This is a genomic window from Rhodoferax sp. LS1R11, from assembly GCF_056521395.1.
Genome location: NZ_JBWMAW010000002.1, coordinates 114,487 through 215,622, shown reverse-complemented (window position 1 = coordinate 215,622; position 101,136 = coordinate 114,487). Strand labels below are relative to the sequence as shown.

General features: G+C 60.5%; 83 protein-coding genes and 2 pseudogenes (1 of these 85 only partly in view). 62 read left to right on the top strand and 23 right to left on the bottom strand.

The genetic code is table 11. From position 1 onward, the window contains the following. The 5 genes from AC097N_RS03685 to AC097N_RS03665 form a co-directional block, all read right to left on the bottom strand. Positions 1-615, bottom strand: a 615-nt coding sequence (locus AC097N_RS03685) for a retention module-containing protein (protein WP_479579389.1), incomplete at its 3' end; no start/stop codon positions are given. Between the two features lie 93 nt (positions 616-708). Beyond that, positions 709-1,347, bottom strand: coding sequence for a response regulator transcription factor (locus AC097N_RS03680; protein ID WP_479579388.1), 639 nt, complete (start codon positions 1,345-1,347; stop codon positions 709-711). Beyond that, a complete protein-coding gene (locus AC097N_RS03675; protein ID WP_479579387.1) occupies positions 1,344-2,756 on the bottom strand; it encodes an HlyD family type I secretion periplasmic adaptor subunit in 1,413 nt (470 codons plus the stop codon). Before AC097N_RS03675 ends, AC097N_RS03680 begins: the two co-directional genes overlap by 4 nt. Next, a complete protein-coding gene (locus tag AC097N_RS03670; protein ID WP_479579386.1) occupies positions 2,756-4,939 on the bottom strand; it encodes a type I secretion system permease/ATPase in 2,184 nt (727 codons plus the stop codon). Before AC097N_RS03670 ends, AC097N_RS03675 begins: the two co-directional genes overlap by 1 nt. Before the next feature lie 35 nt (positions 4,940-4,974). Next, positions 4,975-5,298 (bottom strand): hypothetical protein, encoded by a 324-nt coding sequence (locus tag AC097N_RS03665; RefSeq protein ID WP_479579385.1) that lies wholly within the window; start codon positions 5,296-5,298, stop codon positions 4,975-4,977. 211 nt (positions 5,299-5,509) lie between these two features. On the opposite strand from AC097N_RS03665, the gene AC097N_RS03660 reads away from it, so the two are divergent. The 5 genes from AC097N_RS03660 to AC097N_RS03640 all read left to right on the top strand — a co-directional run bounded on the left by AC097N_RS03660 (position 5,510) and on the right by AC097N_RS03640 (position 10,669). Further along, entirely contained in the window at positions 5,510-6,592 is a 1,083-nt protein-coding gene (locus AC097N_RS03660) for an efflux RND transporter periplasmic adaptor subunit (protein WP_479579384.1), read from the top strand. A gap of 7 nt (positions 6,593-6,599) precedes the next feature. Beyond that, complete coding sequence (locus tag AC097N_RS03655; RefSeq protein WP_479579383.1) at positions 6,600-9,860, top strand: efflux RND transporter permease subunit; 3,261 nt, start codon at positions 6,600-6,602, stop codon at positions 9,858-9,860. Then, complete coding sequence (locus AC097N_RS03650) at positions 9,861-10,079, top strand: hypothetical protein (RefSeq protein WP_479579382.1); 219 nt, start codon at positions 9,861-9,863, stop codon at positions 10,077-10,079. Continuing rightward, positions 10,076-10,300, top strand: coding sequence for a YgaP family membrane protein (locus AC097N_RS03645; RefSeq protein ID WP_479579381.1), 225 nt, complete (start codon positions 10,076-10,078; stop codon positions 10,298-10,300). Before AC097N_RS03650 ends, AC097N_RS03645 begins: the two co-directional genes overlap by 4 nt. 78 nt (positions 10,301-10,378) lie before the next feature. Further along, a complete protein-coding gene (locus AC097N_RS03640) occupies positions 10,379-10,669 on the top strand; it encodes a metal-sensing transcriptional repressor (RefSeq protein WP_479579380.1) in 291 nt (96 codons plus the stop codon). A 69-nt stretch (positions 10,670-10,738) separates the two neighbouring features. Here AC097N_RS03640 and mnmA read toward each other — a convergent pair whose 3' ends face one another. Next, complete coding sequence (mnmA, locus tag AC097N_RS03635; protein WP_479579379.1) at positions 10,739-11,863, bottom strand: tRNA 2-thiouridine(34) synthase MnmA; 1,125 nt, start codon at positions 11,861-11,863, stop codon at positions 10,739-10,741. A gap of 21 nt (positions 11,864-11,884) precedes the next feature. Between mnmA and AC097N_RS03630 the strand changes: the two genes are divergently transcribed. The 4 genes from AC097N_RS03630 (at position 11,885) to AC097N_RS03615 (ending at position 16,502) form a co-directional block, all read left to right on the top strand. Next, positions 11,885-12,832, top strand: coding sequence for a LysR family transcriptional regulator (locus AC097N_RS03630; protein ID WP_479579378.1), 948 nt, complete (start codon positions 11,885-11,887; stop codon positions 12,830-12,832). An 81-nt stretch (positions 12,833-12,913) separates the two neighbouring features. After that, entirely contained in the window at positions 12,914-14,323 is a 1,410-nt protein-coding gene (tcuA, locus tag AC097N_RS03625; RefSeq protein ID WP_479579578.1) for an FAD-dependent tricarballylate dehydrogenase TcuA, read from the top strand. After that, a complete protein-coding gene (tcuB, locus tag AC097N_RS03620; RefSeq protein WP_479579377.1) occupies positions 14,310-15,494 on the top strand; it encodes a tricarballylate utilization 4Fe-4S protein TcuB in 1,185 nt (394 codons plus the stop codon). The genes tcuA and tcuB overlap by 14 nt, the downstream gene beginning before the upstream one ends. 30 nt (positions 15,495-15,524) lie before the next feature. Continuing rightward, the gene (locus tag AC097N_RS03615; RefSeq protein WP_479579376.1) at positions 15,525-16,502 is read left to right on the top strand and encodes a Bug family tripartite tricarboxylate transporter substrate binding protein; all 978 of its coding nucleotides are present in this window, start codon (positions 15,525-15,527) and stop codon (positions 16,500-16,502) included. Positions 16,503-16,524: 22 nt separating this feature from the next. Here AC097N_RS03615 and AC097N_RS03610 read toward each other — a convergent pair whose 3' ends face one another. Both AC097N_RS03610 and AC097N_RS03605 read right to left on the bottom strand, forming a co-directional pair. Continuing rightward, on the bottom strand, positions 16,525-16,773 hold the full coding sequence (locus AC097N_RS03610; protein WP_479579375.1) for a hypothetical protein: 249 nt from the start codon (positions 16,771-16,773) through the stop codon (positions 16,525-16,527). Positions 16,774-16,892: 119 nt separating this feature from the next. Further along, positions 16,893-17,381 carry an NUDIX hydrolase gene (locus tag AC097N_RS03605; RefSeq protein ID WP_479579374.1) on the bottom strand — a complete coding sequence of 163 codons (489 nt, stop codon included), beginning with the start codon at positions 17,379-17,381 and terminating at the stop codon, positions 16,893-16,895. A 146-nt stretch (positions 17,382-17,527) separates the two neighbouring features. On the opposite strand from AC097N_RS03605, the gene AC097N_RS03600 reads away from it, so the two are divergent. The 5 genes from AC097N_RS03600 (at position 17,528) to AC097N_RS03580 (ending at position 23,026) form a co-directional block, all read left to right on the top strand. Beyond that, positions 17,528-18,655, top strand: a complete 1,128-nt coding sequence (locus tag AC097N_RS03600) for a Re/Si-specific NAD(P)(+) transhydrogenase subunit alpha (RefSeq protein ID WP_479579373.1) — start codon at positions 17,528-17,530, stop codon at positions 18,653-18,655. 27 nt (positions 18,656-18,682) lie between these two features. Next, the gene (locus tag AC097N_RS03595; protein ID WP_479579372.1) at positions 18,683-19,003 is read left to right on the top strand and encodes an NAD(P) transhydrogenase subunit alpha part 2; all 321 of its coding nucleotides are present in this window, start codon (positions 18,683-18,685) and stop codon (positions 19,001-19,003) included. Beyond that, the gene (locus tag AC097N_RS03590) at positions 19,000-20,436 is read left to right on the top strand and encodes an NAD(P)(+) transhydrogenase (Re/Si-specific) subunit beta (protein ID WP_479579371.1); all 1,437 of its coding nucleotides are present in this window, start codon (positions 19,000-19,002) and stop codon (positions 20,434-20,436) included. Before AC097N_RS03595 ends, AC097N_RS03590 begins: the two co-directional genes overlap by 4 nt. Positions 20,437-20,536: 100 nt before the next feature. After that, positions 20,537-22,210 carry a long-chain-fatty-acid--CoA ligase gene (locus AC097N_RS03585; protein WP_479579370.1) on the top strand — a complete coding sequence of 558 codons (1,674 nt, stop codon included), beginning with the start codon at positions 20,537-20,539 and terminating at the stop codon, positions 22,208-22,210. Between the two features lie 30 nt (positions 22,211-22,240). Further along, positions 22,241-23,026, top strand: a complete 786-nt coding sequence (locus tag AC097N_RS03580; RefSeq protein WP_479579577.1) for a 5'-methylthioadenosine/adenosylhomocysteine nucleosidase — start codon at positions 22,241-22,243, stop codon at positions 23,024-23,026. On the opposite strand, the gene AC097N_RS03575 is transcribed toward AC097N_RS03580, so the two are convergent. Continuing rightward, positions 22,973-23,962 (bottom strand): magnesium and cobalt transport protein CorA, encoded by a 990-nt coding sequence (locus tag AC097N_RS03575; RefSeq protein WP_479579369.1) that lies wholly within the window; start codon positions 23,960-23,962, stop codon positions 22,973-22,975. The genes AC097N_RS03580 and AC097N_RS03575 overlap by 54 nt on opposite strands. 379 nt (positions 23,963-24,341) lie before the next feature. Between AC097N_RS03575 and hpf the strand changes: the two genes are divergently transcribed. From hpf to hprK, 3 genes are all read left to right on the top strand, one after another. Beyond that, on the top strand, positions 24,342-24,671 hold the full coding sequence (hpf, locus tag AC097N_RS03570; protein WP_479579368.1) for a ribosome hibernation-promoting factor, HPF/YfiA family: 330 nt from the start codon (positions 24,342-24,344) through the stop codon (positions 24,669-24,671). 92 nt (positions 24,672-24,763) lie between these two features. Next, positions 24,764-25,231, top strand: a complete 468-nt coding sequence (locus AC097N_RS03565; RefSeq protein WP_479579367.1) for a PTS sugar transporter subunit IIA — start codon at positions 24,764-24,766, stop codon at positions 25,229-25,231. Positions 25,232-25,258: 27 nt separating this feature from the next. Continuing rightward, positions 25,259-26,209 carry an HPr(Ser) kinase/phosphatase gene (gene hprK / locus AC097N_RS03560; protein WP_479579576.1) on the top strand — a complete coding sequence of 317 codons (951 nt, stop codon included), beginning with the start codon at positions 25,259-25,261 and terminating at the stop codon, positions 26,207-26,209. 29 nt (positions 26,210-26,238) lie between these two features. Here the strand turns inward: hprK and fur are convergent, their stop codons facing one another. Then, positions 26,239-26,685 carry a ferric iron uptake transcriptional regulator gene (gene fur, locus AC097N_RS03555; RefSeq protein WP_479579366.1) on the bottom strand — a complete coding sequence of 149 codons (447 nt, stop codon included), beginning with the start codon at positions 26,683-26,685 and terminating at the stop codon, positions 26,239-26,241. Between the two features lie 83 nt (positions 26,686-26,768). Here fur and AC097N_RS03550 point away from each other — a divergent pair, with 83 nt between their 5' ends. The 12 genes from AC097N_RS03550 to gshB all read left to right on the top strand — a co-directional run bounded on the left by AC097N_RS03550 (position 26,769) and on the right by gshB (position 40,609). After that, on the top strand, positions 26,769-27,311 hold the full coding sequence (locus tag AC097N_RS03550; RefSeq protein WP_479579365.1) for an outer membrane protein assembly factor BamE: 543 nt from the start codon (positions 26,769-26,771) through the stop codon (positions 27,309-27,311). Between the two features lie 16 nt (positions 27,312-27,327). Further along, the gene (gene dapB / locus AC097N_RS03545; RefSeq protein ID WP_479579364.1) at positions 27,328-28,143 is read left to right on the top strand and encodes a 4-hydroxy-tetrahydrodipicolinate reductase; all 816 of its coding nucleotides are present in this window, start codon (positions 27,328-27,330) and stop codon (positions 28,141-28,143) included. Continuing rightward, positions 28,140-28,793, top strand: coding sequence for a MotA/TolQ/ExbB proton channel family protein (locus AC097N_RS03540; RefSeq protein WP_479579363.1), 654 nt, complete (start codon positions 28,140-28,142; stop codon positions 28,791-28,793). Before dapB ends, AC097N_RS03540 begins: the two co-directional genes overlap by 4 nt. 17 nt (positions 28,794-28,810) lie before the next feature. Then, positions 28,811-29,263, top strand: a complete 453-nt coding sequence (locus tag AC097N_RS03535; RefSeq protein WP_479579362.1) for an ExbD/TolR family protein — start codon at positions 28,811-28,813, stop codon at positions 29,261-29,263. Positions 29,264-29,306: 43 nt separating this feature from the next. Then, positions 29,307-31,985, top strand: a complete 2,679-nt coding sequence (gene leuS, locus AC097N_RS03530; protein WP_479579361.1) for a leucine--tRNA ligase — start codon at positions 29,307-29,309, stop codon at positions 31,983-31,985. A gap of 11 nt (positions 31,986-31,996) precedes the next feature. Next, complete coding sequence (locus AC097N_RS03525; RefSeq protein WP_479579360.1) at positions 31,997-32,521, top strand: LPS-assembly lipoprotein LptE; 525 nt, start codon at positions 31,997-31,999, stop codon at positions 32,519-32,521. After that, positions 32,505-33,578: a DNA polymerase III subunit delta gene (gene holA / locus AC097N_RS03520; protein ID WP_479579359.1), complete on the top strand. Its 1,074-nt coding sequence runs from the start codon at positions 32,505-32,507 to the stop codon at positions 33,576-33,578. Before AC097N_RS03525 ends, holA begins: the two co-directional genes overlap by 17 nt. A 46-nt stretch (positions 33,579-33,624) precedes the next feature. After that, positions 33,625-34,947 carry a glutamate-5-semialdehyde dehydrogenase gene (locus tag AC097N_RS03515; RefSeq protein ID WP_479579358.1) on the top strand — a complete coding sequence of 441 codons (1,323 nt, stop codon included), beginning with the start codon at positions 33,625-33,627 and terminating at the stop codon, positions 34,945-34,947. Positions 34,948-35,056: 109 nt separating this feature from the next. Then, positions 35,057-36,352 (top strand): glutamate--cysteine ligase, encoded by a 1,296-nt coding sequence (gene gshA / locus AC097N_RS03510; RefSeq protein ID WP_479579357.1) that lies wholly within the window; start codon positions 35,057-35,059, stop codon positions 36,350-36,352. A 170-nt stretch (positions 36,353-36,522) separates the two neighbouring features. Next, complete coding sequence (locus AC097N_RS03505) at positions 36,523-38,391, top strand: potassium transporter Kup (protein WP_479579356.1); 1,869 nt, start codon at positions 36,523-36,525, stop codon at positions 38,389-38,391. A gap of 29 nt (positions 38,392-38,420) precedes the next feature. Further along, complete coding sequence (locus AC097N_RS03500) at positions 38,421-39,635, top strand: benzoate/H(+) symporter BenE family transporter (protein WP_479579355.1); 1,215 nt, start codon at positions 38,421-38,423, stop codon at positions 39,633-39,635. 14 nt (positions 39,636-39,649) lie between these two features. Beyond that, positions 39,650-40,609 (top strand): glutathione synthase, encoded by a 960-nt coding sequence (gene gshB / locus AC097N_RS03495; RefSeq protein WP_479579354.1) that lies wholly within the window; start codon positions 39,650-39,652, stop codon positions 40,607-40,609. Here gshB and AC097N_RS03490 read toward each other — a convergent pair. Both AC097N_RS03490 and AC097N_RS03485 read right to left on the bottom strand, forming a co-directional pair. Then, on the bottom strand, positions 40,599-41,429 hold the full coding sequence (locus AC097N_RS03490) for a class II glutamine amidotransferase (RefSeq protein ID WP_479579353.1): 831 nt from the start codon (positions 41,427-41,429) through the stop codon (positions 40,599-40,601). The genes gshB and AC097N_RS03490 overlap by 11 nt on opposite strands. Positions 41,430-41,519: 90 nt before the next feature. Next, positions 41,520-41,711: a 4-oxalocrotonate tautomerase gene (locus tag AC097N_RS03485; RefSeq protein WP_479579352.1), complete on the bottom strand. Its 192-nt coding sequence runs from the start codon at positions 41,709-41,711 to the stop codon at positions 41,520-41,522. A 286-nt stretch (positions 41,712-41,997) separates the two neighbouring features. Between AC097N_RS03485 and AC097N_RS03480 the strand changes: the two genes are divergently transcribed. The 6 genes from AC097N_RS03480 to AC097N_RS03455 all read left to right on the top strand — a co-directional run bounded on the left by AC097N_RS03480 (position 41,998) and on the right by AC097N_RS03455 (position 48,862). Further along, complete coding sequence (locus AC097N_RS03480; protein ID WP_479579351.1) at positions 41,998-43,965, top strand: type IV pilus assembly protein FimV; 1,968 nt, start codon at positions 41,998-42,000, stop codon at positions 43,963-43,965. Between the two features lie 16 nt (positions 43,966-43,981). Further along, complete coding sequence (locus tag AC097N_RS03475; protein ID WP_479579350.1) at positions 43,982-44,905, top strand: MBL fold metallo-hydrolase; 924 nt, start codon at positions 43,982-43,984, stop codon at positions 44,903-44,905. 110 nt (positions 44,906-45,015) lie between these two features. Further along, positions 45,016-45,939, top strand: coding sequence for a glycine betaine ABC transporter substrate-binding protein OsmF (osmF, locus tag AC097N_RS03470; protein ID WP_479579349.1), 924 nt, complete (start codon positions 45,016-45,018; stop codon positions 45,937-45,939). 27 nt (positions 45,940-45,966) lie between these two features. Then, positions 45,967-47,160 (top strand): ABC transporter permease, encoded by a 1,194-nt coding sequence (locus tag AC097N_RS03465; protein WP_479579575.1) that lies wholly within the window; start codon positions 45,967-45,969, stop codon positions 47,158-47,160. Beyond that, complete coding sequence (locus tag AC097N_RS03460; RefSeq protein WP_479579348.1) at positions 47,157-48,098, top strand: ABC transporter ATP-binding protein; 942 nt, start codon at positions 47,157-47,159, stop codon at positions 48,096-48,098. Before AC097N_RS03465 ends, AC097N_RS03460 begins: the two co-directional genes overlap by 4 nt. Further along, on the top strand, positions 48,095-48,862 hold the full coding sequence (locus tag AC097N_RS03455; RefSeq protein WP_479579347.1) for an ABC transporter permease: 768 nt from the start codon (positions 48,095-48,097) through the stop codon (positions 48,860-48,862). Before AC097N_RS03460 ends, AC097N_RS03455 begins: the two co-directional genes overlap by 4 nt. Before the next feature lie 18 nt (positions 48,863-48,880). Here AC097N_RS03455 and AC097N_RS03450 read toward each other — a convergent pair whose 3' ends face one another. From AC097N_RS03450 to AC097N_RS03430, 5 genes are all read right to left on the bottom strand, one after another. Beyond that, on the bottom strand, positions 48,881-50,086 hold the full coding sequence (locus AC097N_RS03450; protein WP_479579346.1) for an MFS transporter: 1,206 nt from the start codon (positions 50,084-50,086) through the stop codon (positions 48,881-48,883). Positions 50,087-50,346: 260 nt separating this feature from the next. Continuing rightward, entirely contained in the window at positions 50,347-51,909 is a 1,563-nt protein-coding gene (locus AC097N_RS03445) for an FAD-dependent oxidoreductase (protein ID WP_479579345.1), read from the bottom strand. A 23-nt stretch (positions 51,910-51,932) separates the two neighbouring features. After that, complete coding sequence (locus AC097N_RS03440) at positions 51,933-52,520, bottom strand: twin-arginine translocation signal domain-containing protein (protein WP_479579344.1); 588 nt, start codon at positions 52,518-52,520, stop codon at positions 51,933-51,935. Between the two features lie 40 nt (positions 52,521-52,560). Next, positions 52,561-53,457 carry a transporter gene (locus AC097N_RS03435; protein ID WP_479579343.1) on the bottom strand — a complete coding sequence of 299 codons (897 nt, stop codon included), beginning with the start codon at positions 53,455-53,457 and terminating at the stop codon, positions 52,561-52,563. A gap of 74 nt (positions 53,458-53,531) precedes the next feature. Next, positions 53,532-55,007 carry a benzaldehyde dehydrogenase gene (locus tag AC097N_RS03430; RefSeq protein ID WP_479579342.1) on the bottom strand — a complete coding sequence of 492 codons (1,476 nt, stop codon included), beginning with the start codon at positions 55,005-55,007 and terminating at the stop codon, positions 53,532-53,534. 275 nt (positions 55,008-55,282) lie between these two features. On the opposite strand from AC097N_RS03430, the gene AC097N_RS03425 reads away from it, so the two are divergent. After that, positions 55,283-57,196, top strand: a complete 1,914-nt coding sequence (locus AC097N_RS03425) for a sigma-54-dependent Fis family transcriptional regulator (protein WP_479579341.1) — start codon at positions 55,283-55,285, stop codon at positions 57,194-57,196. Positions 57,197-57,605: 409 nt separating this feature from the next. Beyond that, positions 57,606-59,810 carry an OsmC domain/YcaO domain-containing protein gene (locus AC097N_RS03420; RefSeq protein WP_479579340.1) on the top strand — a complete coding sequence of 735 codons (2,205 nt, stop codon included), beginning with the start codon at positions 57,606-57,608 and terminating at the stop codon, positions 59,808-59,810. A 200-nt stretch (positions 59,811-60,010) separates the two neighbouring features. Here AC097N_RS03420 and AC097N_RS03415 read toward each other — a convergent pair. Then, positions 60,011-60,871 (bottom strand): annotated as a pseudogene (locus tag AC097N_RS03415) (aldolase/citrate lyase/malate synthase family protein); the annotation flags it as partial. Between the two features lie 39 nt (positions 60,872-60,910). On the opposite strand from AC097N_RS03415, the gene AC097N_RS03410 reads away from it, so the two are divergent. Genes AC097N_RS03410 through AC097N_RS03380 form a run of 7 tightly spaced genes read left to right on the top strand, consistent with a single transcriptional unit; the run spans position 60,911 to position 73,203 of the window. Then, positions 60,911-64,294: a helicase-related protein gene (locus tag AC097N_RS03410; protein ID WP_479579339.1), complete on the top strand. Its 3,384-nt coding sequence runs from the start codon at positions 60,911-60,913 to the stop codon at positions 64,292-64,294. Between the two features lie 13 nt (positions 64,295-64,307). After that, positions 64,308-67,895: an Eco57I restriction-modification methylase domain-containing protein gene (locus AC097N_RS03405; RefSeq protein WP_479579338.1), complete on the top strand. Its 3,588-nt coding sequence runs from the start codon at positions 64,308-64,310 to the stop codon at positions 67,893-67,895. Continuing rightward, a complete protein-coding gene (locus tag AC097N_RS03400; RefSeq protein WP_479579337.1) occupies positions 67,892-69,655 on the top strand; it encodes an ATP-dependent nuclease in 1,764 nt (587 codons plus the stop codon). Before AC097N_RS03405 ends, AC097N_RS03400 begins: the two co-directional genes overlap by 4 nt. A gap of 4 nt (positions 69,656-69,659) precedes the next feature. Further along, positions 69,660-70,769: an AAA family ATPase gene (locus AC097N_RS03395; RefSeq protein ID WP_479579336.1), complete on the top strand. Its 1,110-nt coding sequence runs from the start codon at positions 69,660-69,662 to the stop codon at positions 70,767-70,769. After that, complete coding sequence (locus AC097N_RS03390; RefSeq protein WP_479579335.1) at positions 70,766-71,365, top strand: DUF4276 family protein; 600 nt, start codon at positions 70,766-70,768, stop codon at positions 71,363-71,365. The genes AC097N_RS03395 and AC097N_RS03390 overlap by 4 nt, the downstream gene beginning before the upstream one ends. 2 nt (positions 71,366-71,367) lie before the next feature. Further along, positions 71,368-72,891, top strand: coding sequence for an ATP-binding protein (locus AC097N_RS03385; RefSeq protein WP_479579334.1), 1,524 nt, complete (start codon positions 71,368-71,370; stop codon positions 72,889-72,891). A gap of 42 nt (positions 72,892-72,933) precedes the next feature. Beyond that, complete coding sequence (locus tag AC097N_RS03380) at positions 72,934-73,203, top strand: hypothetical protein (protein ID WP_479579333.1); 270 nt, start codon at positions 72,934-72,936, stop codon at positions 73,201-73,203. Positions 73,204-73,643: 440 nt separating this feature from the next. Here AC097N_RS03380 and AC097N_RS03375 read toward each other — a convergent pair whose 3' ends face one another. The 3 genes from AC097N_RS03375 to AC097N_RS03365 form a co-directional block, all read right to left on the bottom strand. Continuing rightward, positions 73,644-75,860 carry a malate synthase G gene (locus tag AC097N_RS03375; RefSeq protein ID WP_479579332.1) on the bottom strand — a complete coding sequence of 739 codons (2,217 nt, stop codon included), beginning with the start codon at positions 75,858-75,860 and terminating at the stop codon, positions 73,644-73,646. Positions 75,861-76,069: 209 nt separating this feature from the next. After that, a complete protein-coding gene (locus tag AC097N_RS03370; protein WP_479579331.1) occupies positions 76,070-77,569 on the bottom strand; it encodes an ArnT family glycosyltransferase in 1,500 nt (499 codons plus the stop codon). Continuing rightward, complete coding sequence (locus AC097N_RS03365; protein ID WP_479579330.1) at positions 77,566-78,579, bottom strand: glycosyltransferase family 2 protein; 1,014 nt, start codon at positions 78,577-78,579, stop codon at positions 77,566-77,568. Before AC097N_RS03365 ends, AC097N_RS03370 begins: the two co-directional genes overlap by 4 nt. A 152-nt stretch (positions 78,580-78,731) precedes the next feature. On the opposite strand from AC097N_RS03365, the pseudogene AC097N_RS03360 reads away from it, so the two are divergent. From AC097N_RS03360 to AC097N_RS03330, 7 genes and pseudogenes are all read left to right on the top strand, one after another. After that, positions 78,732-80,692: pseudogene (locus AC097N_RS03360) on the top strand (aconitase family protein). A 437-nt stretch (positions 80,693-81,129) separates the two neighbouring features. Continuing rightward, entirely contained in the window at positions 81,130-81,558 is a 429-nt protein-coding gene (locus AC097N_RS03355; protein ID WP_479579329.1) for a PH domain-containing protein, read from the top strand. Between the two features lie 278 nt (positions 81,559-81,836). After that, a complete protein-coding gene (locus AC097N_RS03350; RefSeq protein ID WP_479579328.1) occupies positions 81,837-82,373 on the top strand; it encodes a hypothetical protein in 537 nt (178 codons plus the stop codon). 25 nt (positions 82,374-82,398) lie between these two features. Further along, positions 82,399-82,854 carry a hypothetical protein gene (locus AC097N_RS03345; RefSeq protein ID WP_479579327.1) on the top strand — a complete coding sequence of 152 codons (456 nt, stop codon included), beginning with the start codon at positions 82,399-82,401 and terminating at the stop codon, positions 82,852-82,854. Positions 82,855-83,034: 180 nt separating this feature from the next. Next, positions 83,035-84,243, top strand: a complete 1,209-nt coding sequence (locus AC097N_RS03340) for a CaiB/BaiF CoA transferase family protein (RefSeq protein WP_479579326.1) — start codon at positions 83,035-83,037, stop codon at positions 84,241-84,243. Between the two features lie 42 nt (positions 84,244-84,285). Continuing rightward, positions 84,286-85,287 carry a Bug family tripartite tricarboxylate transporter substrate binding protein gene (locus AC097N_RS03335; RefSeq protein ID WP_479579325.1) on the top strand — a complete coding sequence of 334 codons (1,002 nt, stop codon included), beginning with the start codon at positions 84,286-84,288 and terminating at the stop codon, positions 85,285-85,287. A 22-nt stretch (positions 85,288-85,309) separates the two neighbouring features. Then, positions 85,310-86,239, top strand: coding sequence for a hydroxymethylglutaryl-CoA lyase (locus tag AC097N_RS03330; protein ID WP_479579324.1), 930 nt, complete (start codon positions 85,310-85,312; stop codon positions 86,237-86,239). Between the two features lie 88 nt (positions 86,240-86,327). On the opposite strand, the gene AC097N_RS03325 is transcribed toward AC097N_RS03330, so the two are convergent. Both AC097N_RS03325 and AC097N_RS03320 read right to left on the bottom strand, forming a co-directional pair. Further along, positions 86,328-88,430 (bottom strand): EAL domain-containing protein, encoded by a 2,103-nt coding sequence (locus AC097N_RS03325; protein ID WP_479579323.1) that lies wholly within the window; start codon positions 88,428-88,430, stop codon positions 86,328-86,330. Continuing rightward, positions 88,427-89,236 (bottom strand): alpha/beta fold hydrolase, encoded by an 810-nt coding sequence (locus AC097N_RS03320; protein WP_479579322.1) that lies wholly within the window; start codon positions 89,234-89,236, stop codon positions 88,427-88,429. The genes AC097N_RS03325 and AC097N_RS03320 overlap by 4 nt, the downstream gene beginning before the upstream one ends. A 197-nt stretch (positions 89,237-89,433) precedes the next feature. Between AC097N_RS03320 and AC097N_RS03315 the strand changes: the two genes are divergently transcribed. From AC097N_RS03315 to AC097N_RS03265, 11 genes are all read left to right on the top strand, one after another. Next, a complete protein-coding gene (locus AC097N_RS03315; RefSeq protein ID WP_479579321.1) occupies positions 89,434-90,684 on the top strand; it encodes a putative Na+/H+ antiporter in 1,251 nt (416 codons plus the stop codon). Between the two features lie 66 nt (positions 90,685-90,750). After that, a complete protein-coding gene (locus AC097N_RS03310) occupies positions 90,751-91,761 on the top strand; it encodes a hydroxymethylglutaryl-CoA lyase (RefSeq protein ID WP_479579320.1) in 1,011 nt (336 codons plus the stop codon). Between the two features lie 111 nt (positions 91,762-91,872). Continuing rightward, positions 91,873-92,955, top strand: a complete 1,083-nt coding sequence (gene hppD / locus AC097N_RS03305) for a 4-hydroxyphenylpyruvate dioxygenase (protein ID WP_479579319.1) — start codon at positions 91,873-91,875, stop codon at positions 92,953-92,955. A 14-nt stretch (positions 92,956-92,969) separates the two neighbouring features. Beyond that, the gene (locus AC097N_RS03300) at positions 92,970-93,509 is read left to right on the top strand and encodes a VOC family protein (RefSeq protein ID WP_479579318.1); all 540 of its coding nucleotides are present in this window, start codon (positions 92,970-92,972) and stop codon (positions 93,507-93,509) included. Further along, the gene (gene fahA / locus AC097N_RS03295; protein WP_479579317.1) at positions 93,506-94,786 is read left to right on the top strand and encodes a fumarylacetoacetase; all 1,281 of its coding nucleotides are present in this window, start codon (positions 93,506-93,508) and stop codon (positions 94,784-94,786) included. The genes AC097N_RS03300 and fahA overlap by 4 nt, the downstream gene beginning before the upstream one ends. 37 nt (positions 94,787-94,823) lie before the next feature. Next, positions 94,824-96,443: an MFS transporter gene (locus AC097N_RS03290; protein WP_479579316.1), complete on the top strand. Its 1,620-nt coding sequence runs from the start codon at positions 94,824-94,826 to the stop codon at positions 96,441-96,443. Positions 96,444-96,610: 167 nt separating this feature from the next. Next, positions 96,611-97,111, top strand: a complete 501-nt coding sequence (locus tag AC097N_RS03285) for a DUF4124 domain-containing protein (RefSeq protein ID WP_479579315.1) — start codon at positions 96,611-96,613, stop codon at positions 97,109-97,111. Between the two features lie 37 nt (positions 97,112-97,148). Next, a complete protein-coding gene (locus AC097N_RS03280) occupies positions 97,149-98,069 on the top strand; it encodes a LysR family transcriptional regulator (RefSeq protein ID WP_479579314.1) in 921 nt (306 codons plus the stop codon). Then, entirely contained in the window at positions 98,066-98,905 is an 840-nt protein-coding gene (locus tag AC097N_RS03275; RefSeq protein ID WP_479579313.1) for a ChbG/HpnK family deacetylase, read from the top strand. Before AC097N_RS03280 ends, AC097N_RS03275 begins: the two co-directional genes overlap by 4 nt. Before the next feature lie 252 nt (positions 98,906-99,157). Next, positions 99,158-99,781 carry a PEP-CTERM sorting domain-containing protein gene (locus AC097N_RS03270; protein ID WP_479579312.1) on the top strand — a complete coding sequence of 208 codons (624 nt, stop codon included), beginning with the start codon at positions 99,158-99,160 and terminating at the stop codon, positions 99,779-99,781. A gap of 26 nt (positions 99,782-99,807) precedes the next feature. Beyond that, positions 99,808-101,136: the 5' portion of a hypothetical protein gene (locus AC097N_RS03265; RefSeq protein WP_479579311.1), read on the top strand. It continues 918 nt past the right edge of the window; 1,329 of the gene's 2,247 nt are visible here — the first part of the coding sequence; it begins with the start codon at positions 99,808-99,810; its stop codon lies off the right edge, out of view.

Here is a 101,136-nt window from a genome sequence, read left to right as displayed (position 1 = left end):
ATTGGCATCGGCGCCGACGGTGTCATTGGAGAGCACGGAGCCCGAAGCCACCAAGGCGGAGTCCTCGGTGACCGAATTGGCGTCCGCCAGGGCGACAGGCAGGCTGTCGGTGATGACTTGAGCAATGCTCCCGAACTGAAACTGCTCTACGCTATCTGTTTGAATACTGCGTTGCAAGGCCAGTGGGGTAAGCTCTTCATTGATCCGAAGTACACGCACAAAGCTATGTGAGTCATTGGATGCTCCCCCGCCAAGGCCGGCTGCCGTTGGTTCCAAGTCAGTCGATAGGTCTCCGTTACCCGCAATGATTTTGTCAATCTGACTGCTTCCGCTATTGAGGTCTTTCAATGCGGCTTCTGTCTTGTCTGTGGGCGATGTACCCAGAAGATCTGCCTCTATCAGCAACTCGCGGCCAGATGTCAGCACCAGAGGTTGGCCATTAGGCAGTGCCAATTCGAGTTGGGTCCCCTCTTCTGTAACGATCTGCTGTCCTTCCTGAACTGCATCGCCCACTTTAAGTGCTCTGCGGGTGCCGTCAGTGCTAACAAGCCAAGCGTTTCCTTGCAAGATAACGACGACGCCACGCGCTTGGGCAGAGATTTGATTGGTAGCCATAGGGAACTCCGGAATTCAGCAAAATTAGATTTGCTTACTTTAGAGCACTACATGGCGGACAGATATTGTCCTCAGGTACAGGTTTTCTGGATATCAGTTAATTCCGTGAACTCTTAACGCAAGTTGGAGTCGATCGGTGATGTTCAGTTTTGCAAAAACCGCGCTCAAATGGGCTTTGACGGTTCGTTCCGAAATGTGGCAGCTTTGTGCGATGGCCAGGTTTGATGCTCCGTTGGCAGCCAAGACGGAGACTTCCCGCTCCCTTTGTGTCAATCCGTCTGCCCAGTCCGTTGTGGCAACAGGTGTTTGAGCACGGGCGCTGCCGGCACTGTGAATCAGTCTTTGCATCAACGATTTACCGATCCAGACGTGGCCAGCCTCCACCACTTGCCTGATCTGTGCCAACGTACGTGAGTCTGAAAAAGCGTGGCAATACGCTGCACAGCCTGCGTCAAGTGCCGTAATTGCTTCGGAATCCTTTGGGTTGGAGCTTGCCGCCACAACCCTCATTTTTTGGCCATGCAACATGTCTTTCCACTGCATATCGGCCCATGTGGGAACGCCAGGCATAGCCAAATCAATCCAGACCTGCGTATCTTCCGTGGCGCCTAGGTTGCAAACGTCATTAAACCTACTGATTACGTGTGGGTCGTCTGATAGAAAGGCGCGTTGCCAATGTTCGACCAGACCCGTGTCATTCGTGACCAAAATGCACTTTGCTGTGCGGCTCATCGTTCTGTCATCGCTTTCGCTTTAGCTCTCAAAATTGGCTTCAACAGGTAAGCCAATACTGACTTCTTCCCTGTGAGGATGTCGACTTCTGCCACCATGCCGGGGATGATAGGGAATTTTTGTGTCCCGATAGTGCTTGAAAGCGTTCTTACGCGGACCACAAAGAATGCATTTCCTTTTTCATCGAGAACGCTGTCCGCACTGATTTGCTCCAGGGTTGCTTCCAGTCCGCCGTAAATGGCGTAGTCATAGGCTGTAAATTTGACCAATGCTTTTTGACCAGGTCTTAAAAAAGCGATGTCTCTGGGCAGAATGCGTGCCTCAAGCACAAGTGCATCATCAGATGGAACGACTTCAATGAGGTCTTTGCCCGGCTGTACTACGCCTCCCACCGTGTTGACCTTCAGCTGCTTAACCGTACCATTGACGGGGGAGCGTATGTCGGTCTGCTTCACTCGGTCCTCAAGCGCGGTGCTGCCTTCGGATAGCGCATTGAGCTTCGCGTTGGTTTCGCTCAATTCCGATCTTGCAATATTCCTGAAAGTCAGCTCGACCTCCTGTATCTTGCGGTTGGCTTCTGTGACCGACGATTCCAGTCTGGGTATGTCCGAGCTTGCGCTGTCACGCTCCCCCCGGAATCTTGCAACATCACGTTCCAGGCGCAGAAGTTCTACATCCGACACGGCGCCCGTTTTAACGAGGGGGCGAGTCATTTCAAGCTCCCGCGCAGTCAGGTTGAAACTTTGGGATGCTTGCTCTCTGCGCGCCTTGACCGATATCAGTTCTTGTGACCTTTGAAGCGACTGCTGCCGTGCCACGCCGATGGTTGCGTCAAGTTCCGAGCGGCGCGATTCATAAAGCGTGCGCTCCTGTTCCGCGATTTCAGGCGCCTCCTTGACGACCTCCGCAGGTGGCGCAAATCGTGCGCCGTCTGCCAATGCTCTAAGCCGGGCTCCTTTTGCAAGGAGTGAGAGATATTGAGACCTGTTCTCCCGCAGGGAAGACACCATTCGTGTGGGATCGACCTTGAGCAGAAGATCGCCAATCTTGACGCTCTGGCCCTCCCTGACAAGAATCTCCGAGACGATGCCTCCGTCCATGCTTTGCAAAATCTGTATTTGCCTGGATGGGATGACCTTGCCTTCGCCACGCGTCACTTCGTCCAGCGCAGCAAAAGCCGCCCACAAAAGCAAAATGGCCACCACGACAAAGCTGAGCCAGACCAGGATACGAGCTCCCCGTGGGGTCTGTTCGGCAATGGCCCAATCTGCATTGGCGTCGAAGTCGCCATCGAGTTCCTTCTGCCGGCCTGCGCCGGCCTGCAGGACACCATCGATCGCGGCTGAGCACCGTTTGTAAAAAGTGTGCCAGAGGCGATTGGTAAGGCTGGGTGGCGTTGTCTTTTCCATCAGGCAGCCTTGCCAATTCTGCCGCTCTGAAGGGCTTCGACGACTTGCGATTTGGGTCCGTCTGCCATGATCTGACCGTTGTCAATGACGATCAATCGGTCAACCAATTCCAGGAGCGAGGTGCGATGGGTCACCAGAACCACCGTTTTTCCAGTCGTAAATTGGCGCAAGCGAGCTTTCAGGATGTCTTCACTTTGGTGGTCCATCGCGCTGCTTGGCTCGTCCAGTAGCAGGATGGGAGAATCATTCAAAACGGCGCGGGCAATTCCTACCGCCTGGCGTTGTCCGCCCGACAAGGATTCACCACGCTCTCCGATGAGCATGTCAAACCCGCGTGGGTGCCTGTTGGCGAACTCCGTCACGCCAGCAACCTCGGCTGCGGCGATGACATCCTGGTCATCGGCAAACGGTGCCCCCAGTGCGATGTTCTCTTTCAAGGTACCGTAAAACAAGCTCACGTCCTGCGACACAAATCCGGCTGCACGGCGCAGTTCAGCGGGGTCAATTTGGCGCATGTCGATACCGTCAATCAGGATCGCGCCGTCAGTGGGTTGATGCAAGCCGAGGATGAGGCGCTGAATCGTTGATTTTCCTGACCCGACACGACCTATAAATGCAACTTTTTCACCCGCCTGGATCTTGAATGAAACCTTGCTGAGAACGCTTTGCTGTTGCCCTGGATAGGTGAAGCTGACGTTTTTGAATTCAATCGTGCCCTGAAACCCGGCGCGGTGCAAAAACGCGGCGTCGTCATGACGTTCCGGCTGTGTCTGCATGTGTTTCTCGACCGAAGCCAGACCGCTTTTTGCGTTGTGATATTGCATCAAGAGCCCTGCGACTTGTCCGAACGGCGCCATCGCTCGTCCAGCAAGCATGGAGGCCGCAATGATGGCACCCATGCTGATTTGATTGTCCATGAGCAGATAGACGCCGACCACCAGCGTCGTCACTGACACCAACTGTTGCAGCATCTGCGCGAAGTTCATGATGATGGCCGACAGTAGCTTTAGTTTGGTCCCGTTTTGAGCGAGGAAAACGGTGGAGTGCTCCCATTTGCGCTGAAAACTGCTCTCCGCGACCATGAACTTGATAGTCTCTATTCCCACCAGACTCTCTACCAGGGTGGCATTGCGTTGAGACGTTGCTCGCTGGGTGACATCGACCAACTCCTGCATCTTCTGCTGAACAACCAGGGAGGCCAGCAGCAACAGGGCGATACAAAAAACCGGAGGAATCAGTAGCCAGGGTGATATCCATGCGATGACCGCAAAAAACACCAGCACAAATGGCAGATCAACCAAGGTGGTGATAGACGCAGACGCCACAAAGTCACGAACCGATTCAAAAGCCCGGAGATTCGCTGCGAATGAGCCGACCGAGGCAGGCCGATCAGCCATTTTGAGCCCCAGCACCCTTTCCATGATTTTGGCGGACAGGGTCACGTCGATGCGTTTGCCTGCGGTGTCCAGAATATACGAGCGCAAAACACGCAAAGAGGTGTCGAAGATCATCATCAGCAGCACGCCAATGGCCAGCACCCACAGTGTTTCTTCCGCGCGGTTGGGCACCACGCGGTCATACACGGTCATGGAAAACATGGGGGTTGCCAAGGCAAACAGGTTGATCAGCAACGCGGCCAGCAGGCTGTCCCGGTAAAGGCGCCAGTTTTGCATCACAACGCTCCAGAACCAGTGTCGTGACTTGACCTCGCCGGTGTCTGGTGTGCGCGGATCGAAGTTGAACACTGGGCGAACGAAGAAGACGATGCCTGCGAAAAGGCTTTCCAGCTCAGCCCTTGACAGCGTGTCTGCCGATTCGCCGTTTTCAGAAAATCTGACCCGGGCCTCCCCCGTATCCAGCCATTCCAGCAGAAGGCAGGCCTGTTTGTCCTTCAGGAGCAGGATGGCAGGCAGCAAGCCTGGTCGCAAGTCGGTGAGTGACCGACGTGCCAATTTAGCCGTCAGCCCGGCCCTTGCCGCCACCCTCGGCAACAACGCCGGAGTCACCAGGTTTTCTTCCAGCGGCAATCCTGCCGACAAGGCCTCTTTTGTCGTGGCGATTCCATAAATTCTGGCAATGGCCACCACACTGTCGAGCAATGGATCGAAATGAGCGCTGTGCTCACCAACCCGCCAAATACGCGGATTAGCGGTTTCTTGACTTGTCTGGAGTGGTGTGGGCATGAGGTCGGCGTAATGTATTGGGTGTCGGGCGCGTATTACAGGAGCCCCTCGTCGTCACCCAGCAAATTGAGAGCCCCCTGCATGCGGTTACGCAACCCTTTGCGGAGCATCAATTTTCTCTGGGCTGCTGCAGGAAGATCGGTGTGGCGGATGATGTTTTTCAAGATGAGGGTGTCGATCAAGTCTTCGATGACCCGCACAAAATCTGCATCTGCGGTATCAAACGAAGGCTCCGCTGAACCTGTTTTTAAAAACTGCTGCACATCCGGCGCCTGCTGATCGAGCATTTCGCTGCCTGGTTGGGGTTCTCTTGATAAGGATCGAATCGTGCCATCAGCGTTTCGGGTAGCGTGAAACATCGGTGTTTGCCTAGGGGTGGGTGGGCGTTTTTCTTTCCCGTATCTCAGTCCTGAAAACGATGGTATCACTCGGTTGATCTCTCTTTGACCGAGCGCGTCGTCTCGAAAAAACATACAGGCGGTTAACGTATTAATCGGCAAAATTTCTTCCGTCTTAATACTATATGGGGTATGCATATATACTGCATGCAGTATTTATTTGAGGTGGTTTATGAGTTCAATCGCATCCCTGCACTTTTTGAAGCCTGTCCGGCTGGCGGCGCCGTGGCTTTGTGCGCTTGGCATGACGGTGGCTGCAGCCCAAGGCGGGGTTCAGGTGTCAACCGTACCGGCCGTGGTGCGGGCGGTTGGGGGTGGTTTTGAGCTGGATGGCGTGATTCAGCCGGTTCGGCAAAGCACGGTTTCCGCGCAAGCGGGGGGGCGTATCGCCACCCTGCTGGTCAAAGCCGGCGACAAAGTGCAGGCGGGGCAACTGCTGGCATCCATTGACGACCGTGAGGCGCAGACCAGTTTGCAGCGCAGTCAGGCGCACGTGGCGCAGGCGCAAGCCGAACTGCGCAATGCGCAGGCCAATTTCAATCGCACCAAGGATTTGCAGGCCAAGGGCTTTGTCAGTGCGGCGGCACTGGATTCCGCCGATTCTCAATTGAAGGGCGCGCAGGCGGGTCGGGATGAGGCAGCGGCCGGTGCCAGGCAGTCTGCCTTGGCGCAGGGCTTTACCCGTGTGACCGCCCTGTTTGAAGGGTGGGTCCTGCAGACGCATGTTGAAGCGGGAGACTTGGCTGTTCCTGGGAAGCCCCTCCTCACCTTGTATGCCCCGTTGCCCTTGCGAGTGGTTGTTCAAGTGCCTGTTTCTCGTGCCCCCTTGGCCCGTGCGGCGGGCTCTGTTGAGTTGCTCCTGCCAGGCGCCGAGGGTGGCGCCCGCTGGATTCGACCTGTTTCCAGCAGCAATGTGCCCCATGCCGACCCGGTTTCTCAAACCATCGAATGGCGTCTGGAACTCCCCTCTGAAGCGGCCAAGGCCTTGTTGCCGGGTCAACAGGTTCGGGTCCGGTTTGCAGGAAGTCAGGCCGACCGAGTGCTCGTGCCAGCCTCCGCCGTGTTGCGCCGGGGTGAGTTGACCGCTGTGTATGTCGTGTTGGACAAAGGTTTTGCACTGAAGGCGATTCGCCTGGGGTCCGATCGCGGCGTTGATGGGGTTGAGGTGGTGGCGGGTCTTCAGGCCGGTGACCGGGTGGCTGTTGACCCGGTCAAGGCGGGGTTGGCGGGTGCGCGACCTGCTGCCAGCAAATGATATGCGCATGAAGAAGGCCTCACCCTTGGGTATCTCGGGCCGCATCGCGGCATCTTTTCAGTCCAACGCCTTGACGCCGCTGCTTGCGTTGGTGGCTTTGTTGTTAGGCCTGTTTGCTGTCATGGTGACGCCGCGCGAGGAAGAGCCGCAGATCAACGTCACCATGGCGAACGTGTTGATTCCTTTTCCGGGCGCCAGCAGTGCCGATGTGCAGAACATGGTCGCGCGACCGGCTGAACAAGCTTTGAGCCAGATGGCTGGTATTGAGCACACCTACTCCGTCGCTCGTCCTGGCGTGGCGGTCTTGACCGTGCAATTCAAGGTGGGCGTTCCCCGCACCGAGGCCCTGGTGCGCTTGTATGACGTGCTGAACGCCAACCAGGACTGGCTGCCGCGTGACTTGGGCACCTTGACGCCCATTGTGAAGCCCAAAGGCATTGATGACGTGCCTGTCGTGGGCGTCACACTCTGGAGTCGTGACGCCTTGCCTGCTTATGAGTTGGAGCGGGTAGCGCACGCGGTAGAGACTGAGCTCAAGCGTGTTGCGGGCACACGTGAGGTCCAGACCATTGGCGGTCCGGGTCGAGCCGTTCATGTCTGGCTGGATCCGGTTCGTCTGCGCGAACGGGGTGTGGACATTCTTGGACTCAAACAGTCATTGGCGGCGTCGAACATGGGCATGCCCTCCGGAACTGTGCTGGATACGGCTGGGAAAACAGCCCAACTGCTGACGGTTGAAACCGGTGAATTCCTGCGCTCTGAACAGGATGTGGGTGACTTGGTGGTGGGCGTCAGCCAGGGTTTACCGGTCTACCTGCGTGAGGTTGCGCGCATCGAAACCAGCGCGAAGATACCGCAACGTTATGTCTGGTTTTCACCAGGTGGCGCGACGGCGGAGGCGGGCAGTGTCTACCCGGCCGTCACCATCACCGTGACCAAGAAGCCTGGCGAAAACGCGGTGGACGTGTCGCGGGCGGTGGGGGAGCGCCTCAAGGCCCTGCGCAACACTGTCATTCCGGCCAATATCGAGGCCACCACCACCCGGGACTACGGGGAGACTGCCGCTGAAAAAGCCAACAAGCTGATTCAAAAACTGGCTTTTGCGACCGGCTCGGTGATTCTGCTCGTGGGGTTTGCATTGGGTCGGCGGGAGGCGGTGATTGTCGGCGCTGCCGTGATCCTGACGCTCACGGCCACCCTGTTTGCCTCGTGGGCCTGGGGGTTCACGCTCAACCGGGTTTCTTTGTTCGCACTCATCTTCTCCATCGGCATTCTGGTGGACGACGCCATTGTGGTGGTCGAGAACATCCACCGGCATCAGCAGTTGACGCCGGACGCCACGCTCAAGGACATCATCCCCAGGGCCGTCGATGAGGTGGGTGGCCCCACCATTCTGGCCACGCTGACGGTCATTGCCGCTTTGCTGCCCATGGCATTTGTCTCCGGCTTGATGGGCCCCTACATGAGCCCGATTCCGATCAATTCCAGTTTGGGCATGGCGCTGTCTTTGGCCATCGCGTTCACCGTCACGCCCTGGCTCGCCTTGAAGTTGATGAAGCCGCACGGCCATGGGGTGTCGGATCACGGTCAACCCCAAGGTTTGGGGCCCAAATTGCAAACCCTGTTCGCCCGGGTTCTGACGCCATTTCTGGAGAGTGCCCGTAAACGCTGGCTCCTGCTGGGGGGCATTCTGGTGGCCCTGATGCTGTCGGTGGGCCTGACGCTGGTGCAGTGGGTGGTCATGAAGATGCTTCCCTTTGACAACAAGAGCGAGTTCCAGGTGGTCGTCGAGCTGCCAGCCGGCACCCCATTGGAAAACACGGCCGCCACGCTGCATGAGTTGGGCGCTTTTCTGGCGAAACAACCTGACGTGCTGAACCTGCAAGCCTATGCGGGGACGGCGTCACCCATCACCTTCAATGGCCTGGTCCGCCAGTACTACCTGCGTGCCGATGCCGAGCAGGGTGACTTGCAGGTGAACCTGGTGGACAAGCACCATCGCACTGAAAAAAGCCATGTGATTGCCCAGCGCCTGCGCCCCGATCTCGAAAAGATTGGGTTAAGGCACAACGCCCGTATCAAAGTGGTTGAGGTGCCTCCCGGCCCGCCCGTCATGTCACCGCTGGTGGCTGAGGTTTATGGTCCGGACGAAGCGGGTCGACAACAATTGGCCCGCCGGATAGCGAGCGCATTTGCAGAAACCCCTGACATCGTCGGGGTGGACACCTCGCTCAAGGAAAATGCGCCGCGGGCCTATTTGAGAGTGCGTCGGCAGCGGGCGGAGTCGCTGGGTATTCCAGTGACCGTGGTCGCACAAAGTGTGGCCATGGCGCTGTCGGGTGCTGACGCCGCGTACCTGCACGATGGCCAAAGCAAATACCCCGTGCCGGTGCGCCTGCAACTCCCCTTGGCATCGCAGGTCGGGCTTGATGCCGTGCTCGCCATTCCCCTGCGCGCCGCCAATGGCCAGATGGTTCCCTTGTCTGAACTGGTTCAGGTCGAGCGCGGGGTCATTGACAAACCCCTGTTCACCAAAGACCTGCAAGGGGTGAGCTACGTCTTTGGCGACATGGCGGGCAAGCTGGATTCGCCCCTGTATGGTCTGTTTGCCATCCGCAGCAAACTCGCGGCGGCCGCCTTGCCAGACACGGGCAGTCTGGGTGAGTTCTGGGTTCGGCAGCCCCCCGACCCGTACCGCCAGTACGCCATCAAATGGGATGGTGAATGGCAGATTACCTACGAGACCTTTCGTGACATGGGTGCCGCCTATGGCGTGGGCCTGATCCTGATTTATCTGCTGGTGGTGGCGCAATTTCGCAGCTATTTGACGCCGCTGGTCATCATGGCGCCGATTCCGCTCACCCTCATCGGCGTCATGCCGGGTCACGCCCTGATGGGGGCGCAGTTCACGGCCACGTCCATGATTGGCATGATTGCGCTGGCCGGCATCATCGTGCGGAATTCGATTCTGCTGGTGGACTTTATTGAGTTGCAAATCAGCCAGGGCATGGCCTTCAAAGACGCGGTGGTGCAATCCGCTGCGGTGCGCGCCCAACCCATTGCCCTGACCGGGCTGGCGGCCATGATCGGGGCCTTTTTCATTCTGGATGATCCGATCTTTAACGGGCTGGCCGTCTCACTCATCTTTGGCATTCTGGTGTCCACCCTGCTCACGCTGGTGGTCATTCCGGTCCTCTACTACGCCTTGTACCGGCGTCGCATGGAATCGCGCACAGACGCGAACACGCTCAAGGTCCACCCCACGTGAATGAACTACAACCAGCAGGAGACAAATCATGGCTCATATTGTCATCATGGGTGCGGGCATAGGTTGCATGAGCAGGAGCAGATCACCCTGCCGATTGCGTCGTATCTGGCGTGCAAAGACATTGCCTTCGAGAAGTATTTCATGCTCAAGCTGCTGGGTATTGAGCGCTTGAAGCAGGCAAGCCGCCTGTCCATTTTTATCAAAGGAGTTCCACCATGACCGTTCAACGCTACATCCTGGTTTTTGCCGGCCTTTTCATCATGATTTCACTGGCGCTGGGCGTGGAGGGGAGTCCCTTTTTCGTCAGTAAATGGGCGCTGGCTTTCACGGCGTTTGTGGGCGCCAACCTGTTTCAGTCCGGGTTTACCAATTTTTGCCCGCTGGGCATCATTCTGAAAAAACTGGGGGTGCCTGAATCAAAAATTGGCTGTGCCAATTGAGCCTGCGGGGTGTGATTGAAGTCGTCGATGTGCAGGGTGCGCGCCTGAAGTGAGAAAATTCGCTGATAGGAGAAAGAAATGACTGTTTTGACTGATGCCGCCGCCCGCACCGAGGTGCTCAACCGACTACGCCGGGCTGAGGGGCAAATTCGGGGTGTTCAGCGCATGATCGAGGAAGGCGAGAGCTGTCTCAAGATCGGGCAGCAGTTCTCGGCGGTGCGCAAAGCGCTCGACAGTACCTATCTGCGCATGACGCTGTGCTTCATGGAGCAGGAGATTCAAGCCTGCCTCCATCCCGACGAGTCGCAGCAGGCGGGCATCAACCTCATGCTCAAAGACATGGAGGCGATGCTGGCCCGCATGGGTTAATTTTTATGCCTGAATGGCCTGTAGCCAAGGTATATCGTGCGGATGTAGCTATTAATTTAATAGCAATAGTCAGATGGATGACGACGCAATCACGCCGCCGCCCAGACACACGTCGCCCTCATACAGCACGGCAGACTGACCCGGCGTCACCGCCCACTGCGGGTCGGCAAAGTGCAGGCTGAAGCCCTCGCCCGCCCCGACTGCCAGCGTGCAAGGTGCATCGGCCTGCCGGTATCGGGTTTTGGCGGTCAGTAGTCCCGCCGCTGGCGCCACGCCCGCCACCCAACTGGCGTCCTGCGCGTGCAGGGTGTGTGACTGCAGCCACGGGTGATCGTGGCCCTGGACCACCCACAGGATGTTTTTCTCCATGTCCTTGCGGGCCACAAACCAGGGCGCATGTTCGCCGCCGCCTTTCTGGGCGCCTTTGGCCTTGAGTCCCCCGATGCCCAAGCCCTGGCGCTGGCCCAGGGTGTAAAAGCTCAGGCCGACATGCTGGCCGATGGTGCGGCCTTTTTCATCCTTGATGGGGCCGGGCTCCTTGGCGATGTACTGGTTCAAAAAGTCCCGGAATGGCCGCTCGCCAATGAAACAGATGCCGGTGGAGTCTTTCTTTTTCGCGTTCGGCAAACCGATCTCGGCCGCAATCCGGCGCACCTCGGTCTTGTGCAGTTCACCCACCGGGAACAGCGTTTTGGAGAGCTGCGCTTGGTTTAGCCGGTGCAAAAAGTAACTCTGGTCTTTGGACGGGTCCAGCCCCTTGAGCAACTCGTGTTGGCCGGAGACCTCGTTCAGGCGTACGCGGGCATAGTGGCCGGTGGCGATTTTCTCCGCCCCCAGGCGCATTGCGTGGTCCAGGAAGGACTTGAACTTGATTTCGGCGTTGCACAGAATATCGGGGTTGGGCGTGCGCCCGCTGCTGTACTCGCGCAGAAACTCGGCAAACACCCGGTCCTTGTATTCGGCGGCAAAGTTGACGTGTTCGATCTCAATGCCAATCACGTCCGCGACCGCCGCTGCATCCACAAAATCGATGTTGGACGAGCAGTACTCGGAGTCGTCGTCATCCTCCCAGTTCTTCATGAAGATGCCAATGACCTCGTAGCCCTGCTGCTTCAGCAGCCACGCCGTGACGGCAGAGTCCACGCCCCCGCTCAAACCCACCACCACCCGTTGTCCAATGTTTTGCTTGTCCATAGGTGTGCGATTATCCCCGGCATGGAACTCCGTCAACTCCGTTACTTTGTCCGTGTGGTCGAAATCGGCAGCATGAGCCGCGCTGCGCTGGAGCTGGACCTGGTGCAGTCCGCCCTGAGCCAGCAAATCAGCCGCCTTGAAAGCGAACTCTCCACGCGTCTCCTGCAACGCAGCAGCAAGGGCGTGGTGCCCACCGAGGCCGGGCTGGCGTTTTTCCGGGAGGCGCAGCTCACCTTGCGCCATGCCGAGCAGGCCGTGCGTGCTGCCCAGCAATCGCGCCTGAGCGGTACGGTGAGCGTGGGGCTGGCCTCCACCACCGCCGTGGTGCTGGGTGTGCCGCTCATGCAGGCCATGCGCGCGCGCTACCCCGATGTTCGCCTGCATCTGGTGGAGAGCATGTCCGGCCATCTGACCAGCATGCTCAATTCGCGGCAACTGGACCTGGCTGTCCTGTTTGATACCGGTGTAGCCCGGCGCTGGAGCGTGATGCCCTTGCTGGAAGAAAAGCTGTATTTGATGCAGGCGCACCCGGCGGGCAATGTCCCGCCGGACACGGTGCACGGTTCGACCCGCATGGCGCAACTCAAAGGTGTGCCGCTTATCTTGCCCACCGGCAGCCACGGTCTTCGCAGCACGCTGGACGCCGCATTTGCCCGGGCCGACATCAAACCCCATCTGGTGGCCGAAATTGATTCGCTGACCATGCTGATGGATGCCGTGTGTGCCGGGCTGGGCAGCACGGTGCAGCCTTGGGCGGCGCTGGGACGGGTGTCGAATGCCGCCCGGCGCCTTCAATGGGCCGAGATTGCCGACGAGCAGGTGCTGCGCGCCAACGCGCTGTGCAGCCTCTCGGACGACGAACTCTCGCCCGCAGCATTGGCCACCCGCGTGGTGCTGGCCGACTGCGCCTGCGAACTGGTGCGATCAGGGGCGTGGGAGGGCGCCCGGTTGATCCATCACAATTTGTGATGCCCCCATCGCGAAGCGGGTCTGACCAAACACCTGCCTGACACCTAAAGTCGGCTCCTTCCTGCAAACGGTGAGGTGACTGTGAATCCAGATGTGTTGATCATTGGGGGCGGCAACGCCGCCTTGTGCGCGGCCTTGATGGCGCGCGAGGCGGGTGCCAGCGTGATGCTGCTGGAGGCCGCGCCGCGTGAGTGGCGGGGCGGCAATTCGGCCCACACGCGCAACCTGCGCTGCATGCACGACGCGCCGCAAGACGTGCTGACGGACGCTTATCCCGAAGAAGAGTTCTGGCAAGACCTGCTCAAGGTCACCGGCGGCCAGACCAACGAAGCGCTGGCCCGGCTCACCATTCGCGCGTCGGGCCATTGTCGCGACTGGATGCGCCACCACGGTGTGCATTTTCAGCCCTCGCTTTCCGGCACGCTGCACCTGAGTCGTACCAATGCCTTTTTCATGGGCGGCGGCAAGGCGCTGGTTAACGCCTATTACCGCAGTGCCGAGAAGCTGGGCGTGCAGATTCGCTACAACGCGCCGGTGGACCGGCTGGAACTCCAGGACGGCCGGTTTGTGGCCGCCCATGTGGGCCCAGAGCGCATCACCGCCAAGGCCTGCGTGCTGGCCGCCGGTGGTTTTGAGTCCAACCGCGAGTGGCTGCGCGAGGCCTGGGGGCAAAACGAACGCGGCGAATGGCCCTCGGACAACTTTGCCATCCGCGGCACCCGCTTCAACCAGGGCGTGTTGCTCAAGCAATTGCTGCAGGCCGGGGCTGACACCATAGGCGACCCCACCCAGGCGCACATGGTGGCCATTGACGCCCGTGCCCCTTTGTATGACGGCGGCATCTGCACCCGCATCGACTGCGTGTCGCTGGGCGTGGTGGTCAACCGTGAGGGCCGCCGCTTCTACGACGAGGGCGAGGATTTCTGGCCCAAGCGCTACGCCATCTGGGGCCGCCTGGTGGCGCAGCAGCCGGGGCAGATGGCGTATTCCATCATTGATGCCAAGGCCGCTGGCCGCTTCATGCCGCCCGTATTTCCCGGCGTGCGGGCTGACTCCCTGCCCGAGCTAGGGGAAAAGCTGGGCCTGGATGCCGTCACCTTCATGCAGACCCTGAACGACTACAACGTCGCCTGCCGGGTGGGCACTTTTGACCACACCGTGCTGGACGATTGCCACACCAAGCAACTGGCACCGGCCAAGACGCACTGGGCCCGCCCGGTCGACAAAGCCCCGTTTCACGGCTACGCCCTCAAGCCTGGTGTCACCTTCACCTACCTGGGCCTCAAGACCGATGAAACCGCGGTCGTGTCATTTGGCGGTGTACCCAGCGGCAACCTGTTTGTGGCCGGCGAAATGATGGCCGGCAACGTGCTGGGCCGGGGCTACACCGCCGGCGTGGGCATGTCCATTGGGACGGCATTTGGGCGTATAGCCGGCGTCCAGTCTGCGCGGGTAGCTATGAAATCAGGAGTAAATCATGCAGCAGCTTGAAGCATTGACCCGCGACGCCGTCACACTGGCCCATGGTGGCTGGGTGGGCGATGTCGTCTTGAGCGCGCCCGAGGCCGAGGTGGCCCGCCAGATGCAAATCTGCAACGCCTGCCGCTATTGCGAAGGCTTTTGTGCCGTGTTTCCGGCCATGACGCGCCGACTGGAGTTTGGCAAGGCCGATATCCACTTCCTGGCTAACCTGTGCCACAACTGCGGCGCTTGCCTGCACGCCTGTCAGTACGCGCCGCCACACGAGTTCGCGGTGAATGTGCCACAGTCCATGGCCAAAGTCCGGGCCCAAACCTATGTGGATTACGCCTGGCCACCTGCGCTGGGCAAGCTGTACCAGCGCAATGGCTTGACCCTGTCGCTGGCCTTGGCGGCCGGGCTGGCGATCTTTCTGTTGCTGGCGCTGGCGCTCAACGGCGCGCTGTGGGGTGGCGGCCTGCGCGGCAACTTCTACAACTTGTTCCCGCACAACTTGCTGGTGGGCATGTTTGCCCCGGTGTTCCTGTGGGCGGTGCTGGCACTGGGCCTGGGCGTGCGGCGTTTCTGGCGCGATGTGACGCCCGCCACCTCGGGCCTGCCCGTCACCTCGCCTGCCGCCGTCGAAGCGACCGGCGACGTGCTGCGACTGAAGTACCTGGACGGCGGCCATGGCGACGGCTGCCACAACGAAGACGACGCCTACACCCTGTCACGCCAGCGCGCCCACCACCTGACCTTTTACGGCTTCATGCTGTGCTTTGCCGCCACCAGCCTGGCCACCGTGTACCACTACGTCTTTGGCTGGGCTGCGCCCTATGACCTGCCCAGCCTGCCCAAGCTGTTGGGCGTCGTCGGTGGCGTGAGCCTGTTGCTGGGCACGACGGGCCTGTTCAAACTGAACCTGCAGCGCCACCCGCAACACGGTGATGCAGCCCAAAAGCCCATGGACCTGGGTTTTATCGCCCTGCTATTTTTTACCAGTGCCTCGGGTCTGGCGCTCTGGCTGGCGCGCAGCACGGAGGCCTTGCCAGCGCTGCTGGCGGTGCACCTCGGCGTGGTGATGGCGCTGTTTGCCACCTTGCCTTACGGCAAGTTCGCCCACGGGATTTTTCGAACGGCTTCACTCCTGCGCCACGCCGTGGAAAAGCGCCAGCCCAACCCGGTGGGTCTGGGTGCCGATTGATTTTTCTTTCTTAACAATGACGGAGACAAAATGAAAAAACGCCAATTGCTTCAGGCCTGCGCGACGCTGGCTGTGTTGCCGATATTCACCGCGCCAGTCCATGCGCAAGACTTTCCACACAAAAAGCCAGTGAGCCTGGTGGTTGGTTTTGCTGCGGGCGGTGCCGCAGACACCGCTGCCCGTGTGATCGCCAAAAAAGTGAGCGAGAACATCGGCCAGGCCGTGCTGGTGGACAACAAGCCCGGCGCCGGGGGCAACATCGCCCACCAATTTGTGGCCAATGCCGCGCCCGATGGCGCCACCATCCTGTTCGGCTCGGTTGGCCCGCTGACCATTGCCCCGCATTTGATGAAGCTGGCCTATGACCCGGTGCGCGACCTCGCACCTATCACCATGGGGGTCAACTTTCCCAATGTCCTCGTCGTGCATGCGGGTCTCAAGGTCAAGACCTTGGGCGAGTTCGTGGCACTGGCCAAACAAAAGCCCGGGTTCCTTGATTTCGCTTCCACCGGAGCCGGATCAGCGTCTCATCTTGCTGGCGAGTTGTTCAACGACCGGGCGGGAATTGAGACGGTGCACATCCCCTACAAGGGCGGTGCGCCCGCCTTGCAGGACTTGCTGGGAGGCCGCGTTGCTGCCTACTATTCGACGCCATCTACCGCAGGTCCGCATATCGATTCAGGCAAGCTCATCCCGCTGGCCACCACGGGTTTGGCACGGCCCGCCTTCATGCCCAACGTGCCCACCATTGCGGAGTCGGGCTACCCCGGTTTCAACGCCCTGAATTGGTACGCTTTTGTGGCCCCCGGCAAGACGCCCAAGCCTCTGCTGGACCGCTGGAATCTGGAGTTGGTCAAGGTGCTGAACGCGCCTGACGTGCGTGAGGCCCTGCTCAAGCACGGCCTCACGCCCGCCCCCGGCGGTCGTGAGGAACTGGCGCGTTATATGGCCAGTGAAACCAGCACCTGGGGCCGCATCGTCCGTGAACGCAAGATCACGGCTGATTGAGGGGCCGTCAGGTTCCTGCTGTTCAGAAGCTGTGAACCACGCCCAGTGACACGCCGCTGGCACTGCTGGGCAGGCCGGTGCCCTGGTAGCCGTCCTTCCAACTGGTTTGGTCCAGTTCGGCATACAGGCGGCTACGTTTGGATAATTTGTATTCCAGAAAAGCAAAGGTGCGGTTAAACCCATCGTCAACCCTTGTTGTTCGGGTGCGGTCCACACGGTAATGCACCAGGATCAGGTCGGTACTTGGGCTGACAGGGAAAGTAGCTCCCAAGCCCAGTGTGCTGTTTTTGGTTTTGGCTGTTGCAGAGGTTTTTGCTTCATGGCTGCCATAGGTCAATATAAGAAAAGTGCCTGTAGCCCTTGTTCCATGTGCATAGATGGCTATATTATTTATAGCAAAACAGAGGCGTCTGTGTGCACCAGTTCCAAGGGATACCGCCGCCCGGCCAGGTAATCTTCCAGGCACCGCACCACCAGCGGGCTGCGGTGTCGTGCCGAACTGGCGCGAATTTCGTCGGGCGTGAGCCACAAGGTGCGAACAATGCCCGTGTCCAATGAGCGGTCGGCATGAAACGCGCCCAGGTCGCCGCAAAACGCAAAGCGCAAATAAGTGATGTCTTCTGCTTCTTGTTCGCCGACGGCGGGACGCTGGAAGCGCGACATGTAAACCCCCACCAAAGCCGTGGGGTGGAAGGCGTGCGCGGTTTCTTCCAGCGCTTCGCGAGCGCAGGCGTCAACCAGGCTTTCGCCCGGATCGAGGTGCCCGGCCGGGTTGTTGAGCCGCAGACCTTCAGGCGTGTGTTCTTCCACCAGCAGGAATCGCCCGTCCTGTTCAATGACGGCGGCGACGGTGACGCTGGGTTTCCATCGAGTATTCATGGGCAATTATGAGCGGGTGAGGTCCGTGAAAACACACTGACAAGCAGGCGACAGGCATGGTATGCCCTCTGCAAAGAGGGCATAAAACTCATGTAAGCTCGCAGACAGGTGCAAATTCAACAAACAACCCTACAAGGAGTCGCCCCATGCTGATAGGCGTACCCACTGAAACTGCGGTGGGAGAAACCCGTGTCGCCGTCACCCCGGAGACGACCAAGAAACTCAAGGCCCAGGGCCATACCCTTCGCATCCAGTCCGGTGCGGGCGTGGCGGCCAGTGTGCCGGACGACGCCTATGTGGCGGCCGGCGCCGAGATCACCGATGCCGCAGGCGCGCTCGCCTGTGACCTGGTTCTCAAAGTACGGGGCCCCAGCGACGACGAAGCCAAGGCCATGAAGCCCGGCACTTGCGTGGTCGGCATGCTCAACCCCTTTGACGCAGTCGGCCTGCAGAGCCTGGCGACTGCGCAGCTGACCGGCTTTGCCCTGGAGGCCGCACCCCGCACCTCCCGCGCGCAAAGCATGGACGTCCTGTCCAGCCAGGCCAATATTGCCGGCTACAAAGCCGTGATCATGGCGGCCGACAAATACCAGCGCTTTTTCCCCATGCTGATGACCGCCGCGGGCACCGTCAAGGCGGCCCGTGTGGTCATTCTGGGGGTCGGCGTGGCCGGTCTGCAAGCCATTGCCACCGCCAAGCGCCTGGGGGCCGTGATTGAGGCCTCCGACGTGCGCCCCAGCGTCAAGGAACAAGTCGAGTCCCTGGGTGGCAAATTCATCGACGTGTCCTACGACACCCCGGAAGAAAAAGAAGCCGCTGTGGGCGTGGGCGGCTACGCCAAGCCCATGCCGCAAAGCTGGCTGGACCGCCAGAAGCTCGAAGTCGCCAAACGCGTGGCCCTGGCCGATATCGTCATCAGCACCGCACTGATCCCCGGTCGTCCCGCCCCCACGCTGATCACCGAAGACATGGTCAAAAGCATGAAGCCGGGCTCCGTCATCATCGACATCGCCGCTGGCAAAGGCCCCAACGGCGGCGGCAACTGCCCCCTGTCCGAGGCCGACAAGACGGTGGTCAAACACGGTGTGACCCTGGTGGGGGAGACCAACCTGCCCGCTTTGGTGGCCGCCGATGCGTCCTCCCTCTACGCCCGCAATGTGCTCGACTTTCTCAAGCTGATCATCACCAAAGAAGGCGCGCTCAACATCGACATGAGCGATGACATCGTGGCCGCCTGCCTGATGACCCAGGGCGGCGAAGTCAAACGCAAATGAGTCCGTCCCAGTAAGGAACCCCACACCATGGATATTCTCTCCCCCACGATCACCAACCTGATCATCTTCGTTTTGGCCATCTACGTGGGCTACCACGTGGTCTGGACCGTCACACCGGCCTTGCACACACCCCTGATGGCCGTGACCAACGCCATCTCCGCCATCGTCATTGTGGGCGCCATGCTGGCCGCCGCGCTGACCGAGACCACGCTGGGTAAAAGCATGGGCGTGCTGGCCGTGGCCCTGGCCGCGGTCAATGTGTTTGGTGGCTTCATGGTCACCCGGCGCATGCTGGAGATGTTCAAGAAGAAAGAGAAAAAAGTCGCGACCAAGGAAAGTGCCCAATGAGCCTGAATCTCGTTACCCTGCTGTATCTCTTTGCCAGCGTCTGTTTCATCCAGGCCCTCAAAGGCCTGAGCCACCCCACCACCTCGATCCGCGGCAACCTGTTTGGCATGATCGGCATGGGCGTGGCCATGGTCACCACCGCCGCTTTGATCTTCAAACTGGCCGGCCAGATGGGCCAAAACGGCGCCTCGGGCCTGACCTGGGTGCTGGGCGCCTTGCTGGTGGGCGGTACCGCCGGTACGGTCATGGCCAAACGGGTTGAAATGACCAAGATGCCCGAACTCGTGGCCTTCATGCACAGCATGATCGGCTTGGCCGCCGTGTTCATTGCGGTGGCCGCCGTGGCCGAGCCGTGGGCCTTCAGCATTGCCGCCAAAGGACAGGCCATTCCCACCGGTAACCGGTTGGAGCTGTTCCTGGGGGCTGCCATTGGTGCGATCACCTTCAGCGGCTCGGTCATTGCCTTTGGCAAGCTCTCGGGCAAGTACAAGTTCCGTTTGTTCCAGGGTGCGCCGGTCCAGTTTGCCGGCCAGCACAAGCTCAACCTGGTGCTCGGCCTGGCCATGCTGGGTCTGGGCATTGCCTTCACCGCCACCGGTGACTGGAGCGCCTTCTTCGCCATGCTCGCCCTGGCGTTTGTGATGGGCGTGCTCATCATCATCCCGATTGGCGGCGCCGACATGCCGGTGGTGGTCTCCATGCTCAACAGCTACTCCGGCTGGGCGGCGGCGGGCATCGGCTTCAGTCTGAACAACGCCATGCTGATCGTGGCGGGCTCGCTGGTGGGCAGTTCGGGCGCGATCCTGAGCTACATCATGTGCAAGGCCATGAACCGCTCGTTCTTCAACGTGATTGGTGGCGGCTTCGGGGGCGAGGCCACCACGGCAGTGGCCGGTGCGGCGGTGCAACGCCCCGTCAAGAGCGGCAGTGCCGATGACGCCGCTTTTGTGCTGAGCAATGCCGAAACCGTGGTGATCGTGCCCGGCTACGGCCTGGCGGTGGCCCGGGCCCAGCATGCCGTCAAGGAACTGGCAGCCAAGCTCACCGAAAAAGGCATCACCGTCAAGTACGCCATTCACCCCGTGGCCGGTCGCATGCCGGGCCACATGAACGTGTTGCTGGCCGAGGCCGAAGTGCCGTACGACCAGGTGCACGAGATGGAAGACATCAATGGTGAGTTCGGTCAGGTCGATGTGGCCATCATCCTGGGCGCCAACGACGTGGTGAACCCTGCGGCGCACGTCAAGGGCAGCCCGATCTATGGCATGCCGATCCTGGAAGCCTACAAGGCCAAGACCATCATCGTGAACAAGCGCAGCATGGCCGCCGGTTATGCCGGTCTGGACAACGAGTTGTTCTACATGGACAAGACCATGATGGTGTTTGGCGACGCCAAGAAGGTGGTGGAAGACATGACCAAGGCCATCGAATGATCTAGCACCGGCAGATCAGCAGAAATCAGGGAAAACACAGCCACCAAGAGCTGTGCCCGTGGCGGGCCTCCGCCTCAATTCAAGACTTGGAGACATCAGAATGACAGAGCGCATTTGGCTCAATAGCTACCCCGCAGGCGTGCCCGCCGATTTGGCGCCATCACCGTATCCATCGCTGGTTGCCTTGATGGAAGAAAGTTTCAAGAAATACGCCAGCCAGACGGCCTACAGCTTCATGGGCCGGGATGTGACCTATGGTGAAACCGACAGTCTCAGCCAGTCGTTTGCGGCTTACCTGCAAGGCCTCGGGTTGGTCAAGGGCGACCGTGTGGCCATCATGATGCCCAACATGCCTCAGTACCCGGTGGCTGTCGCCGCCATCCTGAGGGCCGGCTTTGTGGTGGTGAATGTGAACCCCTTGTACACCCCGCGTGAGCTGGAGCATCAGCTCAAGGACTCCGGCGCCAAAGCCATCGTCATCATCGAGAATTTTGCTGCAACGCTTGAAAAGTGCATGGCCAACACCCCGGTCAAACACGTGGTCTTGTGTGCCATGGGCGACCGCTTGGGTTTGCTGAAGGGCGCGCTGGTCAACTATGTCGTGCGGTATGTCAAAAAAATGGTGCCGGAGTTCAACTTGCCGGGCGCTGTACGCTTCAACGAAGCGTTGGCCCGGGGAACCCGGGGTTCACTCAAGGCCCCGATCATCAAACCGGACGATGTGGCCGTCTTGCAGTACACGGGCGGTACCACCGGCGTGTCTAAGGGCGCTGTGCTCCTGCATCGCAACCTGATTGCCAACGTACTTCAGTCCGAGGCCTGGAATCAGCCAGCCATGAAGGCGGTACCCGCCAATGAGCAGCTGACCACCGTGTGTGCATTGCCGCTGTACCACATCTTTGCGTTCACGGTGGGCATGATGTTGTCCATGCGGACGGGGGGCAAGCTCCTCCTGATTCCGAACCCGCGCGATTTTTCAGCCGTTCTCAAAGAACTGGCCAAGCACAAGATACACAGCTTTCCGGCGGTCAATACCCTGTTCAATGGGCTGGCCAACCATGCGGACTTTCAGACCGTGGACTGGAGTCACCTCAAGGTGTCATTGGGTGGCGGTACGGCCGTTCAAAGCGCAGTGGCCAAGCTTTGGTTTGAAAAAACAGGGTGTCCAATTTGTGAAGGTTATGGTCTGTCCGAGACGTCGCCGTCCGCCAGTTGCAATCCAGTGACAGCCAAAGAGTACACCGGCACGATCGGTGTGCCCTTGCCCGGCACCTTCATGAAACTACTCGATGACGACGGTCTCGAAGTGAAGGTGGGTCAGTCGGGTGAAATTGCCATCAAGGGCCCGCAGGTGATGGCCGGTTACTGGCAGCGCCCGGACGAAACGGCCAAAGTCATGACCCCGGATGGCTACTTCAAGACCGGAGACGTGGGTGTGGTCGACGAACGCGGCTTTTTCAAAATCGTGGACCGCAAGAAAGACATGATTCTGGTCAGTGGCTTCAACGTCTACCCCACTGAGCTGGAAGACGTCGTTGCACAGTTGGACGGTGTGATGGAATGTGCCTGTGTCGGCGTTCCCGACGAAAAAACGGGCGAAGCGGTCAAACTGGTGATCGTCAAAAAGAACCCCGATCTGACCGAAGCGCAGGTGCGGGCCTTTTGCAAAGAGAATCTCACTGGCTACAAGCAACCGAAAGTGGTGGAGTTTCGTGCTGAATTGCCCAAAACTCCTGTGGGCAAGATTCTGCGGCGAGAGCTCCGCGTCAAGTAATTGACCACTACCGCCATTCTCAGCGCCCTGATGGAGGAACAGCAGGGCCTGGTTGATCAACTTGCCAACGCGGTCAAGGTCACGCGCGCTGGCCGTGACTTTTGGCATGGCGACTTGATGGGGCTCCCGGTTGTGCTGGGCCTGTCAAGAATCGGCAAAGTCGCTGCGGCGACCACTGCCACCACCATGATCGAAGCGTTTGGTGTCCATCGTATCGTTTTTACGGGGGTCGCAGGGGGTGTCGGGCCCGGCGTCAACGTGGGCGACGTTGTGGTCGCGACAGACTTCGTGCAGCACGACATGGATGCGTCGCCTTTGTTTCCCCGCTACGAGATACCGCTTTACGGGCGCAGCCGCTTCCCCTGTGATGCTGTACTGACTGCTATGCTTTTGGAAGCTACTTGCGAAGGATTGGCGGGGGCTAGAGGCCAATTTCGTCAAAAAAAAGAGGATGTCCGTTCCCACGTTCATTCCGGGCTGATTGCCAGTGGGGACCGATTTGTGTCCGGCGCTAACGAATCTGTGCTGTTGCTGGAGGCACTGCAGGCGGGCGGTTTGCCGCCTTTGGCGGTCGAGATGGAGGGCGCTGCTGTCGCGCAAGTCTGTTTTGATTACGGCATCCCTTTCGCTGCCGTGCGTACGATCTCTGATCGTGCCGACGATCAGGCCCATGTTGATTTTCCCCGTTTTGTAGCTGAGGTGGCCAGTCGCTATGCGACGGCCATCCTGCTGGAGCTGCTGCTTCGATTGAAACAACGCGCCTTAACGCAGCCAACCCCGCCGGTAGCAGTACCACATGGGCAAGGCGGCGCTTAGAAACATCAGGGCTACGACATAGGGGTAGGCCCACTGCCCCAAGACCGCAAACTCGGGGAATTGCAGGTTCATGCCGTAAATGCTCGCGACCAGGGTAGGCGGTAGCAGCGCTACGCTGGCGACGGAGAAGATCTTGATGACCTTGTTCTGGCTGATGTTGATGAAGCCTACTGTGGCATCCATCAAGAAGTTGATTTTGTCGAACAGGAAGGCCGTGTGTGAGTCGAGTGAATCGATGTCACGCAGAATCTGGCGGGCCTCTTCAAACTGCTCGCCATTGAGCATCTTGCTGCGCATCATGAAGCTGACGGCGCGCCGCGTGTCCATCGCATTGCGCCGAATGCGTCCATTCATGTCTTCATGGCGGGCAATGGCGCCGAGGCCTTCGCTCGCGATCGCGTCGGTCACGTCGCCTGTCAGCACCTGTTTACTGACCTTTTCAAGCTCATCGTAAATGCCTTCAAGCGTGTCAGCCGAGTATTCCGCATCGGCGTCGAACAGCTTGAGCAACACCTCTTTGGCGTCCTCAATCAGGCCGGGGGCACGACGCGCGCGCATGCGCAACAGCCGAAACACGGGCACGTCTTCGTCGTGAATGGAAAACAGGACACCCTTGCTCTTGAGTTCATCGTTCTCAAGGTTCAGGATAAAAGCCACCCGCACCGTGCGGGGTTCATCGTCATCGGCGATCAGAAAGTCGCTGCGGATGTGCAACTCTCCGTTGTCCTCTTTGTAAAAGCGAGCCGATTCTTCGATGTCTTCGTCCATCGCATCTTCGGGGATGGAGAGGCCGTAATACTGCTTGACCCAGCGTTTTTCTTCGAGTGTGGGGGACTCCAGGTCCACCCAGGTGGGTTGAAATTTGGACAATTCTTCCAGTGACTCGATCTCTTCCTGAAAGAGTCGACCATTGACCAGCGTAAAGATATTGAGCATGACTCACTCCCTTGGAATTGATTGCATCTGACAGAAGTTGCGGGGTTTTGCTTTCAACTCCGATGCATTTCAGGGAGTTGAAAGCTACCGACTGGGATAGGTTTCCAAGGAGTTGTCTCCGGTAGTCAACGTGGCCAAATTATCGCATTTCAGCGAGGCTGGTGCGCGCGGAAACGGCATCCCGAATGCCAATTCCCGGGCGTCCCGGGGAAAACAGGACGCAGTCACTTTTTGTTGCATTGCATCACCAATAAATATTGCATTTTCATGACATCGGGGGCATAGTGAAACCAAGGTAGTGTTTTTTGAATTTTGGTTTGTGTGTTGCCTGCATTCCGCCGACAACTTTTTCAACCCCGAGAGCATCAGGAGGCTATTTATGAATTTGACGATCAGCGGTCATCACCTCGAAGTCACCCCAGCCTTGCGCAGTTACGTCACGACCAAGCTAGATCGGATCATGCGACATTTTGACCAGGTAGTTGATGTCAAAGTGCTGCTCACAGTGGAAAACCAAAAGGAAAAAGAGCGACGTCAACGAGCGGAGTGCAATATCCATGTCAAGGGCACCGACATGTTTGCCGAAAGCTCCCATGCTGATTTGTATGCCGCGGTGGACGAGTTGGTAGACAAACTTGATCGCCAGGTAGTCCGTCACAAAGACCGCTTGCAGAATCACCATCATGAGGCTCCCAAGCGCCTGATGTAAGATTCCCCGTCTGAATCCCAAAAAGCCGCCCAATTTGTCGAGCGGCTTTTTTTGCGTCCGCCGTGCTGGCGGTGCATAATCCGAATCAACTTATGAACCGTCTTGCCTCCATCCTTTCCGCCACGCAAGTGCTTGTGCATGTTGATGCCACCAGCAAAAAGAGAGCATTTGAAGAGGCGGGTTTGCTGTTTGAGAACCTCCACGGCCTGAGTCGCGCACTGGTCACCGACAGTCTGTTTTCCCGGGAGCGGCTGGGCTCGACGGGGCTGGGCCATGGTGTGGCGATTCCACACGGTCGTATCAAAGGCCTCAAGTCTCCGATGGCGGCCGTGTTGTCACTGGCCAACCCCATCGGTTTTGATGCACCGGACGAACAGGCCGTCAGTTTGCTGATTTTTCTCCTGGTGCCGGAGGCTGCGACCCAAAAGCACCTGGAAATCCTGTCGGAGATAGCTGAAATGCTAAGCGACGCGGTCCTGCGGGAAAAACTGGTTTCCAGTGCTGATGCCGAACAGCTTCATGGTCTCATTTCCAACTGGAAATCGGCCTTGGTGGCCTGATCACCGTTTTTCTCTCCCGGAGTTACCCTGAAGCCGAATGTCGTCAGTGCAGATGTGTTGTTTGAGGAATTCCGTGGCACCCTGAAATGGGAGTGGGTGGCCGGTCTGGGGGCTTCGGAGCGGCGCTTTGACGAAGTTGCTGTACTCGCAGCGCGCTCTGGCGCAGATCTGGTCGGTTATCTCAACTACATCCATCCCTACCGCGTTCAAATTCTGGGTCAGCGTGAAATTGCCTACCTGACCAGTGCCACGCCGGAAGACTGCGCTCGGCGCATCTCCCGAATCGTCACACTGGAGCCGCCCGTCCTGATTCTGGCGGACGGACAGTTGGTGCCGGAGGCGCTGCTCTCCATGTGTGAGCGCGCACAAATCCCCATGTTCTCCACGCAAAGTTCGTCGGCGTTTGTGATCGATGTGCTGCGCGCCTACCTGTCCAAGTATTTTGCCGACCGCAGCACCATGCACGGGGTGTTCATGGACATTCTCGGTCTGGGTGTGCTGATCACTGGCGAGTCCGGCCTGGGCAAGAGTGAACTGGGGCTGGAGCTGATCTCGCGCGGTAACGGCTTGGTGGCGGACGATGCGGTCGATCTTTTTCGCATCAATCAAGACACCATCGAAGGTCGTTGCCCCGAATTGCTGATGAACCTGCTGGAAGTGCGCGGCATCGGTCTGCTCGATATCCGCTGCATCTTTGGGGAAACCGCGGTCCGGCGGAAAATGCGCCTCAAGCTCATTGTCCATCTGGTCAGGCGAGAGACGCTGGAGCGTGACTACGAGCGTATTCCCTATGAGCCACTGACCCAGGACGTGCTGGGTGTGCCGGTGCGCAAGGTGGTGATTCAGGTGGTGGCTGGACGCAATATTGCGGTGCTGGTGGAGGCCGCTGTGCGCAACACCATTCTCCAGTTGCGGGGTATCGACACCTACCAAGAGTTTGTCGAGCGCCACCGCAAAGCGATGGACTCCGCCGACTGATCCGTCAAAGTGGCGGCTTTTGCCGCTTGTTACCCGTGGTTGCGCGTCGAGATCGGGCGGTTGGGGCACTTGTCCTTGATGCAGTGGGCGTAAAGACTCAAGGCATGGTCGGCAATGGCAAAACCCTTGGCTTTGGCAACCGCCTGTTGGCGCTTTTCAATTTCAGCATCGTAAAACTCTTCGACCCGGCCGCAATCCAGGCAAACCAGATGGTCGTGGTGCTGGCCTTCATTGAGTTCGTAGACGGCCTTGCCGCTTTCAAAATGGCTGCGGCTCAAAATGTCGGCCTGCTCGAATTGGGCCAACACGCGGTACACCGTGGCCAAGCCCACATCCGAGCGATCTTCCAGCAGCACGCGGAACACATCCTCGGCCGTCATGTGGCGCTGCGCGCCTTTCTGGAAGATTTCCAGGATTTTCAGCCGGGGCAAGGTCGCTTTGAGGCCGGTATTTTTAAGTTCGTCGATATTGGTCATGGGAGTCCCGCGTGCCAGCAGACAGGCCTCCCTCGGAGGTGCAGCCGGTACAATGCTTCGATCATATCGCCACACCTCAACTCATGTCTGATTTTCAACGTCGTATCACGGGGCTGATCCTGTTGTTGGCCGCCAGCGCAAGCTTGGTGGCTTGCGGCAGCTTCAATGGCGCCAGCCAAAGTGTTGCCGGGGTGGTGACACCTTACAAGATGGACATTGTCCAGGGCAATTTCGTCTCCAGGGAGCAGGCTGCCGCTGTCAAGCCGGGCATGAGCCGCACGCAGGTTCGCGATATTCTGGGAACGCCCTTGCTGACCAGCATCTTCCACGCGGACCGCTGGGACTATGTGTTTACCTTCAAGCGTCAGGGTGTTGAGCCGCAAGCCCGCAAGGTCACCGTGTTTTTTACGGGGGATGCGCTGGATCGCATTGAGGCGGACACCCTGCCGACCGAGGCCGAGTTTGTGGCCTCACTGGATTCGGGTCGTCGCTCAGGCAAAGTGCCGGTTCTGGAATTAACAGAAGAAGAGCTGAAGCTGTTGCCTGCGCCAACCAAATTGGCCGAGCCCGCGCCTTTGCCTCCGTTGCCCTCAAGTTACCCCCCACTGGAACCAGCAAGCCGCTAAGCTGCGGCTCAAATTCATGAGCGAAATTATGACCAACCGGATCACGATCGCCGGTGCTTCGGGCCGCATGGGCCAGATGTTGATCGAAGCCGTCAAGGCGGCAGATGACTGTGCACTGGCTGGCGCACTTGACATGGCCGCCAGCCCTGCCATCGGGCAGGATGCCATGGCGTTCCTCGGTCAGACTAGCGGGATCCAGATCACGGCTGATCTGGCGCTGGGGCTGAAAAACGCCAACACCCTGATTGATTTCACCCGGCCGGAAGGCACACTGGCCCACTTGCGCGTTTGTCGCGAATTGGGGGTCAATGCGGTCATTGGTACCACCGGATTCAGCGACGCGCAAAAAGCTGAAATCGCCGAAGTAGCGCGGGACATTGCCATCATGTTGGCGCCCAACATGAGTGTGGGGGTTAACGTCACACTCAAGCTGCTTGAAATGGCGGCCAAGGCCCTGTCCACCGGGTATGACATTGAAATCATCGAAGCGCACCATCGCCACAAGGTGGACGCCCCCTCGGGCACGGCGCTCAAGATGGGGGAGGTCATTGCCGACGCCCTGGGTCGCGACCTGAAGGATTGCGCCGTCTACGCCCGAGAAGGGGTGACTGGCGAGCGCGATCCCTCCTCCATTGGCTTTGCCACCATCCGTGGCGGCGACATTGTGGGCGACCACACGGTGCTGTTCGCTGGCATTGGCGAGCGCATCGAGATTTCTCACAAATCGTCCAGCCGCACCACCTATGCGCAAGGCAGTCTGCGTGCCACCCGTTTCCTGCTCGGTCAAAAATCGGGCTTGTTTGACATGTTCGATGTGCTCAACCTGAAATGAACGCTGCCCAGCTTTTCCGGCAGGGCGACGGGGTGACCCAGGCGGTAGCCTTGCTTTTGCTGCTTATGTCGGTGGCGAGCTGGGTGGTGATTCTGTGGAAATCATGGCTGCTGCACCGTGCCAGCGGCGACGTGCTGCGCTCAGTGGCCGCTTTCTGGCAGTCCGCCACGGTGGACGAGGCGTTGCACAAGCTTGCGGCCTTTGACCGCGAATCTCTCGTGACCCCTCTGGTCTTGGCGACCACTGTCAAAGCCAGCGGCACGCTGGCGGGCGCCGGTGACCGCTCGCAACAGTTGACCCGCGTCTTGCGCGACGCCTTACATGCGGCCTTGGCCAAGCTCCAGTACGGACAGGTGTTGCTGGCCACCGTGGGCTCCACGGCGCCGTTTGTCGGCTTGCTGGGGACCGTGTGGGGCATCTATCACGCCCTGATTGGCATCTCAAACGCCGGTCAGGTCGCCATCGACAAAATATCCGGCCCGGTCGGTGAGGCGCTCATCATGACGGCGGCTGGTCTGGCGGTGGCCATTCCCGCGGTGCTGGCTTACAACGTGTTGGGTCGCTCGATTGGCCGGATTGAGGCGGAGCTGGAGGGCTTTGCGCGAGATTTGCGGGAGCTGACCGTCAGCCAGCCCGTCCCGTCTGCTTGAGTTGACGGCGACGCCCCATGTCTTTTGGCCGCCTCGAACGTACCCCCGGTCCGCAGCCGATCAGCGAGATCAACATGACACCGCTGATCGACGTCATGCTCGTGTTGCTGGTGATCTTCATCATCACGGCGCCGCTGCTCACCAGTGCCATCAAGCTCGATTTGCCGAAAACCGAAGCCGCCAAGCCGGGTGATGCGCCCCAGTCCGTGTCGGTGGTGGTGGATAAAACCGGAACCACCTACCTGAATGACAACGCCATTGAGCTGGACCAGCTGACCCTTCAACTGGCCCTCATCGCGAAGGCGCAGCCCGAGACCGAAGTGCAATTGCGGGCCGATGAGGCCGTGCCCTATGGCCGGATCGTGCAGGTCATGGGCGCGGCGCAAAAAGCGGGTCTGAACCGGATTGGTTTTGTGGCGGACCCTGCAAACCGGCCGGCCTTGGCTGTGACGCCTTCCATCCAACCCTAAAATCGGGTGATTGCGGTCCTTTGATCGCGCAAGCAGAGATTCCATGCAAGAAAAATACAACCACCTCGACGTTGAAAAATCCGCGCACAGCCACTGGACGGCCCGTGACGCCTACCGGGTCATCGAGGATTCGTCCAAAAAGAAGTTCTACGCCTGCTCCATGCTGCCGTACCCCAGCGGCAAGCTGCACATGGGCCATGTGCGCAACTACACCATCAACGACATGCTCACGCGCCACCTGCGCATGAAGGGCTACAACGTGCTCATGCCCATGGGCTGGGACGCCTTTGGCCTGCCCGCTGAAAACGCGGCCCTCAAGAACCGCGTGCCCCCGGCGAAGTGGACTTACGACAACATCGCCTACATGAAGAAGCAGATGCAGGCTATGGGCCTGGCCGTCGACTGGAGCCGCGAGATTGCCACCTGCGACCCCGAGTATTACAAGTGGAACCAGTGGCTGTTTCTGAAAATGCTCGAAAAAGGCATCGCCTACCGCAAGACCCAGGTCGTGAACTGGGACCCGGTGGACATGACCGTGCTGGCCAATGAGCAGGTGATCGACGGCAAAGGCTGGCGCACCGGTGCAGCGGTCGAGAAGCGGGAAATCCCCGGTTACTACCTCAAGATCACGGACTACGCTGAAGAGTTGCTGGAGCATGTGCAGACCGGTTTGCCGGGCTGGCCCGAGCGCGTCAAGCTGATGCAGGAAAACTGGATTGGTAAGAGCGAGGGCGTGCGCTTTGCCTTCACGCATGACATCAAGAACTCGGCAGGCGACCTGATTGAAGACGGCCGCATGTACGTCTTCACCACCCGGGCCGACACCATCATGGGCGTGACGTTTTGTGCCGTGGCGCCCGAGCATCCGCTGGCCACCCATGCGGCGCAGACGAACCCGACACTGGCCGCCTTCATTGAAGAATGCAAGAAGGGCGGCACCACCGAGGCCGAGCTGGCCGTGCGCGAAAAAGAAGGCATGCCCACAGGGCTGTTTGTCACCCATCCGCTGAACGGCCACAAGGTGCAGGTCTGGGTCGGCAACTACGTGCTGATGAGCTACGGCGATGGCGCGGTGATGGGTGTGCCCGCGCACGACGAGCGGGATTTCCTGTTCGCCAAAAAATACGGCATTTCCATCATCGAAGTGGTGCTGGTCGACGGGCTGACCTACGACTACGACCAGTGGCAGGACTGGTACGGTGACAAGCAGCGTGGCGTCACCATCAACTCCGACAGTTTCAGCGGCCTGAGCTTTAAGGACGCCGTCAATGCCGTGAGTCACTCCCTGCAGGTCAAGGGCCTGGGCGAGAAAAAAACCACCTGGCGCCTGCGTGACTGGGGCGTGAGCCGCCAGCGCTACTGGGGCACGCCCATTCCCATCATCCATTGCCCCGAACACGGGGCGGTGCCCGTGCCCGAGAAGGACTTGCCGGTGGTGTTGCCGCAGGACTGTGTGCCCGATGGGTCCGGCAACCCGCTGCACAAGCACGAAGGTTTCCACGCCGGTGTGACCTGCCCCATTTGCGGCGTGGCGGCGCGGCGCGAGACCGACACCATGGACACCTTCGTGGACAGCTCGTGGTACTTCATGCGCTACTGCGATCCCAAGAGCAGCGAGGCCATGGTGGCCGGTGGGGCGGACTACTGGATGCCGATGGACCAGTACATCGGCGGCATCGAGCACGCCATCCTGCACTTGCTGTATGCGCGCTTCTGGACCAAGGTGATGCGTGACCTCGGGCTGGTGAAGATCGACGAGCCTTTCACCAAGCTGCTGACGCAAGGCATGGTGCTCAACCACATCTACTCGCGCAAGAGCGACAAGGGCGGCATTGAGTACTTCTGGCCGCACGAGGTGGAAGACATTCAGGACGGCACCGGCAAGGTCAGTTTTGCCAAACTCAAGGAAGCCAAAGGCGACCTGCCTGCTGGCACGCTCATCACCTACGAGGGCGTGGGCACCATGAGCAAGAGCAAGAACAATGGCGTGGACCCGCAGGACCTGATCGAGAAATACGGGGCCGACACTGCGCGCCTGTACACCATGTTCACCGCACCGCCCGAGGCCACGCTGGAGTGGAATGATGCCGGGGTGGAGGGCTCCTACCGCTTTCTGCGCCGGGTCTGGAACTTTGGCGTCAAATTGTCTGCTATTGATTCAGTAGCTGCTCCCGCAGGTGTTGCGCGGGCTGCAGCCCTGAAAGGTATAAATTTCAGCAAAGAAGCCAAGGCACTCCGGCTGGAAGTGCACACCGTGTTCAAGCAGATTGACTACGACTACCAGCGCATGCAATACAACACCGTGGTGTCGGGCTCCATGAAGCTGCTCAATGCCTTGGAAGACTTCAAGAACGATGGCTCCGAAGGTAGCCAGGTGGCGGTGTTCGAAGGCTTCGGCATGTTGCTGCGCGGCCTGTACCCGGCCACGCCCCACTTGACGCACACCCTGTGGAGCGAGCTGGGTTATGCGGTGCCGTACGGCGATTTGCTGGACGCGCCCTGGCCTCAGGTGGACGAGTCCGCCTTGCAGCAGGACGAGATTGAACTGATGTTGCAGGTCAATGGCAAGCTGCGCGGCGCGATTGTGGTGCCTGCCGGTGCCACCAAGGCCGAGATCGAACACGCGGCGATCCACAGCGAGATTTTTCAGAAGCTGGCCGACGGCGTGGCGCCGAAGAAGGTCATCGTGGTGCCGGGGCGTCTGGTCAATCTGGTGGTTTGAACCGAGTGCGCATGAAACGTCCCGCCCACCTTGTCCCCACGCGCCGTCTGGCGCTGGTCAGCCTCGCCGGTCTCACGCTGGCGGGTTGTGGCTTCAAGCTGCGCAGCAGCCAGAACTTTGCCTTCACCTCGATCGCGGTCCTGCCCCACCCCGGTGGCCCGCTGGCGCTGGAGTTGCGCCGCTCGCTGGGGGGCTCGGTACAGGTGCTCGCGCCCGCGGCTCCGCTCGTGCAGGCGCAAGTAGTGCTGGACATCCTGCAGGAACAACGCGAGAAAACGGTGTCCGGCGTCAACAGCTCGGGTCAGGTGCGGGAGTTTCAGCTTCGCATCCGGGTGAAGTTCCGGCTGCGCACGCCCGAGGGCAAAGAACTGGCTCCGGATGCTGAAATCGTGCAGCAGCGCGGCATCAGCTACAGCGAAACCGCGGCCCTGGCCAAGGAGGCCGAAGAGGCCTTGCTGTACCGCGACATGCAGACCGACATCGTGCAGCAACTCCTGCGCCGCCTGGCAACCATCCGTTATGCAACTGGCCCCTAACCAGCTCAACGCCCATTTGCAGAAGGGCCTGAAAAGCCTGTACACCCTGCATGGCGACGAGCCGCTGTTGATCCAGGAGGCGGTCGACGCCATTCGCGCCGTCGCCCGCACCCAGGGCTTCACCGAGCGCACGTCGCACACCGTGGCGGGTGCGCACTTTGACTGGAGCGAGGTGCTGGCCGCAGGGGGCTCCCTGAGCCTGTTTGCCGACAAGCAGATCGTGGAACTGCGCATTCCCTCGGGCAAGCCCGGCAAGGAAGGCAGCCCCGCCATCCAGCATCTGGCAGAGCAATCCCGCGACAACGACTCGACGCTCACGCTGGTGATGTTGCCGCGTCTGGACAAGATGACCAAGAGCGGCGCCTGGTTTGGTGCGCTGGAGAGTTTTGGCGTCACGATTCAGGTCGAGCCCGTAGAGCGCGCTGCGCTGCCGCAGTGGATTGCGCAGCGGTTGTCCCAGCAAGGCCAGCGCGTCGTTGCGGGGGAAGACGGCCAGCGCACGCTGCAGTTTTTTGCCGACCGGGTCGAGGGCAACCTGCTCGCGGCCCACCAGGAAATCCAGAAGCTGGCCTTGCTGTTTGCGCCCGGCGAGTTGACGTTTGAGCAGATCGAAAGTGCGGTGCTGAACGTGGCGCGTTACGACGTGTTCAAGCTCTCGGAAGCGGTGCTGGGTGGCCAGACGGCCCGTGTGCAGCGCATGCTCGACGGCCTGCAGGCCGAGGGCGAGGCTGAGGTGCTGGTGCACTACACGCTCAGCGAGGACATCCGGGCGCTCAAGCGCGTCAAGGACGCCATGGCGCAAGGCCGGCCCATGCCCATGGCCTTGCGGGAGCAGCGGGTGTGGGGCGTGAAAGAGCGTTTGTTCGAGCGTGTGCTGCCCAAGTTGAGCGAGGCCAAACTGGCCGAATTGCTGCAGTCGGCCCACCTGGTCGATGGCATCGTCAAGGGCCTGAAGCAAGCTGACTGGCCGACCAATGGCTGGCAGGCGCTGCACCGGTTGGCCCTGCAGCTGTGTGCCTTGTGCGCGGGCACCCCGGCGGCGACCCGTCCCCGCTGAAGAGTTTGTCCTGGGCGCACGCAAACCGCCGTGCGAAAATGAGCGCATGAACGCGCTCAACATCACCGACTACACCCAGGCCCTTGGTTTTAAGGCAAAAACGGCTGCAGCCCTCATGGCTAAAGCGCAGGCAGCTACTAAAAACAGAGCGCTTCGCAAACTCGCCGAGTTGCTGCGGGCCAACGTGGCGGCGCTGCAAATCGACAACGCCAAAGACCTGGACCGCGCCGTGGCCGCCGGTTTGGCCGCTCCGATGGTGGACCGCCTCAAGCTCACGCCGAAGGTGATTGAAACCTGCGCCCAGGGTTGCGAACAACTCGCCGCCATGGCGGACGTGATCGGCGAGATCATCGGCCTGAAGGAGCAGCCCAGCGGTATCCGTGTGGGGCAGATGCGGGTGCCGATTGGCGTGTTTGGCATGATTTTCGAAAGCCGCCCGAATGTGACCATCGAGGCCGCCAGCCTGTCGATCAAGAGCGGCAACGCCTGCATCTTGCGCGGTGGCTCGGAGGCGATTGAGTCCAACAAGGCGCTGGCCTTGCTGGTGCAACAGGCGCTGACCGAGAGCGGCCTGCCGTTTGATGCGGTGCAGCTGGTGCAAACCACCGACCGCGAGGTGGTGGGCCAGTTGATTGCCATGCCCCAGTACGTGGATGTGATCATCCCGCGGGGCGGCAAAGGCCTGATCGAGCGCATCAGCCGCGACGCCAAGGTGCCGGTCATCAAGCACCTGGACGGCAACTGCCATGTGTATGTGGACGACCCCTGCGACATCGCCATGGCGGTCAAGGTCGCCGACAACGCCAAGACCAGCAAATACAGTCCGTGCAATGCCACCGAGAGCCTGCTGGTGGCACGGGGCGTCGCGCGCGAGTTTCTGCCGTTGATTGGACAAATTTATGCAGCAAAAGGGGTGGAGATGCGCTGCGACCCGGAGGCATTGGCCATTTTTAAAGAAAATGAGCCTCTAGCCCAGGTGGAACGTGCGCAGACAGCTATTAATTCAATAGCAAACGTGGTGTCGGCGCAAGAGAGCGACTGGTACGAGGAATACCTGGCCCCCATCATCAGCATCAAGGTGGTGGCGGGGGTCGAGCAGGCCATTGCCCACATCAACCAGTATTCATCACACCACACCGACGCCATCATCACGCGCGACCACATGCACGCCCAGGCCTTCCTGCGCGAGGTGGACTCGGCCAGCGTGATGGTCAACACCAGCACCCGTTTTGCTGATGGTTTTGAGTACGGGCTGGGCGCTGAAATCGGCATCAGCACCGACAAATTCCATGCCCGCGGCCCGGTGGGCATTGAAGGCCTGACGTCCTTGAAATATGTGGTGCTGGGCCAGGGTGAAGTGCGAACTTAATGCGCTGTGGAGGGTCGTAGTGAGGCGGCGGTGCCTTGCAAGTGGGGGGCCTGCCCCCAACTCCTAGAATAATTCAGGTTTCCCGACTCAATCCAAACAAGAGGGCCGCATGGTTCCACATCTCGTCACTGCGCTTACCGGCCCCATCAACGAACTTGAACAACGTGTTCTGGACTCCATGCCCGCCATTGAGCGCTGGTTCCGGCTGGAATGGATGGAGCACACACCGCCTTTTTACAGTTCGGTGGATGTGCGCAACGCCGGTTTCAAACTGGCCCCGGTGGACACCAACCTGTTTCCCGGCGGCTGGAACAACCTCACCCCCGAGATGCTCCCGCTGGCGGTGCAGGCCGCCATGGCCGCGATTGAAAAAATCTGCCCGGAGGCGCGCAACCTGCTGTTGATCCCCGAGAACCACGCGAACAGCACCTTTTATCTGTCGAGCGTGGCACAGTTGCGGCGCATCTTTCACATGGCCGGCCTGAATGTGCGCGTCGGGTCGATTGATCCCGCGATCAAGAAAACCACGACCATCGAGTTGCCCAACGGCGAGAGCGTCACGCTGGAGCCCGTCATTCGCGGCAAGCGGCGACTCGGTGTCAAAGACTTTGACCCTTGCACCATCCTGCTCAACAACGACCTGCACGCGGGCGTGCCGGGCATTCTGGAAGACCTCCACGAGCAGTACCTGCTGCCGCCCCTGCACGCCGGTTGGGCCACGCGCCGCAAGAGCAAGCACTTCAAGTGTTATGAAGAAGTCGCCAAGCGAATGGGCAAGCTGCTCGGCGTGGACCCCTGGCTGATCAACCCGATGTTCGAGAAATGCGGCGAGGTCAACCTGGCCGAAGGCGTGGGCATGGACTGCCTGAGCACCCATGTGGATGCCTTGCTGGGCAAAGTGCGCCGCAAGTACAAGGAATATGGCATCAAGGAAAAACCGTTTGTAGTGGTCAAGGCCGACAACGGCACGCACGGCATGGGCATCGTCACCATTCGTGATGCCAAGGAACTTGAAGCCCTGCACCAGAGAGCCCGCAGCAACGCGGGGGGGGCCGCGCAGAGCCAGCAGCCGCACGACATCCTGGTGCAGGAAGGCGTGCTGACCAAGGAGCGCATGAATGACGCCGTGGCCGAACCGGTGGTCTACATGATGGACCGGTATGTGGTGGGCGGTTTTTACCGTATTCACGCGGGCCGGGGCATCGACGAAAACCTCAATGCGCCCGGTTCTGGCTACGTTCCGCTGGCCTTCGAGCAAAGTGCGCGTTTGCCACAGCCTGGCGTCAAACCGGGGGCCAGTGCACCCAACCGCTTCTATATGTACGGTGTGGTGGGGCGTCTGGCGATGCTGGCGGCCAGCTACGAACTCGAAGCCACGGACCCCGATGCCGAGGTGTACGAATAAGAAGCATCAATTCCTTACCCGTGCCTGAATGTTTAGTTGTTGCAGTGCAACATCTGTGAGCGGGTTGTGAAATTAGAGCTTGGCGTCCTGATGCAAGTCGGGCGGGCAGGAGCAGAATAGCGTTCCCAAATCAAATGGAACCCCGCTAGGCATCAAGACGGGGCCAACTTGTGTCTGCATCCAAATCGTCCCTCACGGCGCTCACGCTCGGCGCCATTGGTGTTGTTTACGGCGACATCGGCACCAGCGTCCTGTACGCGGTCAAAGAAGTCTTCGGCTCCGGCCACGTTCCCTTCACCCCCGACAACGTCTACGGCATTCTGTCCATCTTTTTCTGGACCCTGACGGTGATCGTGTCCATCAAGTACGTGGTGCTCGTGCTGCGTGCAGACAACAACGGGGAGGGAGGCCTGGTGGCCATGCTGGCGCTGGCCTCGCAGTCGGTCAAAGACCGGCCCCAACTGCGCCGGGTGCTGCTGCTGGTGGGTATTTTTGGCACCTGCCTGTTTTACGGTGATGGCGTGATCACCCCGGCGATCTCGGTGTTGTCCGCCGTAGAAGGTCTGGAGGTGATCTCCCCCGGGTTCAAGCGCTTTGTGATTCCGATCACGCTGGTCATTCTGTTTGGCCTGTTTGCGGTGCAAAAACATGGCACCACGGGCATCGGCAAGTTCTTCGGTCCCATCACGCTGGTGTGGTTTGCCTGCATTTCGGTGCTCGGCGTGTCGCAAATCATGACGCACCCCGAGATTCTGTGGGCCATCAGTCCGCACTACGCCCTGGGCTTCATGTGGCACAACCCGGGAACGACCTTCATCATTCTGGGCGCCGTGGTGCTGTGCGTCACGGGGGGTGAGGCGCTGTATGCCGACATGGGCCACTTTGGCAAAAAACCGATTCGTGTGGCCTGGTTTACCGTGGTCATGCCCTCGCTCACGCTCAACTACTTTGGGCAAGGGGCCTTGCTGTTGAACAACCCCGCCGCGGTGAAAAATCCGTTTTTTCTGATGGCGCCGGACTGGGCGCTGGTGCCCCTGGTGGTGCTGGCCACCATGGCCACGGTGATCGCCTCACAGGCGCTGATTTCGGGCGCGTTTTCGGTCACCAAGCAGGTGATCCAGCTGGGTTATTTGCCGCGCCTGCAGGTGCTGCACACCAGCGTCCGGGACACCGGTCAAATCTACCTGCCGTTTGTCAACTGGGGCTTGTTTGCCGCCATCGTGGTGGCGGTGGTGATGTTCAAGTCCTCCAGCAACCTGGCCGCGGCCTACGGTATTGCGGTCTGTACCGACATGCTGATCACCACCATCCTCACGTTCTACGTGATCCGCTACAGCTGGAAATACCCGCTGGCCCTGTGCCTTTTGGCCACCGGATTTTTCTTCATTGTGGACTTTGCGTTCTGGGCCTCCAACTTGCTCAAGCTGTTTGATGGCGGCTGGTTCCCGCTCCTGATTGGCGGTGCCATTTTTACATTCATGCTCACCTGGAAGGATGGTCGGCGTCTGATGAACGAGAAGCTCCGCACGGATGCGATCGATCTCAACAGTTTCCTGGATGCCGTGTTTGTCAGTCCTCCCGCGCGCGTGGAAGGCACGGCTGTGTTCCTCACTGCCGAGCCGCGCACGGTGCCCAATGCGCTGCTGCACAACCTCAAGCACAACAAGGTGCTGCACGAGAACAACCTGTTTGTGACCGTGCGCAACCACGAGGTGCCCTGGATCGGCATGGCCAAGCGCCTGGAGATTGAATCCCTGGGGCATGACTGCTGGCAGGTGATCGTCAACTATGGTTTCAAGAATGACCCGGACCTGCCCAAGGCGCTGCAGCAGATCAAGGGCCGGGGCTGCGAGCTGGAGCCCATGACCACCAGCTACTTCCTCTCGCGTGACATCGTGGTGCCCACGCTGGGCGGCGGCATGGCACCGTGGCGCGAGAAGCTGTTTGCCCAGATGCATCACAACGCCAGTGGTGCCGCCGAGTTCCTGAACCTGCCCAATAACTCGGTGGTTGAGCTGGGTTCCAAAATCGAGATTTAAGACGCCCGCGCGGGCCATTTCCTACCTCCATGCGCTTTTTCAAAGACCTGAGTCCGTCTGCCTTCACTGCGGGCTTTGTGGCTGTTTTGGTGGGTTTCACCAGTTCGGTGGCCATCGTGTTTCAGGCCGCGCTGGCCTTCAAGGCCACGCCTGAGCTCATCACCTCCTGGATGTGGGCGCTGGGGCTGGGCATGGGCTTGTGCACGCTGGTGCCGTCTCTGCTGTTGCGCAAGCCGGTCATGGTGGCCTGGAGCACTCCCGGCGCTGCGGTGCTGGCCACGGCCGGTCTGGCGGGCGGCTTTTCGATGGCGGAAGCGGTGGGTGCCTTCATGGTGTGTGCCGCGCTCATCACTCTGTGTGGCGTGACGGGCTGGTTCGAACGCGTCATGCACCACCTGCCGTTGGCCATTGCCTCGGGCTTGCTGGCGGGTGTCCTGGCGCGCTTTGGTCTGCAGGCCTTTGTGGCGGCGCAAACCAATCTGCCGCTGGTGCTGGTCATGCTGGGCACTTACCTGCTGGGCAAGCGCCTGGTGCCGCGCTATGCCATTCCCATGACGTTGCTGTTTGCTATTGTTTATGTAGCTGCCTCCGTAGGTTTTACGGGGGCTGCAGTCCATTTTGATATCGCAAAGCCGGTGTTCACCGCGCCGGTATTCACGCTGGGCGCGGCCATCAGCCTGGCCTTGCCCCTGTTTGTGGTGACCATGGCTTCCCAGAATCTGCCCGGTGTGGCCGCCATTCAAGCCGCCGGGTATGGCAACCCGTCGGGCAAAGGCATTCCCATCTCAAACATCATCACCCTGACCGGCGTGGCCACCCTGGTGCTGGCCCCCTTCGGGGCGTTTGCGCTCAACCTGAGTGCGATCACCGCTGCCATCTGCATGGGGCGCGAGGCCCACACCGACCCGGACCGGCGCTACACCGCCGCCGTGTCCTGCGGCGTCATCTATGTGGTGATTGGCATTTTTGGCGCGGCCATCACCGGGGCGCTCACCGCCTTTCCCAAAGAACTGATTGCCGCCATTGCCGGGTTCGCCTTGCTGGGCACCATCGGCAGCGCGCTGGCCACCGCCGTGCGGGACGAGTTGCACCGCGAGGCGGCGCTCATCACGTTTCTGGTCACGCTCAGTGGGGTGGTCATTGGCGGGGTAGGGTCGGCCTTTTGGGGGGTGCTCGCGGGCGCACTGGCGCTTTTTGTGCAACAGTACGGCAAGTCGCGTTTCCCCCATCCTCCTTCTGCCTGAGTTATTTGTCTCCCATGAAAATTCTATTTGTCGCTGATCCGCTCGAATCGTTCAAGATCTACAAAGACACCACTTTCGCCATGATGCGTGAGGCACAGCGGCGCGGGCACACCCTGTCGGCCTGCGAGCCCAAAGACATCATGTGGCAGCGCGGTGCGCCCGTCACGGCGGTTGTGCGCGACATCACCCTTACCGGCCAGTTCGAACCCTGGTTTGAGACCGCCCCGCCGTCAGCAGATGACGGCAGGCAAGCGCTGAAGGACTTTGACGTGGTCCTGATGCGCAAGGACCCGCCGTTTGACAGCGAATTCTTCTACGCCACGCATTTGCTGGAGCAGGCCGAGCGCGAAGGCGCGCGTGTGTTCAACAAGCCCCGGGCGCTGCGCGATCACCCTGAAAAACTTGCGATTCTGGAGTTCCCCCAGTTCATCGGTCCCACGCTGGTCACGCGTGACGCGGCAGACATCAAGCGTTTTCATGCAGCGCACCAGGACATCATCCTCAAGCCGCTGGACGGCATGGGCGGCATGGGCATCTTCCGCGTGAAAGAGGACGGACTGAACCTGGGCGGCATCATCGAGACGCTCAACAAGGAGGGCGCCCAGACCGTGATGGTGCAGAAGTTCCTGCCCGCCATTGCCGAGGGCGACAAGCGCGTGCTGGTGATTGGCGGCAAGCCTGTGCCGCACAGCCTGGCGCGCATTCCGCAGGGTGGTGAGGTGCGTGGCAACCTGGCCGCCGGCGGCATTGGCGTGGCGAAACCCTTGAGCGAACGCGACCGCGTGATTGCCGAGTCCTTGGGGCCGATTCTGGTGAGCCGGGGCTTGCTGCTGGTGGGGCTCGACGTCATTGGCGACAGCCTGACCGAGATCAACGTCACCAGCCCGACCTGTTTCCAGGAAATCTTTGATCAGACCGGCTTTGATGTGGCCGCGATGTACATCGACGCGGTTGAGCAGGCCCTCAGGGGCTGACCGGGTCGCAGCGGCGGGTTGAAGCCGAACAGCCCGCCATCGTTCCATCCACAAACACCTGGAGTTCGCCGGGCGCCATCACCACCCAGTCTTCGTTGGTGGTCAGCGGCTCGGTGACGACGATGGCCAGACGATCTTCCGGGCCATTGAGGTCGGCCAGGTCAACGCTTACATCGTCATCCTTCAGGTGCACTTCGGTGAACGGATGCTGGCGCAGCACGTAATGCAGCTTGGTGCTGGCGTGTGCCCACAGCGCCTGGCCGTTGCTCAGCAAAAAATTGAACGTACCGTGTTTGGCGATTTGCGGCACGAGCTCCGCCAGCGTGCGGGTGAGTTCCGCTACCGTGGGCACGCCCGCGTGGGACTTGGCCAATTCTTGCAGCAGCCAGCAAAAAGCGAGTTCGCTGTCGGTGTTGCCGACCGGCCTGAAGCTGCCGTGCAGATAGGGTGCGTAGTCTTTCAGGTCGCCGTTGTGCGCAAACACCCAGTAGCGCCCCCACAGCTCCCGCACAAACGGGTGGCTGTTTTCAAGCGTGACAGCACCCACCGTGGCCTTGCGCACATGCGCTATCACGTTATGGCTTTTGATGGGATAGTTGCGCAGCATGCGCGCGATGGGAGAAGTGGAGGCGCCTTCCTTGTCAACGAAGTAGCGCACGCCTTTGCCCGGCTTGTCAGGCGTGGCGTCTTCGCTTTCAAAGAACGCAATGCCCCAGCCGTCGGCATGGTGGTCGGTACAGCCACCACGCTGCGAGAAACCGGTGAAACTCAGCGTCAGGCTGGCGGGCAGACGGCTGTTCATTCCAAGCAATTGACACATAGGTCACTAGTTTACTGCGCGGGGATATGCATTCACATGGCTGTAACGTTGTTTTGCAGGTAAAGCCTTGTGAAGACGCCTCCGTTCATCTCAGGGACGGGGCTCGGTCCACAGGACGCCGCCCGTTGACCAGTTCTCGCGCTTGACGTCGGTGATCAGGATGTCGACGGCCTCGGGGTTGCCGCCCAACACCTCGACCGATACGCGGGTGATTTCAGCCACCAGTTTCTTCTTTTGTTCAATAGTGCGGCCTTCGAGCATTTCAATGTGGTAGGTTGGCATAATTTGTAACCGTAAAGTGGTGAAAATGACAGTCATGATACGGTGGCAGATGCCATCCATGACGATGGTGCATTTGAATAATTGAACGCAACACTTTCTGGCGGGGCGTCGTTGCCCTGACCGGGTATGCTGTGCGTTTTGGGGGCTTGGTTGAGGCAGGTCCTCGTGAGTGAAGTTTTTTGTCTTTTCTCCAGCCGGGGAGGTCTGTGCCGGGAGGAAAAAGTTACAACTCAGAAAGAGTGTCTTGAAACATAGAGCCAGTATTGCTGCAGTTGCACTTCTCGTCATGACTTTCGCCAGTGAGGCGCTCACACTGGGCCGCATTCGCGGTGCAGCGCTGGTGGGCCAACCGCTGGACCTGGTGATTCCCGTTCAGATGGAGGTTGCCGAGGCTGATTCGTCGTTGTGTTTCGAGGCCGATGTCTTTCATGCCGACACACGCCAGGATGGCAGCCGCGTGCGGGTGCTGACTGAAACTGTGACCCCCGGACAAGCGGTCAATGTGCGGATTTTGTCGTCGACACCGGTTGATGAGCCTGTGGTGACGGTCTATCTGCGCACTGGCTGCGGTCAAAAAACAACGCGTCGCTATGTGCTGCTGGCTGATCTGCCCAGCGAGGTAGCTGCTCCCGTATTGGCCCGTACGACGCCTGTGCCATCGGCCCAAACGGAGGTGAGTCGCCCAAGCGTTGCTTCAGTGGCGAGCACCGTAGCGCCGAAGGTTCGTGCACCGCGCCCGGTGGTGACCTTCAAGCCAGCGGTGACGAAAGAGGTGCGTGCGCCTGTCAAGGCGCCCGTCCGGGTTGAAGAGGTCACGCCCATCAAGGTGGCGGCGCAGTCCCGCCTGACGCTGGACCCCTTGGAGTTTTACTCCGACCGGGTGGCCAACCTGGCGCCCACGGGCGGCAACGCCGCAACCGACCATGCCCTGTCAGACCTGCGCAGAAGCCAGACGCTGGAAGCCGAGGTCAAGGCCCTGATGGCTGCAGCAGCCAAGAATGAAGCGAGCTTGATTGACCTGAAGGCGCGCCTGCAAAAAGCGGAGGCGGAGTCGCTGCCGCGTGAATGGATGTACGGCCTGTTTGCCCTGGTGCTGGCCAGTGTGGCCGCCCTGGCCTGGTTGTGGAGCCGGCAGCGGTACATCCCAACGGGCGCGGGTGCCTGGTGGAGCGGTAGCGTCTCGGCCGAGGAATCGGTGCAACCCATGGCCGCTCATGAAGCCGAGCCAGCCCTGAAACCAGTGCTTTCCCGTGGGGTGGCTGAAGCACCGATCTCGGATTTCCCTGCCAGTATGGCCCCAGCCACGGGCATGGATCTCAACCTGATCGACATGAGCGACTCCAATTTCGCTCACTTGATGCAGTCCAAGGCCGATCAGGTAGTAGCCCCCCTCAAAGCACCGATCCCTGTCCTGATGCCTGAGCTGGACGCGTTGTCGGCCCCCGTGCCAGCCAACCGTGGGCACAACTTCAACGCTCCCGCGGTGCAGGACATCCGGCAGCAGGCCGAGTTCTTTCTGTCGCTCGGACAGACCGACCACGCCGTGAAACTCCTTGAGAAGCAACTCAATGAAAGCCCTGACGCCAACCCGCACATCTACCTGGACTTGCTCACGATCTGCCATTCATTGGGTCTGAAGATCGAGTTCCGTCAGTACCGGCAAGAGTTCAATCTGTTGTTCAACGGAAAAGCGGCTGAGTTTGTGCAGTTCAAGGACGAAGGCCGGGGTCTGGAAGACTATCCCGACACCTTGGGCCAGATCACCGCCTTCTGGCCAACGCCGCAAATCATCGTGGTGATCGAAGCCTTTATTTTCCGCAGCCCCGGATTGCGCCTGGACCATTCTTTCGATCTCGCGGCATTTCGTGACCTGCTGCTGTTGCATGCTGTTGCGAGGGACGGAAAATTTGTGCAAACGTCCCGCGAGCCTGGCGTCCCGGCGGCACCCACGGCGGCAGCATGGGCCAGTGCGCCCCCTGAACTGCCTCCCCTGCCTGTCGTCAGCCTGACGCCTGATTTCAACCTTGATGAGTTGCCCCCAGAGCCTTTGCTGGACTTGGACTTGTCCGATGAACCCCTGGCCGGTGAGAAGTTGACACAAATGTCGGCGACAGAGATCAAATTTTCCGCCTTGCTTCCCGGTGAGCCGCATGTGGGGAGGGCCAGTTCCTGGCCTGTTCAAGATGACAACTTGATCAATTTCGACATGTCGGATTGGGTTAAACCGTCCGGCCGGACCGGAGAGAAGTCTTGAGCATGGGCGTGCGGCGATGAGCGGCGTGGTGTTACCACCCGGCGTGACTGTTTTCGAGCGGGGGTGGCTCTCGTCGAACAACATTTTGCTGACGGGGCATGACGCCTGCGCGCTGATCGACAGCGGTTATGAGACCCATTCGGCCCAAACCTTGTCACTCGTGGCCGGTGCGCTCAACGGTCGCCCGCTCGATGTTCTGGTCAACACCCACCTGCACAGCGACCACTGCGGCGGCAACGCCGCATTGCAACAGGCTTACCCGGCGCTCACCACCCTGATTCCCCCCGGTCTGTCTGCGCATGTCAGCCCCTGGAATCCCGAGGCACTGACCTACGTGCCCACGGGGCAAAGTTGCCCGCCTTTTGGCTTTGACGCGGTGCTGGTGCCCGGCACCGAACTTCGCCTGGGCGACTTGACATGGCAAGTCCACGCCGCGCCCGGCCATGACACCCATTCGGTCATTCTGTTCGAGGCGGCGTCCCGGGTACTGGTCTCGGCCGATGCCTTGTGGGAGCGCGGGTTTGGCGTGGTGTTTCCGGAGCTTGAAGGCATTGATGCGTATGTGGAAGTGGGGCAAACGATTGACCTGATCGAGTCGCTGGCGCCGAGGGTGGTCATTCCAGGCCATGGCCCGGCCTTCACCTGCATTGAAAAATCCATTGCCGATGCACGTGCCCGGCTGGAAAGTTTCGTTGCCAACCCTGCGAAACACACCACCTATGCCGCCAAGGTTCTGCTGAAATTCAAGCTGCTTGAAGTCCAACGTATGCCGTTGACGGCATTGCAGACCTGGGCGCAGTCAACGCCGTATTTCCCCATGATTTTTGACCTGCACGTGTCAGGGCTCGATTTCGGGGGGTGGATCAACCACCTGATTGGCGAGCTGGTTCGCACAGGCGCAGCCTCGCAGGATGGCGAGTGGATCCGCAACGCCGGTTAAAAATGCGGCCCCGCGCCGTGCCCCGTTAATCGGTGTGGGGCAAAATCAACAGGCGTATCCGCGTCGCGGGATACCTGGTCAATCAACCCCAATCAAGAAAGGCCTATGCCATGAAATCTATCAAACGCAGAGTGGTGGTTCTTTTTGCCGGAACGCTGGTCGCAGGCTTCGCGCTCGCGCAGGCTTCGCAGCCGGTGCGTGTCGGCTCCAAGATCGACACCGAAGGCAAGCTGCTAGGCAACATGATCGTGCTGGCGCTGGAGGCGGGCGGCGTCAAGACTGAAAACAAGTCATCCCTGGGCAACACCAAGGTGGTGCGCGGGGCCATCACCGCGGGCGAGATTGACATCTACCCGGAATACACCGGCAACGGTGCTTTCATGTTCTCCGAGGAGTCCAACCCGGCCTGGAAAAACGCCAAGGCCGGCTATGAGCGTGTGAAGGCGCTGGATTTTGAAAAAAACAAAATTGTGTGGCTGGAGCCTTCTCCGGCCAACAACACCTGGGCGATTGCCGTTCGCAAAGACGTGGCCGCAGCCAACAAGCTCAAGACCCTGGACGATCTGGGCAAGTGGATCGGTGGCGGTGGCCAGTTCAAGCTCGCGGCGTCGGCTGAGTTTGTGGAACGGTCAGACGCGCTGCCGGCGTTCCAGAGCGCCTATGGTTTCAAGCTCAAACCCGAGCAATTGCTGACCCTTGCCGGGGGTGACACCGCCGCCACCATTCGTGCTGCGGCCGAAAAAACCTCAGGTGTGAATGCCGCCATGGCCTACGGGACCGATGGCCCTGTGGCGGCCCTGGGTCTGGTCATCATGGACGACCCCAAAGGCGTGCAACCCATCTATGCACCAACCCCCATCGTTCGCGACGAGGTGCTGGCCAGGAACCCGAAGATCAGGACCCTTCTGGCCCCCGTGTTCCAGGCACTGGACGGTCCCACGTTGCAAGCGTTGAACGCCAAGATCCAGATCGAAGGCCAGGACGCCAAAAAAGTGGCGGGCGATTTTCTCAAGTCCAAAGGCCTGATCAAGTAGCCAGGGCCTGAAGACGGGTTGGCCTTGATGCGCGCGATGCCGCCGCTGCGGTGGAACCCGGTCTCTGCCGTGCTTGCCTTGATGGGCGCCTGTGCCACGGTGGGGCTGTCTTTTTTGCGCGTAGCACCCAACCGGCTGATGTCGGGCGAACCGGTTGACCTGCTGGCCGTGTTGCACGGACCTTCATGGGCGTTGCTGGTTTTGCTGCTGGCCGTCCTGCTGGCGCCTGTGCTGCGACCGACGCGAACCGTGCTCTGGTTGCAGGGGGGCGGAGCCATCGTTTTGCTGGCGGGTTTGCTGGGGGTGGCAGGGCGCCATGCCAGCCAGGTGACGTTGTCTGAGTCACCCTTTGCGCGCACGTCGCTGGGCGCGTCGTTCTGGGTGCTGCTTGTGGTGCTCTGGTTGATGACGGTGGATGCCTTGCAACGCCTGCAGGTCAGTCTGGTGGTTCGCCTGGGCGTGCTGGCGGGTGCCGTGGGCCTGGTGATGCTGCCCCTGCTCTCTGGCGTGTGCGACGCGTTGTCCATCATGAAAGAGTTTGCCAACCAGTCCGGGGTGTTTGGCACGGCGGTGCTGCGTCATATGGCCATTGTGATCACGGCGCTGGTGCCCACGTTGTGCCTGGGCGTGCCCTTGGGATGGTGGGTTTGCAAGTCGGCGCGGGTGCGCCGGATGCTGTTCCCCGTGCTCAACATCATCCAGACCATTCCTTCCATTGCCTTGTTTGGTTTGCTGATGGCGCCGCTCGCGCTGCTGGCGGTGGCCTATCCCGCATTGGCCCGGGCCGGCATCAGCGGGGTGGGCATGGCGCCCGGCGTCATCGCCCTGGTGCTCTACAGCCTGCTGCCGGTGGTGCGCGGCACACTGGCGGGGCTGGAGCAGGTGCCGGTGGCTGTGCGGGAGGCTGCACGCGGCATGGGCATGTCGCCGCTGCAGATTTTTTACCAGGTCGACGTGCCGCTGGCCCTGCCGGTGTTGTTGTCAGGCATTCGCACCGCCACCAACCAGGCCATCGGCCTGGCCGCGGTCACGGCCCTGATTGGCGCGGGCGGCCTGGGCGCCATCATGTTCGAGGGGCTGTTCAGCAGTGCGCATGATTTGGTGCTGCTGGGCGTGCTGCCCATCGTGGTGCTGGCGGTGCTGGCAGACACGGCGTTCAAGGTGTTGATCCATTGGACTCAAGGGCCGTCAACACCGCCACTCACAGGAATGCCGACATGATTGAGTTTCAGAATATCGGCAAGTCTTATGACGGTCTGCGCGTGATGGAGGGCTTGAACCTCAAGATCGAGCGAGGCGAATTGGTGGTGGTGATCGGTGCGTCAGGTTCCGGCAAGTCCACCCTGCTGAAGATGATCAACCGCATGGAAGCCCATGACGCGGGCCGCATCCTGTTTGATGGTGAAGAGATTTACAGCTTCAAGGTGCGCGAGTTGCGTTTGCGCATGGGTTATGCCATCCAGTCGGTCGGCCTGTTTCCGCACTGGACGGTGGCGCGCAACATTGCCACCGTGCCGCAGATGCTGGGCTGGGACAAACGCCGCATCGAGCAGCGCGTGACCGAGTTGCTGGCGTTGTTTCAACTCGACCCCGAGTTGTATCGCCAGCGTTATCCCCACCAGCTCTCGGGTGGGCAGCAGCAGCGCATTGGCGTGGCTCGCGCCTTGGCCGCCGATCCGGATGTGCTGCTGATGGATGAACCCTTTGGCGCACTGGACCCGGTCACGCGGGTTGCGCTGCAGGACGAACTCAAACGGGTGCACCGGCTGTCCGGCAAAACCATTGTGCTGGTCACCCATGACGTTGACGAAGCCCTGTTATTGGCGACCCGGATTGTGCTGCTCGAACAGGGCCGGATCGTGCAGGTGGGCACCCCGCTGGAACTGTTGGCAACGCCCGCCAACGACCTGGTGGTGGACTTTGTGGGCCGCAGCGACATCGGCATCAAACTGCTTTCGCTGCAGAGCGCTGCGTCGCTGGCACGTGCGGAGCCTGCGCTGGCGGGTAGGCACTTGTCGGCACAAGCCTCGCTGCGGGAGGCCGTCTCTTTCATGACGCTGCACGGGCTGGGGTCGGTCAATCTCGTGGATGCCTCGGGGCAGCACCAGGGCGTGCTGCATGCGGCCGATATGTTTGCCAGGCGTGGTGCAGGGTCATGAACGCTGCCCCCGTGTTGGTCGCACAACGCAGCAGCCGGCGGTTCTGGCAAGACGGCCTGCTGTGGGCAAGCGCGGCGCTGCTGGCCCTGGTGCTGTATTTGCCGCATTCACGGCCGCTGTTCAGCAGCCTGTTCCCGGCGCTGGAGCGCCCGGTGTACCAGCAGGAGCCGTTTGCCGAACTGCTGTGGCAACACTGCAAACTGGTGGGCTTGTCGAGCCTGGTGTCGGCGCTGGTGGGCACGCTGGCTGGGGTTTTCATCACACGGCCGTCGGGTCGGCAATTCAGCTCGGTGGTCGACGCCCTGGTGTCGATGGGGCAGACTTTTCCGCCCGTGGCGGTGCTGGCCGTGGCGGTGCCCGTGGTCGGCTTTGGCGAGTTGCCCGCGCTCATTGCCTTGGCCCTGTATGGGCTGCTGCCCGTGGTGCAAGCCACGGTGGCGGGTTTGAAGACAGTGCCGCAGGCCGTGCGAGAGTCAGCCACCGGCATGGGCATGTCACCCTGGCAGTGTTTTGCACAGGTGGAGGTGCCGCTGGCTTTGCCGGTGTGGGTGGCGGGTCTCCGTACCTCGGTCATCATCAACATCGGCACCGCCACCATTGCCTCCACCGTGGGTGCCAAGACACTCGGCTCGCCCATCATCGTGGGCTTGAGCGGCTTCAACACCGCCTACGTGTTGCAGGGGGCCGTGCTGGTAGGTTTGCTGGCGGTGGTGGTTGATATGGCTTTTGAGCGCGTGGCGCGCCGGGCGGACTGGCAACGCTGAGCGTTGCCAGCGTTCAGGCTAGACGGTGCGTGTAGTTTTTGAGGCGGCCAGCCAGCCTAGTGCCACAACCAGAATCAGCGCCGCAACGGCCGTGAACCACATCAATGCGTTGCTACTGGTGGCTTTCATGGCGGCCCCGGCCATCAGCGGACCCGTGATGGCGCTGACCGAATACAGCATGGAAATCCGGCTGACGTTTCTGGCCATGTTGCCAGCCGACGTCATGGTGCTGGCGACCAGGGCCAGCGTCAAAAACGCCGTGATGAAGCCCCCCAGCAAAAACATCGCGATCACCACCAGCGTGTAGGTCAGTGGCAGCGCCAGCGCGACGGCGGCCATCGCCGTGCCCACGGCACAGCACAGCGCTGCCGTGCCCACGCCACGGTGGTCGGCAACCCAGCCCGCGCCATACTGCATGAGCAGCCCGCCCAGACCAAACACGGCGAGCAGTTGCGCAGTCTGCGCCACGGCTAACCCACGGTCCTGCGCAAACAACGCAAAGAGGCCCGACACGGCCGCCTCCATCATGCCGCCCATCAAGGCAATCAGTACACCTTGCTTGAAGGCGCGGCCATTGTGAAACATCCCTGGCGCCACCGGGTGGCTGTCAAGGGGCGCAGCGGACACGACGACAGCAGACCTGCGCGCAAACCCCAGCGGCACCAGGGCTGCCAAGGTGAATGCCGCCCCAATCCAGAAGACGGTCAGTCCTGTCAGGCCCACGAAGCCCGCGAGCGCGGGCGCCACGACCGGGGCGAGGGCAATCAGCGTTTCATGAAAACCCACCAGCCTGCCGCGCGCATGGGCGGGTGCGATGTTGTAAAGCCAGGGCTCCACCCCAATCCAGCGCAGCCCCATGCCAACGCCAGCCAGAATGCCGCCGATCATTCCATAGGGCCAACCCGCCAAGGCAATGCAAAGCAGCGCCATGAGGGTGCTGAGTACACCCGCCACGATCACCCGCCTGGGGCCCCAGCGCCTGCACAGCCAGGGGCCGACGGCCAGGCCGGGCAACTGCCCCATCCAGAGGGACGCCGCAAACATGCCCAACTGCGTGGCGTCAAGACCCTGCTGAGCCAGCCACACCGGCAACACCACAAACGCAATGCCAAACTGGCCTATTTGCGCGAGGGTGGACACCGAGTTCAGCGCGGTAATCGTCCGCCAGTCAAAGTCGTTTTCTTGCGTGGGCATTGCCGTTGCGCGTGAGGTGGCGAGGGTCATGCGAGTTTGTTTTCCGGCAAGAGTTTGCCGCGGTTGATGGGCGCCTACTTTACATCGCTGGTAGGCGGAGCTGTCCTGTAGCCGTCTGGAAGGTGTTTTTTAATGAAATTGGCCTGTAGCGCACGTCTGGTGTGCGCAGGTAGCTATCAATTAAATAGCATTTTCCCAGTCGCTGGTTGATGCCAAGCGTTGGGGAAATTTAACAGGGCCGCAGCCCTGATTGAACGCGCGTTACTTGCCATTCATTCAACAGCCATCCATCACGCATGCGCCTTGACGATGCGGTCGCTGATGTAGCTGGCCAGGGCGTACACCGTCTCCGAAGGGTTGTAGCCAATTGAGGTGGGCAGCAGGCTGGCGTCGGCCACGTAGAGGTTTTTCACGTCGTGGGTTTCGCCGTAGGGGTTGACGACCGTGGTCTTCGGGTCGCGTCCCATGCGGCAGGTGCCTTGTGGATGGAAGGATGTGTATTTGTAACGCGCGGGTTCGTTCTGGAGCGCCCCGATGACGCGCTCCACCTGGTCGGCGCTTTCAATCACGGCCTGGTTGGAGGAGGGTAGGTAGAGCTTGCTGGCGCCAGCGGCAAAGAGAATGTGGGCGGTGGCCAGCAGCCCTTTTTTCATGGCCTCAAAGTCGCCGTTGTCCACCGTGTAGTGAATCTGTTTCTGGCCGTTTTCCCAGCGCACTTCGCCCACGTTCTTGTCGTGAATCAGGCTGATCAGGCGGATGGTGTTTTTGTAGCCGCTCATGTAGGCCACGTAGGGTTTGCCGGTGCCGGGCTCGGCCTGGAAGCTGGCCTCCACAGGGTCCTGGATGGCATTGAGCAGCAGGAAGCCGCCTTTGTCGGGCAGCGTGTGTTTGTCCATGTAGAGCGAGTGCGTTGCGCCATGGAAGTCGCCCACGGCATGGGGGAACTCCGCGGTGACGGACAGCGTGGGGTGGCACGCAAAGTTCTTGCCCACCTGCATGCTGCTGTTGGCCAGGCCGCTTTTGAGCAGCAGCAGCGGGCTTTGGACCGGACCGGCCGCCAGCACCACGATGGGCGCGTCCACCCGCACATCGGCTTTCTTTTTGCCGGTGGCGGGGTCGATTACCTCGGCCAGCACGCCGCTGGCCTTGCCGTTCTCGGCCAGTACTTGCGTGACACGGGTGTCGGCGAAGATGCTGGCGCCATGCGCCACCGCCCAGGGCAGGTAAGTGACCAGCATGGACTGCTTGCGGTCAGAGGCGCAGCCGCTGAAGCAGGCGCCGGTGAGCGTGCAGTCCTTGATGTTGCGCCGTGCCTTGCCTTCGGGGTAGCCCAGCTTTTTCATGCCCGCGCCGATGAGCACCGCGCCGGGGCTCGTCTCATGCGACTCCACGGTGCGGATGTGCAGGTTGCGTTCGATCTTCTCAAAGTAGGGTGCCATCACCGCCGTGGTGAGGTTGGTCAGGCCGAACTCTTTGGCCCACAGCTTGAGGTAATAGTCGGGTGTGCGAAAGCACAGCGCCGCGTTCACCACCGTAGAGCCGCCCACGCAGGCGCCTTGCAGGATGGCAATGTCGCCGTGCATATTGGCCTGCCCGCCGTGGTCCTGGTAGAGCGTGGCCATCGAGACGGCCAGCATCTCGGTGAATTTCTCGGACGGCACGTAAGGGCCGGCCTCCAGCACGATCACGGTCTTGCCCGCCCGCGCAAGTTCGTAGGCGGCAATGGCACCGCCCGCGCCCGAGCCGATGACCACAGCGTCGGCTTTCAGGTGCAGTTGTTCCTGTGTGATGTCACTGGCTTGCGTGACCTTGAGGCCCTGCTTGGCGGCCTTCACTGGAATGGTTTTTTTCATGGTGTGTGTTCTCGTTGTGCGGTTCAGCGGGTGGGTAGCGGGGCATTGCCCAGGGACTTGAGGCCCAGGCGCTTGGTCATGGGGCCGTCGTAGCCCAAGGGCTCCCAAGTGGCCGGGTTGGCCCAGTAAGAGAGCTGGACGAGCTTTTTCAGCCCCATCGTCAGACCGCGCTGCGGTGGCAGGCCCGAGTTGCCCCAGGCATCGCAAAACTGCGTGGCTTCGGCGTCATTGAGTTCGGTGAACCGTTTCTGGTAGAGGGCCATGGGGCCGTCGTTGAAATACTGGAGGCCGCCTTTGAGGCCGGTCAGGATGTGCGGCTCCATGGTGGCCAGCAGCGCGCCGTCCAGCGTTTGCAGCAGGGCCTCAGGCGTCCACGGGGTGAGGGTGCTGCCGGCCACTGGCAGCACCACTTGCGCCAGCCGGGTGAAGAGGGCGGCTTCCGCGTCGTTGATGAACTTCACACCGGGGGGCAGCGCCGCCAGACTGGCGCCGCCTGCCAGTGCGGTGACCGCACCCGCGCCAGACAAGCGCAGGAAGTTGCGCCGGGACAAGCCCAGCAGGGCCTTGATGGCGGGTTGAAACGCTTCGTCAGCGTGGGGGGTGTGGGGCATTTTTTTCTCCGTGTGAGGCAGTGGTGTCGCGGGGCCGTGGTCAGAATACTTGCAGCAAACGCAGGTTCACGCGCGAAGCTTCCTTGAAGCCGTTGTCCACGGCCAGGTCCCGCCCCCAGGTCGCCAGCAACTGGGTCTTGGGGCCCACAAAGACCGCGGTGCCCAATTGCAGTTTGTCGAGGGTCGCGGCGTTGCCCTGGTTGATGCCGTTCAGGCTGGTTTCACCGCTGCGGGTACGCGAGAGGCCGGCCCGCACATCCCAGGTGGGGCTGAGGGCATAACGCATGAAGCCCTGCACCTGGTAAGACGCAGCCTGGGTGAGCGACTGGCCTGCCGCGTTGGCGCGGTCATTGGTGCCGTAGGCGGTGACATCGGCGGCCAGATCGAAGGTCAGCTTGTCGCCCACGCCCTGGATGAAGCCCACCTGCAGCGCGTATTTCCAGCGGTTCTCGCCCAGGTTCAGCGCCTTGGCGGCGTCATAGGTGCCGGTGGGGGCGATCAGGAAGGGGGTGATGCCCAGGTAGCGCTTGTTCTCGGGCTCGTTGATGGTCCATACGGTGGCGGCCAGGATCAGGTCGCCGGTGCCCGAACCCTGCCCCAGCGCCGTGCTCATGTTGCCGGTGCCGCTGAGATTGCCGAAGGGCAGCAATAACTGGGGGTCCACCGTGTAGCCGCCAATTTGGGTGAAGTGAATCAGGCGCAGGATGCCGATGTCGGAGTCCAGCCCGTTGTTGCCGGGAACCTGATTGCTGTTGGCGTGCAGGCTGTTGCGCTCGGCGTGCTGCATGTACACCAGGCCCACGTTGGTGCCTGCGGGTAAGGCGGTGTAGTCACCGGCATCAATGTCGATGGCGCGGGCGGCGCCCGTGGCGAGGGTGAGGCTGGCGCCGATGAGCAAGGTGCCCAGTGCGTGCTGACGAGTGGTGGGGGTGTTCATGGGGATGTCTCCTGGAGTTGTTTTTTAAAGGGGGGAACGCGGTATGTGGGAATGGGCGTATGGGGGCAGGGTGGTCAGAACGGATACACGATGGGCTTGTCCATCACGCTGATCCACTGGCTCTGGGTGAACTCATCCAGGTTGGCCGGGCCGCCAAAGCGCCCGCCGTTGCCGGAGGCCCCCATGCCGCCAAAAGGCACGTGGAACTCGTTGTTCACGGTCTGGTCGTTGATGTGGATCATCCCGGTGTGCAGTCGGTTGGCCAACGCCATGGCGCGTGAGATGTTGCTGCTGTGGATGGCTGCGGCCAGCCCGTACGCCGAGGCGTTGACCAGCGCCGCAGCCTCTTCGTCGGTGTCGAACACGGTGATGGGCGCCACCGGTCCAAAGATTTCGTCGGTGAATGCCGGCATGGTGGGCTGCACCTCGGTCAACACGGTGGGGCGGTAAAACAGGCCCTCATACGTGCCGCCGGTCAGCACCTGCGCGCCTTGCGCCACCGAGGCCTGCACGATCTGGTCGATGCGGTCGCGCTGCCTGGCATTGATGACCGGCCCCAGATGCGCCGGGCCAGCGTGCGGGTTGCCCACATGCAGCGCCTCGGCCCGCTGCGCCAGGCGGTGGGCATACGCTCCGGCCACGCTGCGGTGCACCAGGTGGCGCCCAGCCTGCATGCAGATTTGCCCCTGGTGCAAAAAGGCACCCCAGGCACCGCAGGAGCTGGCGGCGTCCAGATCGGCATCGTCCAGCACCACGATGGCATTGTTGCCGCCCAGCTCCAGTGCCACCTTCTTGAGCAAGCCGCCGCACACCTCGCCAATCTGCCGCCCCACAGCGGTGGAGCCGGTGAATGAAATCATCTCCACCGCCGGGTGCCGCACCACCGCATCACCCGTGGCCGGGCCGCCCGGCAACACATGCAGCACGCCCGCGGGCAGGCCCGCGTCGGCAAATATCTGGGCGATCAGCAGGCCGCCGGTCACGGCCGACTGCGTATCGGGTTTGAGCAACACCGCGTTGCCCAGCGCCAGCGCCGGGGCCACCGAGCGCATGGCCAGCAGCAACGGAAAGTTCCACGGCGCAATCACGCCCACCGTGCCAATGGGCACGCGCCGCCACAGGTTGGTACGCCCCGGCATGGCCGAAGGAAACAGCTGCCCGTTGGCCTGCATGGGCAGTGCGGCCGCCATGAGCATTTGCTCGTAGGTGGCGCCCAGCTCCCACTCGGCCTTGGGGCCGATGGAGCCGCATTCGCGCACATTCCAGTGGTTGATGTCGGCGGCGCGCTCCTTCAGCAAGCGGGCGGCCTCGCGCATCACGGCGGCGCGCTGGTCAAACGGCGTGGTGGCCCACGCCGCGCGGGCCAAACGGGCGCTTTGCGCTGCGCGGTCCACATCGACGCTGGAGGCCATGCCAATCCGGCCCAGCGTGCCGCCGGTGGCCGGCTCCTGCACCGCTGCTGTGCCGCCTTGCGCATCGACCCAGCCGTCGCTGTAAATCTTGCCGGCCCAAGGGGCCTGGTCGGCGCCCGGATGAAGAAGGGTGTCCATGAATGTGTCTCCAATGCTTGTTTTTGATCGCTTCGCCGAACCCGCTGCCTGACCCGGCAGACGCTCAACACAGCCTCTTCTGCAAAGCCTGTGCCACAACGGCAATGAAGTGCATTGACGGGGCCTTTTATCCGGGTAATCCCTATGAAAGTCACTGTTTTCCGGCACTAAACTGCATGTCATCCTGTCGGGACTGCGCCTCAAAGCGGGACGACGGGTCTCACATCGAGACGGACAGAGAGACGCACACGCGCTGGCCATCCTGGAGACAAACCGTGCAACAAGCGATCATTTCCGAACTCAATCCCTACACCCCCGAACGCATCTGGCAGGCGCGCCGCGCGTTCTTTGACGAGGGCCATGCCCCGGCCGGGCTGATTGACGATCCGGTGCTGCGCTCGTGGCAGCGTTGCCGTGGCCAGGGGCGCGGTGCCTCGGACCAGGTGGAGTTTGACCCGGTGGACCGAGCCGCGTTGGCTCGCTTGCTGGAGGCCCAGCGCACGCTGTTGGAGGCCGCACGGCCTGAATTGGATGTGCTGGCTCAGGCCGTGTCCGACGCCGGCTACGCAGTGCTGCTGACCGATGCCCAGGGCCGTGCCCTGGCGGTTGAGGGCTGCCTCGACCGGCGCAGCGAACCCCTGCGGCAGGCCTTTCGCCCCGGCGTTGATTTGTCTGAAGCGATGATCGGCACCAACGCGATGGCCTCGGCCATCAGCGAGCAACGGGTGGTCCGCGTGCTGGGGCCTGAGCACTTCTTTGCCGACAACCAGATTTTTCACTGTTGCGCCGCCCCGGTGTTTGACCCGCAGGGCCGCGTGGTCGGCGCCGTCGACATCTCGCGTGACATGCCGGGCTTGGTGGCAGGCGCGCAAGCCCTGACCCAGCGCTGTGCCCGGCGCATCGAGCGCACGCTGTTCGAGGCGCTCCCGGCCTTTCTGCGGCTGCGGCTGGAAACGCAGGACGAGAGCGAAGAGGCCTGGCTTGCCTTCAACCGCGATGGCGGCCTGCTGGCGGCCAACATCGCCGCGCGCCAACTGATCGACGTGCCTTTTGTGCCGCAGGGGCTGGGCTTTAGCGACCTGTTTGACGGCCGCTTTGATGCGCTGGCCACGGCCGCCAACCAGGCCAGCGGCGAGCTGCGCTTGCGTTTGCGCGGCGGCGTGCAGTTGCGTGCCCGTGCCTCGGGCTTGCCGCCGCCGGCACGAGCCGTTGCCACGTCCCCGCGTGCGGCGCCCTTGCCTCCTGCCACGCCCCCGCCCGAGTTTGGCGATGTGGCTTTTGCGGCCGACTTTGACCGGGCGCTGCGCGCCTTCAACGCCGATTTGCCGGTGCTGGTCACCGGTGAAACCGGCGCGGGCAAAGAGGTGGCCACCCGTGCCCTGCACCAGGCCAGCCACCGCCGTGACGGCCCCCTGATTGCCATCAACTGCGGCGCCATTGCCCCCCAGTTGATGGCGGCCGAGTTGTTCGGCCATGTCGAAGGTGCCTTCACCGGCGCCCGGCGCGGCGGCAGCGCCGGCAAGATCGAGGCGGCGCAGGGCGGCACCTTGTTGCTGGACGAGATTGGCGACATGCCGCTTGAATTGCAGGTGGGCTTGCTGCGCGTGCTTGACAGTGGCGAGGTGGTGCGCGTGGGGGCTACGCGCGCGGTGCGGGCCGATGTGCGCTTTGTCTGCGCCACGCACCGCGACCTGCGCGCGCTGGTGGCCGCAGGCAGCTTTCGTGAGGATTTGTATTACCGCATCAGCGGTTTTTTGCTCAACGTGCCGCCGCTGCGCAGGCGAAGCGATTTCAACGCGGTGCTCGATGCCTTGCTGGCCGAGCAGGGCTGTGCTGCGCACCGGCTGGACGCCAAGCTGCGCCGTGCGCTTGCAGACCGGTCATGGCCGGGCAATGTGCGCCAGCTGCGCCATGCGCTGCGGCTGGCTCTGGCGCTGCTGGAGGCCGACGAGGTGCTTGCCATTGCGCATTTCCCCCATGAGCCCGAGCCACCGGCCCCGACCGTGGCCCTGACGCCACCACCTGCAGTTGTCGCCACAGCCGCCGCCGTGGCGGACGACCTGAACTGGAAGCAAACCCAGCAACAAGCCATTGACGCGGCACTGAAACGCACCGGCGGCAACGTCACCGCCGCTGCCGCCCTGCTGGGCATGGGCCGCGCCACGCTGTACCGCAAGCTGATGAATTGAAAACGGCTGTTTGTGTCGGCAGGGTTTTCAAAAGGCCTTCACCCAAGGCTGGCGTGTGCGGGCTGAGGCGGTGGTGCTGATGACTGTGGTCATTCTCCCGCGGGCGTTGTTTTTCGAGGTTATGTATCAAATCGGCCGCTAGCCCACGTCCATCGTGCGCAAGCAGCTATCAATTAAGTAGCGTTTTCAGACCGCTGCCGCCTTCACCTTCAGTGGCCATGCATGGCCACTGCGCATGACGGTGTGCATCTCGTCGCTTGTGCGGTCCAGGAAGCCTGGTGTTGTTGAAGGCACAACGTATTGAGTAGGTAAACCGCATTCAAACCAAACAATGACACGTATGCTCAGTTGGCGTGGCGACGGATAATAACGGCCACCTCATTTTGAGCATCATTTTTGAAACTCCCCCATGGAAATCAAGGTCAATTTTCTCGATAAGCTTCGTCTTGAAGCCAAGTTTGATGATTTCACGGTAGTGGCCGACCAGCCTGTTCGCTATAAAGGCGATGGCTCGGCGCCCGGTCCTTTCGATTACTTTCTGGCCTCATCGGCCTTGTGTGCGGCTTACTTTGTGAAGTTGTACTGCGACACTCGCAATATTCCGACCGACAACATCCGCCTGTCGCAGAACAATATTGTTGATCCGGAAAACCGCTACCAGCAGATATTCAAGATCCAGGTCGAATTGCCGGCGGAACTCTCCGACAAAGACCGGCAGGGAATTTTGCGCTCCATCGACCGTTGTACGGTCAAAAAAGTAGTGCAAGCCGGTCCCGAGTTTGTGATTGAAGCGGTAGAGAACCTGGATGCCGATGCGCAGGCCTTGCTGACCTTGAAGCCGGCTTCTGATGCCAGCACCTATATTGCGGGCAAGGATCTGCCACTAGAGCAAACCATCGCCAATATGTCGGGCGTTCTGGCGGCCTTGGGCATCAAGATTGAAATCGCCTCGTGGCGCAATATCATTCCTAATGTGTGGTCCTTGCATATCCGTGATGCGCACTCGCCGATGTGTTTTACCAATGGCAAGGGAGCGACCAAAGAAAGCGCGTTGGCGTCGGCGTTGGGCGAATATATCGAGCGCCTCAATAACAACCATTTCTACGCCGGTGCGTTTTGGGGTGAAGACATCGCCAACGCGGGGTTTGTCCATTACCCGAACGAGCGCTGGTTCAAGCCTGGCCGTAAAGATGCGCTACCGTCTGAAATTCTGGATGCGTACTGCCTGCCCATTTACAACCCCGATGGCGAGTTGCGTGGCTCGCATCTGATCGACACCAACTCCGGCAATGCCCAGCGCGGTATCTGCTCGCTCCCCTTTGTGCGGCATTCGGACGGCGAAGTGGTGTATTTCCCGTCCAACCTGGTCGAAAACCTCTTTGTGAGCAATGGCATGAGTGCCGGTAACACGCTGATGGAGGCGCAGGTGCAATGCCTGTCGGAGATTTTCGAACGGGCGGTAAAGCGCGAAATTCTGGAAGGTGAAATCGCCTTGCCTGACGTGCCGCACGACGTGCTGGCGAAATACCCTGGCATTCTGGCCGGCATTCAGGGCTTGGAAGAACAAGGCTTTCCGGTGCTGGTGAAGGATGCATCGCTGGGCGGGACCTACCCGGTGATGTGCGTCACTCTGATGAACCCGCGCACAGGCGGTGTCTTTGCCTCGTTTGGCGCGCACCCAAGCTTCGAGGTGGCGTTGGAACGCAGTCTGACGGAATTGCTGCAGGGACGCAGCTTTGAAGGTCTGAACGATTTGCCTCGGCCAACCTTTGCAAGTGAAGCCGTGACTGAGCCAAACAACTTCGTCGAACACTTCATCGATTCCAGCGGCATTGTGTCGTGGCGCTTTTTCAGCGCCAAAGCGAATTTCGATTTTGTCGAGTGGGATTTTTCTGGCCAGGGTGAAAATTCCAATGCGCAGGAAGCCGCGGCCTTGCTCGGCATTCTTGAAGACATGGGCAAAGAGGTGTACACGGCGGTCTATGACCAGCTGGGCGCCATTGCTTGCCGGATTTTGGTGCCCGGCTATTCGGAAATTTATCCGGTAGACGATTTGATCTGGGACAACACCAACAAGGCATTGTTGTTCCGCGCAGATATCTTGAACTTGCATCGCCTGGACGACGCCAGCCTGGAAGCACTGCTTGAGCGTTTGGATAACAACGAGCTGGACGACTACTCTGACATCGCCACGTTGATCGGCATCGAATTTGACGAAAATACGGCCTGGGGCCAGCTGACAGTTCTCGAGTTGAAGCTGCTCATTCATCTCGCCTTGCAGCAATTGGAGGAGGCGCACGGGCTGGTGGGCGCCTTCCTGCAGTACAACGACAACACGGTCGAGCGCGGATTGTTTTATCAAGCCTTGAACGTGGTGCTGGAGGTGCGGCTCGATGATGACTTGGAACTGGACGATTACGTGGTCAATTTCCGCCGGATGTATGGCAATCCGCGGATGGACGCGGCGCTGGGCTCAGTGGACGGAAGCGTGCGATTTTTTGGCTTGACCCCAACCAGCATCGAACTGGAGGGGCTCGACAGGCACCGCCGCCTGATCGACAGCTACAAAAAAATGCACATGGCGCGGACCAATGTGGCGGCTAAAGCCAGTTAGGTTTACGAGTCATGGCTGCGAATAGGACTTCGCTTTTCTCAGTTATTTAGTTTCCTGACTTTCTTGTGCCAACAGCGCCATCAAACTCAAGCACCATCAAAAACGGCACCCGCAGGTGCCGTTTTCACGAAGTTATGTATCAAATCAGCCGCTAGCCCACGGCCATCGTGCGCAGGTGGCTATCAATTAAATAGCATTCATCAGACCGCAGTGGCAACCGTTTTCGCCGCCGCCTCAGCCTTCACCTTCAGTCGCCACGCATGCAACAAGGGCTCGGTGTAGCCGCTGGGCTGTGCCAGGCCTTTGAACACCAAATCACAAGCCGCCTTGTAAGCCATCGACGTCTCAAAGTTGCCCGCCATGTTCTTGTACAGCGGGTCACCGGCGTTTTGCTTGTCCACCACGGCGGCCATGCGCTCGAAGGTTTCGGTGATCTGTGCTTCGGTGACGACACCGTGATGCAGCCAGTTGGCCATGTGCTGGCTGGAGATGCGCAGCGTGGCGCGGTCTTCCATCAGGCCCACGTTGTGGATGTCGGGCACCTTGGAGCAGCCCACGCCCTGGTCGACCCAGCGCACGACGTAGCCCAGAATGCCCTGGGCGTTGTTGTCCAGTTCCTGCTGCTTTTCAGCGGCGGTCCAGTTGGGGGTGGCGGTGACGGGCACGGTCAGCAAGCCGGTGAGCAGGGTGTCGCGCTCCTTGTTGAAGTCGATCTTTTCCAGCTCCTTCTGGATGTCGCTGACCAGCACCTGGTGGTAGTGCAGCGCATGCAGTGTGGCGCCGGTGGGGCTGGGCACCCAGGCGGTGTTGGCACCGGCCTTGGGGTGGGCAATTTTTTGCTCCAGCATGGCGGCCATCAGGTCGGGCATGGCCCACATGCCTTTGCCGATCTGGGCCTTGCCGCGCAGGCCGCAGCTCAAACCGACCAACACGTTGCTGCGCTCGTAGGCGGCAATCCAGGCGCTGGTCTTCATGTCGCCCTTGCGGATCATGGGACCCGCTTGCATGGCGGTGTGCATTTCGTCGCCGGTGCGGTCCAAAAAGCCGGTGTTGATGAAGGCACAATGGGAAAATCAGGGAAACCGGCATCAAGTTACACAATGGCTCGCATATTTGACAACATTGACCAGGATTTGCTGGGTGCTTTGCGCGCCACCATGCAAGTCTCCAAACGCTCCGATTTCTGTGTGGGGTATCTCAACTTGCGGGGTTGGCAGGCCATTGATGACCTGATCACGTCATGGGACCCAGCCGCTGGCCAAGTGTGTCGGGTGCTGGTGGGCATGCAGCGACCGCCACATGAAGAAATTCGTGAGCTGTATCGCCAGACCGATGAGTCTGGCTTGATCGACAACGCCACGGCTAGCCGACTAAAAACGCAGTTTGCCGCTCATCTACGCGAACAAATCACCTTGGGAATTCCTACTGGGCAGGATGAAGCCGGTCTGCGCCGCTTAGCTCGTCAGCTGCGCGCAGGCCAGGTTGTAGTTAAGCTCTTTCTTCCTTACCCACTGCATGCCAAGCTTTATCTGCTGTTTCGTGACGACGCGAATAACCCCGTTACCGGGTTTGTTGGCAGCAGCAACCTCACGCTATCGGGCCTGTCTCGCCATGGCGAGCTCAATGTCGATGTGCTGGACCATCTGGGCACAGAAAAACTCTCCAAGTGGTTCAACGCCCGTTGGGATGAACGTTGGGCGCTGGATGTGTCGGTTGACTTGGCCACCATCATCGAAAACAGCTGGGCTCGTGAAGAACCGATTCCTCCACATCACATTTATTTGAACATCGCCTACCACCTCAGCACCGAAGCGCGCGCGGGTTTGAGCCAGTTTCGCTTGCCCGCCCGGTTTGAACAGGAGCTGTTTGAATTCCAAAAAAGTGCGGTCAAGATCGCCGCCCGCCACCTGCACCGCCGTGGCGGCGTGATGATTGGCGACGTGGTGGGTCTGGGTAAAACCATTATGGCCACTGCACTGGCCCGCATGTTTGAGGATGATCTGGGTTATGAAACCTTGATCATTTGCCCCAAAAATCTGGAGCCGATGTGGGAGGGCTACCGCACGGAGTACGGCCTGCGCGGCATGGTGTTACCGGTCTCGCAAGTTACCAAAAAGTTGCCTGCACTCAAACCCTATCGACTGGTGTTGATTGACGAAAGCCACAACCTACGCAACCGCGAGGGGCGTCGCTACAAAGCCATTGCTGATTACATCAAGAGCTGCGATGCCAAGGTCATTCTGCTTACGGCCACACCGTACAACAAGACCAAGGCCGACCTGTCGTCACAACTGCGCCTATTCATCGACGAAAAAGCCAATATCGGCATTCGCCCTGAGCGTTTCATGCGGAAAACTGGTATTGGTGAAGCCGAGTTTGAGCGCAAGTACCAGTGCCGGGTTAACTCCATCCTCGCTATTGAAAAGAGCGATGAGTTTGATGACTGGCGCGAGTTGATTCGTTTGTATATGGTGCGGCGAACCCGCAGCTTCATCATCCAGCATTACACCGAGGCTGATCAACATGGCCGCCGTTTCATTGCCGGTAAAGATGGTGAAAAACGCTACTTCCCCGTGCGCAAACCCGTGTCGCTCCAGTTCGCCGTCGATGAGGCAGATCCGGCGGACCGCTATGCCCGGCTCTATTCGCCTGCGGTTGTTGACCAAATCAATGAACTGCATGTGCCGCGCTATGGGTTGGGTCTTTATGTAGAGCCACAAGCTGAAAAATCAGCGACCGCGCCTGAGCGAAAAATTATTGAAAACCTGGGTCGCGCGGGCAAACGCTTGATGGGTTTTTGCCGCACCAACTTGTTCAAGCGGCTGGAGTCGAATGGTTTCTCGTTCCTGCAGTCCATTGATCGGCACATTCTGCGCAACCAGATTTACCTTTATGCCATTGAAAACGGGCTTGATTTACCCATCGGCGTTTTGGACGCAGGCCTGCTGGATCTGGAGCGGGTCGACGAAGATGCCGACGGCGTAGAAGGTGACCCCGAAGACCTGCTCGACGGACTGGTGGACGCCGCAACAGAAGCAGACGGCGTCCCGGATGACATGGCCCGCGCCAAGGCCGTGTATGAGCAATACACCAACCAATACAAAAAGCGGTTCAAGTGGATACGTCCCGGCTTGTTTAAAACCAAGCTTGCAGAAGACCTGGCACAAGACACCCAAACGCTGAGCGAACTCCTGAGCGCTCAAGGCCAGTGGGACCCGGTGCATGATCAAAAGCTGTTGGCCTTGCGCCGCCTCATCACCCAAACGCATGCCAAAGCCAAGGTACTCATCTTCACCCAGTTTGCAGACACGGCCCGCTATCTGGCTCGCGAGATGCGGCTGGCTGGCGTTACCCACGTTGAGGTCGCCACCGGCGCCAGCGCCGACCCCTATGCCCTGGCCTGTCGTTTCTCACCCAAGTCCAACAACAAAGTGGTCGCCAAAACCGATGAAGTGCGGGTACTGATTTGTACCGATGTGCTCTCTGAAGGACAGAACTTGCAAGACAGCAATGTCGTCGTCAACTTCGACCTGCCCTGGGCCATCATCCGCCTGATTCAGCGCGCAGGCCGGGTTGACCGCATTGGGCAGCAGGCCGAGGAGATTTATTGCTACTCCTTCTTGCCGGCTGATGGCGTGGAGCAGCTCATTCAGCTGCGCTCTCGCATTCGCCAGCGTCTGCAAGAAAACGCCGAAGTGGTCGGCACCGACGAATCCTTTTTTGAAGACGAAGAAGCTAACACCATCCGCGATCTCTACACCGAGAAACAAGGCGTGCTGGACGACACTGACGACGAGGTGGACCTGGCCTCTTACGCCTGGCAGGTATGGAAACAAGCCACGCAAGACAACCCGGACCTCGCTCGCACCGTCGAATCCTTGCCGCCCGTGGTGTATTCGGCCAAAGCCTTTGCGCTGGATGCCGCACGCTTCCCCTTGCTGGGCGCAGATGCCAATAAAGGCGGCGCACTGGTGTATGTCAAGTCACCGGAGGGCAATGACCACCTCGCTTGGGTTGGACCTAATGGCAAGACTGTCACCGAGTCCCAGTTCACCATTCTTCGCGCTGCCGAATGCCCGTCCGGCACGCCTGCCGTGTTGCGGCTCAGCAACCATCATGAGTTGGTCGCCAATGGCTTGCAACTCGCCGTGAGCCAGGATAAAGCCGTAGGCGGTGGCCTGGGCCGCCCCAGCAGCCCGCGCCGCCGCGCTTACGAACGCCTGAAGCCTTATGCCACTGAGCAGATGAAAACCCTGTTCCGCGACGAAGAACTTGAGCGCGCGCTGGATGACATGTACCAGCGCCCCCTCCTTGAAACATCGGCGGATCTGCTCAACCGCCTGATGCGCAGTGGCGTCAATGAAGAAGAACTCGCCGGTGCCGTCAAGTCCCTGCGAGAAGAAGGCCGCCTGACCTATGCCGAAGACGATGCCACCTTGCGCGAGCCGCGCGTAGTGTGTTCTCTTGGCCTTGTTTCGGATTGAATAATTTATAAAAATGGCCAAACTTGATTTCACCAGCTTCGAGGCGCACCTCTCTGCCTTTGACTTCGCACGCCTGTTTGTGGACGTTCTCGGCTGGAACCGCGCCCCCGCTGACGGCAACTGGCAATCTGACGCAGCCTTTGATACCCCCTTTACCCGCCGCACCGTGGCCGAACTCGGCGGCGTGGTCGCCATTCAGGTCGTGGCCGATGGCGGCTGGCCCGACGAAGCCCAGCGCCTGCGCGTCTGGAAACACATTGCCCACAGCCACGTTGAAAACCTGCTGATCTTCACCGACCGGCAAGACAAGGCCAGCCAGAGCCAGTGGTACTGGGTCAAGCGCGACAAGCATCCCGAGACCGGCAAACCCCGGCTCACCGCCCGCCGCCATGACTACTTTCGCGGCCAGCCGGTGGACCTGTTCGCATCCAAACTGCAGGCCATGGTGGTGGAGCTGTCCGAGCTGGACGCCACCGGCCGCCTGCCCGTGCTGGAAGCCGCGCGCCGCATCCAGGCCGCGCTGGATGTGGACAAAACCACCAAAAAATTCTTCACCGCTTACCAGCAGCAGCACCTGGAACTGCTCGCCCACATCAAGGGCATAGACAACGAGCGCGACAAACGCTGGTACGCCAGCGTGCTGCTCAACCGGCTGATGTTTGTCTGGTTCCTGCAAAAAAAGGGCTTTTTAGACCTCCAGCGCTTTGACTACCTGCGTGAGCAGCTACAAAAAAGTGAGCAATGCGGCCCTAACCGTTTCTTTGGCGAATTCCTTAACGCCCTGTTCTTCGAAGCCTTCGCCAAGCCTGAGGCCGACCGCAGCCCAGAAGCACGCGCGCTGACCGGCCAAATCCCCTACCTCAACGGCGGCCTGTTCCTGCACCACAAGCTGGAGCTGGACGCCGACCACACGCCGCGCGTAGGCACCACGCTCACCGTGGCCGATGCCGCGTTTGAAGGCATCTTCAATCTGTTTGCCAGCTTCACCTGGCATCTTGACGACACGCCCGGCGGCGACGCGGACGAAATCAATCCGGACGTGCTGGGCTACATCTTTGAAAAATACATCAACCAAAAAGCCTTTGGCGCCTATTACACCCGGCCCGAAATCACCGGCTACCTGGCCGAGCGCAGCATTCATAAGATGATTCTGGAGCGGGTGCATGAGCCCGCCATGCCCGAGTTGGGTCTGAAAGAAGTCAAGTTCGATACCGTGTCGGACCTGCTGGCCCGTATGGACGCCCGCACCGCCCTCAAGCTGGTCAACGACGTGCTGCCCAGCATCACTATCCTCGACCCGGCGGTGGGGTCGGGCGCTTTTTTGGTGGCCGCGCTCAAGTGCCTGATCAACGTCTATTACGCCATCGTGGGCCGTGCCGAAATGGGCGCCAGCAGCGAACTGAAAAACTGGCTGACCCACATCCAGCAAGACCATGCCAGCGTGGGCTACTACATCAAGCGCCGTATCGTCACCGACAACCTGCACGGCGTGGACATCATGGAAGAGGCCTGTGAGATCGCCAAGTTGCGTCTCTTTCTAGCGATGGTGTCCAGCGTGCGCAAGGTGGAAGACCTGGAGCCGCTGCCCAATATTGACTTCAACATCCTGGCGGGCAATTCGCTGGTCGGCTTGATGCGGGTGAATCAGGTGGAGTTCAATCAAATAAACACGCAGCTTGGTTTGTTTTCCGAGACAAAACCAAGGCCCTTTGCAGAACTGCTGAGCACCAAGAACCGCAAATTAGATACGTACCGCCATGCTGCAGAAGTGGTGAAAAAGTCGAATCTGCGTGATTTACGCGACGACATTGATAACGAAATGCAGCTCGCCAACGGCGTCATGAACGAGTTGCTGCGTGACCAGTTTGAAAAATTGCAAGTGAAGTTTGAAGAAGCCACTTGGGACGCGGTCAAGCACACATTAGGCAAACCCAAAAAACGCCCCATTGAAACCCGCGATATTCAGGCTCAAACCCCCTTCCATTGGGGCTACGTTTTTGACGACATCGTGCAAAGGCGCGGTGGCTTTGACATTGTTTTAGCCAATCCGCCATGGGAGATTTTTAAACCGCAGGCCAAGGAGTTTTTTGCAGAATATTCCAGCGTGGTCACGACTAACAAAATGGCTATCGCGGACTTTGAAAAAGAGCAAGGCAAATTACTCCAAAACGCTGAGGTCAGACAAGCCTGGTTGGCTTATGAGAGTCGCTTTCCGCACATGAGCAGTTGGTTCAGAAGCGCGCCAGAGTACAAGCACCAAAGCGCAGTTGTCGGAGGAAAAAAGGCCGGTAGCGATGTCAACCTGTATAAGCTGTTTGTCGAACGCAGTTTCCACCTGCTGCGCCCGGGCGGGCATTGCGGCATCGTCATTCCCAGTGGCATTTACAACGACCTCGGAACCAAGGGCTTGCGCGACCTGCTGTTTACGCAAACGCAAATTGAGGGTATGTTTTGCTTCGAAAACCGTAAGACGGTTTTCGAAGGCGTGGATAGCCGCTTCAAGTTCGTCGTGCTGACGTTTGAAAAATCCGCCACGCTACGTTTGCAGCAAACCGGCGAAGCCAACGCCAGCGCGCCGCCTGACGATTTGCTGGCCCCGCAAGCGATGGAAGAGGCCAGCGGGGGTGGCACCAAACGCTTTCCTGCTGCTTTCATGCGTCATGATGTGGCGGAACTCGCCCGCTTTCCCGAAGAGGGCGCGCTGTGGCTGGATGTGGATCTGGTCAAACGACTGTCACCCGACAGCCACTCGGTGATGGAATTCAAGCAAAGCAATGAACTGGGTATTGCCGAAAAGCTGACACAGTTCACCCCGCTAGGCAAATGGGTCAAGGGCGAGCCGCTATCTATTTCGCGTGAATTCATGTCCTCGGAAGATCACCCCTTGTTCAATCATAACGGCCAGGGACTGGTGGTTTGGGAGGGCAAGATGATGGGACAGTTTGACGGTCAGCTGGAAAAGCCCAAGTGGTGGATTTCTGAGGCGACGTTCAAAACCACCCGGTTTTACCCACGTGACGACTGGCACCACTACCGCATCGCGATTCGGCGTATCGCACGCAATACAGATGAACGGACACTTTTCTGCACCGTACTGCCACCCAATTCGGTCGTCGTGCATTCGTTGTTCGTCAATGTTGGCGAGATGCTCGCACCCGATACAAGCCTGTATTTGTGTGCCTTGCTGAATTCTTTTGTGGCCGACTATTTCATCCGGCAACAAGTGACTTCCAACGTCAGCCAGTTTGCGATTCATTTGCTGCCGGTGCCGAGTCTAGAGGTGGGTAGCGCTGCATTTCGAACCATTTTCAGCCGCGCCGCCCGCCTTACCTGTACCACCCCCGAATTCGACGACCTCGCCAAAGCAGTGGGCCTGGAAAGCGTTTCGACAAGCTCAGCCCGAACGGCAGAGTACGGCGCCACCGACCCCACTGAGCGCGCCCGCCTGCGCGCCGAACTCGATGGCCTGGTGGCGCATCTCTACGGCCTGACCGAAGCCGAATTCGTTCACATTCTCTCTACCTTCCCGCTGGTGCCCCAGCCTGTCAAGGTGGCGGCACACAATGCCTATCGCGATGTTGCAAGAGGTTTGATCAAATGATTCACAGACTGACACTGCGTAATTTCAAGAGCGTCGGCGAGCAGTCGTACGACTTCACGGACTTCGATTTGCTGGTGGGTCGCAACAACAGCGGTAAAAGCACGGTCTTGCAGGCGCTGGCTATCTGGCAATTTTGTGTCGATGAGTTCCACCGCGCCAAACGCAGCGGCTCCACCGGCATTCAAATCGTATTGCCCAATTTCACGGCGCTACCGGTGCCGGAGTTCAATTTGCTGTGGAAGGACCGCACGGACCGCTTTTATCCGACCGAGAACGGTGCCAAAAAACAGAAATTTATCCTGATCGAAATTCTGGTGGAGTGGCGCGACCCGGCGAATGTGTCGCGGGAGTTTGGCGTTGAGTTGCGCTATCACTCGCCTCAAACCATTTATGCCACCCCGGTTGGGGGTTGGGCGGCATTTCGGGAGTGCGAGAAATCCAGTCACCTGCCGCGCATTGCTTTTGTGCCTCCTTTTTCGGGCCTGGAGCCCAGCGAAAAATGGCTGGATGTCGCGCCCACCCGGCAACAGGTGGGCAAGGGGCAACCCGGCAGTGTGCTGCGCAACTTGCTGCTGCGCGTGTGCCCAGCGCCACCCAAAGACGAGAACGGCAAGGTCATTAAAGGCTACAAGGTGCCCGATGACTGGACGGAGCTTGCCAACGTCGTCCAGCGCTGGTTCTCGGTAGAGCTGCTGCCCCCGCAATACGACTCAGCCAAAGACGTTCATATTGGTGTGGAATACCGGCAAAACGGCAAAACCTACGATTTGATTTCCGGCGGCAGCGGTTTTCACCAAACCATGACTTTGCTGGCTTTTTTGTATGGCTACCAGCCCACCACCATTTTGCTGGACGAGCCGGATGCGCATTTGCACGTGAACCTGCAACGCGAAATTCTGGACTATTTCAAGAAAAAATCGGCTGAAAAAGGCGTGCAGTTTTTGATCGCCACGCATGCAGAGGAGTTTGCCAAGGGGGTGGACCCAAGCCAGATTTTGTCTTTGCTCAAGCAAGTGCCCAAACGCATTGAGTCCACACCGCAAGTATTGCGGGCCATGGCTGAGGTGTCGAATGACCAAATCACTATGTTGATGGGTTCGCCCTACATCGTCTACGTGGAAGGCGAGACTGATGAGCGCATTCTTCGCGCCTGGGCTCATCAGTGTGGTGCGCTGCCCGTAATGAGCAAAATCGACTTCAAGATTATGGGTGGTGGCAACAAGCAGGATATGAAGAAGCTTGCCGATGATCACTTTGAAGCGCTCCAGCAGATCGTTCCCGGTGTCAAGCGTTTGATGCTGTTTGACTATGACGGTAACGATGAGGCATTTCATCCCAAGGCAGACAACCCGTCGCTGGCGGAGTGGCGCAGAAAGAATATCGAAAACTATTTGCTTGTTCCGCCTGCCTGGAAGCGCGCAGCATTACAGGTGCTGCAACTAGCAGAGGATGATCTTTTTGCAGACCACGTCTTGAAAGCCATCGACCAGTTTTTTGCTGATGAAAACCTGACCTTGCCCGCAAGTAAAACATGGCGAAATGTATCTGCCAACATCTTCCAGGAGGTCGATGGCAAGCGGATTCTCTTCAAGAACGATAGCTCTCTTTTCCATACGCTGCGTAGCGGTGATCCAAAAGTCGAAGTGCTGCGTGAGCGGGTCGCCGCAGTCATGACCGCTGATGAGATTCATGAAGATGTGCATCAGTTTTTTAGCAAGTTGATTGCCATGGTCAATTCAACTACTTTGAAAAAAGGCTAGCCACATGATTCTGGATTCCATCAAGGTCAAAAATTTCAAGGCGGTGCGCGACTCGGGTACGGTCAAGCTCGGGCCACTGACTGCATTTATTGGCAACAATGGCGCGGGCAAGTCGAGCCTGATCGAGGCACTTGAAACGTATCAGGCCATTGTGGTTAGTGGACTTGACGAGGCCATGCAGCGTTTTATGGGCATTGAGCATGTGCAAAACAAGTACGCCAAGGCGGACACGCCCATGAGTTTTGATTTACGCATCGCCGGACCATATGGCAAGACTCGATTAAGCCTGGCCGTGGCCAGCGACAAGAGTCGCAATGCTTATTGCATTACCGATGAAGCCGTGGTTTGCAAAGGCCACGCTGCACTTTCGTCTTTCAGTCCCGTGGAGCGTGAACATTTTCAAACGCTTTGGCGTTCGGGTATCTCCAGCCTGGGTAAGAACTTTTACCTTCTGGAATATGCCAAGCTCGTGGATTCGTGGCAGTTCTTGACTCTGTCACCCGAGCGCATGGGTTACCCGCTGCCGCAGAAGCGCACGGGGGGACAAATGCGCCTGGCCCGAGATGGCTCCAACATTGCGGAGTTTCTGCTGGAACTGCGCGATCTGGACTCGCGGGCCTTAGAAGGCATTATCGAAACCATGGCTTATGTGCTGCCCTACGCACGGGACCTGCAACCGGCCATCACGTCTGAGCTGGAGCGTAAAGCCTGGCTACAGCTCACCGAGGGTGATTTCAAGGTCCCCGGCTGGCTGCTGTCCACGGGCACGCTCCGGATGCTGGCGCTGCTGGCCTTGCTGCGCCACCCCAAGCCGCCGCCGCTGATCGTTGTGGAAGAGATTGAAAACGGACTAGACCCGCGCAGCGTGCATTTGATCGTGGAAGAAATTCGCAATGCCGTGCTGTCTGGCGTGACGCAGGTCATTGTGACGACCCATTCACCGTATTTGCTGGATTTGTTGACACTGGAGCATCTGGTAGTGGTGGAGCGTGACGCGCAAGGGCATCCACGTTTTACCCGACCTGCGGATCAAGCCAATCTGCAGCGCTGGGCGGAAGAGTTTGCACCGGGCAAGCTGTACACCATGGGCAACTTGACCGGGTTGGCTTCATGAGCATTGGCTTTGTTTTTGAATGTGGGCCGCAGGGGGCAGACAAGCAGGTGTGCGAATACTTGGCGGGCCAGCTCCGACCGGGCGTGAAATTGATCTCACGCACGATGGACAACAAGCTGAAATTGTTGGCTGAAGCCGCCGAGGTGGCAAAAGTATTGCTGGCCGATGGGTGCGAGCGGGTGTTGATTGTGTGGGACTTGCGCCCGGCATGGCCGGACAAGAAAGACAAACCCTGTCGCGCGGCAGAACGGCAGACCTTGCTGGATGCGCTGGCCAAAGAGGGATTGCAGAATCAGCCGGTGTACTTGGTGTGTGTGGAGCAGGAGCTGGAGAGCTGGTTGCTGGCCAGCGAACATGCCATCTGTGCGTACCTTTCAACTAATCCACACCCGTATGTGGCAAAACAAGTCAAAAAGCCGGACCATGTGCCGCAGCCCAAGGCGGTCATGAACAACCACTTTAAGGCCGCTCGCGGCACGCGTTATGAAGATCGGGTGCATGCTGTAAATGTGCTGAAAGCGGCACCCCTTGATCTCCGTCGGCTCCGTCGTTCGGTTAGCTTTGCGCGGTTTGAAACGAAGCTGTTGGCGCTGTGACGATGATTGACCCATCCCCCGCCCAAGCCGCCGATCGCATCACTGCACTACTGGCCGCGCACGAGAGCCGCACACTCGACTTCAAACGCATCAGTGGCAAACAAAGCCGCATGTACGAAGCCATCTGTGCCTTCGCCAATACCGATGGCGGGTTGTTGGTGATTGGCGTTGGCGATGTCAAGGCGCTCAAGCCCGGTGACAAGCCGCAGAGCCGCCTTTTTGGTGTGGAAGAAAATGCGGAAGGGTTTGACAACTTTCGCACCGAGCTGTTAACCCGCTTTACCCCATCTATTACCAAACTGCACTGGATTCGCGTGCCCTGCACCTTGCACAACGGCCAGCCTGGGCATGTGGTGCTGTTGCGTGTGGAAAAGAGCGACCAGGTGCATTCCATTGTGGGCAATGGCACCTGGACGCGCATGGATGCCAGCAACCGGGAACTGAGTGCGGCAGAAATTGCCGATTTGGCTTACCAGCGGGGCGTGAAGAGTGCGGAAACCCTGCCCATGCCGGTGGCGCTGAACCTGCTGGAGTCTGATGCGTGGCGCAGTTATTGCACCACGCGCGGTCTGGCTGATTTTGATTTGGCGGTGCGCTTGCCCAAGTTAGGGCTTGCAGTGCCTGGGGCGGATGGTTTGCAGCCCTTGCTGGCGGCGTTGTTGCTGTTTGCCGATGAGCCGGGGGCGTTGCTGGCCGGGCAAAGCATGCGGGCTGATATTCGTGTGTTTCACTACAAGGGACGGGCGGTGCAGCGTGGAGAGGTGCCAAATTTGCTATTGCCGCCCAAAACCATTACTGGCCCTGTGGTGGAGCAGATTGCCAAGGCGCAGGCCTATGTGTTGGAGCGGTTAGCGCAGGGCCTGACGATGGAGGGTTCGGGCTTCAAGACGCGCTACCGTTTTCCTGAGCGAGTGATCAAAGAGGCAATCACCAATGCTGTCGTGCACCGTGACTACCGGCTGAACCGGGACATTCACATTCGTATTTTTGATGACCGCGTCGAGGTTGAAAGCCCTGGGCGGCTGCCCGGTAATTTGACACCCGCGACTATTGACAAGGCGGGCTCGATGCCGCGTAACAGTTTGCTGGCCCGCCATTTGCGCGAATTTCCCAATCCGCCGAATGTGGATGCTGGAGAAGGCGTGCCGATGATGTTTGCACAGATGGCGCAGGCTAATTTGTATGAACCTTTGTACCGCGAACAGTTGGATGCAGCAGTGCCCACGCTGCTGGTGACCTTTCTGAATGAGGAGCGGCCACCGCTGTGGGTGCAGGTGAGTGACTGGATTGATCGCAATGGTCCTATCGCCAATGGCAAGCTGCGCGAGATTTCGGGCTTGGATACGCTGGCGGCCTCCAAGCAGCTACGCCAGTGGGTGGCGCAAGGTGTGCTGCTGGCTTTGCCCGCAGCGTCGCGCCAGCAAGCCAGTTACACCAAACCGGAGCTGGCTGGGCTGACGGATTTGACGTATTCATTATCTTTTGGCTTGGATAATGAAATTGAAAGAAGTGAAAAATCCTTGTAGATCAATGGGGTGCACGAATTTTCATTATCCGCGACGGGTTTTATGAAGGGTAAACCCTCATCCCTCAACCTTTGGACGCATGGCTGCGTTGGAGAGCTTGTTGGTTGTGGCAATCGTGATTTTCTGGATGGTGCGCTCACGGCTTTTTTCGCCTCTCGTCAGTGTCCTGGTAGCGCAATTCGCGCCGCGATGGACTGGGCTTTGCTGCAAGCTAAAGCCAAACAAGTGGTGGTCAGCGGATTTCATTCTCCGCTGGAGCAGTCGGTATTAAAGGTTTTAATTGCGGCGGACAGCCCCGCAGTGGTGGTGTAACGACTGCGGGACGCCTGACGCAGCAACTGGCCTACGAGCGCAATGCACAGGTGGCGCAACTGGCAAAAACGATTGTGGTGCCCCATGTCAGCCCAGGTGGTTCTTTGGCCGAGCAGTTGGGGCAGTGGCGCCTGGATGGGCTGCATGTGGAAGTGCTTTTGGCGAGCTGATTGACTGCACCGCTTGGTGCCCAGGTTTCTTCATTTCATTATCTTTGGCCCAAGATAATGAAATAAAGAAACAAGAAAAGTTGTTTATTTTCAATGACTTGCGGGTTGCGTCATTATCTTTTGCTGGATAAACAACCAGCTTTTTACCGGTTGTTGCCGCTTGGAAGTAAAAACGGCACCCGCAGGTGCCGTTTTCACGAAGTTATGTATCAAATCAGCCGCTAGCCCACGTCCACCGTGCGCAAGCAGCTATTAATTAAGTAGCGTTCTTCAGACCGCTGCCGCCTTCACCTTCAGTCGCCACGCATGCAACAAGGGCTCGGTGTAGCCGCTGGGCTGTGCCAGGCCTTTGAACACCAAATCACAAGCCGCCTTGTAAGCCATCGACGTCTCAAAGTTGCCCGCCATGTTTTTGTACAGCGGGTCACCGGCGTTTTGCTTGTCCACCACGGCGGCCATGCGCTGGAAAGTTTCGGTGATCTGCGCTTCGGTCACCACGCCATGGTGCAGCCAGTTGGCCATGTGCTGGCTGGAGATGCGCAGGGTGGCGCGGTCTTCCATCAGGCCCACGTTGTGGATGTCGGGCACCTTGGAGCAGCCCACGCCCTGGTCGACCCAGCGCACCACGTAACCCAGAATGCCCTGGGCGTTGTTGTCCAGTTCCTGCTGCTTCTCGGTCGCGGTCCAGTTGGGGGTGGCGGTGACGGGCACGGTCAGCAAGCCGGTGAGCAGGGTGTCGCGCTCCTTGTTGAAGTCGATCTTTTCCAGCTCCTTCTGGATGTCGCTGACCAGCACCTGGTGGTAGTGCAGCGCATGCAGCGTGGCACCGGTGGGGCTGGGCACCCAGGCGGTGTTGGCACCGGCCTTGGGGTGGGCAATTTTTTGCTCCAGCATGGCGGCCATCAGGTCGGGCATGGCCCACATGCCCTTGCCGATTTGCGCCTTGCCGCGCAGGCCGCAGCTTAACCCGACCAGCACGTTGCTGCGCTCGTAGGCGGCAATCCAGGCGCTGGTTTTCATGTCGCCCTTGCGGATCATGGGACCCGCTTGCATGGCGGTGTGCATTTCGTCGCCGGTGCGGTCCAAAAAGCCGGTGTTGATGAAGGCAACGCGGCTGCTGGCGGCTTCGATACAGGCTTTCAGGTTGACGCTGGTGCGGCGTTCTTCGTCCATGATGCCGAGCTTGACAGTGCTGTCAGCCAGACCCAGCATTTTTTCAACGCGGGTGAACAGTTCCGCGGCAAACGCCACCTCAAACGGGCCGTGCATTTTGGGTTTGACGATGTAAACCGAGCCCTGGCGTGAGTTGCGGATGGCGTCCCTGGCGGTGCGCTTCAGGTCGTGCATGGCAATGGTGGTGGTGACCACGGCGTCCAGAATGCCTTCGGGGATTTCACGGGTCACGCCGGCCTTGTCGGTGTAGAGAATGGCCGGGTTGGTCATCAGGTGGCCGACGTTGCGCACAAACATGAGCGAGCGGCCGTGCAATTTGACCTTTTTGGTTTTGATGCCGGTGTAGACGCGGTCCGGGTTCAGGCCACGGGTGAAGACTTTGTCGCCTTTGACCACTTCTTCGGTCAGCGTGCCTTGCAGGATGCCGAGCCAGTTGCTGTAGGCCAGCACTTTGTCGTCGGCATCGACCACGGCGACCGAGTCTTCCAGGTCAAGGATGGTGCTTAGTGCGGCCTCTAACACCAGGTCGCTGACACCGGCGGGGTCGCTGGCGCCAATGGCGGTGGCACGGTTGATTTGCAGGTCGAGGTGCAGGCCGTTGTGCAAAAACAGCACACTGGACGGGTCTTTGTTGACGCCCTGGAAACCAATCAGTTGCGCGGGGTCTTTCAGGCTGGTGTTGCTGCCATCGGCCAGTTTGATCACCAGTTTTTCGTCACGAATGCGGTAGCTGACTGCGTCCACATGCGAGCCCTTGCGCAGCGGCACGGCGCGGTCGAGCACGTTGCGCGCGTATTCGATGACCTTGGCGCCACGCTTGGGGTTGTAGCTCTTGCCTTTTTCGCAGCCATCGGCCTCCGACAGGACGTCGGTGCCATACAGCGCGTCATAGAGCGAACCCCAACGGGCGTTGGCGGCGTTCAGGGCGTAGCGGGCGTTGAGCACGGGCACCACCAACTGCGGGCCGGCCTGCACGGCCAGCTCGGCGTCCACCTTGGCGGTGGTGATCTTCACCTTCTTGGGGTTGGGCACGATGTAGCCGATTTCCTCCAGGAATGCGCGGTACGCGGGCATGTCTTGCACCGGGCCGGGGTGGGCGGTGTGCCAGGTGTCCAGCTCGGTTTGCAGGCGGTCACGCTCGGCCAGCAGGGCGATGTTTTTGGGCGCCAGGTCGGCCACCACGGCGTCAAAGCCTTTCCAGAATTTCGCAGGCGTCACGCCGGTGCCGGGCAGTACCTGGTCTTCGATAAAACGGTACAGGTTGGTGGCCACCTGGAGTCGGTGGCTGGCAGTGCGTGCGGTGGTGTCAGTCATGGAGAAAATCCTTCAATAAAAAGCAGAGATAAAAACGGGAGCAGGGGCGTCGCAGCCCGGTGTCTGGCGCAGGCGTCTGAGCGCTTTGGAGCGCAGCAAGGTCATGCGGACGTACACTTTTCAGTCATGCCTCTACTTTATTCGATACTCCGCCGGGGATTAACTTTCAATAAATCTGTTTATCTGTGACAAATAGGCGGGTAATTGAGTCAGGGCGCTTGCGGGCTGACCGTGCCCGTGCCCATCAAAAACAAGGTGTACTCACCATGCCGGGCCACGAGCGGCAACTGCGACTGCAGGGCGGCAGGCAAACCCGCCAGCGCCGGGTTATGGATGGCCACATAGGCGGGTGAAGAAGCGGCGCGTGCCTGCAGATCGGCCAGTTGGGTGATCTGCTGCGCGCTGCCCCTGCTGTAGAACGCGGCCGAGTAGGGGCGTGCCGGGTAAAAAAACAACTCGCTCGGGCCTGCTGCGAGCGTGGCGTGGTGCGCCACCAGCTCGCGGGTGGTGTGCCAATCGTCGTTTTGCTTCATATATAGCGTGCCTACAAAACCGGCAAAACACAGGGCGCTGGCCACCAAGCCGCCCAGCAGCCATTGGTTGACGCGCCGGGTGCCCACGGGCTGCCGGGACAGCCAGCGCGCCCCCAGCAGCGCCAACGGCGGCAGGCTGGGTAGCATGTAGGTCCACAAAATATTGCCGGCGAAGGTGAAAAAAACCAGGGGCGTCAGGCTCCACAAGATGAGGTACAGCCGCAGCGGCGTTTTGGTGACCGGTTGGGCCAACTCGGTTGGAAGCGCCGACGGGTCCTTGCGCCAACGCCACAAAGCCAGTGGCAGCAGCAGGGGCCAGGGCAGCACCGCGACCCCGGCGTAGACCCAGATGGTGCCCCAGCGTGCGGCGTGGGCCACGCCATAGCGGTCACCGGTCCAGCCCGGTGTGACAAACCGGTGCCAGTGCTCACCGAGCAAAAAATAGTCCAGAAAACCGGGGGTGCGCATCTCGGCCAGGGCGTACCAGGGCAGCACCAGCAGCAGGGTCAGCAAGCTGCCCCAGAGCCAGGGCAGGGCGCGCCACACCGCCCGCCAGCGCCGGTGGACCAGCGTCCACAGCAGCAAGGGCAGCCCGGCCAGCACCAGCACCAGCGGTCCTTTGGCCAGCAGGCCGACGGCGAGGCCCACAAAAAACAGCCAGCGCTCGCGCCGCCGCTCGGTGGTGCTGCCGTACAAGCCCAGCCAGAAGCCGCGCATGGCCAGCGTGGTGCCCACGAGCAGCGTCATGTCGGTCATCACGGCACCTGCGCACACCAGCATCAGGCTGCTGCCCGCCAGCAGCGCGAGGGCGGCCAGTCCCTGCTGCGGTGAATGCCGCCGCGCCCAGCCCCATACCAGCCAGAGCACCAGCAAGGCCGCCAGAAAGTGGGGCAGGCGCGCTGCAAATTCATGGACGCCCAACACCTCAAAACTCGCCGCGGTGGTCCAGAACGACAGGGGGGGCTTGCCCCAGAACGGCACCTGGGTGTCGTACCAGGGCGTGACCCAGTCGCCTATCGCCACCATCACGCGGGCCATCTCGGCGTAGCGCGCCTCGGTGTTGTCCATCAGGGGGTACAGGCCCAGGCTGGCCAGACGCAAGACCAGCAACACGCCCAGCACCCACCAGACGGGGGCCTGGGATGCAGCGTCGGAGGGCGGGTTCTGGCTCGTCATGTTTCCTCGGTGGGGCTCAGGGTGGCTGGCAGGAAGGAGTCCAGCAGGTAGATGGGTCGGCGTTTGGACTCCAGGTACAGGCGACCTACATACTCGCCCATGATGCCAATGGCCATCAGCTGCAGGCCGCCCAGCAAAAGCACAAATTCAACCAGCGTGGGAAAGCCTTTGACAGTGTCCCCCCAAATGTAGGTTTTGACCAGAAAATAAAGCGCGTACAGAAACGCGCCCAGCGCACTCAAAAAGCCCACGTAGGACGCAATGCGCAGCGGCACCGTTGAAAACGAGGTGACGCCTTCGAGCGCAAAGTTCCACAGCTTCCAGTACGGCCACTTGCTGACGCCCGCCGCACGCGCCTTGCGTTGGTAGTCCAGCGTGACCTGGCGGAAACCAATCCAAGCAAACAGGCCCTTCATGAAGCGGTTGGACTCGGGCAGGCGGTTCAGCGCGTCTACCGCGCGGCGGCTGAAGAGCCGGAAATCCCCCACGTCGCTGGGGATGGCCACATCGCTCAGCCGGTTGATGATGCGGTAGAAGAAGTGCGCGGTGACCTTTTTGACGGCGGTTTCGCCCTCGCGCCCGGTGCGGCGCATGTTGACCACGTCGGCACCCGCACGCCAGGCCTCCAGCATGCTGGGGATGAATTCTGGCGGGTCCTGCAGGTCCACGTCCAGGATGATCACGGCGTTGCCCCGGACCAACTCCAGGCCGGCGGTCATGGCGCGTTCCTTGCCAAAATTACGGCTCAGCCGGGCAACGCCCACTTGCGGGTTGGCCAGGCGCAGAGCTTCAAGCACCTGGGGGGAGCCGTCGGTGCTGCCGTCGTCCACATAAAGAATTTCATGCGTATCGGGGCAGTCTGCCAGCACCCGGGTCAAACGCTCATGGAACAGTGCAATGACCGCGACTTCGTTGTACACCGGCACCACCACGCTCAGTTCACACGCGGGGGCGGCGCGCGGCGGCGTGGTGGCAAACGACAAGGGGTGGGTGAGGAGGTCGATACGCATGGAATCAGGGTACTTTTTTTGATTGGCTGTACTTTGGACAGGTCGCGTTCTATTGTGGCGATTCCGGCGGGCGCGACCGGCTCCGGATGCGTCCAAAACGGTAAAGTCAAGTAAAGCAGGGCGGTTTTTGCATAGCCTTCACAATGCGGGTCATGAAAATAAATGACACGCCTCTGAGCTTGCCGGGTCGCCTGCTGTTTTTGTGCGGCAACCCCGCGCTGGTGACGGCGCAATTGCAGGGGCAGGACCTGACGCTGGCCAGCGCGGGCGCCCTGCGGGACGACATCTCCACCGACGAGATCACGCCGGTGGCGATCCTGAGCCACTATGACGACAAGCTGGGGCGCTACCCGTACACCGGGTTTCGGACCGAAGGCCAGAACCCGATGGGTGTGAATGCCATCCGGGATGGGGGCTTCAGCGTGGTGGTGGCGGGGGGCGTTACGGCAAGGGCTCCTCGCGTGAGCACAGCCCGGCGGCCGAAAAACTGGCGGGCGTGCGCCTGGTCATTGCGCAGAGTTTTGAGCGGCTGTACCGGCAGAACGCGGACAACATCGGCCTCTTTACCTCGACCGATTTCGGGCTGGTGGAGCGCATCCAGCGCGGCGAGGCGATTGCGGTGGACGAACTGGTGGCCGGGCGCGATACGCTGGCGGCCACGATATTGAAAAGCGGTGGCCTGCTGCGCTTTGGCCAGTTGCACATGGGCGCCGTGCGCACGCGCACACCGGATGCCGCTGCCCCCGCCGCGGCGCAAACCCTGTTCGAGAAAATCATCGCACGCCACGCGCTGGACGTCACCCTGGCCGACGCCCCGCCCTTGCCCGCAAGTGATCCCGCGAGTGTTCCCGCCGCCGGGACCGGCATGTTTGTGCGCGCCGACTGGCGCTTCATCCACGAGTACTACACCGGCATGTGCGCCCACATGCTGCACACCACGTTTGGCAAACCGCTGGCGCTGCGTGACCCGGGCCGCATCGTGGTGTTTGAGGACCACACCTCGTATGTGGCCAGCAGCCCGGCCCACGTGGCCGGTGGTCTGGTGCCCAATGTGCTGGCCATGTGCCAGGCGCAGCGCGATTTTGTGGCGGACTACGGCCTGCGCTTTCACCGCACCCTGACGGACGCTGAAGTCGAAGCCGCGCAGGAAGACACCGCCAATGTGGTTGCCAACGTGGCCGGTATCAGCCACGCCATGATGGCCGAACACTACGCGCTGCCCGGCCAGGTGGTGGTGGGCACCGACTCGCACACGCCGCACAGCGGCGCCCTGGGCTGCGTCGCCTTTGGCGTGGGCACCACCGACATGGCCAATGCCTTTGTTACCGGCGCCGTGCGCATGACGGTGCCGGAGTCCTTGCGCATTGAGCTGCACGGGCCGCTGGCACCAGGCATCACCGCCAAAGACATCGTGCTGCACCTGCTGGCGCTGCCCGCCATCAAGGCCGGGCTGGGCGTGGGCAAGGTGTTTGAGTTTGGCGGCACGGCCGTGGCGCAACTGGGCATTGACGAGCGCGCCACGCTCACCAACATGACGGCCGAACTTGGCGGGCTCACGGGCATCGTGGCGCCGGATGCGCAGACACAAGCCTTTTTGCGCGAACGCCGCGGGCTTGCGTTTCAGATCGAGCCCTGGATGTGCAGCGACGCGGGGGCCGTGTACGGCGGTCACCTCACGCTGGACTGCGCCACCCTGTCGCCCGTGGTGGCGTCGCCTGGGGACCCCGGCAACGGCCTGCCTTTGAGCGCGCTGAACCAGTGCGTGAAGGTGGACATCGCTTACGGCGGCTCCTGCACGGCGGGCAAGCGCGAGGACTTTGACCACTACCACGCCGTGCTGGCCTGGGCGCTGGCGCGAGGCTACGACACCACCTTTGCCGCTGTCGGCGCGCAGATCTTGCAGCCCTCGTGCGGCGCCTGTGCCAACTGCGGACCGGGCTCGTCCATTGACGCCCACCAAGTGACCGTGAGCGCCATCAACCGCAACTTTCCCGGCCGCTCCGGCCCCGGCCAGGTCTGGCTCGCCAGCCCGCCCACGGTGATGGCCAGCGCCCTGGCGGGCGAGCTGATGTCGTTTGAGGCGCTGCAGGCCCGTCGGGCGGCAATCTCTTGATTGCTATAAAAATAATAGCTACTCCCGCACGTTCCACGTGCGCTACAGTCAATTTCGTTTAGAAATTAGCCTAAAGCGCTTTGGTGGGTGATCTCTTGGGTTGCTGGAATGCGGGGAATCCATGTTAGAGGTTCGATTTGATATTTTCGGTTCGCGATAGGGATGGCGAGCAGCAGCCATGCAGTGGAAGCAGCCTTTCAAAACACCTTCCCCCGATTTATAAATTAGCCTTTCGAAGCCTAGAATCGATCAGTCGACTTGCAGGATTTGTCGAGATTTTTGTAACTGCACATAACTTAAATCAAACAACAAGAATCCAAGTTTTAAGCCATTCTGAAGATGATTGCATTTCTGTCATATCGAGCAGGGTTTGCTCGATACCTTAATGAGGCTTATGGCGGTGCCTTTAAACCGCTACTATTAAAAAGGGAAGAAAAATGGCAAGTTATATCGAAGACGCACTCATCAAAGACGAGAAAGTTATTTACACGGGACATGTCAGTCTCTGGTCGCTTGCACCATTGATCTTCTTCGGTTTTATCGGCTTGGCCGTTTTTGGTCTGGGTCTGATCCTTTGGATCATTGCATTCATTCGGTACAAAACAACTGAAATGGCATTCACCAATAAGCGAGTGATCGCAAAATTTGGCTTTATCAGTAGAAAAACTATCGAACTGAACATCAGCAAAGTTGAGAGCATTCAAGTGAATCAAGGCATTCTCGGACGTATATTCAACTACGGGACTCTCATCGTCTCAGGTGCTGGCAATCCACAGGCGCCGATTCCTGGAATTTCGAACCCAATGGCATTTCGACGGTCATTTATGGAGTCTCAAGATCAAGCCGTACAGCCACAGCCAGCCTGACAGGCAAGCCTGCGGGAGCACACAACATCAGGATGCAGCTTCGCTCCAAATGTTGTGTGTCGGAGATATCAATCGCATCAATGCCGGACACGATAAAGGCATTTTCGGAATGATCAAATCCAACGGTTATTCGTCAGTATTACTCTTTCAGTTACGTTGATGACAAGAATCTACGCCCCATCGTGTCACCTACTTACTTTGCCGAACAATCGCTGCGCCACTCGGCGTGCTCGGCCGGGGACGGCTCTTTCATTCGTTAAGCTCCAAATGAGACGATCTTGTTTTCACTGATTAAACGTCTCTTTGCCAAGGAGTCGCTGCCAGTCGATCAATCAGCGTCGGAGCCGTCGCTGCGCGACCGAACTTTGGGGGGTATGTACACGATTAGAAACGGTCAGCCAACGCCAGTTGATCGGGCCTTTCTAGCTTGGACATCGGGTGATCTAAAGACGATGCTAGCTACCGTCACAACGCAGACGAACAAAGTCGAACGCCATTTTTTACTCCAAGGGATCGTCGGGGAAACCTACAGGCAACGAGCACACGTGTACATGCGCGAACTCTGTATTCAGCATGCGGCGCTCCATGTAAAGGAGTTCGCAAGCATCGCCCCTGCACTGAAGCGAGTGTGCGGTGGAGTCCTGCCTCGCGTCACAACTTTCCAGAAGTTCGCGACCCTGTTGAACGAGGATCGTAGGTACGACGAGGCCGTAGAAGTGTGTCGCATTGCGATCTCGTATGGTCTTGATGACGGTACAAAGGCTGGATTTGAGGGGCGCATCACCCGTGTTCTGAAGGCGAGAGATGACACCTAACCCTTCATGTCTTTAGGAATCACAAGTGGCTTTACTGCGCATACCCAAGCACCAGGTCGCGCTTGAACTATTGAACCGGGCGATCTCTTTGTATCTCCAAGGTGACTCTTACTTCGCAGCACTCCACCTCGCCGGTGCTGCAGAGGAACTGCTATCGGTTTATGCCCGTGGCGTGGCCTTAGTTCCATGCTACGACAGCACCAAGGAAGCAATAGTGGCTATGGCGCCAATGTGGCCAGACGCCGAAGGCCAAGATAACAATAAAGCAGTGGCCGATCTCTTGAATGAGGCAAAGAATGCCGTAAAGCACAAGCGTGGTCACGGCGACAACTGGATTGAGATCGATCCGAAGTATGAATCCGGGGAAGTAATTGAGCGGGCCATTTCGACGCTCAAACAGATCAAAGACGTTCTCCATCTCAAGCAACCTCATCAACTTATGGCGTTTCATCATGCATATTTGGAACAAAAGGACGAGTGATTACCAAACATTCGTATTTGAACTCCCGCCAGCGCAAGGAATAGAGCAATAGCTTCTCTATCGGGCATGAGCCAGCAGACGTAAGAGTCAATATGCCAATTGAGTTGCTATAAAAATAGTAGCTACTCCCGCACGTTCCACGTGCGCTACAGCCCGTTTTTCCATAAATTCAGACCCCTCATGAACCCAAGCCCTGACACTCCCCGCCCATTGCCGCTCACCGGCCTGCGCGTTGTTGAATTCACCCACATGGTCATGGGCCCGACCTGCGGCATGGTGCTGGCTGACATGGGCGCCGAGGTCATCAAGGTCGAGCCCATTGACGGCGACCGCACCCGCCACCTGCTGGGCGCGGGCGCCGGGTTCTTTCCCATGTTCAACCGCAACAAGAAAAGCATTGCCATTGACCTGCACAGTGCGGCCGGGGCCGAGGTGGCGCGCAAACTCGCGGCCAGCGCCGACGTGGTGGCCGAGAACTTCAAGCCCGGCACCATGGGCAAGTACGGGCTCGACTACGCCGCCCTGTCCCAGGTGAATGAGCGCCTGATTTACGTCAGCCACAAAGGCTTTTTGCCCGGCCCTTATGACCACCGCGTGGCGCTGGACGAGGTGGTGCAGATGATGGGCGGCCTGGCCTACATGACCGGGCGTCCCGGCGACCCGTTGCGCGCGGGCACCAGCGTGAACGACATCATGGGCGGCATGTTCGGCGCCATTGGCGTGCTGGGCGCGCTGATCCAGCGCGGCATCACTGGCAAAGGCCAGGAGATTCAAAGCGCGCTGTTCGAGAACAATGTGTTTCTGGTTGGCCAGCACATGCTGCAGTACGCCATCACTGGTCAACCCGCCGCGCCCATGCCCGACCGCATCTCGGCGTGGGCGGTGTACGACGTGTTCACGGTCAAAGACGGTGAGCAGATTTTTCTGGCCGCGGTCAGTGATGCGCAGTGGGCCACGTTTTGTGACGCCCTGGGGTTTGCCGACCTGCACGCCCTGCCGCAGTACGCCACCAACAACCAGCGCGTGCAGGCCCGCCCCGCGCTCATGCCCGTGTTGCGCGAGCGACTGGCGCTGCGCAGCGCAGCCGAGCTGGCGGCGCTGTTCGAAAAAGCGGGCCTGCCGTTTGCCCCCATTCGCCGCCCCGAAGAGCTGTTTGATGACGAGCACCTGCTGGCCACCGGCGGTCTGGCTGACATCACACTGCCCGATGGCGAGCGCGCCGGGCACACCGCGCAGACCACGCTGTTCCCGTTCACCATGGACGGCCAGCGCCTGGGCGTGCGCCTGCAACCGCCCACCAAGGGGCAGCACACCACCGAGTTGCTGGCCGGGCTGGGCTACGACGCGGCCCAAATAGAATCCCTGCAGACCCAGGCGGCCGTGGCCTGAGGCCCGCCGGGCCGGTATTTTTTGATCCACAAAGAGACAACCATGACTACTCGAAACTCCCTTTTGTCCCGCCGTCAAACCCTGGCCCGTCTGAGCGCGGTGGCGGCCAGCGTGGCAGCTTTCGGCGCACCAGCCACGCTGCGGGCGCAGACCAGTGACAAGGTCGTCAAGTTCATCCTGCCGGTGTCGCCCGGCTCGGGTGTGGACGGCATTGCCCGTGCGTCACAAAACGCCATCAGCAAGGCCTTGGGCCAGCCGGTGGTGATCGAGAACCAGCCCGGCGCGGGCGGCGTGGTCGGCACCGCGGCCATGATCAAGTCGGCACCCGACGGGTTGACCCTCAGCATGGTGTCCAACAACCACGTGATCTACCCCAGCGTGCTCAAGTCCGTGCCGTTTGACCCGGTGGCCGACATCACGCCGATTGCCATCGTGGGTGCCACACCGCTGGTGCTGGTGGTCAACCCCAAGGTGCCGGCCAAAAACATGAAGGAGCTGGTCGCCCTGTTCAAGGCCAACCCCGGCAAGTACAACTACGCCTCCAGCGGCAACGGCACCATCCTGCACCTGGCACCCGAGATGTTCAAGGACGTGACCCAGACGTTTGTCACCCACATCCCCTACCGCGGCGTGGCACCGATGGTCTCCGACATCATCACCGGCCAGGTGGACATGGGTGTGATGGCGCTGCCCTCGGCACAGGCGCACATCAAAGCCGGCACCATGCGGGCCATTTGCGTGTCTGCCCCGGCCCGCATTCCGGCCGCCCCGGACATTCCCACTTCCACCGAGCAGGGCTACCCCGGCTACATGGTGGAAGGCTGGATTGCCGTGGTCGGCCCCAAGGGCTTGCCGCCTGAGCAGGTCAAGCGCATCAACGCGGCGTTTGTCGCGGCGTTCTCAACGCCCGAGGTCAAGGAGTCCATGGCCAAGCAGGGCAACACCATCAACATCTCCACGCCGGAGTTTGCACTGGCGCATTTCAAGACCGAGATGGTGAAGTACGCCAAGCTGGTGAAAAAGGCGGGCGTGGTGCCGCAGTAATTTCACACAGGCCAGACCGCCCGTGAACCGCTTGAATGACCGGCCAGAGGTCCTCATCAGCGAGGTCGGCCCACGCGACGGCCTGCAGTCCGTCCAGGCGGTCATGCCCACGGCGCACAAGCTGCGCTGGGTGGACGCGCTGGTGGCCAGCGGCCTGCGAGAGATCGAGGTGGGCTCGTTTGTGCCGCCGCAGCGGATGCCGCAGATGGCCGACACCGCCGAGGTGGTGCGCCACGCGCTGCAACATGCGGGCGTCACCGTCATGGCGCTGGTGCCCAACCTGCGCGGTGCCGAGCGGGCCTTGCAAGCGGGGGTGCACAAGATCACCATTCCCGTCTCGGCCAGCGCCACGCACTCGCTGGCCAATGTGCGCAAAACGCGCGAAGACATGGTGCAGGAGGTGCGCGCCATTTGCCGCCTGCGCGCCGACACGGCCCCCCACGTGGCGGTCGAGGTCGGGCTGTCCACCGCCTTTGGCTGCACCTTGCAGGGCGCCGTGCCGGAGGACGACGTGGTCTGGTTGGTCACAGAACTGGTTGCCGCCGGGGTCGATGAATTGGGCCTGAGCGACACCACCGGCATGGCCAACCCGGCGCAGGTGCGGCGCCTGTTTGGCAAAGTGCGCGCCGCCATTGGCAACAAGATCGGCTCCGCCCACATGCACAACACACGCGGCCTGGGCCTGGCCAACTGCCTGGCGGCTTATGACGTGGGCGTGCGCACGTTTGACGCCTCGCTCGGCGGCCTGGGGGGCTGTCCGTATGCGCCGGGGGCTTCGGGCAATGTGGTCACGGAAGACCTGGTCTTCATGTTCGAAGCCATGGGGGTGGCCACGGGGGTGGACCTCGTGACGTTGATCGCGGCGCGGGCCTCGCTCATCTCCGGGCTACCCGGTGAGCCGCTGTACGGCATGCTGCCCGAGGCCGGATTGCCGAAGAACTGGTGCTATTGAATTAATAGCTGTTTGCGCACGATTTACTTGTGCTACAGCCTGAAATGATTCAAAGAGCGGTGTGGGGTGAAGCGGTCACCCCAAGCCCTCAAGCCGGGAACTGCAACGCGTCCAGCGGCTCAGGCTTGTGTAGCAGATACCCCTGCACATAGTCCACCCCGATATCGCGCAGTCTGACCAGCACCTCGGGCTTGTCCACAAACTCGGCGACGGTTTGAATGCGCATCACACGGGCCACATCCACGAAGCAGCGCACGGCTGCATCGTCCAGGGGGTCATCCACCACACCGCTGATGAACTGGCCGTCAATTTTCAGGTAGTCCACAGGTAGAGACTTCAAGTAGCCAAATGATGAGGCCCCGGCGCCGAAATCATCCAGGGCCACACGCATTCCCAGCGCCCTGACTTGTTCAATAAAAAGCGCCGCATCATTCAGATTCGTGATCGCTGCTGTTTCTGTGATCTCGAAGCACAGCTGGCGACAGATTTTGGGCCCCGCTGCTTGGAGGACCTCAACAGCCCAGCGGTGAAAGGCGCGGTCACCTACAGACTGCCCGGAAAGATTGACACTCAGGTTTCCAATGAGATCGTCCGACGGCAATGCCTGCATCCAGGCAATGGCGTGGTTAAGAACCCATTTGTCAATGCGTGACGCGAGGTTGAAGCGTTCCGCCGCGGGCAAAAACGCACCGGGTGGAATCACGCTGCCATCGGTATCGAGCATTCTCAGCAGCACCTCGGCGTGGAGGCCGTGAGCCTGCCCTGTCAAGCTGTCAATGCGCTGCGCGTACAGCACAAAGCGGTCTTCATCCAGCGCCTGCCCTATGCGCGTGGTCCACTGCATTTCTCCGTGGCGGGTACGCAGGGCCAGATCAGTATCAAACCAAACGTGGACCCGGTTGCGCCCGGCGTCTTTGGCGGCATAGCAGGCGGTGTCTGACGCCTGCAGAATGGCTTCGGTCGTGTTCCATCGCTTGTCGATGGGCACCAGGCCAATGCTGGTGCCAATGCGAAACCGTCTGCCATCGTGCATGAACCGGAAGTCCTCCATGCGGTCACATATTGCCTGGGAAACCCGTTGTGCCTGCTCCGTGCTGCAATGCTCAAGAATGACGCCGAACTCATCGCCGCCAAGGCGCGCCAGGGTGTCCCGGTCGCGCACTGCCACTGCCAGCAGCCTGGACACCTGCTGCAGAAGTTGGTCGCCAACGGCATGGCCGCAGGCATCATTGACCAGCTTGAATTGGTCAAGGTCGATGTAGAGCAAGGCATGCGCACTGGCATCTTCGTGTGCCTTGAGCAGAACACGGCGAAGACGGGTCTCAAACTCAGTTCGGTTGATCAAGCCGGTCAAGGCGTCGTGGGTCGCCCGGAACGTCATCTCGCCTGACATGTGGCGTTGCGCCGTGACGTCATGAAACACCAGCACGGCACCCAAGGTTTCGCCTTGGGCATTGCGAATGGGCGCGGCCGAATCCTCAATGCCAAACTCAACACCATTGCGTGAGACGAGCAGCGTATGGCCGGCCAGTCCGACGACCTGGCCTTGCTGAAGGCAGACTGCCACGGGGTTCTCTGTCAAGGCCCGGGTTTCTTCGTTGACGATGTGGAATACCTGGGCAAGGTCACGCTCCTTGGCGTCGGCTGCGAGCCATCCGGTCAGGCGTTCGGCGACGGGGTTCATCCACGTGATCTTGCCCTCAGCGTCTGTGGTGATGACGGCATCGCCAATGGACTGCATCGTCACCTGCAGCAATTCATGCTGTTGGGCCAGTTCAGCTGCGATGCGTTGAGATTCGCTTCGCGCTTCCAGCATGGCCGCCTCGAAACGGCTGCGCTCATGCGCGACAAAAAATAACCAGTAGTAGCTTTCCTCACCATTGAACTGACCCTGATGGCAATTCAGCAAAACGGGAATTCGCTCGCCTTGCGCACTGACAAGTGTCAGAAATATTTCCCGCACTTTGCCGTGACGCATCAACAGCGGCCACACATGCGTCTGAATCAAGATCCGGCTTGCCGCAGGGAGCAAGTCGTCCACAGGCCTATGCAGCCAGTCATCCCCGGTGCTGCCTACCAGGGCCACCATCTCCGTGTTGGCCAGTTGTACCCGACCCAGCTTGTCCGTGATCACCATGGGGCTGGGGACCTGATTCAGCAGTTCTGCAACGTCAAACGAGATGTGGGTCATGATGATGTTGACTCCATGAACCCGCGCATGGCTTCAACCACCAGGGCGGGATGACTCATGTGTCCGCAATGGCCCGCTATGTCCAGCACCTGGAGCTGGCTGTCTTTCAATTTTGCATGCACATAGTCGCCCACGCAGACGGGCGCCAACGTGTCGTGCCGGTGTTGAAGAATCAGGCAAGGGCGCGATACCTTTGACAAGTCGGCCCGGTTGTCCGAGAAGAAGGTGGTCCGGGCAAACACCCGGGTTGCCACGGGATCGGTCGAGCAGAAGCTTTCGTTCAACGCCCCGGACACACTTTCCGTTGCGGGTTCGCCGGCGACCACCGGTGCCAGGTAGTTGGCCCAACCGATGTAATTCTGGTCCATGAGGGACAACAGTCCCTCCAGGTCCTCGCGCTCAAAACCACCCCGGTAATCCGGTGGGTGGTTTAAAAAACAGGGGGATGGTCCCAGCAGCACCAGCCGGTCAAACAAGGCCGGACGTTCGATGGATGCAAGCAAGCCAACGCTGCAACTGACCGAGTGCCCGACAAACGTCACGCCACGGGTCAAGCCCACAGCGTCACACACATCGAGCAGGTCCTGGGCATAGCCTTGCAGGGTGCAATAGCGCTTGGCATCGAATGAAGCCAGGTCGGCTTGCCCGCTGCCAACGTAGTCAAAGAGGACCTGGCGGTGGGTCGATGCAAATGCGGGCGTGACCTGATTCCACATGGTTTGGTTGCACCCAAAGCCATGGGCATAAAGCAGTACCGGGCCGGTATCGCCGAGCACCTGGACATTGTTTCGAAGGAGTGTGTCCATAGCCATCGCAGAAAAAGGGGGGAATGAGCTTCCGGAGGAAGACTGACAAACCGTTGGGCATTATGAATCTATTGGGCGTTTGGGCACCTCTGCCCGGTCATGCCGCCGTACGGCCAGGGCCACACGTTGTTCTCCGGTAATGAAAGGTGAACTTCAACCGGGTTGCAAGACCAGAAATGCTTTAAGGTAGACCTGTTATGTCAAACATCGAAATAGTCTCCGCCGCCCTGTTTGCGATCGCCCTGGTTCACACCTTTTCGACCAAATTCTTTGAGCGGCTGGCCCACCACCACCCGCGTCATGCCGGCCTGTTCCACCTGCTGGGCGAGGTCGAAGTGGTGTTCGGTTTCTGGGCGGTGGTGCTGGTGTGCGCCATGGCTTTTTTGGCAGGCGGCCAACAAGCCATCGCGTACGCCGAGACCCGGCAATACACCGAGCCCCTGTTTGTGTTTGTCATCATGGTGGTGGCCGCCTCGCGGCCCGTGGTCGAAGTCATCCAGGCGCTGGTGGCTTTTCTGGCCCGGCTCGCGCCGGTGCGCACGGTGCTGGCACAGGTCTGGCTGTGCCTGGCCGTGGTGCCCTTGATCGGCTCGCTGATCACCGAGCCCGCGGCCATGACACTGGCCGCGCTGATGCTCGCGCCCCTGGTGTTTCGCCCGGGCATGCCGGAGTGGCTGAAGTACGGCGCACTGGGTGTCCTGTTTGTGAACATCTCCATCGGCGGGACGCTGACGTCGTTTGCGGCGCCACCGGTTCTCATGGTGGCCAACGCGTGGCATTGGGACAGCGCCTTCATGGCGGCGACCTTCGGCTGGAAAGCCGTCATCGCGGTGCTCATCAACGCCACGGTCATTTCGTTCATGGTACGCCGTCATTTGACGGATGCGCCCGCTGTGGCAGGCAACGGCATGGCGCCGCGCGTGCCCCGCCTGGTCAGTGCCATTCACCTCGCGTTTCTGGCTGGGGTGGTGGCGTTTGCGCATCACCCGGTCATCTTCCTGGGCTTGTTTCTGTTGTTCATGGGCTTCTCCCAAGCGTATGCCCGCTACCAGACGCCGCTCATTTTGAAAGAGGCCTTGCTGGTGGGCTTCTTTCTGGCCGGCCTGGTGGTCCTGGGCGGCATGCAGCAGTGGTGGCTGCAGCCCATCGTGTCGAGCCTGGAGCCCACCGCGCTGTTCTTTGGCGCCCTGGGTTTGACGGCGATCACCGACAACGCCGCACTCACCTACCTGGGGTCGCTGATTGAAGGCATGAGCGATGCCGCCAAGTACATGCTGGTGGCCGGTGCAGTGGCCGGTGGCGGCCTGACCGTGATCGCCAATGCGCCCAACCCGGCAGGCGTGGCCTTGCTCAAGCAGGGCTTTAACGATGAGTCCATCGGCGCGGGGGAGTTGCTGCTGGGCGCGGCGTTGCCGACGATGGTCGCGGCAATCATGTTTTTGCTTTAGCAACCGTCTATGGAATCGCAGGAGCTTCTAAACTGATCACTTGTTTTTTATCCAGGCTGATCAATCATGAATGCTCCGCAACCCATTGCCCGCCCCGCCGACGCCTCTCGCCTGACCCCGCTGCCAGCGCAGGCCACTGTGCGTGAGGTGGGCTTGCGCGACGGCCTGCAGAGCATTCAAACCCTCCTGCCCACGGTCCGCAAAATCGAGTGGGTGCGCGACGCCTTTGAGGCTGGCCAGCGCGAAATTGAAGTGGGCTCCTTTGTGCCCCCGAAGCTGATGCCGCAGCTGGCTGACACCGCCGAGGTGCTGGCATTTGCCAAAACCCTGCCCGGCCTGCGGGTCTCCGTGCTCGTGCCCAACCTCCAAGGTGCAGAACGCGCGATGGAGGGCGGCGCGGACCTCATGATCCTGCCGCTCTCGGCCAGCCACCAGCACAGTCTGGCCAACTTGCGCAAGACGCCCGACGAAGTGGTGGCTGAGTTGGGCCGCATGCGGGCGGCCCGTGATGCCTCCGGCAGCAAGACCCTGATCGAGGGCGGCGTGGGCACGGCGTGGGGCTGCACGCTGCAAGGCGACGTGCCCGTGGCCGAAGTTCTGCGCCTGTTGCAGGCCCTGCTGGATGCGGGGGCCGACCGTGTGAGCCTGGCCGACACCGTGGGCTACGCCAGCCCGTATGCGGTGAGCACGCTGGTCGAGCAGGCGCTGCGGATCGCGGGAGATAAATTTTGTTGCGGCCATTTTCACGACACCCGGGGCCTCGCGCTGGCCAATGTGATGGCGGCCCTGCAGTTGGGGGTGACCCGCTTTGACGCCTCGCTGGCCGGCATTGGCGGCTGCCCGCATGCGCCCGGCGCCAGCGGCAATGCATCGAGTGAAGACCTGGTTTTCATGCTGGAAGACTGCGGCGTGGTCACCGGCATCGACATCAAGGCCCTGCTGGCCTTGCGTGCCAAGGTGGTGGGGTGGCTCGCGGGCGAGGCCACGCATGGCGCCTTGTGGCGCGCGGGCTTGCCCAGGAATTTCAAACCGGCCTGCCCCTTGAAGGTCCTCGCTACCCGCGTCGCGAACGCTTGAAACATGTGTAAAGCCGGTTGACGGCCGGGCAATTCGCATGAAAACTGCGTAGACCTTGTCGGATGATGGCTGAGTAAAAAAATACCAAACCATTTTTTGAGGACACACACCATGGCCGATTTATTTGACAACCCGATGGGCCTGATGGGCTTTGAATTCGTCGAGTTCGCGTCCCCCATTCCCGGCCTGCTGGAGCCTATTTTTGAGCGCATGGGCTTCACGCTGGTCGCCCAACACCGCTCCAAGGACGTGGTGCTGTACCGCCAGGGTGATATCAACTTCATCATCAACCGCGAACCCAAAAGCGTCGCCGGTTACTTTGCCGCCGAGCACGGGCCCAGCGCCTGCGGCATGGCGTTTCGCGTCAAGGACGCGCACCATGCCTACAACCGGGCGCTGGAACTCGGTGCGCAGCCGATCGAGATCAAGACCGGCCCCATGGAGCTGAACCTGCCCGCCATCAAGGGCATTGGCGGCGCGCCCTTGTACCTGATTGACCGCTTTGAAGAAGGCAAGTCGATCTACGACATTGACTTCAACTTCATCGAGGGCGTGGACCGCCACCCGGTGGGCCACGGCCTGAAATTGATCGACCACCTGACCCACAACGTGTACCGCGGTCGCATGACGTTCTGGGCGAATTTTTACGAGAAGTTGTTCAACTTTCGCGAGATCCGGTTCTTTGACATCCAGGGCGAATACACCGGCCTCACCTCCAAGGCCCTGACCGCACCGGACGGCAAAATCCGCATCCCGCTGAATGAAGAGTCACGCCAGGGTGGCGGGCAGATTGAAGAGTATTTGATGAAGTTCAACGGCGAAGGCATCCAGCACATCGCGTTGATCTGTGATGACCTGATTGCCACCGTGGACCGCCTGGCGCTGGCTGGTGTGCCCCTGATGACGGCCCCCAGCGAGAGCTACTACGAGATGCTGGACGGTCGCCTGCCCGGCCACGGCCAGCCTGTGACCGCATTGCAGACGCGCGGCATCCTGCTGGATGGCAGCACCGAAGGCGGCACACCGCGCCTGCTGCTGCAAATATTTTCGCAAACGCAACTCGGCCCGGTGTTCTTTGAGTTCATCCAGCGCAAGGGCGACGAGGGCTTTGGCGAAGGCAACTTCAAGGCCCTGTTCGAGTCGCTGGAGCGCGACCAGATCCGTCGCGGCGCGCTGGAAACCACGGCTGCCTGAAAGAAAGACACCCCATGAAAATCGACCGCATTCACCACGTCGCCTACCGCTGCAAGGACGCCAAGGAAACCGTGCTCTGGTACCAGCAGATGCTGAACATGGACTTTGTCCTGGCTATTGCCGAAGACTTCGTGCCCTCCACCAAGGCGCCTGATCCCTACATGCATGTTTTCCTGGACGCGGGCCAGGGCAACGTGCTGGCCTTCTTTGAGCTGCCCACGCAACCGCCGATGGGACGCGACCCCAACACCCCCACCTGGGTGCAGCACATCGCCTTTCGTGTGAAGGACCATACCGAGTTGCTGGCATTCAAAACGCACCTGGAAGCCAACGGTGTCAACGTGCTGGGCGTGACCGATCACGGCGCTTTCCACTCCATCTATTTCTTTGACCCCAACGGCCACCGCCTGGAGCTGGCCTGCCCGGACCCCGATGAAGAGGCCATGATCAAACGCCTGGACGCCGTGAAGTGGGAGATGCTCGAAGAATGGTCGCAGACCAAACGCGCCCCCAAGCAGGGCGCCTTTCTGCACGAACGCGAGTTCAAGCCATGAGTGCAGCCCTGGACGACACCCACAACCCGGCCCTGCAAAGCTGGGTTGAATCCGCCAACGATCCGGCCACGGATTTCCCGATCCAGAACCTGCCTTTCGGCCGCTTTCGCACCGAGGGCGATTCGGACTGGCGTATTGGCGTGGCCATCGGCAACCAGGTGCTGGACCTGCGCGCCGCGCAGGTGATCGACAGCAGCGACATGAACCGCCTCATGCGCCTGTTGCCCGAGGTGCGGCGTAGTGTGCGCCAGGCGATCTCGCAGGGGTTGCACGTGGGCAGCCCGCAGCAACAGACGTTCGAAGCCGCCTTGCACGCGCAGGCCGCCGTCGAGTTGGGTCTGCCCTGTGAGGTGGGGGACTACACCGACTTTTACACCAGCATTCACCACGCCACCACGGTCGGCAAGCAGTTCCGCCCCGAGAACCCGCTGCTGCCCAACTACCAGTGGGTGCCCATTGGTTACCACGGGCGTTCGTCCAGCATCGTGGCCAGCGGCACCCCCTTTCATCGCCCCAACGGGCAGACCAAATCGCCCGACCATGACCGTCCTGCCGTGGGGCCCTGCCGCCGCCTGGACTATGAGCTGGAGTTGGGCATGCTGGTGGCGCGTCCCAATGCACTGGGCGATCCGGTTCCCATGGCCCGTGCCGAAGACCAGGTGTTCGGTCTGGCCCTGTTCAACGACTGGAGTGCGCGCGACATCCAGGCCTGGGAGTACCAGCCGCTCGGCCCGTTCCTGTCCAAAAACTTTGCCAGCACCCTGTCCCCCTGGGTGGTGACCATGGAGGCCCTGGCCCCGTTCCGGGTGCCGTTTACGCGGCCCGAGGGCGATCCGCAACCCCTGAAATACCTGGATTCGCCCGCCAACCGTGAGCAGGGCGCTATCAATATTGAACTGGAGGTGTGGCTGCAGACCGCCAGGATGGCGGCCATTGGGCATGACGGTGACCGCCTCTCCACCTCCAACTACCGCGACGCCTACTGGACCGTGGCGCAACTGGTGACCCACCACACCGTGAACGGCTGCAACCTGCGCGCGGGTGACCTGTTGGGTTCGGGCACGCTCTCGGGCCCGATGCCAGAGCAGGCCGGTTCCCTGCTGGAGTTGAGCGCAGGCGGCAAGCGCCCCCTGGCTTTGTCCAATGGCGAGACACGCACCTTTCTGGAAGACGGCGACACCGTCATCCTGCGTGGCTACTGCGTGCAGGCGGGCTACCGGCGCATCGGCTTTGGCGAGTGCCGGGGCACGGTGTTGCCCGCGCGGTCATTGGGGTAAATGCAGCGTTTGGCCTATCCACCTATCATCGGAGCTCATGCCCGAATCTCATCCCCAGGCGCCGCGCACAGCCGCCATCTCTGACGACGATCTCTCCCCCCTGGCACCTTTTGGCAAGCCGGTGTTCCGCATGCTGTGGACCACCTGGCTCATGGCCAACATCTGTTTGTGGATGAGCGACGTGGCTGCGGCCTGGATGATGACCTCGCTCACGTCTACGCCGCTGTGGGTGGCGCTGGTGCAGACCGCGTCCAGTTTGCCGGTGTTTTTGCTCGGGCTGCCCAGCGGCGCCCTGGCCGACATCCTGGACCGCAAGCGCTATTTCCTGGTCACGCAAATCTGGGTTGCCGTGGTGGCGAGCTTGCTGAGCCTCACGATCTTTCTGGGGGTGTTGTCACCGCCCTTGCTGCTGGCGCTGGTGTTTGCCAACGGCATCGGCCTGGCGATGCGCTGGCCGGTGTTTGCCGCCATCGTGCCGGAACTGGTGCCGCGCCCGCAGCTGCCCGCGGCGCTGGCGCTCAACGGCGTGTCGATGAACGCCTCACGCATCATCGGCCCGCTGGTGGCCGGGGCGCTGATTGCCAGTGTCGGCAGCGCCTGGGTGTTTTTGCTGAACGCGGTGCTGTCCCTGGTGGCCGCCGTGGTCATCACGCGCTGGCAGCGCGAGCACAAGCCGCATCCACTGGGGCGCGAGCGCCTGGGCAGCGCGATGCGCATCGGGCTGCAGTACGTGTCGCAGAGCCACCACCTCAAGGGCGTGCTGGTGCGCATCTTTATCTTTTTCTTCACGTCCACCGCGCTCATTGCCTTGCTGCCGCTGGTGGCGCGCGGCCTGCATGGCGGCGGGGCGGGCACCTTCACCTTGCTGCTGGCGTCCATGGGCTCGGGCGCGATTGTGGCCACCGGGTTTTTGCCGCGCTTGCGCCGCCAGTTGTCCCGCGATGCGCTGGTGCTCAGCGGCGCGGCGGTGCAGTCGGTGGCCATGCTGGTGATTGCCCTGACCACCGAGATATGGGTGGCCGTGCCCGCCATGCTGTTTGCCGGTGCGGCGTGGATCACCACCGCCAACACGCTCAGTGTGTCGGCCCAGATGGGCTTGCCGGACTGGGTGCGCGCGCGTGGCATGTCGATGTACCAGATGGCGATCATGGGCGCGAGTGCGGCGGGTGCCGCCGTCTGGGGCCAGGTGGCGACGCTGGCTGACGTGCACCTCAGCGTGTTGATGGCCGCGCTCACCGGTGTGCTGGCCATGGCGGTCGTCAACCGGGTGATGCCCGGCCAGGGCATGGTCGAAGACCTGACGCCCTCCAATGTTTTCAAGTTGCCAGAGGCCGACAAGCCGCCTGCCGATGGCCATGTGATGGTGATGATCGAGTACCGCATTGACCCGGCCCGCGCCGCGGCCTTTCGCACCCTGATGCAGGAAAGCCGCCGCAGCCGCCTGCGCCACGGCGCCCTGTCCTGGGAGCTGCTGCAGGACATCAACGATCCCGGCCGCTTTGTCGAGATGATCGAGGACGCCTCCTGGATCGACCACTTGCGCCGCTTTGACCGCGTGACCCAGGCCGACGTGGCCCTGCGCGACCGCAAGCTGGCCTTTCATGTGGGCGACTCACCCCCGCTGGTGACGCGCAGCGTGATGGAGACAACGCTTTAGTGTTGCTATTAAATTAATAGCTGCTTGTGCACGTCCCACCTGGGCTAGAGGCTAATTTGATTAAAATTTCGCTGGGACCGGGGCCGCCAGGCCATCCTCAAGGGCTAAACTCTTTGTGGGACGGGGCCAGGCCCTTGTTCATTCATAAAAATACCAGGGAGAAGTAGATGAAAGAGTTGTCCAAAAATGCGGCCGTTTTCTGGGTTCTGTGGCTGTCGCTGTCGGCGGTGCAGGCCGAACAAATGTTCAAGTGCAAAAGTCCTTCGGGGCAAACAGAATTTTCAGACAAGCCCTGCGTCGGCGGGCAGGAGGTCAGCGTCAACCCCAACACCCTGGACAACTCGGGTGAGCGTTCCCAAAGCCTGAAGAGCGAAAACCGAAAGCTGCGGGCGCAGCTCAAAAATACGGACAGTCAGAGGTCAACGCCGACCGAAGTCGCCGATAAATCCGCCAGTTATGAATGCAAACAGGCCACCCAACACTACCAGGCTTCTTCGTCCTCCATCGGTTCGGGCAAGACCGCCAAAGGCGATTTGATGGCCATGCGGGCCGCCTGTGGCATGCCCGAGCCCGCACAAGTGACGATCAATATTCGCCAGGCCAAGCCCTCCCACGGAGACTCCGTGGTGTGCTCCGCCAACGGGCGGGGCATCGGCTCCTGTCAATGACCTTGGGGTCGCAACGCTCTCGGCATCATCCGCCTGCATGGACAAGCTCAAGCAACTCGAATCTTTCGTCTCCGTCGCCACGCGCGGCAGCCTGACGGCGGCCGCCAGGGCCGAGGGCGTGGCACCGGCCATCATGGGCCGACGGCTGGATGGGCTGGAGGAACGCCTGGGGGTGAAGCTGCTGGTGCGCACCACGCGGCGCATTTCGCTCACGCATGAAGGCAGCGCTTTTCTGGAGGACTGCCAGCGTTTGCTGGCCGACCTGGCCAGCGCCGAAGCCAGTGTGTCGGCCGGGGGCGTCAAGGCCAGCGGTCATTTGCGCATCACCGCGCCGGCCGGTTTTGGGCGGCGTCACGTGGCGCCGCTGGTGCCCCGGTTTCGGGAGCAACACGCCGATGTCACCATTTCTTTGAACCTGAGCGATCGGGTGGTGGACCTGGCAGGCGAGGGTTTTGATTGCGCCGTGCGGGTGGGGGACATGCCGGACTCCTCCCTGGTCAGTGTGCGTCTGGCCGACAACCGCCGCCTGTGCGTGGCCACGCCCACCTACCTCAAGCACCACGGCGTGCCGGCGCACCCCAACGACTTGTCCCGGTTTGCCTGCCTCACCTTGTCCAGCGATGCCTCGCAAACCCGGGGCTGGGCCTTCAAGGTCCCCCAGGGCGATGCCACTGAACTCATTTACCTCAAACCCGGCGGTCCGCTGAACTGCTCAGACGGGCAGGTACTGCATGACTGGTGTCTGGCCGGTTACGGCCTCGCGTGGCGCAGCACCTGGGAGGTCGAGGCCGAGATTGCCGCGGGCCAGCTCGTGCCCGTGCTGGAAGAGTTTGCGGCGCCGCCCAATGGCATTTACGCGGTGTTTCCGCATGCCAAACACCTGCCCTTGCGGGTTCGGCTGTGGATCGACTTTCTCAAACACCACTACGGCCAGGCCGGATTTTGGCGGGCGCCATGAGGCCGGCTGCGCCACGTGCCCGCAAAGGCGTGATCCTCTGCGCCGACGACTTTGCCGTGAACGCCAGTGCCTCGCAAGGCATTGCACAACTGGCGGCCCTGGGGCGCCTGAGCGCCACCAGCGTCATGACCCTCTCGCCGCGCTGGGCGCAGGATGTGGCGCTGCTGCAAGACCTGCGCGGGCGTATCGATGTGGGCCTGCACCTGGACTGGACCAGTGAATTTGCCATCGCCGCCGGCCACGGTCTGTCCTTGGGCGCGGCCATGCTCAAGGCGGCGCTGGGCGGTTTTGACCGCGCAGCAGCGCGTGGGGTGATCGACCGCCAGCTCGATGCCTTCGAGGCGCACTGGCAGGCCCCGCCCGACTATGTCGATGGCCACCAGCATGTGCAGCAGTTTGCCGGCATTCGTGAGGCGATGGTGCAGGCCCTGGTCAGCCGCTACGGCAGCCCTCCCGACGGCCCCAACGGCCGCATGCCTTACCTGCGCATTTCCCGTGCGCCGCCGGGGCAGGCCGACTTGAAGGGGCGGGTGATTGCCGCCATGGGGGCGTCTGCTATTAAAAATATAGCTACATCCTCAGGTATTACCTGCGCTACAGCCCTTTTAGGCATATATGACTTCTCGGGCACCCCCGCGGACTATGCGCGCCAGATGGAAGGCTGGTTGAGCGCGGCGCCTGCGGGCAGCATCATCATGTGCCATCCCGCCCTCGCCAGCGAGCCCGGCGATGTGATCGGCCCGGCCCGGGTGCAGGAGTTGGCCTATCTGGGCAGCGACGACTTCCTCCGGGCGCTGGACAGGGCGGGGGTTCAGCTGGTTCGGGGATCCGTTTGACTGAATGAACAGCCCGAACCGTCACCGGTTCGGGCTTTTTGCTTTCTGGGCCACGGATGTGATGCCGCAGCGCCCGGAATCAAGCCGCCATAGTCCGATGTGACTATGCGCGGTGTGGTGGTGATGTACCAATTTGTAACATTTGCTCCGTACAGTCAAGGTCGAGGGGAAGAAATCCCGCCTCATCACTTCCATATGACTGCCAATGGCGCTGTATGGGATGTGCAACCCCTACCCCACCTGGAGTCTTTCATGAAGTTAAAGCTGATTTCCATTGCCGCTGCTGCGCTGTTCGCTGCAGCACCTGCGTTTGCTGCGTCCCCATCGTTCTCGGTCGACTTCGAGAAGACATGGGCCTACGGTGACACCGTCGACAACACCTACGCGGCTGCTGGCGTGTCCTTCACCAACGTCCTGGGTCTCTCCAATGGCGACGGCCTGGGTTTCCTGCCCAATGGTGACTACTATGCCAACGCCCCAAGCCCGTTGGGAATCGCGTCCGTACAACTCGATGGCGTGGTCAACACCGCCGCCTACATGAACGTGGCTGGCGGCGTCGACAACAGCCTGTCGTTCTATTACTCCAGCCCCGAGGCTGTGACCGGCGCTGTCAAGGCCTATTCCGGCCTCAACGGTACGGGCTCGCTGCTGGGCACGTTTAACCTGACCGCTACCGATAGCAACTACAGCGTTTGGAATCAGGCCACATTCTCGTTCAGCGGCAAGGCCATGTCGTTTGACCTGACCCAGACTGCCGGCATGGTTGGCCTGGACAACATCGCCGCGGTTCCAGAACCCGAAACCTTTGCCCTGCTGCTCGCCGGTTTGGGCATGGTTGGCGCAGTGGTTCGCCGCAAACAGCCAAAGTCCGCCTGATTCACTACCCGCAAGGAGCAATTTATATGGTTATCCAATTCAATAAGCGGCAAGTTTCCCTCGCCGTCGCCGCTTTTGTCGGCAGCGCAGCCCTGTTCGCCGCCCCACAGGTGTTGGCCGGTACCAAGGTCCCTGGCAAGTACGTCGCAGGCGATTTCCACAACCACACGACCTGCTCGGATGGCTCGATCTCGATGCAGAAGCTGGTCAAGAAATCGACCGACAAGGCCAACACACCGTGGGGTCTGGACTGGTTCGTGCAGGCTGGCCACGGTGGCAACGGCAACCGCGACTGTTCGCTGACGGAAGATGCAACGCTTGACACACCGGGATACCCGGTCGTCGTGGGCAAGGGTCCATCTACCACCTGGACCAACAGCCCGAACGTCGGCGCTAAAAACATCAAGGGTCTTGGTGGCGGTGTTGGCGGCAACGGCAACATGTGGCGCTGGCAGTCTCTGCAGGAAGTGCAGTACCAGGTGCTGGAGCACCTGAGTGAGCAAAAGAACCTGCCGTTGTTCTTGGGCCTGGAGTCCGTTGTGGCGGGTCACGAACATACGTCGATGTCCATCATCTCGGGTCAGATGCCAGCCCCCACCGAGACCACGTCCCCCTTAAGCGTCTCCGGTTATGTGCCGTTGGGCGGCTACGTGGCCGCAGGCAACGCGACGGCGCTGGCCCAATGGTCCTACTGCTTTGACCGGGGTGACACAGATACCAGCCGCGGCAATATCACCGGCTCTTCAGTTGGCAACAACTGGAATTGCTCGGTGACAGGTAGCGCGAATGCGGCGGATGCCAGCTGGAACGCCACCGCCCAGAAGCTGATGCCTGCCAGTGGCACCGGGACCGGAACCCGCGGCCACAAGAAGACCGTCGAGGCCATGAAGTGGATGATGGAGAACCATCCGACCGCCAGCTACTACGTACCCGCCCACCTGGAGCGCGCCGGTCCGTTCAACCCGGATGGCAACAACGGTTTTAACATTGAACACCTGCGTAACTTCAACAATGCGGCTCCGACGGTTGCGTTCGGCATGGAAACCCAGCCGGGCCACGGCGCTTCGTCTGATCGCGGCGAGTACAAGCCACTGCGCCAGACCATCCAGGGTGCGCTGACCGATTCGGTCGGTGGCACGACCTATGGCGGCACCGGCGTGTATGGCGCACAAGTGGGTGGCGTCTGGGATGCGTTGCTTGGCGAAGGCCGCAATTTCTGGTTTTTTGCCAGTTCCGACTGGCACAACCGTGGCCAGTTCGGCCCGGATGACCGCCGCTCGACGCAGGACTTCTACCCAGGTGAATACCAGCGCAACTACACCCTGGTGCGTAACAACGGTGACAAGCTGCGTCCG

What these genes read in the sequence shown, in the direction of transcription:
- AC097N_RS03315 (WP_479579321.1), top strand. Translation starts at nt 89,434, where the DNA reads ATGTCAAACATCGAAATAGTCTCCGCCGCCCTGTTTGCGATCGCCCTG.
- AC097N_RS03375 (WP_479579332.1), bottom strand. Translation starts at nt 75,860, where the DNA reads ATGACTGACACCACCGCACGCACTGCCAGCCACCGACTCCAGGTGGCC.
- AC097N_RS03380 (WP_479579333.1), top strand. Translation starts at nt 72,934, where the DNA reads ATGAAGGGTAAACCCTCATCCCTCAACCTTTGGACGCATGGCTGCGTT.
- AC097N_RS03365 (WP_479579330.1), bottom strand. Translation starts at nt 78,579, where the DNA reads ATGCGTATCGACCTCCTCACCCACCCCTTGTCGTTTGCCACCACGCCG.
- AC097N_RS03480 (WP_479579351.1), top strand. Translation starts at nt 41,998, where the DNA reads ATGACTTTCGCCAGTGAGGCGCTCACACTGGGCCGCATTCGCGGTGCA.
- AC097N_RS03535 (WP_479579362.1), top strand. Translation starts at nt 28,811, where the DNA reads ATGTCTTTTGGCCGCCTCGAACGTACCCCCGGTCCGCAGCCGATCAGC.
- holA (WP_479579359.1), top strand. Translation starts at nt 32,505, where the DNA reads ATGCAACTGGCCCCTAACCAGCTCAACGCCCATTTGCAGAAGGGCCTG.
- AC097N_RS03680 (WP_479579388.1), bottom strand. Translation starts at nt 1,347, where the DNA reads ATGAGCCGCACAGCAAAGTGCATTTTGGTCACGAATGACACGGGTCTG.
- AC097N_RS03450 (WP_479579346.1), bottom strand. Translation starts at nt 50,086, where the DNA reads ATGACCCTCGCCACCTCACGCGCAACGGCAATGCCCACGCAAGAAAAC.
- AC097N_RS03455 (WP_479579347.1), top strand. Translation starts at nt 48,095, where the DNA reads ATGAACGCTGCCCCCGTGTTGGTCGCACAACGCAGCAGCCGGCGGTTC.
- AC097N_RS03585 (WP_479579370.1), top strand. Translation starts at nt 20,537, where the DNA reads ATGACAGAGCGCATTTGGCTCAATAGCTACCCCGCAGGCGTGCCCGCC.
- AC097N_RS03460 (WP_479579348.1), top strand. Translation starts at nt 47,157, where the DNA reads ATGATTGAGTTTCAGAATATCGGCAAGTCTTATGACGGTCTGCGCGTG.
- AC097N_RS03400 (WP_479579337.1), top strand. Translation starts at nt 67,892, where the DNA reads ATGATTCACAGACTGACACTGCGTAATTTCAAGAGCGTCGGCGAGCAG.
- AC097N_RS03655 (WP_479579383.1), top strand. Translation starts at nt 6,600, where the DNA reads ATGAAGAAGGCCTCACCCTTGGGTATCTCGGGCCGCATCGCGGCATCT.
- AC097N_RS03270 (WP_479579312.1), top strand. Translation starts at nt 99,158, where the DNA reads ATGAAGTTAAAGCTGATTTCCATTGCCGCTGCTGCGCTGTTCGCTGCA.
- AC097N_RS03525 (WP_479579360.1), top strand. Translation starts at nt 31,997, where the DNA reads ATGAAACGTCCCGCCCACCTTGTCCCCACGCGCCGTCTGGCGCTGGTC.
- AC097N_RS03280 (WP_479579314.1), top strand. Translation starts at nt 97,149, where the DNA reads ATGGACAAGCTCAAGCAACTCGAATCTTTCGTCTCCGTCGCCACGCGC.
- osmF (WP_479579349.1), top strand. Translation starts at nt 45,016, where the DNA reads ATGAAATCTATCAAACGCAGAGTGGTGGTTCTTTTTGCCGGAACGCTG.
- gshA (WP_479579357.1), top strand. Translation starts at nt 35,057, where the DNA reads ATGGTTCCACATCTCGTCACTGCGCTTACCGGCCCCATCAACGAACTT.
- AC097N_RS03420 (WP_479579340.1), top strand. Translation starts at nt 57,606, where the DNA reads ATGGAAATCAAGGTCAATTTTCTCGATAAGCTTCGTCTTGAAGCCAAG.
- AC097N_RS03390 (WP_479579335.1), top strand. Translation starts at nt 70,766, where the DNA reads ATGAGCATTGGCTTTGTTTTTGAATGTGGGCCGCAGGGGGCAGACAAG.
- AC097N_RS03500 (WP_479579355.1), top strand. Translation starts at nt 38,421, where the DNA reads ATGCGCTTTTTCAAAGACCTGAGTCCGTCTGCCTTCACTGCGGGCTTT.
- AC097N_RS03595 (WP_479579372.1), top strand. Translation starts at nt 18,683, where the DNA reads ATGGATATTCTCTCCCCCACGATCACCAACCTGATCATCTTCGTTTTG.
- AC097N_RS03300 (WP_479579318.1), top strand. Translation starts at nt 92,970, where the DNA reads ATGAAAATCGACCGCATTCACCACGTCGCCTACCGCTGCAAGGACGCC.
- leuS (WP_479579361.1), top strand. Translation starts at nt 29,307, where the DNA reads ATGCAAGAAAAATACAACCACCTCGACGTTGAAAAATCCGCGCACAGC.
- AC097N_RS03465 (WP_479579575.1), top strand. Translation starts at nt 45,967, where the DNA reads ATGCGCGCGATGCCGCCGCTGCGGTGGAACCCGGTCTCTGCCGTGCTT.
- tcuB (WP_479579377.1), top strand. Translation starts at nt 14,310, where the DNA reads ATGCAGCAGCTTGAAGCATTGACCCGCGACGCCGTCACACTGGCCCAT.
- AC097N_RS03275 (WP_479579313.1), top strand. Translation starts at nt 98,066, where the DNA reads ATGAGGCCGGCTGCGCCACGTGCCCGCAAAGGCGTGATCCTCTGCGCC.
- AC097N_RS03615 (WP_479579376.1), top strand. Translation starts at nt 15,525, where the DNA reads ATGAAAAAACGCCAATTGCTTCAGGCCTGCGCGACGCTGGCTGTGTTG.
- AC097N_RS03550 (WP_479579365.1), top strand. Translation starts at nt 26,769, where the DNA reads ATGTCTGATTTTCAACGTCGTATCACGGGGCTGATCCTGTTGTTGGCC.
- fahA (WP_479579317.1), top strand. Translation starts at nt 93,506, where the DNA reads ATGAGTGCAGCCCTGGACGACACCCACAACCCGGCCCTGCAAAGCTGG.
- AC097N_RS03650 (WP_479579382.1), top strand. Translation starts at nt 9,861, where the DNA reads ATGAACTACAACCAGCAGGAGACAAATCATGGCTCATATTGTCATCAT.
- AC097N_RS03485 (WP_479579352.1), bottom strand. Translation starts at nt 41,711, where the DNA reads ATGCCAACCTACCACATTGAAATGCTCGAAGGCCGCACTATTGAACAA.
- AC097N_RS03590 (WP_479579371.1), top strand. Translation starts at nt 19,000, where the DNA reads ATGAGCCTGAATCTCGTTACCCTGCTGTATCTCTTTGCCAGCGTCTGT.
- AC097N_RS03660 (WP_479579384.1), top strand. Translation starts at nt 5,510, where the DNA reads ATGAGTTCAATCGCATCCCTGCACTTTTTGAAGCCTGTCCGGCTGGCG.
- AC097N_RS03405 (WP_479579338.1), top strand. Translation starts at nt 64,308, where the DNA reads ATGGCCAAACTTGATTTCACCAGCTTCGAGGCGCACCTCTCTGCCTTT.
- AC097N_RS03630 (WP_479579378.1), top strand. Translation starts at nt 11,885, where the DNA reads ATGGAACTCCGTCAACTCCGTTACTTTGTCCGTGTGGTCGAAATCGGC.
- mnmA (WP_479579379.1), bottom strand. Translation starts at nt 11,863, where the DNA reads ATGGACAAGCAAAACATTGGACAACGGGTGGTGGTGGGTTTGAGCGGG.
- AC097N_RS03430 (WP_479579342.1), bottom strand. Translation starts at nt 55,007, where the DNA reads ATGGACACCCTTCTTCATCCGGGCGCCGACCAGGCCCCTTGGGCCGGC.
- AC097N_RS03325 (WP_479579323.1), bottom strand. Translation starts at nt 88,430, where the DNA reads ATGACCCACATCTCGTTTGACGTTGCAGAACTGCTGAATCAGGTCCCC.
- AC097N_RS03335 (WP_479579325.1), top strand. Translation starts at nt 84,286, where the DNA reads ATGACTACTCGAAACTCCCTTTTGTCCCGCCGTCAAACCCTGGCCCGT.
- AC097N_RS03665 (WP_479579385.1), bottom strand. Translation starts at nt 5,298, where the DNA reads ATGTTTCACGCTACCCGAAACGCTGATGGCACGATTCGATCCTTATCA.
- fur (WP_479579366.1), bottom strand. Translation starts at nt 26,685, where the DNA reads ATGACCAATATCGACGAACTTAAAAATACCGGCCTCAAAGCGACCTTG.
- AC097N_RS03640 (WP_479579380.1), top strand. Translation starts at nt 10,379, where the DNA reads ATGACTGTTTTGACTGATGCCGCCGCCCGCACCGAGGTGCTCAACCGA.
- AC097N_RS03435 (WP_479579343.1), bottom strand. Translation starts at nt 53,457, where the DNA reads ATGAACACCCCCACCACTCGTCAGCACGCACTGGGCACCTTGCTCATC.
- AC097N_RS03355 (WP_479579329.1), top strand. Translation starts at nt 81,130, where the DNA reads ATGGCAAGTTATATCGAAGACGCACTCATCAAAGACGAGAAAGTTATT.
- AC097N_RS03395 (WP_479579336.1), top strand. Translation starts at nt 69,660, where the DNA reads ATGATTCTGGATTCCATCAAGGTCAAAAATTTCAAGGCGGTGCGCGAC.
- AC097N_RS03410 (WP_479579339.1), top strand. Translation starts at nt 60,911, where the DNA reads ATGGCTCGCATATTTGACAACATTGACCAGGATTTGCTGGGTGCTTTG.
- AC097N_RS03670 (WP_479579386.1), bottom strand. Translation starts at nt 4,939, where the DNA reads ATGCCCACACCACTCCAGACAAGTCAAGAAACCGCTAATCCGCGTATT.
- AC097N_RS03370 (WP_479579331.1), bottom strand. Translation starts at nt 77,569, where the DNA reads ATGACGAGCCAGAACCCGCCCTCCGACGCTGCATCCCAGGCCCCCGTC.
- AC097N_RS03645 (WP_479579381.1), top strand. Translation starts at nt 10,076, where the DNA reads ATGACCGTTCAACGCTACATCCTGGTTTTTGCCGGCCTTTTCATCATG.
- AC097N_RS03675 (WP_479579387.1), bottom strand. Translation starts at nt 2,756, where the DNA reads ATGGAAAAGACAACGCCACCCAGCCTTACCAATCGCCTCTGGCACACT.
- AC097N_RS03445 (WP_479579345.1), bottom strand. Translation starts at nt 51,909, where the DNA reads ATGAAAAAAACCATTCCAGTGAAGGCCGCCAAGCAGGGCCTCAAGGTC.
- AC097N_RS03580 (WP_479579577.1), top strand. Translation starts at nt 22,241, where the DNA reads ATGGAGGAACAGCAGGGCCTGGTTGATCAACTTGCCAACGCGGTCAAG.
- AC097N_RS03490 (WP_479579353.1), bottom strand. Translation starts at nt 41,429, where the DNA reads ATGTGTCAATTGCTTGGAATGAACAGCCGTCTGCCCGCCAGCCTGACG.
- AC097N_RS03575 (WP_479579369.1), bottom strand. Translation starts at nt 23,962, where the DNA reads ATGCTCAATATCTTTACGCTGGTCAATGGTCGACTCTTTCAGGAAGAG.
- AC097N_RS03385 (WP_479579334.1), top strand. Translation starts at nt 71,368, where the DNA reads ATGATTGACCCATCCCCCGCCCAAGCCGCCGATCGCATCACTGCACTA.
- gshB (WP_479579354.1), top strand. Translation starts at nt 39,650, where the DNA reads ATGAAAATTCTATTTGTCGCTGATCCGCTCGAATCGTTCAAGATCTAC.
- AC097N_RS03515 (WP_479579358.1), top strand. Translation starts at nt 33,625, where the DNA reads ATGAACGCGCTCAACATCACCGACTACACCCAGGCCCTTGGTTTTAAG.
- AC097N_RS03605 (WP_479579374.1), bottom strand. Translation starts at nt 17,381, where the DNA reads ATGAATACTCGATGGAAACCCAGCGTCACCGTCGCCGCCGTCATTGAA.
- AC097N_RS03320 (WP_479579322.1), bottom strand. Translation starts at nt 89,236, where the DNA reads ATGGACACACTCCTTCGAAACAATGTCCAGGTGCTCGGCGATACCGGC.
- AC097N_RS03285 (WP_479579315.1), top strand. Translation starts at nt 96,611, where the DNA reads ATGAAAGAGTTGTCCAAAAATGCGGCCGTTTTCTGGGTTCTGTGGCTG.
- AC097N_RS03310 (WP_479579320.1), top strand. Translation starts at nt 90,751, where the DNA reads ATGAATGCTCCGCAACCCATTGCCCGCCCCGCCGACGCCTCTCGCCTG.
- AC097N_RS03290 (WP_479579316.1), top strand. Translation starts at nt 94,824, where the DNA reads ATGCCCGAATCTCATCCCCAGGCGCCGCGCACAGCCGCCATCTCTGAC.
- AC097N_RS03340 (WP_479579326.1), top strand. Translation starts at nt 83,035, where the DNA reads ATGAACCCAAGCCCTGACACTCCCCGCCCATTGCCGCTCACCGGCCTG.
- hpf (WP_479579368.1), top strand. Translation starts at nt 24,342, where the DNA reads ATGAATTTGACGATCAGCGGTCATCACCTCGAAGTCACCCCAGCCTTG.
- hppD (WP_479579319.1), top strand. Translation starts at nt 91,873, where the DNA reads ATGGCCGATTTATTTGACAACCCGATGGGCCTGATGGGCTTTGAATTC.
- AC097N_RS03600 (WP_479579373.1), top strand. Translation starts at nt 17,528, where the DNA reads ATGCTGATAGGCGTACCCACTGAAACTGCGGTGGGAGAAACCCGTGTC.
- AC097N_RS03565 (WP_479579367.1), top strand. Translation starts at nt 24,764, where the DNA reads ATGAACCGTCTTGCCTCCATCCTTTCCGCCACGCAAGTGCTTGTGCAT.
- AC097N_RS03475 (WP_479579350.1), top strand. Translation starts at nt 43,982, where the DNA reads ATGAGCGGCGTGGTGTTACCACCCGGCGTGACTGTTTTCGAGCGGGGG.
- AC097N_RS03540 (WP_479579363.1), top strand. Translation starts at nt 28,140, where the DNA reads ATGAACGCTGCCCAGCTTTTCCGGCAGGGCGACGGGGTGACCCAGGCG.
- dapB (WP_479579364.1), top strand. Translation starts at nt 27,328, where the DNA reads ATGAGCGAAATTATGACCAACCGGATCACGATCGCCGGTGCTTCGGGC.
- AC097N_RS03440 (WP_479579344.1), bottom strand. Translation starts at nt 52,520, where the DNA reads ATGCCCCACACCCCCCACGCTGACGAAGCGTTTCAACCCGCCATCAAG.